Source organism: Arthrobacter sp. QXT-31, assembly GCF_001969265.1.
Lineage (GTDB): Bacteria > Actinomycetota > Actinomycetes > Actinomycetales > Micrococcaceae > Arthrobacter.
Genome location: NZ_CP019304.1, coordinates 1,537,017 through 1,652,359 on the forward strand (window position 1 = coordinate 1,537,017; position 115,343 = coordinate 1,652,359).

Sequence of the window (115,343 nt, forward strand, 5' to 3'; positions counted from 1 at the left end):
CGAACGTGGACCGAAGGTAGCGGCCATAGATGGCGCGGCTGGGAAAGTCACCGGACCCCAGCACGGCGAGCTCTGCCCGCTCGTCGTCGGTGAGCTCCGGCAGCGGGTTGTGCTGCTGGGCTGTCCGCCAGCGGTCGAAGGTGGTGCCGGCGATGGGCGCAGCCAGCCCCGGGTCCTCGGGAACCAGCGTGGGGTAGAACGACTGCGTGTTCATCAGGTAGAGGCGTGACTGCCCCGGCTGCCAAACGTGCCCCGGGCCGGCGGGAAACGGATCAATCAGGTCAATGTGCAGGCGGGCTCCGGCGGGGGCGGCGGACCAGTTGGCGAGCAGCCGCTCCAGCACACTGGTGCCCCGCGGACCGGCGCCAATCAGCGCCGTCCGGATGCTCTGCGAAATAACCACGCCTTCCAGAGTATCGGCATGTGACTTGCTAGCTGAGCGGGGATGTTGTTTGGATGGGCGCATGACCACCACTGCAGCTGATTCTGCCCCCGCGTCCGGTGCGGCCCCCGCCGGGACCGCACCCGCGCCGACCGACGAGAACATCTGGCTGGAGGACATCTACGGCGAGGAACAGCTGGCCTGGGTGCGCGAGCAGAATGCCCGCACGGAGGACTTGCTGGAGGACGCCGAGTATGCCCGGCTGGAGGGCGAAATCCTCGAGGTCCTGGACTCGACGGACAAGATCGCCATGGTGAGCAAGCACGGCGAGTGGTACTACAACTTCTGGAAGGACCGGCAAAACCCGAAGGGCCTGTGGCGCCGGACCAGCTGGGACAGCTACCGCAGCGATGCCCCGGAGTGGGAGGTGCTGCTCGATGTTGATGCCCTGGCCGCCGCCGACGGCGTGGAGTGGGTCTTCCACGGGGCCAACCTGCTCCGGCCCGAGCCCGGGCAGCCGTACCGGCGCGCGATGGTGGCGCTCTCCCCCGACGGCGGTGACGCCAACCGCTACCGGGAGTTCGACGTCGAGACCCGGGCTTTCGTTGATCCCGCCGCGGGAGGCTTTGACCTCCCGACGGCGAAGGGGAACGTCTCGTGGCTCGATGCGGACACGCTGCTGGTCGCCAGCACCGCCGGGGATCTGCCGCGCACGGCGTCGTCGTACGCCCGGACCGCCGTGCGGCTCCACCGCGGCCAGGCCCTGGTGGATGCGCCGCGCATCTTCGAGATCCCCGAGGACCACATGATGGCGATCGTGGCCCATGACTCCACGCCCGGCTTCGAACGGACGTTCGCGGTGGACTGGATCGACTTCTTCAACCGCCGCACCTCCGTGCTGCAGGACGGCGACTGGGTGCCGGTGGACGTGCCCACCGACGTTAACACCGGCGCGCACAGGGAATGGCTGCTGTTCCGGCCACAGCGTGACTGGACCGTGAACGGCACAACGTACGCGGCCGGTTCCCTGCTTGCTGCTGATTTCCAGGCGTATCTCGGGGGCGGCCGCGAGCTCAGGGTTCTCTTCGCCCCGGACGCCCACACCTCGCTGCAGTCCTGGAGCTGGACCCGGAACTTCCTCCTGCTGAACCTGCTGAAGGACGTGTCCTCGGAAATCCGCGTGCTCGATCCTGCCGATTCCTGGCGGTCTTCGCTGCTGGACGCCTGCCCGCCGCTGCACGACGTCAACGCCTTCGCCGTGGACGACGAGGATGAGGCCGACGGCGGGTCCGGGGACGACTTCTGGCTCGTGGCCACCGGCTTCACAACGCCAAGCACCCTGACCCGCGGGACGCTGTCCCGGGCGGCTGACGCTGCTGCTGACGGTGCTTCCGGTGACTCTCTTGCAGACGGGGAGTCCGCCGGGACTGCCGCGGCAGGCGTGGTGAGCAGCCATGCGGTAGTGAAGGCATCGCCGTCGTTCTTCAATGAAGCGGACTACGAGGTGGAGCAGCACTTTGCCGTCTCCGCGGACGGCACGAAAGTGCCGTACTTCCAGGTGGCGGCGCGCGGTCTGGTGCTGGACGGGCAGAACCCGACCCAGCTTTCGGGCTACGGGGGCTTCGAGGTCTCCCGCACACCGTCCTACAGCGGCACCATCGGCCGGGCGTGGCTGGAGCGGCGCACGGCAGCGGTGCAGGGCGACGGCGGCGCGGAGGGACACAGCCGGGGCGGGGTGTACGTCGTGGCCAACATCCGCGGTGGCGGGGAATACGGCCCCTCGTGGCACCGGGCAGCGCTGCAGGAAAAGCGGCACCGCGCCTATGAGGACTTTGCCGCGGTGGCCCGGGACCTGATCTCACGGGGCGTCACCAGCAGGGAGCGGCTCGGCTGCGTCGGCGGCTCCAACGGCGGGCTGCTCGTGGGCAACATGCTGACCCGGTACCCCGAGCTGTTCGGGGCTGTGTCCTGCGGGGTGCCCCTGCTGGACATGCGCCGGTACACAAAGCTCTCGGCGGGCCATTCATGGATTGCCGAGTACGGCGACCCCGACGTGCCCGAGCACTGGGAGTTCATGAAGACCTTCTCCCCGTACCACCAGCTGAAGGACGGCGTGGAGTATCCGGAGACCTTCATCTGGACCGCCACCTCCGATGACCGGGTGGGGCCGGTTCAGGCCCGGAAGATGGCCGCGCGCATGCTGGCCATGGGCATCCCCAACGTCTGGTTCCACGAAGCGCTCGAGGGCGGGCACGCCGGCGCCTCGGACAACCGGCAGGCCGCCGCGCTCCAGGGCAGGAGCCAGCATTTCCTCTGGAAGGCGCTGGCGGAAGGGACGGCCTGACCCGCCGACCCGGCCGTTTTGCACTGACTGCCCGGTTCTGCGTATCCTTGGTGGGCTAGTAATAGCAATTGGAGACGTGCCAGAGCGGCCGAATGGACTTCACTGCTAATGAAGGGTCGGGGTTAAACTCGACCGGGGGTTCAAATCCCCCCGTCTCCGCGTTTGGCCCCGGTCCTCCGACCGGGGCCTTTTGCGTTCCCGGCGCCGATTCTTCTGCACAGACCGGACGCCATCCTTCCGCACAAGCCGTCCTTTCGCACAAGCCGTCCTTCCGCGCACCCCGCCACAGCCTCCGTCCGCGTGCCGGACACCCGAGGCGATGGACCGCTTCCGCTGGCAGGATGATTGTATGGACAAACTATCCGCCAACCAGGCCTGGAGCCCCAGGCTGGCCCTGCTCGTGGCGGCCACGTTCTTCATGGAATTCCTGGACGGGACGGTGCTGACCACCGCCATCCCCAGCATCGCCGCGGACTTCGGGGTGGCGTCGGCCAGCGTCAACATCACCATGACCGCGTACCTGATGACGGTGGCCATGGGCATCCCGCTGAGCGGCTGGCTGGCGGAGCGCCTGGGAGCGCGGCGGATTTTTTGCCTGGCCATCGCCGTCTTTACCCTGGCGTCACTGCTGTGCGCGGCCAGCCAGGATCTCACGATGCTGACCGTCAGCCGGGTCCTGCAGGGCCTGGGCGGGGCCATGATGGTGCCGGTGGGTACCCTGCTGGTGCTTCGCGGGACGCCAAAGTCGGACCTGCTGCGGGCTACTGCCTATCTCGTCTGGCCTGGCCTGCTTGCTCCCGTCCTGGCGCCACTTGTGGGCGGCGCACTGACCACCTATCTGTCCTGGCACTGGATCTTCCTGATCAACCTGCCGCTGGGCGCCGCAGCCCTCCTGGCCGCGCTGCGCCTGGTTCCGGCAGTTCCCGGGGACCGGAACCGCCGGCTGGACTGGCTGGGGCTTGCCCTCACGACGGCCGGCGTGGGCGCTTTGGTGGCCGGCCTCGAACTGGCCAGCGGCCATCTCGGCGGCTCCTTGACCTGGCCGATCATCCTCGCCGGCGTTCTCGCCCTTGCGGCAGCGGTTCTTTGGATGCGCCGCGCAGCCCACCCGCTGTTCGACCTGACGGTGTTCGGCACCCGCACCTTCCGGGCCACCAACTCGGGCGGCTTCATCTACCGGCTGACCATCAGCGCCGTGCCGTTCCTGCTCCCGCTCATGTTCCAGAACGGCTTCGGCTGGAGCCCGCTGCATGCCGGCATCATGGTGGCCGCCGTGTTTATCGGCAACATCGGCATCAAACCGGCCACGACGCCGCTTATCAGGCGCTTTGGGTTCAAGCCGGTGCTGGTGTTCGCGTCCCTGGCCTCAGCTGCGACCTTCGTCCTCTGCGCGATGCTGTCCCGGGAAACACCCGAGCCTCTGGTATTCGCACTGCTCGTGTGCAGCGGGGCGTTCCGCTCCATCGGATTCTCCGCCTACGCCTCGGTCCAGTACGCCGATATCCTGCCCGGGCAGCTAACGTCCGCCAACGCCGTATCGGCCACGGTTGTCCAGCTGGCCACCGGGGCCGGCATCGCGGTTGGCGCCCTCCTGCTGCGCCTCTTCGAGTCGGATTCCCTGCTCCTGTCCGGCCTGGGCATCCTGTCAGCAGGACCGGACGGCGGCGGAGTGGCCGCCTACCGTGGCGCCTTCCTCTCGATTGCGGTGCTGATGCTCCTCAGCACCGTCGACAGCCTCCTGCTGCACCGCGACGCAGGGGCCGAGGTCAGCCGGCCTGGGCCAGCGCCAGCGGAAGCACCGCGCCCGCCCCGGCCCGCCTGAGCGCGCGCCCTGCCACGGTGACGGTCCACCGGCTGTCCACGAGGTCATCGATAAGCATCACGCTGCCGCCGCCCAGTCCGGCGAGCTCGGCAGCCAGCGCCTCCCCCACCACGAGCCGGTCCCACACCCCGGCCAGCCGGTAGGCGCTGTTGCCGCCGCGGCCGCCAGTGGGCCCGCCGTGTTCGAGCTGCAGCTGACCGAGATACGGGATTCGGCCGATCTGCGAGATGCCCCGCGCGAGGGAGTCCACAAGTTCGGGCCTGCTGCGGGAGGGCATGCTGACAATGGCCGCCGGCCTGCCTGCGCCGCTCCAGCCCGGAATCCGGGAGTCACCGGCTCCCCATTCGCGCAGAACCTGGACACAGGCCTGGAGCATGCCGGGATCGACGGGCCGGTCCGCAGCCCCGGCCGCGAAAAGTTCCCTCAGCGCGCCGCCCCAGCCCAAATCCGTCAGCCTGGCGAGGACCCGGCCGTCCGCTGTGTTCTCGTCAGGTTTGATCTTGCCCTTCACCGGCACGCCGAGGCGGTCCATCCCGCTGGGCCACTGCAGCCGGGACTCCAGGACGATGCCGGCCCGGCTCAGGGTCTGCCCGGCCGTCTCCGTCGCCGTGGCGGCGACGTCGGCCGGGAACCACCGGCCGGCGCAGTTGTCGCAGCGGCCGCAGGCAGCTGCGGTCTCGTCGTCGAGGACGGAGGTGATGTACTCCATCCGGCATCCGGACGTGTCCTGGTAGATGACCATGGAGTCCTGCTCGTCCACCCGGGCTTCCGCGATCCGCTGGTACCGTTCGGCGTCGTAGGTCCACGGCATGCCGGTGGACCGCCAGCCGCCGCCTACCCGTTCCACCGCGCCGTCCACAGCGAGCACCTTCAGCAGGAGCTCCAGCGGCGTCCGGCGCAGGTCCACCCGCGCCTCCAGAGCCACGGTGGACACGGCCGAACCTGCTTCCGCCAGCGCGGTCAGCACGGCGGTGGCCTTCTCCTCGGAGGGCATGGACGCTGTGGCAAAGTACTGCCAGATTTCGCGGTCCTCGGACCCGGGCAGGAGCAGGACATCGGCGTTGGCGGCGCCACGGCCGGCCCTGCCCACCTGCTGGTAGTAGGCAACCGGGGAGGACGGGGCGCCGAGGTGGACCACGAAACCGAGGTCCGGCTTGTCGAAGCCCATCCCCAGCGCGGACGTGGCCACGAGCGCCTTGACCTGGTTGTCCTTCAGAAGCTGCTCCGCCCGCTCCCGGTCCGCGGGGTCGGTGCGTCCCGTGTATGCCAGCACCTCATGCCCGGCCTCCGCAAGAAGCCGGGCAGTGTCTTCGGCGGCGGAAACCGTCAGGGTGTAGATGATCCCGCTGCCCTGCAGGTCTCCCAGGTGCGTGAGCAGCCAGCCGAGACGCTCGCGGGAGTCCGGCAGCGCCAGGACTCCGAGCCGCAGCGACTCCCGGCCCAATGCGCCGCGGATGGTCAGCACGCCGTCGCCGAGCTGTTCCTCGATGTCGTGGACCACCCGGGAGTTGGCAGTGGCTGTGGTGGCCAGTACAGGCACGGTATCCGGCAGCGGCGTGATGAGGTCCGCGATGCGGCGGTAGTCCGGCCGGAAGTCGTGGCCCCAGTCCGAGATGCAGTGGGCCTCGTCGATAACCAGCAGTCCCGTTCGCCGGATGAGTTCGGGCAGCTGGTTTTCCCGGAAGGAGGGGTTGGTGAGCCGCTCAGGGGAGACCAGCAGAACATCCACCTGGTCGGCGGCAAGCTGCTCCCGCACCGCGTCCCACTCGAGCTGGTTGGCGGAGTTGATGGCCACGGCCCGGACACCGGCCCGGGCCGCAGCTGCCACCTGGTCGCGCATCAGGGCCAGCAGCGGCGAAACGATCAGCGTGGGCCCGGCCCCGCGCCGCCGGAGCAGCAGGGACGCCACGAAGTAAACGGCTGACTTTCCCCAGCCGGTCCGCTGCACCACGAGCGTCCGGCGGCCGCCGTCGACCAGCGCCTCGATGGCCTCAAACTGGCCGTCGTGGAAGTCGGCATCCGCCCGACCGACCAGCTCGCGCAGCACCGAAAGAGCCTGGCTCCGGGTACCAGTGGCTGTTCCAGGTTCGCTTCCGGCACCAGAGGGGCCGGTGGCAGTGGAAAGGACCGGGGCGTGCTGGTTATTTGCCATTGATTCAGTATCCCAGCCGCCTCTGACACGCCAAACCCCGGGCACCGGCTATGTGGACAACGGCCGGCGCACACTTCTGTGACTTGCCCTTCACGGGCCTGCCGCAGGCTTGCCCGTAAGATAAGTGCCGTGACTAGCGACCAGACCCGTACTTATGACCTTTCGGCCTCGTTCAAGGCGTATGACGTCCGTGGCATCGTCGGTGAATCCATCACCGCTGAAATCGTCGAAGCCGTAGGCGCAGCGTTCGTTGACGTGCTTGGCCTGGAGGGCCAGACAGTCCTGGTCGGCGGTGACATGCGCCCCTCGTCCCCCGAATTCAGCAAGGCGTTCGCCACCGGCGCCGCCACCCGCGGAGCCAATGTCCAACTGCTGGACCTGATCTCCACGGACGAGCTGTACTACGCGTGCGGAGCCCTGAACGCCGCGGGCGCCACGTTCACCGCAAGCCACAACCCCGCCGAATACAACGGCATCAAGATGGCCAAGGCCGGCGCCGTCCCCATCTCCTCCGAAACGGGCCTCAAGGAAATCCAGGCACTCGCCGAGCAGTACCTGAACACCGGCTCGATCCCCGCCGCCGAAACGCAGGGTCAGATCGGCGTCCGCGACGTGCTGAAGGACTACGCCGAGTACCTGCGCACGCTCGTTGACCTCTCCGGCTCGCGCCCCCTCAAGGTCGTGGTGGACGCCGGCAACGGCATGGCCGGGCTGACCACGCCGGCAGTCCTGGGCGACACGCTGCTGCCGAAACTGCCCTTCGAGATCGTTCCGCTCTACTTCGAACTCGACGGCTCCTTCCCGAACCACCCCGCCAACCCCCTGGAGCCGGAAAACCTGCGTGACCTGCAGGCCGCCGTCGTCGAACACGGCGCGGACATCGGCCTGGCGTTCGACGGCGACGCCGACCGCTGCTTCGTCATCGACGAAAAAGGCGACGCTGTGTCGCCGTCGGCCATCACCGGCATGGTGGCCCGCCGGGAAATCGCCCGTGCCAAGGCACAGGGCGAGGCCCAGCCCACCATCATCCACAACCTCCTGACCTCCCGCGCCGTGCCGGAACTCATCGCCGAAGACGGCGGACGGGCAGTGCGCACCCGCGTGGGCCACTCCTTCATCAAGGCCGTCATGGCCGAGGAGGGCGCCATCTTCGGCGGCGAACACTCCGCCCACTTCTATTTCCGCGACTTCTGGAACGCAGACACCGGCATGCTTGCCGCCATGCACGTGCTGGCCGCCCTCGGTGAACAGGACGGCCCGCTTTCCGAGCTCGGCCGGGAGTATGAACCGTACGTTTCCTCCGGCGAGATCAACTCCGAAATCGAGGACAAGGCCGGCGCAGTGGAGCGTGTCCGCGCGGATTTCGAGGCCGAGGACGTGGCCGTCGACCACCTGGACGGCAGCACCTTCACGGCCACCGACGGCAGCTTCTGGTTCAATCTGCGCCCCTCCAACACCGAACCGTTCCTGCGGCTGAACGCCGAAGCCACGGACCGCGCCACCATGGAGCGCGTCCGCGACCGTGTGCTGGCCCTGGTCCGCAGCTAGGGCAGACCATGGCAGCGCCTGATTCCACTCCGGCCCAGCCATCCTGGCGGGCCTCCGTGCCGGACGCCACGGCCACGGATCTGGAGAACCTCATGGGCACCGGACTGGCGGCGGCCCAGGAGCAGCTCGAGCGCAGCGGCGGGTTCCTGCCGTTTGCCCTCGTGGTGGAGAACGACGGCGACGTCCGCCTTGTGGCTGTCTCGCCGGCAGATCCGGAGGCCGGCGGCGACGCCGGGTTCGACGCCGACGGGATGATCCGCGACATCACCGAACTGTTGCGCCAGCACCGGGACGAGTTCCGCGCAGCAGCCATTGTCTGCGACATCACCCTGGTCGAGGAGGACACGGACGCCATCCATGTGGCCACCGAGCACCGGGACGGCGCGGTGTTCGCAGCAGTCCTGCCCTACTCGCCGCCCGAGAACGCCGGCGAGTGGGAGTTCGGCGACGTTGCGGCCGACGCCAACGAGCCGGTGATTTGGGCCGACTAAAGCGGCAACCGGGCGATTTGCACAGGCCCTTAAGCTAGAAGCATGAAAATCAACGCCTTCGCGGACGTCAGCCTGCGCGCCCTGATGGTGCTCGCTGCCGCCCCCGAGGGCGGTTTGCTGACCACCCAGAACGTCGCGGACGCGGTCGGAACCCCCTACAACCACGTCAGCAAGGCCGTCGCGAAGCTGCGCATGCTGGGGCTGATCGACGTTGAGCGCGGCCGCAACGGTGGCTCCCGTCTCAGCGCAGCCGGCCGCCGCGTGACGGTGGGCCAAGTCCTGCGCCAACTGGACACCCGGGAGGACGCCGCCGAGTGCATCGGCCCCGCCGGCAGCTGCCCCCTCATCAGTGAATGCCGGCTCCGGGGCGCCATCGCCAGGGCGCGCGAGGCTTTTTACCGCGAGCTCGACGACGTCGTGGTGGCTGATCTGCCCACCTCACGTCAGATGACGCCGGTTTTTGAGGCGATCGGGTTGCGCCCCGGCGCCTAAGCGCCGCACCCGATATCCCGGCAGCCCCCCCGGACACCCCGCTCCGCTCCGGACGCAACCGGCCACATTTGTAAAAACACTTCTACAGGGTGTAGAAAAGAACCAGCAGAAACTCGTATTTCAAATGCAAGTATCAGCCAGTTCCGGTCCGGCCAAAGACCCCGGACCACTAGCTCAGGAGTGTCAATGCTCTCGGACAAAGCCCGCCCTGTCATCGAAGCCACCCTTCCCCTGGTCGGCTCACGAATCGGCGAAATCACCCCCAAGTTTTATGCCCGCCTCTTCGCCGCGCACCCGGAACTTCTGGACGGGCTGTTCAGCCGTTCAAACCAGCGCAACGGCACCCAGCAGCAGGCCCTGGCAGGGAGCATCGCCGCCTTTGCCAGCCACCTTGTAAACAACCCGGGCACCCTGCCGGAGACAGTGCTGTCCCGGATCGCCCACCGCCACGCTTCCCTCGGCATCACCGAGCCGCAGTACCAAGTGGTTTACGAACACCTCTTCGCCGCCATCGCCGAGGATCTGGCAGAGGTCATCACCCCTGAGATCGCCGAAGCCTGGACCGAGGTCTACTGGCTCATGGCAGACGCGCTGATCAAGCTGGAAAAGGGCCTCTACGCCGCCCAGGCCAACGGCAAGATGTGGACCCCGTGGAAGGTCGCCGCCAAGGCCCCCGCCGGCACCGGCTCCATGACCTTCACCCTGGAACCGGCCGATGACACGCCCGTCACCGAAGCGCTTCCCGGCCAGTACGTCAGCGTGAAGGTCACCTTGCCGGACGGCCTTCGCCAGGTGCGCCAGTATTCCCTCTCCGGCGGCGCCGGCACCAGCCGCAGCTTCACCGCCAAGCTGGACGACGGCGGCGAGGTCTCCCCCGTGCTCCACAACAGCGTGGAGGTCGGCGACATCATCGAGATCTCCAACCCCTACGGCGAAATTACCCTCAAGGACGGCGACGGCCCGGTGATCCTCGCCTCGGCCGGCATCGGCTGCACCCCCACCGCGTCCATTCTGCGCTCCCTCGCCGAGACCGGCTCGGACCGCCAGGTCCTGGTCCTGCACGCCGAAAGCACCCTGGACAGCTGGGCGCTGCGCTCCCAGATGACCAACGACGTCGAACGGCTCGACGGCGCCGATCTGCACCTCTGGCTCGAGCAGCCGGAAGCCGGGTCCAAGGCCGGTTTCATGTCCCTGCGCGAGGTGGACCTTCCGGCCAACGCCTCGCTGTACCTCTGCGGTCCGCTGCCGTTCATGAAGAACATCCGCAACGAGGCCATCAACGCCGGCATCCCGGCCACGAAAATCCACTACGAGGTCTTCGGCCCGGACATCTGGCTGGCCTCCTAGTCAGAACTCCTTAACGGACGACGGCGGCCCCGCACCTTTCGAAAAGGTGCGGGGCCGCCGTCGTAGGCTGGGCCCACGCTGCCGAGGGGCCCCAATCGAGCTTGCGAGATTGGGGAAGCAGTTGGGCCCACGCTGCCGAGGGGCCCCAATCGAGCTTGCGAGATTGGGGAAGCAGTTGGGCCCACGCTGCCGAGGGGCCCCAATCGAGCTTGCGAGATTGGGGAGGCAGTTGGGCCCACGCTGCCGAGGGGCCCCAATCGAGCTTGCGAGATTGGGGAGGCAGTTGGGCCCACGCTGCCGAGGGGCCCCAATCGAGCTTGCGAGATTGGGGAGGCAGTGGGGACTAGGCCAGGCGGGCCTTCAGGCCTTCCAGCTCCTGCTGGAGCGCTGCCGGCAGGGAATCACCGAAGTTGGAGTACCACTCCTCGATCGAGGCGAGCTCGGTCTTCCACTCGTCGGGGTCGACGTGGACCGCCTCCTCCACCTGCGCGGGGGTCATGTCCAGCCCAGTGAGGTCGATGGAGTCGCCGGTCGGGACGAAACCGATCGGAGTCTCCACGGCGTCGGCCTTTCCTTCGAGGCGCTCGATGGCCCACTTCAGGACACGGGCGTTGTCGCCGAAGCCCGGCCAGGCGAAGCCGCCCTCAGCCGTGCGTCGGAACCAGTTGACCAGGAAGATCTTGGGCAGGCGCTCCGGGTTGGCCTTGGCCGAGAGGTTGACCCAGTGGTTCAGGTAGTCACCGGCGTCGTAGCCGATGAACGGCAGCATGGCCATGGGGTCGCGGCGAACCACGCCGACGGCACCGGCGGCAGCAGCGGTAGTCTCGGACGACAGAGTGGAGCCCATGAAAATGCCGTTGGTCCAGTCGCGGGCCTCGGTGACCAGCGGGATCGTGGTCTTGCGACGGCCGCCGAACAGGATGGCGGACAGCTCCACACCGTTCGGGCTGTGGTACTCCTCGGCCAGCATGTCGATCTGGTCGATCGGCGTGCAGAAGCGGGAGTTCGGGTGGGCCGCGGGCTTGCCGGACTCGGGCGTCCAGGAGTTGCCCTGCCAGTCGGTGAGGTGTGCCGGGGTTTCCTCCGTCATGCCCTCCCACCAGACGCCGCCGTCGTCGGTCAGCGCAACGTTGGTGAAGATGCTGTTGCCCTTGGCGATGGCGCGCATGGCGTTGGGGTTGGTGCCCCAGCCGGTACCGGGTGCCACGCCGAAGAGGCCGGCCTCGGGGTTGACGGCACGGAGCTCGCCTTCCTTGCCGAACCGCATCCAGGTGATGTCGTCACCCAGGGTCTCCACCTTCCAGCCATCGATGGTGGGGTCGAGGAGGGCAAGGTTGGTCTTGCCGCAGGCGGAGGGGAAGGCTGCCGAGACGTAGTAGGTCTTGTTTTCCGGCGAGGTCAGCTTGAGGATGAGCATGTGCTCAGCAAGCCAGCCCTCGTCGTGGGCCATGACCGAGGCGATGCGCAGGGCGTAGCACTTCTTGCCGAGCAGCGCGTTTCCGCCGTAGCCCGAACCGAAGGACCAGATGGAGCGCTCTTCGGGGAAGTGCACAATCCACTTGTCCGGGTTGCAGGGCCAGGAAACGTCCGCCTGGCCGGGCTCCAGCGGAGCACCCAGGGAGTGCAGGGCCGGCACGAAGAAGGCGTTGGTCTCGGTGATCTTGTTCAGGACGTCCGTACCGATGCGGGCCATGATGCGCATCGAGGCAACCACGTAGGCGGAGTCGGTGATCTCGACACCGAACTTGGGGTCCTCGGCGTCGAGGTGGCCCATCACGAACGGGATGACGTACATGGTCCGGCCGCGCATGGAGCCGGAGAACAGCCCGCGCAGCTTCTCCTTCATCTCCGCCGGGGCCATCCAATTGTTGGTAAAGCCTGCGTCGTGCTTGTTTTCAGAGCAGATGAAGGTCTGCTCTTCGACGCGGGCCACGTCGGCCGGATCCGAGAAGGCGGCGAAGGAGTTGGGGAACAGGTCCTGGTTCAGCCGCTTCAGCGTGCCGGCTGCGACGAGTTCATCGGTGAGGCGGGTGTTTTCTTCCTCAGAGCCGTCAACCCAGTGAATGCGGTCCGGCTGGGTCAGCCCAGCGACCTCTTCAACCCACGCCAGCAGGCCAGCATGGGTAGTGGGTGCTTTCTCAAGCAGCGGCAGTCGCGCCAAGTGGGCCATTGCGGTTCCCTTCCTCGGGTTCGGTGGTGTGTGCTAAATGCTATTTCTGATGATCTGGACCAATTCCCTGTCAGACATCGGACCTCCCGGCTTGCTCGAGACAAATTCCGCGGAAACTCGCGGTTTTTGAATTTAGAAAAGTTGAAATTAGTGATGAAGGTCACATAGACCGGTCTAGTCGGCTAAATTACACGGTTCTCGATTTGGAACTGCGGCCGTTCTCCCGTAAAGTTATTCGAGGTTCGGGGGTGAGCGAGAAAAGCTCACTGAGAACCGGAAGATGCGCCCATAGCTCAGCTGGATAGAGCGTCTGTCTACGGAACAGAAGGTCAGGGGTTCGAATCCCTTTGGGCGCACAAATAGAAGGTCCGCACCGGGAAACCGGTGCGGACCTTCTGCGTTAAGCTCGGACCATAGAGCGCGAAAGCAGCTAATGGCCGGCGCAGTTCCCTATTCGCCGACCGCCTCACGTATCCGCTGGCGGAACCCCTCAAAGTGCCGGGCCAGCTCGCGGGCTGCCCCGGCTTTGTCCCCGGCCGCCACTGCCGAGAAGATGCTCCGGTGGAGCGCCGCGAGCGCGGGCAGGTCCTCGACGCCGGGCCCGACCTCGGTGTAGATGTTCCGGTACACCTTCCAGAAGACGCCCAGGAGGTTCAGTAGGAGCTCATTGTTAAGGGGTTCGAAGAGCCGGCGGTGGAACTCGGCATCTGCTTCCACAAAGGCGTCCCCCGCGGCGGCACTCTGCTCCATGCGGATCACGCACTCCTCGACCGCGGCCAGTTGTTCCGCCGTCATTTCATCCATTGCGCTGCCGATGAGACCCGCCTCCAGCGCCTGCCGGACGTCCACGAGCTGCTTCGCCTCCAGTCCGTGGTGCCGCAGCGAGAGCCGCCCGCGGAAAATCAGCCCGTCTGCGAGGGAGTCGAAATTGCTGGGGGCTACGAACGTTCCAAAGCCGTGGCGGATTTCTATCACTCCCAGCGCCTGCAGGACCTTCAGCGACTCCCGCAGGGTGTTCCGGCCGACGCCGAGGGCAAGGCACAGCTCGTTTTCGGTGGGAAGGGCGTCTCCGGGCTCCAGCTCACGCTCCAGGATCAGCTCCATGATGTCCGATTGCAGGGCCCGCAGGCGGGCCTGGGCACTGAAGCGGGCGGGCGGAACCACGTTGGAGGGCTGCATGGGAGGGCTCCTTTGCACTGGCCGTACTTTTCCTCACCGTAACGGATGTCCCATGTCCCCAGAACGGCCCGCTTCATTGTTACGGCACCGCGGGCCGAAATCCGCGGCAATGGCGGGCGTAGTCTGTTGCCATGCCACGTCTTGTTGAACGGGAATTCGATGTCATTGTGATTGGCGCCGGCGCCGCGGGCGAGAACGCCGCGGACCGCGTGGTGCAGGGAGGCCTGACAGCGGTCCTCGTGGAGGCCGAACTGGTGGGCGGCGAATGTTCATACTGGGCCTGCATGCCGTCCAAGGCGCTGCTGCGCCCGGGCACGGCACTGCACGGCGCACAGGCAGTTCCCGGCGCCAGCGAAGCAGTGACCGGAACGCTCGACGCGGCGGCCGTGCTCAAGCGGCGCGACTCCTTCACCTCCCACTGGCAGGATGCCAGCCAGGTGGAATGGGTGGAGGGCGCAGGGATCGAACTGATCCGGGGCCGGGCACAGCTCACCGGCGAGCGGGCGGTAAAAGTAGCCGGGCTGGACGGTGACGACTACGCGCTCACGGCGCGTCACGCCGTCGTACTTGCCAACGGTTCCACACCCAACCAGCCATCCATCGAAGGCCTGTCCGAGGTTGACTACTGGGGCACACGGGAGGCGACCTCGGCAAAAGAGGTTCCCGAAAGGCTGGGCGTGCTGGGCGGCGGCGTTGCCGGGACGGAGCTTGCCCAGGCCTTTGCCCGCCTCGGGTCCACGGTCACCCTGGTGGCCCGCAGCGGCCTCCTGCGCAACTTCCCCGCCGAAGCCGCCGAACTGGTGGCCGCGGGCCTGCGGGCCGACGGAGTGGACCTCCGGCTCGACACCAGGACCCGGAGCGTCCGGCGGAACTCCGACGGTTCCCTGACGCTCACGCTCGACGGCGGCGACACCGTGACGGTGGACAAGCTGCTGGTATCCACGGGCCGGCGGCCCGCACTGGAAGGGCTGGGCCTGGAGAGCGTTGGGCTGTCCGCCGGGAACGGCAAGCCCCTGGCCATCCGCACGGACAGCACCGGCCTGGTGGCGGACGCATCGGGCAACGGCGAGACTCCCTGGCTGTATGCGGTGGGGGACGCCGCCGGCAAAGTGCTGCTGACCCACCAGGGCAAGTACGAGGCCCGGGCCACCGGCGCCGCCATTGCATCCCGGGCGAAGGGCGAGCTTCGGGGTGAACCCGCGCCGTGGAGCCGCTATGCGCAGACAGCCGACGAACACGCCATTCCCAACGTGGTGTTCACCGATCCGGAGCTGGCCAACGTCGGCCGGTCGCTGGAGCAGGCCCGCAAGGACGGCTACAACGCGTCGTCCGTGGCGTTGCCCATCGAAGTGGCGGGCTCCTCCCTGCACGCGGAGAACTATGCAGGCTGGGCGCAGCTCGTGGTTGACGAGGACCGCAAGGTGATTCTCGGCGCAACCTTTGCCGGGCCAGACGTCGCCGAGCTCCTGCATGCCGCGACAATCGCCGTCGTCGGGGAGGTTCCGCTGGACCGCCTCTGGCATGCAGTGCCCTCCTACCCCACCGTCAGCGAGGTCTGGCTGCGGCTGCTCGAGAAGTATGGCCTCTGATGCTCCGTGACCAAAGCGTTGCAGTCATCATGACAATCGTGCGCGGCGACGCGCTGAGGGGATCCAAACCTCAGGGATGATTAGTCCCATGGGCCACATGGGTAACAGCGGTAAGACAGCCATCGGCGCGTTTGCCGCGGCAGCGGGACTGCTGGTGCTGACCGCCATGACCCTGGAGGAGGCGGTGCTCGTTGCATTCCTCGGGGCCGTGGCGGTGGGGTATGTGGCGTCCGTGGCCGAAGCCTTCGCCAGGCGCCGCTACCTTGCCCTGCTGGCGGGCGGGGCCGGGACCAGCCTGTTCGTCGGCTGCAGCATAGCCTTCCTGCGCATGTGGGGACTGGCCTTCAACGAGGACGCAGCCGCCCTCGGCCAGGCTGTAACCAGCAGGGATTCCGACATCTACTTTTACCTGGCGGCGGCTTCAGCGGCGCTGACCCTGCTGGTGCTGTTCAGCGCAGCGGTTTGGCCGTCGCGCCGGCGGCGCCAGCAGGAACGCGGAGGAGCTTCGGGCGCGGTGAGGCCTTCCGCCGCGGCCAGGCCAAATGGCAAGGCCAGTTCCCGGAGCGGAGGGACGGCCAAGCCCGGGAGCCCAGTCCCGGCCCGGTCGACCAGGAAACCGGCTGCGTCCGCCCGGGCGACCCAAACACCGGCGCAGGCACCGTCGCGTCCGGCGGTGAGGCTTCCGGCAAGTGCCAGGCAACCCGCCCAGCGCACGCCCGCCCCGCGCACACCCACCCAGCGATCCGACGCAAGGACGCCCCGCCGCTGATGGGGGGCGCCGCCGCTGACTGGGCGCGCCCCGAAACGGCGACCACCCGGCGTCGTGGGTTACCGGCTACCGGCTACCGGCTACCGGAAGATGTTGAACGACTGCCAGCCCAGCCCGACGGGCCAGGAGCCGGTGAACTGGTTGTTGCCCAGGCCGTAGTAAAAGAGGCGACCGTCGGTGGTCTTCGCAGTGAGCCCGCGCGTTCCGGACCCCTGGAACCCGAACGAGGCATGGGACTGGACCACGGCACCCCAGCCCGCCCCCACCCGGCGGCGGGGTTCCGTGACGAACTTTCCTGCGCCGTCGGACCTGTAGAGCAGGAGCTCACCGGACCCCCTGGTGACCAGCAGGTCCTGCCGGCGGTCATTGTCGAAGTCCGCCATGGCCAGCTTCATGCCCTGGAATCCCTGCCCGATCCGCAGCGCCGTGCTGAGCGCGCCGCCGCTGGTGTTCGGGTAGTAGTACACGGCGCCGTCGGCTGCCGTAGCCACCACGCCCGGGTACCGGTTGGCGCTCTGCCATTTGCCCACGGTGACGTTCATGGACTGCCATCCCGTAGCGCCCACGCGGACGGGGCTGAGGAAGCCGCCGGAGAGCTTGCCGCGGTACACAGACAGGCTTCCGGTCTTCCACTGGGCCACAATGTCGTTCACGCCGTCGGCATTCCAGTCGGCGACAAAGCCGGCCTTCAGGTCCGACCAGCCGGCTCCGATCCGGACGGCTGTGCCGAACCCGCCCCGGCCAGTGGCCGGATAGGACCACAGCACGCCGGCGGAATCCGCGGCGAGCACGTCGGCCCCGCTCCTGACGGTGGGCCGGGCTGAAAAGTAGTGCTCCATGGTGGGGATGCCGCGGCTCTTCATGTCAGTGGCCAGCGGAACACCGACGAATCTCAGGTGCCATGGCTCGTAGGTGTAGCCGGTGGTGCCGGAGTAACCCTGCGGGTAGCGCACAATGAAGCCGTAGCGGTGGGCATTCGCCGCCACCCAGCGCCCGCCCGGCGTGGTCCCGAAGCAGGCCGTGAGGCCGCAGCCGCCGCCTGCGTTGCCGATGTCCGCCGCCAACCCGGTCTGGTGTTCGCTGTAGCCGGGCCTGGCAGAGATCTGGTCGGCATAGGCCTGCCCGTACATCTGCACATAGGAGTTGTACAGGCTGCTCTGGGTGGCGTAGGAGCGGTAACCGCTGAGGAGTTCCAGGGAATGTCCGGCGGTGCGTGCCCCGGTGGACAGTTGGCTCAGGGCAGCTGCGACCTGGCGCCGCAGCAGGTGGCCGGTGCCATTCCAGCTGACGAGGTCCGCCGGCGCGAACTGCCTCGGGTTTAGCGGGCGTGACTTGTTGACCAGGACCCACTCGTGGCTGGGGTTCGAAACCACCTGCGTGGACAGGACCTCACCGGAGGGTGCCGCCGTGGCCGGCTGTGCGCCCGCGGAAAGCAGCAGAAGAACGACGACGGCGGCAGTGAACCGCCGGGCACCGGCCCGCCAGCGGGCGGCTACAGAATTCGGCATGGCGGCTCTTCCCCACTAGACGACGCTGGGGACAAGCTTACTCGCCCGGGCAAGTGTCCGCGCGGGGGTGCCGCTAGTGGGCGCGCGGGACCTTGAAGTGGGTGAGCTTGGCGTCCTGGCCATCGAGTTCAGCCCAGGGCTTCTCCGTCTCCAGCACGGTCAGTCCGCTGGTGGGAAAGCGCGTGGCGGCGTCCATGTAGGCGTCGTGGTTCGAATCCCGGGATGCCAGATGCATGGCCAGGTCCTGCACGCCGGGCATGTGGGAGATCACCATCAGCGTGGTCACGGTGTCCGGCACATGGTTGATGACAGCCAGCATGCGCAGCGCAGAGGCGGCGTAGAGCCCGTCCTCAAGCTTCGGCGTCGGGGCCTTCTCGCCAAGCTCGCTGCATACCCAGGTGCAGGTCTGCCGTGTCCGCAGCGCACTGGAGCACAGGATGAAGTCCGGGACGATGTTGTGCTTGAGCAGCCACTTGCCGGCAAGCGGGGCCTCGCGGTGGCCGCGCTCCTCCAGGGGACGCTCGTGGTCCGCCACCCCGCCCGGCCAGTCGGCTTTGGCGTGGCGCATGAGAACCAGCCGCTTCTTATGGTGAGCACTCATGGACTCACCCTACTATCAGCCGCGGAAGGCCAGTGCGCCACCCGGACCAGCCACGCAAAAGCGGCGGAGGAGGCTAGATCGAGTACTCCGGAGCGGCCCAGACGACAACCTCGGGGTGCTCATAGAAGCGGTAGCCCTGGCCGCGGACGGTGCGAACCGTGTTGGCTAGGCGGCCGAGCTTGGAGCGGAGCCGGCGGATGTGGACGTCGATGGTGCGCTCGTTCGGCACTTCCTCGGCGTTCCGCCACAGGCCCTCGAGCAGTTCGTCGCGGCCCACGGTACGGGTGCCGTTCTCCACGAGGTAGTTGAGCAGTTCGAATTCCTTGAACGTCAGGTTCAGGGACTCGCCGTCGAGGTGGACCTCACGGCGGGCGAGGTCGATCAGCACGCCCGAGGGACGCGGATCCTGGGCCGGCTGCACGCGGGCGGTTTCCGTGCGCTGCCGGGCATTGACGGTGGGGTCACCGAAGGTGGAACGGACGACGTCGAGCGCGGAACCGGGCGCACTGGCCGGCGCCACAGCAACGGCGGCGTAGCTCTCGGCACCGGTAACCAGGGACTGGGCGTAGGCCCGGATCTCCTGGGCAAGCTTGGCGATCGAGGTGCCGGCGGCAGCCGCGGTTTCCTCGTCAATTCCCATGTACAGGACGAACCCGCGGGCCACGTTTTCGTTGGGAACAGGACGGACAGGCGCAGCGGCGGCAGGGGCCACCAACGGAGTGGGCGCGGTCAGCGGTGCGGCTTCGTCAGCCTGCACGGCGCGGAGCTGTCCGTACGAGTTCGGGTTGTAGCCCTGCGGTGTGTAACCCGGCGCGGCGGGAATGCTGTTTGCCTGGCTGCCCGGAGCGAAGGCGGGGCGGGCGCCGAATCCCTGGCGCAGGCCCGGCGCCTGGCCTGCCTTGTTGGCGTTACGGACTGAGATGTGGACGTATCCGGATGCAACTGACATGTTTGCTTACCTCAATGTGAATGGCCGTCATCGCGGCTCGAATGCTTGGATCCCCGCAATGTCTGGGGAGGGGCGCCCTACGCTGGGCTGGGGGCGAATGCCTAAAAACTTCGATGGGGTGGTGAAAGTTAGGCGTGCATTCGACAACAGCGCATGTCGGCAGCAGCGGGTGTGCTGGGCCAATATTCTGCGACTGCAGGTGCTGTTGAGTTCTTGTTCACATTTGAAAGTGTGCAACGTAACAATGAAAACTTGCAAGTAACAATGGACGGAACTGTCCGCATACTGAGACAAACAACGTCTTTGTGTGATAAATCACAGTTTTCTCAGCGGGCATTTTCTTGATTCATTTTCCTGAACAAACGGTCGGAAAGCTGCGCCTACAGAATCATGTTCGATTTTTCCATGAATACGCGCTGAATATTCAACGACATTCGAATTGCCGGAAACCCGCAGACATGATTCCCCGATTGTCCAGCTATGACGCGGTTGATGCGGGGTATATCCGCTGAGGCGCGGATGGGGTTGGTGGTCAAATCCGCAAGGACGATGCCGGCAGCCCGGTTCCCCTGGCTGCCGCCCTACCTTCCGGGTGGTCAGCTGCAGCATGGTGCGTACACGGCGCCATTCAGCTCGCTACGCTGGGATTCACAGCCGGCGCACAGGATTGCCAAAGCGCGGGCTAAACACCAGAACGGAGAGTTGTCACATGGCCACTTCGCACTCCATGACCAACAACCTTCCCCAACTGACCCACCCGGACGGCTCCCCCATCCGTGCCCTGGTGGTCGACGACGAGCCAAGCCTTTCCGAGCTCATGAGCATGGGCCTGCGCATGGCCGGCTGGTCGGTCGCGGTAGCCGCCGACGGTCCCGAAGCTGTGAAACTCGCCAAGGAATTCCGCCCTGACGTGCTGGTGCTGGACGTGATGCTTCCCGGGTTCGACGGCGTCGAACTCCTGGGCAGGATCCGCGCCTTCGCGCCGGAGGTCCCGGCCCTCTTCCTCACCGCCAAGGACGCGGTACAGGACCGCATCGTGGGCCTGGCTGCGGGCGGCGACGACTATGTCACCAAGCCGTTCAGCATGGAGGAAGTCCTGCTCCGCCTGCACCGCCTGGTCCAGCGCTCCGGTGTCGCCGCCATGGATTCCGCTGAACTCGTGGTGGGCGACCTCGTCCTGAACCTCGACACCCGCGAAGTCACCCGCGCCGGCGACGAGCTGCAACTGACAGCCACCCAGTTCGAGCTGCTGCGCTACCTCATGGAGAACCCCAAGCGCGTGGTCAGCAAGGCGCAGATCCTTGACCGGGTATGGAACTACGACTTCGGCGGCCAGGCCAACATCGTGGAACTGTACATCTCCTACCTGCGCAAGAAGGTTGATGCCGTGCATCCGCCCATGATCCACACGGTCCGCGGCGCGGGCTACGTCATCAAGCCGGCAGAGTAGGCTGTGGCAAACCTTTCCGGGGCCTCCCGCACCCAGCGCCGAAGCTGGCTGAAACCAGGCACCTGGCATTTGCGTACCCGTCTGGTCCTGGTGGCCATGGCTCTCTTGGTGGCGATTTGCGGTGCGGTCGGCCTGTTCAGCTACGCCTCGATGGACTCCTTCCTGACTCAGCAGCTGGACAAGCAGCTCACGGACGCCGCGCGGCGGTCCAGTGAATTTGGCCGGCCACCGCTGGGCAACCCGGGTACACGTCCTGACCCGTTGGACGCGCGGGGCCAGCGGATCGGAACGCTCACCGCCAGGATCGCCAACGGCACCGTCAGCGGCAGCGGATTCATCGCCACAGATTCCACCCGAGCGTCGCTGTCCGCTGCAGACAACCAGACCCTTCTGAATCTCCGCCGCGACGGCGTGCCGGTCGAACGCACTCTGTCCTCGGGCACATACCGCCTGGTGGCCGCCCAGACTCCCTACGGCGACGTCATGGTGACCGGGCTCCCGCTGGCAGACAAGCAGAACACGCTGACCTCGCTGGTCTGGACCATCACCATCGTGTCGCTGGGCGGCCTCGTACTGATCGGCCTGGCCGGGACCGTGCTCATCCGGCGCACCATGAAGCCGCTGGAGCAACTCTCCGAGGTGGCCACCCAGGTTTCCCGCCTGCCGCTGGACGCCGGTGAGGTGGCACTCGCTGTCCGCGTTCCGCCGTCGAACGCCCATCCCGGAACCGAAGTGGGCAGCGTGGGGCATGCCCTGAACCTGATGCTGGACAACGTCTCCAGCGCGCTGGAGGCGCGGCAGGAAAGCGAGATGAAGGTGCGGCAGTTCGTGGCGGACGCCTCCCACGAGCTCCGCACACCGCTCACGGCCATCCGCGGCTACACGGAGCTGATGCGCATGACGGAAAACTTCACCCCGGACGGCCAGCGTTCGCTTGCCCGCGTGCAGAGCCAGTCGGAACGCATGACCGCCCTGGTGGAGGACCTCCTGCTGCTGGCCCGCCTCGATGAAGGCCAGCCGCTCAAACTCGGCGACGTGGACCTCACGCAGCTCGTGATTGAGACCGTCAGCGACGAAAAAGTCATGGCACCGGACCGGGCGTGGCATCTCGAACTTCCGGCGGAACCCATATCGGTCCGGGGCGACGCCTCACAGCTCCACCAGGTGCTGGTCAACCTGCTCTCCAACGCACGCAAGCACACCCCGCCCGGCACCACGGTGACCACCGGCGTGATGCGGTCAGCCGACGGCTCTGCTGTGATTTCAGTCACGGATGACGGCGCTGGCATCCCGCCCGAATTCGTGGATCGGGTCTTCGCGCGCTTCGCCCGCGCAGACGCATCACGTGCGACACCGGGGCAGCCGGTCCTGGCTCCGGCATGGGCGACGGCGAGCCGTTCCGGCGCCGGCGCCGCCAGCGCGGGAACACCCCTGCATGCCCCGGATTCACAGGGAAAACCGGATGTCCTGCAGGGTGAAGCGGGCATGGCCTCGGCCGAGGGAACCAGCGGCCTGGGCCTGTCCATCGTGCAGTCCATCGTCGAGGCCCACGGCGGAACGGTGGAGGTGACATCCCGGCCAGGGCGGACCGAATTCGCTGTCCGACTGCCCGCGCAAGGCGCCGCGCCGGCGTCGTGATGTCCGTTATCTAAATGTGACTTAATCAAAAGGCTCCTGTACGGTCGATAGAGTGCGGCCGCCACTTGAGCCGCATGTCCGGATTGACGCCCAGCTCTGCCGCTTCCCGGATTCCGCTATTTCAGGCAGAGGCGGGGGAACCAGAGTCCCGGGCTTTCCGCATCAGCCCTTGGGGTGAAGCCGACACGTGTAGTTTCCGTGCGGCCGGATGACCTCATCCGAACCCGACAGCTAACTCCGCAGGTGTTGAGAGGCAATCCACCATGTCTGAATTTAAGGATCAGGCGCGCCCTGAACGCGCCTCGCACGAGTCTGACCGCACGACGTCACGCCCCGCCAATTCCCGGCACCGCGCGGAACCGGCCCGTCCCACCACTGCATTCGGCCGCTTCGCCGCAAGCCTTCCGTCCTTCGGGCGCCGGGCTGCCGTCCTGACCACTGCCGCCGCCGTGCTCGTGGGCGTCGGCGCCGCAGGGCAGGCGGCTGACCAGGTAACGCCCACCGCCGCCGGGACGTCTGCCACCGCCGACGCCGGCCAGACGCTGAGCTTCGACAAGACGCTCATCTCCGCCCTGCCGGCCCCGTCCGCGGCGTCCGTCACGCCGCAGTCCGCCCCCAAGGCCACCGAGGCTACGAAGGCTGCCGCCGCTAAGGCTGCTGCCGCCAAGGCTGCCGCTGCTAAGACTGCCGCGGCGAAGGCCGCTGCCGCCAAGACGGCCGCCGCCAGGAATGCCGCTGCCGCCAAGGCTGCTGCTGCCCAGGCTGCTGCTGCCCAGGCAAAGGCCGCCGCTGCCAAGGCTGCTGCCGCCAAAGCTGCCGCCGCCAAGGCGAAGGCCAAGGCTGCTGCCCCTGCTGCCGTGAATGATCCCGCCGGTGCGCAGGCCTACGCCGCCAGCAAGCTCGGCTCCTACGGCTGGTCCGCGGACCAGATGCAGTGCCTGAAGCGGCTCTGGACCAAGGAATCGGAATGGCGCACCACGGCCACCAACCCCAGCAGTGGCGCCTATGGCATCGTGCAGTCGCTGCCTGCCGAGAAGATGGCGAGCTCCGGCGCGGACTACCGCACCAACTACCGCACCCAGATCAACTGGGGACTTGGCTACATCAAGGAGCGCTACGGCTCCCCGTGCGGTGCGCTGAACTTCCACCTCGCCAACAACTGGTACTGACCGGTTCCCGCGGCCAGCCCGGCTGACGGCGAACAATTCTGCACCGCTTTAGGGTGACCGGCATGGTTGCCCAGGGCCCCGGATCCGCCAGGATCCGGGGCCCTTTTGCGCTGTCTTCGGCTCCCCCGCGGCCGGCAAAGCGGTGCAGAACTGCGGCCGCCCTCGTGCAGGGAATCGTGCAGGAACTCTTCCACAGCCCCTGCACAGCTTCGCCCTAAAGCCCTCATAACAGCGGCCTCCACTGTTGATGCATGACCATCACCGACCAGGCCTACGGAACCCAGCCCCACCCGCGGCGGCAGCCCATCGACACCTCCAGCGCGGCACCGGTCCTGGACGTGACCATACCGGTCTACAACGAGGAACGCGACCTGGAGGAATGCCTGCGCCGGCTGCACGCTTATCTGAGCGGCGCGTTCCCGCACTCCTTCCGCATCACGGTTGCGGACAACGCGAGCACCGACGGAACGCTCAAGACTGCCGAGCGGGTGGCCCGGGAACTCCGTGAGGTCAACGTGGTGCACCTTGAGGAGAAGGGCCGCGGCAACGCGCTGCGAAAAGTCTGGCTCGCGTCGCCGTCACCTGTCCTGGCCTACATGGACGTGGATCTCTCCACCGACCTTGCCGCGCTGGGCCCCCTCCTGGCACCGCTGATCTCCGGGCACTCGGACCTGGCCATCGGCACGCGGCTGACCCGCAACTCCCGGGTGGTCCGCGGGCCGAAACGCGAATTTATCTCACGCAGCTACAACTTCCTGCTCCAGTCGCTGATGGGTGCCCGCTTCAGCGATGCGCAGTGCGGTTTCAAGGCCATCCGCGCCGACATCGCCCAGCAGATCCTCCCGCACACCGTGGACACTGCCTGGTTCTTCGACACCGAACTCCTGGTCCTCGCCGAACGGTGCGGCCTCCGCGTCCATGAAGTGCCGGTGGACTGGACCGACGACCCCAACTCCAGCGTGGACATCGTCCAGACGGCGCTCGCCGATGTCCGCGGCATGGCCCGGCTCAGCAAGGACATGGTCACCGGCCGCATCCCCGTCGGCGAACTCCGCGCAGCCCTGGCCCGCGGCCCCTTCCCGGCAGCTTCCCGTAGCCAGGAACAGAGCCCCGGTGGGAGCCTGTTCGGCCAGCTGGTCCGGTTCGGCGCCATCGGCGTCGCCTCCACCGTCGCCTACCTGGTCCTCTTCTACCTTTGCCGCAACCTGATGGACCCGCAGCTCGCCAACCTGCTGACGCTGCTCACCACGGCGGTGGCCAACACCGCAGCGAACCGGCGCTTCACGTTCGGCATCACCGGCAACAGCGAGGTTGCCCGTCACCACTTTGAGGGGCTGCTGGTTTTCGGGATCGGTCTGACCCTCACTTCCGGCGCGCTCGCCCTGGTCCACAGCGGCGCCCTGCCGGGAGGTACGACGCCGGACCGCTGGCTTGAGCTGGCGACCGTCACCGCCGCGAACCTCGCGGCCACTGCACTGAAGTTCCTGCTGTTCCGGCTGTGGGTTTTCCGACGCCGGCCAACCCCTCCGGCAGCTCCTGCCGCCTCCGCCACCAACGCTCCCGCAGCTCCTGCCGCCTCCGCCACCAACGCTCCCGCAGCTCCTGCCGCCTCCGCCACCAACGCTCCATCAGATCCTGCCGTTTCCGAGGCATCCCTTCCGCAGTCATCGCTCCCGACCACAGAAATGACCCAGTCATGAGCACCACCGCCACTCCCCCAAACCAGACAGCAAACGAGCCGATGGCCCCGGCGGTACAGAGCCCGGCCGCGCCCGAGGTTCCCCGCCGGACCGCCCAGGAGCGAACCCGCCGGAGCGGCAGGGCATCCCGGATCCTGCTGGGAAACCAGCCCGGCTGGATCCGCCCCTCGGCGGCAGCTCTGCTGGCGTTCACCGCCATCCTGTACCTGTGGAACCTCGAAGCCACGGGATACGCCAACTCGTTCTACGCTGCAGCCATCCAGGCGGGCACGAAGGACTGGACGGCGCTGCTGTTCGGTTCCCTCGACGCCGGCAACGCGATCACCGTGGACAAACCGCCGGCGGCGCTGTGGGTTCCTGCCCTTGCGGGCAGGATCTTCGGGTTCTCGCCGCTGAGCATGCTGGTGCCGCAGGCACTTATGGGTGTGGCCGCCGTCGGACTCCTTTACCTCACCGTCAAGCGCATATCCGGCCCGGCGGCCGGACTGCTCGCCGGCGGCGCCCTGGCGCTGACCCCCGTGGCCGCGCTGATGTTCCGGTTCAACGACCCCGACGCTCTGCTCACCCTCTGCCTGGTGCTGGCCGCCTACCTGACCACCCGCGCCATCGAACAGGCAGGCTCGAAATGGCTCGCCGCGGCCGGGGCAGTGATCGGCCTGGCCTTTCTGACCAAGATGCTCCAGGGCTTCCTGATCGTTCCCGGCCTCGCCCTGGCGTATCTCTGGGCTGCCCCCACGAGCATCGGCCGGCGTTTCCTGCACCTGCTCGCGGCGGCAGGCGGCATTGTGCTCGTGGCTGGCAGCTACATCGCGCTGTTCCAGCTCACGCCCGCGTCCGCCCGGCCCTACATGGCGGGGTCCGAGACCAACAGCTTCCTTGAGCTGACCTTCGGCTACAACGGCCTGGGCCGCATCATCGGCTCCGGAGCCGGCTCCGGCGGCGGTATGCCCGGCGGAGGCGGGATTCCCGGCGGTGGCGGCATGGGCGGAAATGTCGGCTTCGGTGGTGCCGCGGGGATCACCCGCATGTTCGGGACCAGCTTCGGCGGCGAGGTGTCCTGGCTGCTTCCGTCGGCCCTGATCCTGCTCGGTGCCGGCCTGTGGTTCACCCGCCGTGAGGCACGCACCTCCCGTACCCGCGCAGCCCTGGTCCTCTGGGGCGGCTGGCTGCTGGTGACCGCCGGCATCCTGAGCTTCATGAGCGGCACCGTCCACCCGTACTATGCTGTGGCGCTGGCTCCGGCGATTGCCGCGCTGGTGGGCATCGGTTCCGTGGAACTGTGGCGCGGCCGGGCCTATTTTCCCGCCCGGATTACCCTGGCGGTCACGGTCATGGCCGCCGCGGTCTGGTCCGCGGTGCTTCTGGGACGCGACGCCGGCTGGCTGCCGTGGCTCAAGGTGGCCGTGGTGATTCTGGGCGTGCTGGCTGCCGTCGCGCTGCTGTTCCGGCTCGACTCGTTCCAGGCCATTCCGGCCCGGCTCCGTAAAACGGCGACGGCAGCCGTCGTGGTGGTTTCGCTGCTGGCCGGCGCCCTGGGCAGCGCTGCGTGGACCTTTGCCACGGCAGGCCAGCCCCACTCCGGATCGATTCCGACGTCGGGCCCCGCCGCATCCGCGATGGGCGGACCGGGGGGCCAAGGCGGACGCAACTTCGGCGGACTAACGGGTCCCGACGGCGCAATAGGTCCCGGCGGCGGTGCCATGGGTCCCGACGGCGGAATGGGTCCCGGCGGCACAATGGGTTCCGACGGCGCCGGCACGGCGAACTCCGAACTCACCGCGCTGCTGAGGGCAAGCACCGCCAAATGGTCCGGAATTGTTTCCGGCGCAAGCCAGGCAGCCAGCCTGGAACTCGCCTCCGGTAGCAGCGTGATCGCCCTGGGCGGTTGGAACGGCGGGGACCCCTATCCCACGCTCGCGCAGTTCCAGGAGATGGTGGCCAACGGCGAGATCGGGTACTTCATTTCCGGCGGCGGAATGGGCGGAGGCGGCGGACGCGGCGGAAACTCCGAGGTGGCCACCTGGGTCGCCGCCAACTTCGAGGCGCAGACGGTCGGCAACTCCACCGTCTACAAGCTGACCAAATAGGGCTACAGCTGCAGGGAGATGACCCGGCGCCCGTCCTCGCCGGCTTCCACCAAAGCGGTGACGGCGGTGTAGTCCGGAATGTGCAGCACCCCGTCGGGAAGGACGCCGGTGTTCGGACCAACGGCAATGGTCCGGATGCCGGCGGCCACTCCTGCGGCGATGCCGGCGGGGGCGTCCTCGAACACCACCGCCTCCGACGGCGAAGCCCCCAGCAGGGACGCGCCGAGCAGGTAGCCCTCGGGGTGCGGCTTGCCGTGGGACACGTCCTCGGCGGTGACCATCGCTGCCGGCAGCTCCACCCCGGCCGCTGCCATCCGGACGGTGGCGAGGTCGCGGGACGCCGACGTTACCAGTGCCACGGCGTCGGCCGGCAGGGACTCGAGCAGCCGTAGGGCACCCGGAATGGCGATGATGCCGTCGGTTTCCGTCAGCTCCATCTGGCCCAGTTCGGCGGCCAGGGCGTGGATGTCGGCGCCCTCCGGAGCGAAGCGGCGGACTGTATCCAAAGCCTGGACGCCGTGGGATGTGCGGAGGATTTCGGCGATATCAAGGCCGTAGCGGCCGGCGAACTCTGTCCACACGCGCTCCACGATGGCCGTGGAATCCACGAGGGTGCCGTCCATGTCGAACAGGACCGCGCGGGCTGTCAGCGTGATGGTGGCGGACTCGGCGGGAAGGCTCATGGCTTCCATCCTGCCTCATCCGGATCGCAGCGTGCCGTTTGTGACTCAGCCGTTCGGCCGGTGGGGGATGTACTGCACCGCCCACTTGTTCCCGTCGGGATCGGCAAAGTAAACAAAGTGGCCCCAGTCCTGGATGTCCACGTCGCTGACATCCACCCCGTTCGCCTTGAGCTGGTCGTGCGCGGCATTGATGTCGCTCACCACGAGCTGAAGGCTGGGCGCTGTCCCCGGAGGAGCATCGTTGAGACCCTCCCCGATCGCAATCGAGCAGCCCGAACCGGGCGGGGTCAGCTGGACGAAGCGGATGCCGTCCATGGGCCGCTCGTCGTAGTCGGCATTGAAGCCGACCTTGTTGACGTAGAAGTCCTTGGCGCGGTCCACATCGGACACCGGGACGAAGACGAGTTCAAGTTTCCAGTCCATGCTGCACAGGCTAGCCGGGGCGCCCGGCGCGCCGGAAGAGCTGTGCGGGAGGTGTTAACTCCGGGTCCGCGCGGGCGGGGCCTAACCGGCGATGCCGTAAAGGCGGTCACCGGCGTCGCCCAGGCCCGGCACAATGTAGGCCTTCTCGTTCAGCTTCTCGTCGATGGAGGCAAGGACGATCGTGACGTTGGCGTCCTTGAGTTCCTCCTCCAGCTTGGCCAGGCCCTCCGGGGCGGCCAGCAGGCAGATGCAGGTGACCTCGGCGGCACCGCGCTTGAACAGGAACTTGATGGCCTCGCGCAGCGTGCCGCCGGTGGCGAGCATGGGGTCGAGGACGAAGATCTGGCGCCCCGAAAGGTCGTCCGGCAGGCGCTCCGCGTAGGTGATGATGTCCAGGGTTTCCTCGTCGCGGGCCATGCCCAGGAAACCCACTTCGGCTGTGGGGACCAGCTTGGTCATGCCCTCCAGCATGCCCAGCCCGGCGCGCAGGATGGGCACCACCAGCGGGGTTGGCTTGGTGAACGCGGTGCCCACCGTGGTGGCAACCGGCGTTTCGATGGTGACCGGCTGGGTGCGGACATCGCGCGTGGCCTCATAGGCCAGGAGCGTCACCAGTTCCTCGGTGAGCTGGCGGAATACCGGCGACGGGGTGTTCTTATCCCGCAGGACGGTGAGCTTGTGGGCGACCAGCGGATGGTCCACGACGAGTGTGCGCATTGGTCAAAACTATCACCCGGGGCCTGGTTCCCCGCCCCTGGCGCCTGCCGCTCCCCCGGCATCGGGAGTGCCCTGAAGGCGCTCCGCCCGGTCGGCCTTGCTGCCCTTGATGTGGGCCGGATGCTCGAACGTGGGTGCGGGGCCGGCATGCTCCCGTCGGCGGATGACGTGGAACAGCCGGTGGGCCAGGATCACGACGCCCATCCACGCGGCCCCGATCAGCCAGGCGGCCATCACATCCGTCAGCCAGTGGTGGCCCAGGAACACGCGGCTCAGTCCCATGGCGATGATGAACACCGCTCCTGCGATGATCACCCACGTCCGGGCCGAGGTCTTCCGGAACTGCAGGCACACCAGGTACACGATGATGCCGATTACCACGGTGGTGTTCAGTGTGTGTCCGCTGGGGAACGACGGCGAGAATTCGAACGGCGGGACGGCGTCGACGTGGTCGGGGCGGGTGCGGCCCATCAGAGTCTTGCCCACGCTGGTGGCAGTGACGGAGACTGCCGCCGCGCCGCCCACCAGGATGAGGGGCCGCCAGCTGCGGCTGGCATAGATCAGCCATGCCACGAGGATGCTCGCCACGATGGGCATGCCGATGCCCCCGCCGACGTTCGTAAACGCTGTGACGGCTGAATCGAGTCCGGGGTTCCGGTATTCCTTGGCCAGTTCGAGGGCGGGTTTGTCCAGTCCCGAGACGCCGTCCTGGTCCACCACGCTGTTGTATACCTCGGCACTGAGCAGCGTCAGGGCAACCACCAGGACGCCGCCGATGATCAGGGTGATCCACAGGGCCGCGTAGGGCCCGAGCCACCTGCCGTACCTCTCAGTCAGGGACTTCATCGCTACTCCCGGCGCTTGCGTTGTCCAATGCTAAGTATCCTTAGAACCTATCATTGACCCATGGCCCCGGCAGATCCGCAACACTTGGAATGGATGGGCCTTGCCCTCAACGAAGCCCGGCGGGCCCTGGCCACGGAGGACGTCCCGATCGGCGCCGTCGTCATCGGTCCGGACGGGACTGTCCTGGGTACCGGCCGCAATGAGCGCGAGGCCCTTGGCGACCCCACCGCGCATGCCGAGGTGGTGGCCATCCGGGAGGCCGCCGCGAGGCTGCGCCAAAGCGCTGCCCGCAATGGCAGCAGCGGCGACGGCTGGCGGCTGGAGGACTGCACGCTGGTGGTGACGCTGGAACCGTGTGCCATGTGCGCCGGGGCTATTGTCCTGGCCAGGATCCACCGCGTGGTGTTCGGAGCCTGGGACGAGAAGGCGGGGGCTGCGGGCTCCGTGTTCGACATTCTGCGCGAGCGCCGCCTGAACCACTGGGTGGAGGTCTATGCCGGCGTGCAGGAGGAGGAATGCGGCGGCCTCCTGCGGGAGTTCTTCGCAACGCACCGCACCGGCAGCTCGGCACTCGGATAGCTCACCCGCCGGGCCAGCTAATCGGCGGCGGCGTCCAGCGCGTCGATCCGCGCCTGCCGCGACGCCGGCGAATCCAGGCTGAAGGAGCGGAAGTCGCCCAGGTCCTCCCGGATCCATGCCTCAACCTCGGCGATGCGCTGTTCGACGGCTGGCGTCCTGCCGGCAAAGAGCCAGGCTGCGATCCTCTCCCTGCCCGGATCGTACTGCCACAGTCCGATGATCCTGCCCCGGTCAAAGATGGGGTGGTCCGGCAGGTCAGGCTGCAGCGCCAAGGTGGCGTTCAGGAGCTTCCGGTCCCGGTCCTCCCCGGCAAACAGGTCCGCCGCGTTCCGCCGGTGCAGCACCAGCGAATCGGTGCCGGCCAGCAGCTGAATCTGCTCCCCTTCCGGCGGGCTGAAGTCCGCCAGGCGTTCGACGTCGGCCGGCAGCATCCAGAGCACGTCGCCGGCGGCGGTGGGAACCTCCACTGCTCCGACGGCGGCGAGCGCCGCCCTGCTGTCGGTGAGGGTGAAGCCGGTGAACCACTGGGTTTGCCTGACGGTGGCGCCGCCCGTCCAGCCAAGGTAGCGCCGCATCAGTTCCTCGCGGGCACCTTCGGGACCGAGCCGGCTTGGCGGCAGGCCCCACGGCGTGTACGCGTAGCGCTGCTGGTCCAACCGCCCGTTGAGCGGAACACGGCGGATCCGGCCGTCGGCCTGCAGCAGCCCCAGCGCGGTGGGCAGCGTCGTGGCGGCACCTTTTTTCTTGCCTTCCTCGCCCAGGTTCCGCACCGACTCCCCGAGCTCCTCCTTGAGCTGCCGCGGGTCCAGCGGACCGTCTGCTTCGGCGAGGACGTGGAGGATCTGTTCCTCCAGCAGCGTGATCTCGCCGCGGTCCACGCCGAGCCTGGCCAGCACCCGGAAGGCCTCCTCAGCGTTCTTGCCCAGGCTCAGCGCCCAGTCGAAGTCCTCCCGGCCCAGCACGTAGGTGCAGCCGCGGGCGGTGGGCAGCTCATGGATCTTGAGCTCGCGGACGTCACGGTCCACCTGCCCGCGGCGGATTCCGGCGCGGGCGAAGAGCGTCAGGTAAGGATTGGCGCCGCCCACTGACCTGGCCCAGCCGGCGGTGGCGAGCACCTCCTGCGAGGTGCGGCCTTCGAGTGACCCGTCCAGCCCCTGCCGGTGCCAGGCCCAGGCGCGGAGCAGTTCCGGAGTGAGGGTTGCCGCGGTTTCCAGCGGGCGGGCGGGCACAACGTGGGTAGCCATGGCCTCATTCTCCATCAGCAGGCCGGTGCGAGGAATGGCTGCCCGGCGCCGCTTCCGGCGCCACGTAGCCGAGCACCCGCCGTGCGGTGGCATCCCAGCCGGGCAGCAGTTCCCTGCCGGCCAACGCCCGCCGGCGCCATTCGGCACGCACCGAGGGATCCGTGAGCCAGCTGCGCAGCAGGGCGGCCAGCGGTTCCGGGTTCCCCTCGGCAGATTCGCTGGCTTCGCCGCCTGTGGTGTCCGGACCTGCCGGAGCACTGCCCAGTTCGACGGCGGCACCTGGCAGGGCGGGCTCCGCCCCATTCCCGTGGCCTGGCTGCGGTTCTGCCCCCTGGCCCAGCGCCTCCACTGCCCCGGTGCCGGCACGGACGATGACGGGCACCCCGCGGGCTATGGACTCGGTGACGGCCATGCCGAAGGCCTCCACCCTGGAAACCAGCAGGCTCAGGTCCGCGGCGAGCCACTGCTGCTCGAGGGCATCGCCGGTCAGTTCGCCCGGGAGCTGCACCCGGCCGCCCAGCCCGTGCCGGTCGACCGCCGCTACGACCTGGCGGGCATAGTCCGGGTCCGCCGTGGCCGAGCCGACGAGGGCAGCGGTCCAGTCCAGGTCCTTGAGCCGGGCCAAGGCGGCGAGGAGTATCAGCTGGTCCTTGTTGGGCAGCAGAGCCGCCACGGCCAGCAGGTGCGGCGGCTCGGAACCGTGGGCCAGCGGGCCGCGTTCGGTTCCGGGCAGCGCGGCGCGGACCCCGGACAGGCCGTGCCGCCGGGTGATCTCGGCTGCGGCCGAACCGCTGGTGCAGATCACGCCCGCCGCCGCCCGAAGCGAGCGGGCTTCGAGGTCCGGGTGGTCATCCAGGGGCATGTGCATCAGGACCCACGGCGCCTGGCCGCCGGCGGCGGCGGCCTCCATCGCTTCGGGGGCGCCGGAGGCCACCAGGCCGTCCACGATCGTGATGGTCCCGGCGGGCGCCGCGGTTCCGGACGTGAGCAAGCCGGCCAGCCGCCGTCGTTCTTCCTTGCTGGCCACCGGCCAGTCGCCGCTGACCGGCTGGATGGTTACCTCGGTTCCCAGTTGCTCCAGGCCCTCCGCCAGCGCGGCGTTGTAAACATTGCCGCCTGAGTTGTGGCGGATGTTGGCGGGAACCAGGAGCCGGATGGCCGGCGGTGTGGGCGGCATGGCGGCCTCAGCGGGGGCCGAACTCGAGGGAGTAGGTAGCCCAGGCGTCGGGGTTTTCCCGCAGGGTGACCTCGATGCCGGCCAGTTCACGGCCGTCTGCGTCCTCCCGAAGGCGCTCCGCGGCGGCGTCGGCAATGTACTGCGCCAGCGCCTCCGTGGTGCTCAGCTTCCCGGCGAAGTCCGGGTGCTCGTCCAGGTTGCGGTAGTTGAGCCCGGCCAGCACCTCCTCGATCATCCCGCCGGCGGCGCCGATGTCCAGCACAATCGCGTCATCGTTGAGGGTACGACGGCGGAACGTCACCTCCGCCACGAAGGTTGCCCCGTGCAGGCCCTGGGCGGGCCCGAAGGCTTCGCGGGGAAGGCTGTGGGCGATCATGAAGTGGCGGCGTACGGTCAGGCTGAACAATGGTTACCTCACGTTTTCGGTCGTTGGGATCTGGTCTTGAATGGAGGGCTTATCGGCGGCCGGATACTCGATCACGTGGCAGAGCGCTTCGAGCCGGCCGTCGGCCAGGTCCTGGACCACGCCCGGCAGTTCGGCGAAGGCGGAGGCGCCCGTGAGGAAGGCATCAAACACCGGGTCCGTCAGCAGGGACACAGCGAGTTCCAGGCGGTCGGCGTTGGTCCGCCGGTGCCGGCGGGCGCGTGCCACGGCTCCGACCTGGCTGGCACGGATGGAGAGCCTGCGGGCATGGAAGTCCTCGCCGAGCGGAATGGTGATTTTCCGGTCGGCGTACCAGGACATTTCGATGATGTCGCCTTCGTCCCCCACCAGTTGCAGGCTGCGTTCCAGCCCGCCTTGGGACGCGGAGCAGTGAAACACGATGTCGCAGTCCGGCAGGGCGTTGTCCGGGTGCGCGAAGTCCACGCCCAGGGCGTCGGCGAGGTCCTTTCGGGCTGGGTCCAGGTCCACCAGCTGAAGCCGCGCGAGGGGGAACGTCCGCAGCAGTGTGGCCACCATGCCGCCCACGAGCCCGGCGCCGATCACGGCGACACGGTCGCCCAGCCTGGGGCCTGCCTCCCAGAGCGCGTTCACGGCCGTTTCCACAGTGCCGGTGAGGACGGCGCGGCGGGGAGGAACGCCGTCGGGAACGCGGGTGAGCGAGGAAACCGGAACCACATAACGGTCCTGGTGCGGATGCAGGCAGAAGACCGTTTGCCCCACCCAGTCCGCCGGGCCCTGCTCCACGACGCCCACGGACAGGTAGCCGAACTTCACCGGTGCCGGGAAGGAGCCTTCCTGGTGCGGGGCGCGCATCTCCTCGGCGATGCAGGGCGGGACGGCGGCGTGGTGGACCACAAGTTCGGTGCCCTTGCTGATGCCCGAATACAGCGAGCGCACCAGCGCCTCCTCCGGGCCGGGGACGTGCAGCGCCTCGCTGCGCAGTTCACCCCGGCCGGGGCCCACGGTCCAATATGCGGTTGCTTCGTTCTGCTGCTGGTTAGTCATCTTGCTTACGAATCTAGTGCCCGGCCCCGATTTCCGGGAAGATGTGTCCCGGCGCGCCTGCCGCTGAGGCCTGTGGCGCGGGGGAATAGCATGCCGTTTTGGGGATGCGGGCCTTGCTCCGGTACCCTATTCAGGTTGGTGACGTGTCCGAGCGGCCGAAGGTGCAACACTCGAAATGTTGTTTGGTGTAACAGCCAACGTGGGTTCAAATCCCACCGTCACCGCCACGTAGCAAGACCCCGGCTCCCTCCCAAAGAGGGAACCCGGGGTCTTTTGCTTTGCCTGCATTAGGGCGTTACGGAAGGGACAGGGAGACGGGTCCTGCCGTCGCGGGACCGCCGCACTGTTCGCTGCCGCCAACGCGCGTCCATGTCAGCTCCACGTCCCGCTGGGCGAGCACCTCTCCCCCGGCATCCAGGGCCCGCACTGTGGCTCGCTTCGGGGCGCGCATAGGCGCGCTGAACTGCCAGGTGCGGTCATCGACTTTCCGGCCGAAGTACGGGCTGTATTCGGTTCCGCCGACGGGCGTTCCCCGTGTTGCAGGGGCAACGGGGATTGCCCGGCCGGGCACGGCTTCTGCACTGGGGGTGACAGTAACCTTCGGGGCCGTCGTCGGCTGCGGCCTGATTGAACACTTCCCGTCCGCACACAACTGCACCTCGGCCACGGCGTCGACCCGTCCGTCCAGGATCACTGTGACTGAGTTGCTCCAGCCGATCGCCGGACAGACGCCGGGGGTAGCGCAACCTGCCGTTCCGGACGCGAGGATCAGGACGAGCGCGATCCCGTGCAGCCTCTTCATGGGCCAAGCATCCCACGGGCCGGCTGTGGCGAAGGTTGCCGTTCTGTCACGTCTTGGAGCGGGTGGTCACGAGAAGGTCCCCCACCTGGCAGTCAAGGACGTCGCAGATCGCTGTCAGGGTAGAGAAACGGATCGCCTTTGCCCGGTCATTCTTGAGTACGGACAGGTTCACCAGACTCACTCCGACCTGCCTGCTCAGCTCCGTGAGTGTCATGCCTCGGGCTTCCAAGAGTTCGTCGAGCCGGCAGTGGATGTCGGAGGAGTCATCTGCAGGCATCAGACCAGCCCTTCAGTGTCTTTCTGCAGCCGGCGGCCGTATTCGAAGACTCCCGCAACCAGGAGCAGGACCATGCCGAGCATCAGCGGCCCTATATTGAACTCCGCCGAGAACACCTGGGCCTCCCCTGCGGTGCGCGCATTGGCGCCGATCATTTCCGCAAGCCGGCTCCGGCCGACCCCATCGAGCACCTGGCCAACGGTACCTGCAAGGGCAAGAATGACCCCGGCTGCCCCGACCAGATGGGCGGACTTCGCCGTGAAGAGGATCCGGCTCTGGAGCCGGTAGGCAAGCAGGAACAGCAGTGCCAGGACTGCCAGGACGCCTACCTGGTTCAGCCCGCCGGCCCATGCCAGGCTTGCCGCAGGCCCGGAAGGCAGAACCGGGATGGTTGCCTCCACTGACGTGAAATGGCCCGTGGCTTCCAGTGCAAGGCCCCTGGCCACTTGATGGGAGGTGGCGACCGGGAGCACCAGCGTCACCGGCCCCGTAAACAGGGCGACAATGCCGGACACTGTCGCTGCGGTTGTCAGGAGTGCCGCGGAGGCGGAGGCAATCATCAGGGCGACCGCGTCAGCTCTCGACACAATCCTCTTTTGCCCGGTCTCAGCGGACGTTCGTTTCAGTTTCATCGGTCCCCCAATTATCGAATTCCGTTAATAACGAATATCGATAACCTAGCCACCTGGGGGCTCCGCGGTCAATCGGACGGACATAGCGGGAGACCGAAGCACCGCCGGTCAGCTCCTACAGCGACGGTAGAGTCAGAGCACGAAGCTGCGGAATTTGGGGGAGATATGCGGATCGAAGGCTGGCACGTGATGTTGTTGCTGGTGATGGTGGTCGTCGCCGTCGGCGTGATTGTCGCGGTAACGCTCATAGTCCGCTGGACGCTCCGATTGACGGCGAGGCGCCACCGGCCGGGCGGGGACTAAAGCCTGGATCCTGCCTGTCACGCCCGGCTGTGTCGTCCAGGGGCGGCGGCCCGCTCATTCCCCGGTTCGCAGAGCGGGCCGCCTACCGACGCTGTAGATCGTGGAGACCCGTTACAGCGACGGTAGAGGGGATAGTACCGCCGGGGGCTTGGGAAAAAGTGACGCCGATTTGAAACCTAAGCAAGCTGTCCATTAGTTTTGACAGGAACACTCCGCATTCCCCCATATGCGGAGCGGTTGCCTAGAAGAGCCCCGCTGCACACGTGCAGCGGGGCTCTTCGTCTAAGGCTGTTACCCGGAACTGGACTACAGCTCTGAACCGGACTTCTGATCAGTGCCGGACTTCTGATCCCGGTCCAGAAGGTTCTTCCTGATCTCGTCCAGTTTCTCCTTGATGACCCGTTCCGCATCCGAGATGGTCTTCCCGGCGGTGCTCAGCGGATCCAGCTGCACGTACACCTCATGCGTCACAGGCAGGTCGTACTCATCCTTCAGGTGCGTGCCGCCGCCAACCCCGTCCAAGGTCAGGTACACCTGGGCGTCAGTGCGGGCGATTCCCGCGATCCTGCCGAACACCACAGTGAAATCGTTCGGCTGAAAGCTCACTGTCTGGCCGATGTGGCTGCGGTCAAGTTCCCCCGCCGTCACGGCCTTCTCATACTGGCTTCCGCTGTAGTTCATCGCTACTCCTCAATCTGGGGGTGGTGACTTACGCCAGCAGTCTATGGCGGAGCGGCGGCACGCGCCTGAATGGTTGCAGATCTTTTCGCTGACAGGAGACACATTAAGGCCAAGGGCAGCAAGAGCAGGGACTATGCCTTCGACACGGTCTGGCGCGTGGCCGGGACCATAGACGAACTCCCCCAGTCCGTGTTGTTGCCCGGACCGATCCGGAGGAAGAGGATCGGCAGAACAAAGAGGGTCAGCAGGGCCGAGGTAATGAGCCCGCCCCACACAACCAGTGCCAGCGGAAGGAGCATTCCGGCGCCTACCGGACCACCCAGGAGCACCAGCGGAACCAGCGCCAGCCCGGTAATCACTGTGGTCAGTACAGTCGGCAGAAGCCGTTCCCCGGCCGCCTTCCGCATGAGGTGGGCCGGCGACCCGTCCGGAGTACGGGACTGCAGCGACTGGTAGGTACCCATCAGCATGACCACGTCCCGGATCGCCACGGCGAGCACCGCCGCCAAGGCCACCAGCACGTAAACGGACCCGAAACCGCCGCCCAGCTCAGCGGCCAGGATGCCGCCGGACAGCGCAACCGGAAGCAGCAGGAAGACCAGCCCCGCGAGCCGCCAGTTGCCGAGGACCGTCAGCAGCAGGACCAGGATGCCGGCTGCCGCCACCAGGGCGAGCCACAAGATAAACGCACTCGCGGCCTGCCGTTCGGCGTACTGGGACGGAATCTCCGCGTGGTACCCCACCGGGAACTGCATTCCCTGAATGGCCGCCTCGACGTCCCGGCTGACGTCGCCAAGGCTGCGGCCCTGGATGTCCGCTACGACGTCCAGGCACCTGGAGGTGTTGTCGTGGTGGATCGCGGACTGGTTCGGGCGGAGCGAGACCTTGGCCACGTCACCCAGCCGCACCTGCCCGCCCTCCGGCTTGTCCACCATCATGTCGGCCACGCTGGTCAGGCTGCTGCGGGTGGCTTCCGTGCCCTTGACGACCACCTGGAAGACCTTTTGCTGCTCGAACAGGTACCCCACCTCGATGCCCTGCAGGACGGTGGCGGCCGCCCGTCTGACGTCGCCGGGCTTGATGCCCTGCTTCTGCGCTGCCGCCAGGTCGACTTCGATTTCCGCAACTGGCTGCTCTACGGTGACGTCCGCGTGCGGCTCCACCACGCCCTGCGTACCGGCAAGGATCTCGCGGACTTCGTCAGCTTTCTGGCGGAGGACATCCAGATCGGCGCCGTACACGCGCACCCGGAACTGGCGGTTGTCGACCGCGCTGGCGGCCGCAACCTGCTTCTCCGGGTAGGTGGTCACCGTCGCCGTCAGGCCCGGGTACCCCCCGACGATTTCCCATACCTCCCAGCGCACGCGGTTCATGTTAATGCCGTCCTCGATGGTCACCCAGAGCTCTCCGGCATTGACGTCGGAGGAAGAATCGGAGGTAACGGCACGTCCCACATGGCCGCCTACGGAGGAAACTCCGCGGATTCCGCTGAGCTCTTCGCTGGCGTTAGTCATTACCCTGTCCATCACGTCGGCCCCGGTGCTTGCCGCGGCTTCCCATTCGATGAGCAGGGTCCGGTCAGGAACAGCGGCCACAACCGGCAGGTCCTTCGTTGCGCCCGGGATCATCACAAGTGCCGTGACAGCCAACGCCGCCGCGGTAAGGGCGAACACTGTGGCAACGGTTCCCGTAAAGGCCCGCGCCGAACGCTCGTAGCCGAGCCTGGCCCTGCGGACCAGCGGCAGGGTGCGCCGCGGAGGCCTGTGGTGGCCCCGCACCAGCAGGCTCGCAAGGGCCGGAGTGACCGTCAGGGCGATAAGCATCGCCACCGCCGTCGCCAGCAGATAGGACAGCACCAGTGGCTTCAGGAACGCCCCCTCAACACCGGGAACAAACAGTGCCGGTGCCAGTGCCAGCAGGGCTGCGAGGCCGGCGAACAGGACAGCTATGCGGGACCGCTGCAGCCCGTGGGCGAGCAGGACTTCACGCGACACCCGCTCATCGGCCAATTCCCGCCGGAAACTGTGGAGATCGATGATGACATCGCCGATGACAACCACGAGTGCAAGGACCAGGCCCGCGAACGCCATGACGTTCAGAACGGCTCCCTGGAACTGCAGCACCAGCGCCGCAGCCGTGGCCGCCACGGAAATGGAGACCAGGGCCAACAGGGCATACCGCCAGGAGCGGAACACGAGGCCGATCAGCGCGGTGACCATGAGAAGGCTGACCAGCAGGCCCAGGCCCAGACTGCCAACAGCGGACTCAATGAATGAAGCCGGGCGGAAGACGGTGGAGTCCATGGTGATGCCGGAAAGACCTGGACGCAGACCGTCCAGCACCGCCTCAATACCCCGTGTCACATCCGCAACACTCGTGTCCGGAAACTTTTCGATGACCAGCAGCAAGCCGGGCGATGTGCCGGTGACAGCATCACCGATCAGGGGCTGGTGGTCTTCGCTCAGCGTGGTGACGTCGGCCAGCGTGAGGGTCTTGTCGGCTGCGCCTTCGACACTGACCCTGCCAAGGTCTGCCGGCGTCCGGATCGGCAGCACATGCTGGATGCCGATGCGCTGGTTGGCGGATTCGAGGAAGCCGCCAGTGCCCGGAGTTGAGGCTTCCAGGAAGCTGAGCGGGGACACCCAGACCGCGTTGCCGGCGGTCTCGACCACCTGTTTGAGGGTGACGTTCTTCGCGCGGAGCTGCTTCGGATCCACCTGGACCTGCAGCTGCTGTTCGCGATGGCCGTAGATGGAGACGTTAGCCACGCCCGGGACGCCCATCAGCGCCGGCTTAATGTCCCAGCGTGCCAGAACGGACATGTCGATCGGGGACACGGTCCCGGAGCTCATTTGCACCATCATGACGCGGCTTGTGGAGGAGAGCGGCTGCATGAGCACAGGAGGAGAGGAGACGTTGGGCAAAGCGTGCGCCTGGGTCAGGCGTTCCGCAACGAGCTGCCGTGCCCGCAGGATATCGGTGCCCGGCTCGAAAACCATCTCGATGGTTGACAGACCGGGCACCGACTTTGAACGGATTTCGTCGAGCCAGGCCACCCCGTTCAGCAGGTCTTTCTCCATGGGAGAGGTGATGAGCTGCTCAACTTCAATGGCAGACAGACCCAGCGCCTCGGTCTGGATTTCCACATGTGGCGGAGAGAACTCCGGAAGGTTATCCACTGGCATTGAGGGCAGGGCTGTGATTCCGTACCCCAGGATGCCGGCCGCGGCGGCTAAAACAATCAAACGAAACTTAAGACTCCAGCGGACAAGCCAACCGGTCATAACGGCAGCCCCCATCGTTATCAGCTTCGGCGGCCTTGCCGGAAGCCAATGACTGATGCGCCTCTTCAGGAACGTCCGCGGCGGCGTTGCCGCGGACGAGTGCGGAGCTGTCTCCCCTTCAACCCTGCGCGTCCCCTTGCCGGGGGACACTGCTGGCCACGGGGCTGATAATGGACCGCGGCCGGACTCTGAGCGTTACTTCCTTGCCGGCCTTTCAATTCCTGCAAGGTGCGGACAAGCGAGATCAGGATCATTTTGGCACACCGAAAACTGCAGATCAACGCAACTTTTTCCCGAAAAGTGGCCAATTTGCACTACCAAATTGGTTTATCGTTGCATCATTGTCAGTGCGGAACGCTTGTGCGGAACGGCCGGGGTTCCGGCGGGCATGTCACGATCCGGACATCAAATCAGTTTGGCGCCGTGCCTTCGTTGACTCGGGCGGTAACGCCCGCAATGTTAGAGCCATGACGCTTCTGCGAACGAATAAGGGCAACAAAGGACTGACAGGCACGACGGCGGCTGCCGCACTGGCGCTGCTGCTCACCGCATGCGGACCAAGCCAGCCCGCCACGCAGGGGACAACTGAACCGGCAACCGGCTCAGCCACCCCGAGCACGCAGGCCGCCCCCGAAACGTCCGCCCCGCCGTCGTCCCCTTCTTCGCCTGCCCAGTCGCAGCCGGCTACGCCGGCTCCTGGCTCAGCGGCACCGCAGTCCACCGCCGCCGGCACCCAGCTGTGCACGGCCTCAGGACTGAAAGCCACCACTGATGCCACAGGCGGCGGCGCCGCCGGCAGTGTCTACATGGAACTGATCCTCACCAACACAGGCGAGGCGTCCTGCCGCCTGAAGGGCTTCGCGGGTGTGTCGCTGACCAGCGGACCTGACGGGCAGCCAATCGGGGCCCCCGCGCGGCGCGACACCTCGGCGGCAGTCCAGGATGTGCTGCTGGCTCCGGGGAAGTCCGGCACCGCGGTGCTTCGCTACACGCAGGCGGGCAACTACCCGGACTGCACCAAGACCGCGGCCGCCGGGTTCCGGATCTACCCGCCGGAGGACACGGCGTCGCTGTTCGTGGCCCGGCCGTCGGATGCCTGCAGCAACGCCTCCATTGAGCTCCTGAGCATCGGCGCTTTCCAGGCACGCTAAGGCCACCGCTGTGCCGGGCAAACCTGCTCCGTCCTGGCCCTATTCCGGCCCCAACTTCGTAAGTACACTCACGATTACGTCGGGATCCCGCTGGCAGCGCGGGGCCTGCCGCGGGAACGCCCCGCGGCATAGACGCAGGCCAAAGGCAGGTTGAGACACGTGACGTCACTCTGGTTGGACCGCACCGACACCTTCACCAGCGACCAGTTCACCCCCGGCGAGTCCTGCGACACCGTGGTGGTCGGCGCCGGCCTGACCGGCCTGGTCACGGCGCTGCTGCTGGCCCGCTCGGGACAGAACGTTCTTGTCCTGGAGGCACGCGGCCTGGGCGCTGTGACCACCGGCAACACAACAGCGAAGGTCACCCTGCTGCAGGGCACGGTGCTCTCATCCCTGCGGCAGCAATACCCGCAGAAGGTGGTGGACGCTTACGTGGCCGGCAACCGCGAGGGACAGGCCTGGCTGCTGCGGTACCTAGAGCAGCGCGGCGTGCCGTTCCAGATGCGCGACGCCTACACCTATGCCGCCACGCAGCAGGGAACGGAGGCGGTCCGCGCGGAGCTCACTGCCGCCCTCGCCGCCGATCTGGAGGTGGACTACGTCCGGGACGCAGGGCTGCCGTTTCCCATCCGGGGAGCCGTGCGCCTTCCCGGCCAGGCCCAGATCAACCCCATGGACGTGCTCACCGCGCTGGCCGAGGACGTCCGGAGCCACGGCGGCCGCATTGTTACCGGCGTCAGGGTGCGGAACGTCACCGGGGCGGGGCCGTCCACAGTCCACGCGGGCCAAGGATCGGTCCAGGCCGACTCGGTGGTGCTGGCCACCGGTACCCCCGTCCTGAACCGCGGCCTCTACTTCGCCAAACTGAAGCCAAACCGTTCCTACGCCGCAGCACTGGAGCTCGCCGGCAACGCGACGCCGCCCGAGGGCATGTACATTTCCGTGGAGCAGCCCGTGCGGTCCATCCGGGACTATCCGGCGGACGGCCGGCATCTCCTGCTGGTGGGCGGCAACGGGCACCCGGTGGGCAAGGCGCGTTCGGAACAGGCACACCTGGAAAATGTGCTGTCATGGGCACAGCAGCACTTCCCCGGCGCCACTGTTACCCACACCTGGTCTGCGCAGGACTACCAGGCCACCAACCTCATGCCATTCTTCGGCAAGCTTCCCCGCGGCCGCGGACGCATCTTCTTCGGCACCGGCTACAACAAATGGGGCATGACCAACGCGGTGGCCGCATCCCTGGGCATCACTGCGGATATCCTGGGCGGCCAGCTGCCATGGGCCAACACCATCCACCGCAGGGTCACTTCACCTCCGGGCGCGGCCTCAGCCGTTACCCTCAACGCCGGAGTAGCCGCCACGCTGGCAAAGGACTGGGGCAGGGTGCAAAAGCTGCCGCCGTCGGACGGGACCGCACCGGCAGAGGGCACGGGCACCGTGGCGATGCGCGGACGCAGGCCCGTCGCCACCTCCACAGTTGACGGAACCACCTGCAGCCTGTCCGCAGTGTGCACCCATCTGGGCGGAATCCTGCACTGGAACGACAACGAAAAGTCCTGGGACTGTCCGCTGCATGGCTCCCGGTTCACCAGCACCGGGCAGGTGCTGGAGGGGCCAGCCACCCGGGACCTCCCCGCCGCTGAGTAAGGCATGTCTGCCTGATGCCGCCATCGCTGTCAGTGCCGTGAGGCATGATGGAGGCATGCAGTCACAGGAGCCCGCCGGCATGCAGTCACAGGAGCCCGCCGGCATGCAGTCACAGGAGCCCGCCGGCATGCAGTCACAGGAGTCCGACGGCACGCCATCAGGGAACCCGATGGGCCAGTTCAGCCGGCCCACCCGGGAGTGGTTCCTCGGTGCGTTCTCCGAACCCACGCCCGCCCAGCAGGGCGCGTGGAACGCCATCTCCTCCGGCTCCCATGCCCTTGTGGTCGCACCCACCGGCTCAGGCAAAACCCTCGCGGCGTTCCTCTGGGCACTGGACCGGCTCCTGGTATCCGGGCCGGCTGCACCCGCCGCCGGGGCGCAGGCTTCACCCGGGGCCGAGGTGCTGCCGGGCCTCGAAGAACCCCCAGCCGGGGCCAAGGCCAAGCCATCACGGGCACGGAAGCCCAAGCGGAAAACCCGCGTACTGTACATCTCCCCGCTCAAGGCGCTTGGCGTGGACGTCGAACGCAACCTCCGGTCTCCCCTTATCGGCATCACGCAGACCGCCAAACGGCTGGACCTCCCCGCACCGCTGATCACCGTCGGAGTCCGCTCCGGCGATACCCCCGCCTCGGACCGCCGTGCGCTGCTCAGCAACCCGCCGGACATCCTGATCACCACGCCCGAGTCCCTCTTCCTGATGCTCACCTCCAGGGCGCGGGAAACGCTCAGCGAGGTGGACACCGTCATCGTGGACGAGGTCCACGCCGTGGCAGGCACCAAGCGCGGCGCACACCTCGCCGTCTCGCTCGAGCGGCTGGACGCCCTGCTGCCTGCCCCGGCCCAGCGGATCGGGCTCTCGGCCACCGTGGAACCGCGGGAACTCGTGGCACAGTTCCTGGCCGGTTCGGCACCCGTGGAAATCGTGGCGCCGCCCTCCCGGAAGAACTGGGACCTCACGGTCTCCGTCCCGGTGGAGGACATGTCCGATCTCCAGGGCGCCGCCGGAGCCTTCGATTCCGGTCCGGCTTCCGGCCTGCAGCCGCAGGCCTCCATCTGGCCGCACGTGGAGGAAAAGATCGTGGACCTGGTGCTGGCCAACCAGTCCACCATCGTCTTCGCCAACTCGCGCCGGCTGGCTGAACGCCTGACCGCCCGGCTCAACGAGATCCACGCGGAACGCCAGCTCCTGACGGTCGGCGGGGGCTGGGACGATCCCGCTCCGTCCGTGCCGGGAAGCGTTCCGGCGTCGACAGCCACCCCTGCGCACATGATGGCGCAGGCCGGCAGCACCGCGGGCGCCGAACCGCTGCTGGCCCGCGCCCACCACGGCTCCGTGTCCAAGGACCAGCGCGCCCTGATCGAGGACGATCTCAAGTCCGGCAGGCTCCGCTGCGTCGTGGCCACGTCCTCGCTGGAACTTGGAATCGACATGGGCGCCGTGGACCTCGTGGTGCAGGTCGAGTCCCCGCCCTCGGTCGCCAGCGGCCTGCAGCGGGTGGGCCGCGCCGGGCACCAGGTGGGCGAGATTTCCCAGGGCTACCTTTTCCCGAAGCACCGGGCCGACCTCGTCCACACGGCCATCACCGTTGAGCGCATGCTGGACGGCAAGATCGAGCGCCTGAGCGTGCCCGCCAACCCGTTGGACATCCTGGCCCAGCAGACAGTTGCCGCTACCGCGCTCGGCAGCATCGACGTTGAGGAATGGTTTTCCACTGTCCGCCGCTCCGCCCCCTTCGCCACGCTCCCCCGGTCGGCCTTCGAGGCTACGCTGGACCTGCTGGCCGGGCGTTACCCCTCGGACGAATTCGCCGAGCTCCGCCCCCGGATCGTCTGGGACCGCAACGCCGGAACCATCGAGGGCAGGCCCGGCTCCCAGCGGCTGGCCGTCACCTCCGGCGGCACCATCCCGGACCGCGGGCTGTTCGGCGTCTACATCATCGGCACGGAGACGGAAGGGTCAGCCTCACCTGCAGGAGGGGGTGACGGCAAGGGTTCCGGCACGGCCCCGGCCAAGGGCGGCCGGCGCGTCGGTGAGCTCGACGAGGAGATGGTCTACGAATCCCGCGTCGGCGACATCTTCGCCCTGGGCGCCACCAGCTGGAAGATCGAGGACATCACGCACGACCGCGTGCTCGTCTCGCCGGCCTTCGGGCAGCCCGGCAAGCTGCCTTTCTGGAAGGGTGATTCGCTGGGACGTCCCGTGGACCTCGGCCGCGCCCTTGGCGCGTTCGTCCGCGAACTCTCAGCGTCCGACGTCGGCCCTGCCACCGAACGCTGCCGGGCCAGCGGACTTGACGACTTCGCCGCCAACAACCTCCTGCAGTACCTGTCCGAGCAGAAGCAGGCCACCGAGGTGGTTCCCAGCGACACCACCCTCGTGGTGGAACGCTTCCACGACGAACTCGGCGACTGGCGGGTCATCCTGCACAGCCCGTTCGGCATGCCGGTCCATGCGCCCTGGGCCCTTGCCGTGGGCCAGCGGCTGAACCAGCGCTACGGGCTGGACGGGTCGGCCATGGCCGCGGACGACGGCATCGTGCTCCGGGTGCCCATGATGGAGGACGAGCCTCCCGGGGCCGAGCTGTTCCTGTTTGATCCCGCGGAGCTGGAACAGATTGTCACCGCCGAAGTCGGCGGCAGCGCCCTGTTCGCGTCCCGCTTCCGTGAGTGTGCGGCGCGTGCCCTGCTGCTGCCCCGGCAGACACCCGGCAAGCGGCAGCCGCTGTGGCAGCAGCGCCAGCGGTCCGCCCAGCTGCTGGACGTCGCCCGGAAGTACCCGTCATTCCCGATCGTGCTGGAAACCGTCCGCGAATGCCTGCAGGATGTGTACGACCTCCCGGCCCTGAAGGACATTGCCGCGTCGGTTGAACGGCGTGAGCTCAGGATTGTCCAGACCACCACCCAGCAGCCGTCCCCGTTCGCCAAGTCCCTGCTCTTCGGCTACGTGGCGCAGTTCCTCTACGAGGGCGACTCCCCCCTTGCCGAACGCCGGGCGGCCGCGCTGGCGCTCGACTCCACGCTGCTGAATGAGCTCCTGGGCCGGGTGGAACTGCGCGAACTCCTGGACGCCCGGGTCATCGACGCCACCGAACGCGAGCTGCAGCGACTTGCCCCCGACCGGAAAGTCCGCGGCCTCGAAGGCGTGGCCGATCTCCTCCGCCTGCTCGGCCCCCTGGACCCCGGCGAGGTCGCTGCCAGGCTGACCCCGCCGGCCGAAGCCGAAGACCGGCTGGCTGTGCCTGTCGAATCCGGTGCCCCGCCCACCGAAGCCGACGAGACGCTGGGTGAGCCTGCTGACACCCCGCCTGCCGAAGCCGAGACCCCGCCGTCCGAATCCACCATGGCCGAAGCCGCCGCCCACCTCGCCGCCCTTCAGCGGGCGAACCGGGCGATCAAGGTGACCATCGCCGGCGTCGAACGCTTTGCCGCGGTGGAAGACGCGGCCAGGCTGCGCGACGCCATCGGGGTGCCGCTGCCCATGGGTGTCCCCCTGGCCTTCATCGAGCCGGTGGCAGACCCGCTGGGCGACCTCGTCTCGCGCTATGCGCGCACTCATGGCCCGTTTACCGCCACCGAAGCCGCCGCCAGGCTGGGACTTGGTGCCGCCGTCGTCGGAACTGCCCTCAAGCGGCTGGCGGCCGACGGGCGCGTGGTGGAGGGTGAGTTCCGCCCCCATGCGGAATCCCCCGCCGCAGAGCCAGGAGCCGATGAAGGTGCCGTGGCAATGTCCCGGCCAGAGCCCGGTTCCGGCCTTGACCCCGTGGCCGAAGCGGCCGCTGCCTCGGCCGTCGCGTCAGCATCAGTGGCCATGGCCGGCAGCGAATGGTGCGACGCCGAAGTGCTCCGCAAGCTCCGCCGCCGCTCGCTCGCCGCGCTGCGGGCCGAGGTGGAGCCCGTGGACATCACCGCCTATGGCAGGTTCCTGCCGGCCTGGCAGCATGTCCGCACTCCCGGCGCCGGGCGGGGTCAGCCGGCGCTGCGCGGACTCGACGGGATCGTCACCGCCGTGGACCAGCTCTCCGGCGTGCCCATACCGGCCTCCGCCTGGGAGTCCCTGGTGCTCGCCAGCAGGGTGTCCAACTACCAGCCCGCCATGCTGGACGAGCTCATGGCCGCCGGGGAAGTCCTCTGGTCGGGGGCCGGCTCACTTCCGGGCAACGACGGCTGGATCAGCCTGCACCTGGCGGATTCGGTGGAACTGACACTGAACCCGGCCCCTGACTTTGAACCGGGTGATGCCCAGCGGCGGCTGCTGGACCACCTGCAGGCCAACGGCGGCGGCTACTTTTTCCGGCAGCTGACGGACATTGCCGGCGGCATGGACGCGGTGCTGGGCGACCAGGACGTCGTGTCCGCGATCTGGGACCTGGCCTGGGCCGGCCGGGTCACCGGGGACACGTTCGCCCCGGTCCGGGCCCTCATCGCCGGCGGCCACACAGCCCACCGGCAGGTGGCGCGGGCCCCCCGGGCCAGGGCGCCGCGCCTCAGCCGGCTCGGACGGTCCCATGGCACGGGCCTGCTCGGTTCGCCGGGCCTGTCCGGCGGACGTTACGGGTCAGGCAGCGGCGCAGTGCCCACCCCGCCGCTTGCCGCGGGGCGCTGGTCCGCGCTCCCGACGCCCGAGCTCGATCCGACCATCCACGCCCGCGCCACCGCGGAGCTGCTGCTGGACAGGTACGGCGTGGTCACCCGCGGATCCGTCATGGCCGAGAACATCCTGGGCGGATTCGGCCTCATGTACAAGGTCCTGGCCCGGCTGGAGGAGGCCGGACGGTGCCGGCGGGGTTACTTCATCGAGCATCTGGGTGCCGCCCAGTTCGCAGTGCCGGCGACCGTCGACCGGCTGCGCTCCTACACAGAGGACGCCCAGCTGGCCAAGCCGGAACCGGTGGCACTGGCTCTGGCGGCAACAGATCCGGCCAACCCCTACGGCGCCGCCCTGGCATGGCCCGCCACCGAGGCCGACGCCGGTACGGGCCACCGTCCGGGGCGGAAGGCCGGTGCTCTGGTGGTGCTGGTCGACGGCGCACTGGTGCTGTACGTCGAACGCGGCGGCAAGACGCTGCTGGTCTTCACGGAAGACGAATCCGTCCTCGCCGCCGCGGCCGGTGCCCTCGTGGACGTCGTGAAACGGGGCGCCGTGGACAAGCTCGTCATGGAAAAAGTCAACGGCCATGACATCCTGGACACCCCCGCCGCGTCGGCGCTGACCGCCGCCGGCGCCTATTCCACGCCGAAGGGGCTGAGGATCCGTGCCTGAGGGCGACTCCGTCTGGCGCGCCGCCAGCCAGCTGCACGCTGCCCTCGCCGGCCAGAAAGTTCTTGCGTCCGACTTCCGGGTGCCCCGCTTCGCCACGCTGAACCTTGCCGGCTGGACCATGGAGGAGGTGCTCCCCCGCGGCAAGCACCTGCTCATGCGGCTGGTGGGCCCGGCCCAGGAACGGCTGACCATCCACTCACACCTGAAAATGGAGGGCAGCTGGCAGATCTACCCGCCGGGCGGCAGGTGGCGGAAGCCGGGATTCACGGCCCGGTGCGTGCTCCGCACGGCCGCAGCCGACGCCGTCGGGTTTTCCCTGGGCCTGCTTGAGGTGATCAAGACCAGCGAGGAGGACAAGGCAGTCGGTTTCCTCGGCCCCGACCTGCTAGGCCCGGACTGGGACCCGGCCGAGGCCGAGCGCCGCGTGGCGGCGAAGCCCGACGTGCCGGTCGGGGTGGCGCTGCTGGACCAGAGCAACCTCGCGGGCATCGGGAACATCTACCGCTGCGAGGTGTGCTTCCTGGCCGGCATCCACCCGGCGTCGCCCGTTGCCGCAGTGAAGGACTGGCCCAGCATGTTTGCCGACGCCAAGCAGCTCCTGGAGGCAAACCTGGGGCCGGGCCGCCGGACAACCCTGCTCGACGCCCGTGGTACCCCGGTGGGCCGGGCAGCCGGCCGGCCGGGCTACTGGGTGTACCGCCGCGAGCACCAGCCGTGCCTGCGCTGCCGGACGCCCATCCGCCACGGAGTGCTGGGCAAAAGCGTCCCTGACAGCAGCAGGCCCGGTATCAGCACGCGGGGCGGCGTTGCAGGGGCAGGTGCAGCGGGGACAGTCACCGAGGAACGCGACATCTACTTCTGCCCCAGGTGCCAGCCGCTGCTGGGTGCCCCCGAAGCCTGACTGCCCGGACGCCGGACACGAAAGATGCGCGTCAGGAGGCGGCCACCGGCGCCTCGGATTCGCCCTCGCGGTCCCCGGAAGCTGAACCGGCCGTTTCTCCGGCGCCTCCGCTGGTGGCAGGGATCCGGGCGGGGACCATGAAGTACGGCAGCAGCAGCTGGACCAGCGGCCCGATCGCCAGCGCGTAAACCACGGTTCCCACGCCGACCGAGCCGCCAAGGAGCCAGCCGGCGGCGAGCACCACCACCTCGATCAGTGTCCGGGACAGGCGCACGGACCAGCCGGTGCGCCGGGCCAGGCCTGTCATCAGCCCATCGCGGGCCCCGGGGCCAAAGCGGGCACCGATGTAGCACGCGGAAGCGATGCCATTGAGCACCACAGCGCCGCCCAGCAGCGCGATCTGGGCTCCGAGGTGGGAGAACGCGGGGATCAGGGCAAGCCCGACGTCGGCAAAGACGCCCACCAGGATGGCATTGCAGAGAGTACCGAAGCCCGGCCGCTGGCGCAGCGGGATCCACAGCAGGAGCACCAGGAAGCTGACGATGATGACCACGGCGCCAATGCTCAGTCCGGTCTTGCCGGCAACCCCCTGGTGGAACACGTCCCAGGGGTCCAGCCCAAGCCCTGCCCGGATGAACAGGGCCAGCGAAATGCCGTACATGGCGAGGCCGGTGAAGAGCTGTATAAGTCTGCGGATCATCATTGAACCATCCTCCGGGAAAACTGGCCTTGTTTTCCATGGCCAGTTTGAAATACTGGCCTCATGTCCGGATCCCTCACGCCCACCGCCCTCGCCCGTCTCCTGGGCCAGTGGCAAAGGGGCAGCGCCCCCGCCTACCGCGAGTTGGCCGACGTCGTGCGTCTTTTGGTACTCGACGGACGCATCCCGCTGGGCACCGCCCTGCCCAGCGAACGGACCCTGTCCGCGATCCTCGCCGTCAGCCGCACCACGGTGACCGCCGCGTATGCCAGCCTGCGCGAACAGGGATTCCTGAGCAGCGGCCAGGGCACACGCGGCCGCACCTGCCTGCCGCGGACGGCCTACACGGCCGGACAGGAGCGGGACTCGCGGGCGGCCCTGTCCGGCGCGCCGGGCCTGGCCGTTCCCGACGGCGTCATCGACCTCGCGTACGCGTCGCTCCCCGCCAGCGGTGAAGCGGTCCACCAGGCCTTCGCCGCCGCCCTGACTGAATTGCCCGCCCTGCTGCCCGGCTTCGGCTACGACGCCCTGGGGGTGCCTGCCCTTCGGGAGGCGATTGCCGGCCACTATGCCGACGCCGGCGTGCCCACCACGGCCGGGCAGATCATGGTGACGTCCGGCGCGCAGCATGCGCTCAACATCGTGCTGCGGGCGCTCGTCGGAAAGCAGGACAAGGTCCTCGTGGAACAGCCGACGTACCCGAACGCACTGGACGCCATCCGCGCCACGGGCTGCCGCATGGTGCCGGTGCCCCTTCCGCCTGCGCCGGAGCGGGGCTGGGACCTGGACTCGACCGAAGCCGCCCTGATGCAGCAGCGGCCCCGGATGGCCTACACGGTCCCGGATTTCCACAACCCCACCGGCCGGCTGATGCCCGACGCCCAGCGCCTCCGCCTAGTCCGCGCCGCCGCGGCGGCAGGCACTGTCCTGGTGGTGGACGAGACACTCCGTGCAGTGAACCTCGACGGCGGCACAACGGCCCCGCTGGCTTCCTTCAGCCCGGCCGTGGTGTCCATCGGGTCGCTGAGCAAGTCCCACTGGGCGGGCATGCGCACGGGCTGGATCCGTGCCTCGGAGAGCCTGATTCAGCGGTTCGCGGCCGTGCGGTCAACGATGGACCTGGGCGGCCCCGTGGTGGAGCAGCTTGCGGCGGCCCACCTGGTGCGGAACCTGGCCGATCCCCTTCCGGCCCGCCTGGCGGCGCTCCGGGAGAACCGTTCCGCGCTGCTGGAGCTGCTTAAGCTCCACCTGCCGCGGTGGGAGGCGGAAAGGCCCGACGGCGGGCTGGCCGCCTGGTGCCGGCTGCCGTCACCGCACAGCACGGCCTTGACCGTCATCGCCCCGGAACTCGGCATTCGCCTTGCCGCCGGCCCGCGCTTCGGTGTGGGCGGGGTGTTTGAAAACTACCTCCGCATTCCGTTCACTCTGCCGCCGGACCAGCTTGAGACAGCCGTCCTCGCCCTGCGGGCAGCCCAGGACAGGCTCGACGCCGCCCCGCAGCTGCGCCGGACCCTCAGGGATTCGCCTGCCGCCGCCATAGCCTGATGCACAGGCGACCCCGCGACGCGCATTCGCTCCCACGACGCGCATTTCCCCTGGCGACGCGGGAATTCAGGTGTCGCCTGGCGATTTGCGCGTCATCGGTCAGATTGCGCGTCGCAGGAATCCGGACGGACTACGCGTAGACCTTCCCCAGGAACGCGCCCCAGGCACCGGCAGTCGTTTCGGAATCGCCGCTGCCGCTGAAGTCATGGACGGTCATGCCCACCGGCGCCCCGAACGCGTTCCGGCCAAAGAACCGGTACAGGGCGTCCTTGGTGCGCAGGCCGAGGAAGTTCTCGTTAGAGAAGTCCACCTGCCCCGTAAGCCGCCCGACGCCGTCGACCTCCACATCGAAACTGTCGCCTTGCGACGCACTGTCCACGCCCAGCGCCTTCTTGAGCTGCACAAAGCCGTCTGGCGTCTGCGATTCGGCGGGTGCCTGGATATCGGTGAAGACCACAGGCCGGCCGTCGAAGTGCTGCAGATACTGGCCCAGGGTGTGCAGGTAGAACTCCGTGTGCTTGCTGGCGCCGTCGTACTGCTGGTCCCAGTCGTCCGCGAAGATGCCGCTGTGGACATAGTGGAGCCTGGCCCGGCCGCCGTCGAGCGGTTCCAGGACATGCTCGAGCTGGTTGAACCAGCCGTCCGGACCGTCCATGCGAGACACGAGGTGGTACGGATACTCCTCCACCGTCTTCACGTCCGGCCACTGGTCCGTGGGGAACATCCAGCCCGGGGTGCCCTTGGTGACGGCTTCCCAGACCCGTTCCGGGGTGCCGGGCAGCTCGGTGTCGAAAACGATCTCGAAGTTCCGGTCGTCAGTCATTGTCCTGCTCCTTAGCTGTGATGGCGTTGGTTGGGTCTGTGTTTTGCGGCTTGAGTGCGGGGTGGAGTGCGACGACGAGCCGGTGCTTCCGACCGCCGGCGCCGCCGTGGTGGTACTTGTCCACGAGCCGGGTGACCGCCACCCCGAGGTCTTCGGCGAATGCAGCGCGGTCCGCGGCGGTGCGGAAGGTGATCTCGCCGTCGATCGCGAAGGTGGCGAGTTTCTGCCGTGCGGCGGCAGCGCCGGTGATGAGCTTCCCCATTTCCTGGACCATGCGGCCGGCGAGCGCCAGCAGCCAGAAGGCCGAGAAACGGTCCGCAAAACGGCGCGGATCCGGCGCCACCGACTGCAGGGCCACCGGGGAAATGAGGTAGGACGCCGCCGTCGCCCGCAGCACGCGCTCGATGACGTTTCCCTTGCGGCGCTCCTCGACCAGTTCGACGAGGCCGTGCCGCTCCAGCGCCTTGAGGTGGTAGTTCACCTTCTGCCGGGGCAGGCCCACCTTCGCCGCAAGCTGCGTTGCCGAGCCCGGCTCCGCCAACTCCTGGAGGATCCGGGTCCGGATGGGATCCAGCGAGGCCTCAGCCGCCGCCGGGTCCTCGATCACTTCGATGTCCAGCATGGTCCAAGTATCCGTACCGACGAATTTTTTTGTCAAGAACTTTTTTCTCGTCCGTGTCGGCGAGATCGCGGGAACAGTGCGGGACCGCCGTAGAGTTCCGGCGGGGCGGCAGTTTTCCAGCGGTTTCGACGGCGGACGGGGCAGGGACGGCGCCAAGTGCGGGGACGGCGACAGGACGAGGGCAGGTCGGGCCCAACGTAGAATGGACCGGTGATGCAATCCCCTCTTCCCGTGCGCGACGGCGTAAACGCGACCCGCCTGCGCCTTCCGGACGAGGGGCCCTGGGACACCGCGATGGACTACATGATGCACCGCTGGGGGCACATCGACCCGCAGGGCATCGAGGACCGGTTCGACGCCGGCGAGATCGTCGGCGAGGGCGGGATCCCCCTGCACCGCGGCACAAAGCTCGAGGACCACACCTTCATCTGGTACTACCGCACGCTGCCGCCGGAAACCCGGCTGCCCGTGGAGCTGAACATCCTGCACCAGGACGAGCACATCCTCGTCGTGGACAAGCCGCATTTTTTGCCCACCACCCCCGGCGGCACCTACATCCAGGAATCGGCGCTGGTGCGCCTGCGGAACCAGCTGGACCTCCCGGACCTGATCCCCATGCACCGGCTGGACCGCATGACGGCGGGCATCCTCCTGCTCTCCACCAACCCAGAGACCCGCGGCAAGTACCAGGTGCTCTTCGAGAAGCGCCAGGTCCAGAAGGAATATGAGTGCGTCTCGGCCGCCGAGCCGGCGGCCGGGCACCCCGCCGTCGACTTCCCGGTGGTGGTCCGCAACCGGATGACAAAGTCGCGGAGCTACCTGCTGGCGGAGGTCATCGACGGCGAACCGAATGCGGAGACGCGCATCGACCTGCTCCGGACGTTCGACGGCGGCACCCACCCTGGCAGCATCGCCGCCGGACGCCTTGGGCTTTACCGGCTCGAGCCGCATTCGGGGAAAACCCACCAGTTGCGCGTGCACATGGCCTCGCTGGGCCTGGGCATCCTGCACGACGCGTTCTACCCCGAGCTGCTGGACAAGGCGCCGGACGACTACACGAAGCCCCTCCAGTTGCTGGCACGGGGCATCCGGTTCGTGGACCCCATTTCAAAGAAGCCGGTGGAGTACCGCAGCCGCCTCCGGCTGAGTGAAGTCCGCTAGCCGGATCGGCTACGAAGCACCTTCAAAGACACTCCGGAAGACCGCCGCGGTTTCCGCACTGAAGAGCACGAACTCCACCAGTTCCACGCCGCCTTCACCAGCGCGGGCGGTGTAGGAGCGGACGGCGTCGAGGGCTATCTGCGCCACCTGCCGGGCGTCCCAGCCGTAGACCCCGGCACTCACCGCAGGGAAGGCCAGCGAGCGCACGCCCAGGTCCTCGGCGATTCGCAGGCTCTCGCTGAAGCAGGACGCAAGCAGTGCCGGATTGGTCTGCCCCGCGTGCCGGTTGGGTCCGACGGTGTGGATGACCCAGCGCGCCTGCAGCCCGAACCCGGGGGTGGCCACAGCAGCGCCAACCGGCAGCCCGTGCTGGAGCGTCGTCGCTCTCAGCTCGCGGCAGGCCGCCAGCAGTTCCGGCCCCGCTGCCCGGTGGATCGCGCCGTCCACGCCACCGCCGCCCAGCAGGGAGGAATTGGCTGCATTCACCACCGCGTCCACCGGACGTCCGGTGATGTCGCCCTCAACGATCTCTATCCGCATGCAGCCAGTCTGGCACTGCCACCAGGTCAAACGTAGGGGTACACCGGCGCACGGATTTCCCGGCGCGTCGCCGTTCCGGGTGCGGTACCTTGTGCAGATGGACTTCGGCAACCCGGACACCTGGAGCACCGCGATCTATTTCTGGATCGTTCCGGCCGTGCTCGGCGATGCCATTTTTCCGCCCATCCCGTCCGAGATGGTCCTGATCACCGGCGGTGCACTCTCTGCCGAAGGACGGGCCAACCTGTTCCTGGTGGGCGTCCTGTCCGCCACCGCATCCTGGCTTGGCGACGTGGTGGTGTTCCAGCTGTTCAAGCGCCGGCTGAGCCATATCCTGGACCGCTGGAGGTGGGGCCGCAAAGTCCACCACGGCATCCATGATGCAATCGCCAAAGCGGGCCGCTCCTCCACCTACGGCACCATCATCGGCGCCAGGTTCATCCCCGGAGGCCGGCTCGCGACCTCCGCGGCCGCCGGCATCGCAGACGTCTCCACCCAGGGCTTCAGCCTGTGCGCCGGACTGGGGGCGCTGCTGTGGGCGACCTGGCTCGTGGGCCTCGGCTACTTCACGGGCTCCGCCACACGGCTGCCCTTCTGGGCGAGTTCACTGATCGGCGTGGCGGTTGGCCTGGTGATCGGCGCCGTCGTTGGACTTATCGTCACGCGCCGGCGCGGCGACCGCTCCCCCGTCGACGAGCCGGACGGCCCTTCAGAGTCCGGCGCCTAGGCGCCTACACTGGCGCCCAGCGGCCACGGCTGCGGCGGAGCACCGCAAGCGAGCCTGTCAGCGCAACGCGTTCGACGGCGTCGCGCATCATGGCTGCCGATTCCCGGGCTGCACTGTTCTCACCGTTGTATTCGGTGGGCTCCACGAGGAACCGCAGGTTCAGCTGCGGCACGCCGCCGGCCAGTTCCAGCTGGTGTGACTCCACATGGTGCCGCGACCCCAAAGCCTCGACAGCGGTATCCATCACGGCCTCGGGAGGGTTGCCCGGCCTAAGCCCGGTGATCTTGAGTCTGGTCTGGAAGGACGGCATCCTCCCACCCTAGTGCCGGGCGCAAATAACCCAGCGCGAACGGGCAGTTAAGGCCCCAAAATGCGGCTCCGCAAGGGCCTTAACTGTACGTTCGCGCTGGACGCGGCAGGCCGCCACGCGGGCTGCCCGAGGAATCATGTCAAGATGCCCGCCTGGGTTGATTCGTGGAATCATTTGATTTTGCCCGGATGGCGGGCTGCTTCTTGGGGGCTTGCTTGGCGGTGGTCAGGGTCAGGAGCTCTGTGCAGAGGGCCTGGATCTGGCGTTGGATGGCGGCCGGGTTCAGTGGCCGGTTTTCACGTTTCAGGCGGGCTTTGGTGGCTTTGGTGACGGTGCCGGTGTCGGCCAGGACGCGCTGGAACGGGGTGGCGGGCGCGTCGTAGGTCTTGGTGACCTTCGCGCCGGTCCGGACTTTCGCGACGAGTTTTTGCTGGGGTCCGAAGTGGTTGGTCAGCAGCCGCTGGAGCGCCCAGATCCGGTTCAGCAGTTCCAGCTCGCCGGGTGTGTCGTAGCGGTGGTAGCCGACGGTCTGACGGATGACGTGCCAGTTCTTCTGCTCGACATGGGCGCCGTCGTTCTTGTTCCCGGACCGGGACCGGGTGAAGGTCAGTTTCTCCTGCTCACACCAGCGGAAGAGTTCCCAGTTGATGAACTCCGAACCGTTGTCCGAATCGATCCCCAGGATCGGAAACGGGAACGCGGCGGTGGCGTCCTTGATCGCCGCGAAGACCCATTTCTGCGCCTTGTTCCGCACCGACCGGGTCTCCGTCCAACCGGTCGCGATGTCAGTGATATCAAGGGTGAAGCAGAACTCGCCCTGGTTATTGCCGCCCTCGTGGCCGACCAGATCGATCTCCACGAACCCGGGCACCGCATCATCCCACTCGGCCCAGGTCCTCACCGGAATCGAGTCCTTCAGCAGCGTTCCAGGTTTGGTGTGGGACCGGCCGCGGGGCTCCAGTTTCGCCCGGTCGGCCTTGAGCCGGCGGTCGATGGTCGCCGGTGAGATCGTCAGCAGCTGGGCCGCCGTGGCGGCGTCAATGCGGAGCTCTTTAAACCGCCGCAGCCGCGGGACCAGGTCCGGCAGCGCTGCTGCGAGGAGCCGCCCGCAGGGCGTTCCCTGGACCGCCCAGCAGAACCGCAGCGCCTCGATCACCGGTTCCCCGTACAGAGGCGGCCGAGTCGGCCTGGGCAGCACGGCCCTCAGTACCAGCGCCTGCCGCAGGGCCTTGCGGGCGTGGTCGCGGTGCCATCCCGTCGTCGCGCACAGCTCATCGAGAATCTGCTTCTTCACGGCCCGGTCCGAGCGGGCGTAGCGGGTGGCGATGACCTTCGTGACAGCCCTGCGTTCACTCATCGAAAGCTCCATGGCTCACAGTGCCGACACGGCAAACGCCACCCCGGCGGACACGCCGCTACGCGGGCATTCTCAAATGATTCTTCGAATACCGCTACGCGGGCATCTTTCATGAGTCAACGCGGGCTGTTGCGTTTTGTTTGAGGCGGGCCTATCTTGGCAGCAAAGGGGCGTGACCATGCATGATCTCTCTGTCACCCGTGCCTCGCTGACGCCGTTCCTGACCCGGCAAGCGAGCGGCTATTCAATGCCGTCCAGCCTTCTGCCAGTCTGTGTCCCCCTGGAGGCACTATAGAACAGTGGCCAAGACAGGCGGCGCGACAACGAGGCCGGCATCCGCATTCATATCTGGGGGGACGCAGCACACAACCATCCGGCAAGGTGGCCGGATGACGACAGAAGCACACCAGCCCCCACAGGGACGAAAGAGGCAATGATGCCTACTGAAACTGCCCAAAAGGCGGAAGAAGCCCTCACCCACTTGCCCGGGATCAGTCCCGGATTCAGTTCAGGCCATCCGTCCTGCCCCACTCCGACGGGGGTGTAGGCCATGCTCGGTGAAGACCGGCCGCTGCCGAACAGCGACCAGGTTGGCGCGCTCCTCAGTGCCGGTGGCGTTAAGGGAGTGATATCCGGCAATGAAGAGGAGGACCTGGTCCGGCAGGTGACGGAGCGCTATGGCACTGCGCTTCGGCGTATCATGCAAATCCTGCAGAACCAAGGAAAGCTCGACGACGCCACGCTGGATGCGCTGGCAGCTGACGAACTGGTATCCGACCTTCTGCTGGTCCACGGCCTGCATCCCCATTCCTTGGAGGCACGGGTTGCCGGCGCACTGGACAGCATGCGGCCCTACCTTGGCACACACGGCGGTGACGTGGAGTTGGAAGGCATCAGCCCGGACGGCGTGGTTCGGCTGAAGCTGTTCATCAGCCAGGAGGGACTCGCTTCGACTGCCTCACTCAGGTCCGCTGTGGAGGGCGCCATTGGGGAGGCGGCACCGGAAATCACAGCCATCGACGTCGTCGAAGGAGAAAAACCGGCAGGACCTTCCGGGCCCATATCGGTGGACTCGCTGGTGATTCGGGAGAACACTCCGTCGGCAGGGACGCCGGTGGCGTCGTGGCACGACATGCCGGGCGGCACCTGGGAACCTGTACCGGAAATCGCGGGGCTCGAACCCGGCGAGGTGGCGGGCTTCCTGGTCCGCGGATACCCGGTGCTGGCATGCCGCCTGGGCCAGGACATCTTCGCGTGTCACGATTATTGCCCGCGGTGCACAGGCTCCATGACGGGGGCTACGCTGCAGCGGCCCTCGGCCGAACCGGGTCGCGGCGCAGTCCTCTGCTGCCCCACCTGCCGCGGCCACTTCGATCTGCACCGCGCCGGGGTGTGCCTGGACGACAAGGGCCTGCATCTGGAGCCGCTTCCGCTGCTGGTCCGCCACGGGGTGCTGTCCGTGGCCGTACCGGCCGAATCCGTGCCGGCCGCGCCGCTGCCGGTCGTCCCGCAGCCGCCGACTCCGGCGGAGATGACCCCGGTCCAGGCCCTCCCGGTGGTCACGACTGCGGGGCAGCCGGACCCGCCGGTTACTCCGGTACAGGGTGCCCCACAGTTGCAGCCGGCTGCGGGACAGGCCGGTGAGTGAGGAAGGGTCCGGAAGGAAGCGACCAAACGTGAGGACGCGTCCGGGAGGAAGCGACCAAACGTGAGGACGCGTCCGGGCTACCCGGTGTTGCGGAGGCCTGCTGCCACACCGTTGACGGTGATCAGCATGGCCCGTTGGAGGCGCTCGTCGATCTCGCCCTTGGACATGCCGGCACCCTCGGCCCGCACGCGGCGGAGCAGTTCCACCTGCAGGTAGCTGATCGGGTCGAGGTACTGGTCGCGGATTTCCAGTGAGCGCTTCAGCGTGGGCTGGGCGTCCAGGAGCACGTTCTCGCCGGTGAGGTTCTGGATCTCGGAGACGGTGAGCTCGTATTCGTCACGGATGGCACGGAAGAGGTGGTGCAGCTCCTCCGGGACCAGGGTGTCCACGTAATAGCCCGCGATCTCCATGTCCGTCTTGGCGAGGGTCATTTCCACGTTGGACAGCACCGAGCGGAAGAAATGCCAGCCCTGCATCATCTCCACGAGCTGGGCGGAGTTGCCGGCTTCGCGTGCCGCCTTCAGCCCGGACCCCACGCCGAACCAGCCCGGCACAATCTGCCGCGACTGCGTCCAGCCGAACACCCACGGAATGGCGCGCAGGCCGCCCAGCCCCGCACCTGAGTCCGGTCGCTTGGACGGGCGTGAGCCGATGTTGAGAGAGCCGAGCTGCTCCACCGGCGTCGAGGCCAGGAAGTATGCCGGCAGGTCCGGGTGGTCGATGAGGCTGCGGTAGCGGGCAAAGGCAGCGTCGGAGATGGTCTCCATGACATGGCCGAAGCGCTCGCGCTGGTCGTCCGAGGTGCGCGGCGTGCGGTGCAGCGCAGAGCCCTGCAGCACGGCGGCGAGCGAAAGCTCCAGGTTTTCCCGGGCCAGCTCCGGCAGGGAGTACTTGTCCGAGATGACCTCGCCCTGTTCGGTGAACTTGATTTCCCCCTCGAGGACACCGTTCGGCTGCGCCATGATGGCGTCGTAGGTGGGCCCGCCGCCGCGGCCCACGGAACCGCCGCGGCCGTGGAACAGGCGCACCCGGACCCCGTGCTTGGTGGCGATGTCGCGCAGCTTGCGCTGGGTCTTGTGGATTTCCCACTGGCTGGTCATCACGCCGGATTCCTTGTTGGAGTCCGAGTAGCCGAGCATGACCTCCTGGACGTCCCCGCGCAGCCGGACCAGTTCGCGGTAGGAGGAGTCGGACAGCAGCCTGTCAACAATCTCCGCGGACGCACGCAGTTCCTCGACGGTTTCCAGCAGCGGCGCAAAACCGATCTTGGCGTACGGGGCGTCGCCGAAGAGGCTGACCAGGCCGGCCTCGCGCGCCAGCACAGCGGCGGCCAGGACGTCGTCAGCACCACGGGTCATGGAAATGATGTAGGTCTCGATGACGTCCGGACCGTACGTGCGCAGGGCGCGGCGGATCTCCCGGAAGACGTCGTATGTGCCGTCAGCGGCGCCGTCGAGCCTGATCGGGTGGCCGGACAGCGGACGGCGGGAGGCAAGCTCCGCGCTCAGGACCTCGAGGCGCTCGTCCCGGGTCAGCTCGGCATACCGGATGCCTGGACCGCCAAGCCGGTCCATGAGCTGCCCGACGGCGTCATGGTGATGGTCGGCATGCTCACGGATGTCGAGGGTGGCCAGATGCAGGCCGAAGGAGGCGATGGCCCGGCGGACACGTGCCAGCGCGCCATCCGCCGCGAGGGACGCCGAGTGGTTGCGCAAGGACAGTTCCAGCAGCTCGAGTTCGCCGATGAGTTCCTCGGTGGAGGTGTAGTCCCGCCCCGCCTCGTGCTTGGATCCGGCGGCGACCCGCTTTCCGGTGTTGATGAGCTTGGCCTTGATGCAGGTCAGCTTCAGCCGGTAGGGCTCCTGGGCGTTGAGTTCCAGGATGCGGCGGTCCAGTCCGGGCAGTTTCGCGAGGTCTGCGTCGATGGAGTCCAGGAGCGCCTGGTCGGCACCGGCGAGCGCGGTCGAGTTGGACAGGACGGAGATGAGCTCGTCGATCATGGCGATGCTGATCCGCACCGCGTTCTGGTTCTGGAGCTGCAGGATGTCGTGGGTCACGGCCGCGGTGACGTTCGGGTTGCCGTCGCGGTCGCCGCCGATCCATGAGCCGAACCGGATGGGCGCGTTCTTGGCCGGCAGGGCAACCCCGTGCTCACCGAGGAGCTCCGAGAAATCCGTGAGCATCTCCGGCAGCGCGTCCGTCAGGATGCTGTTGAGGTAGTAGATGGCGTTGCGGGCCTCATCTACGGGCGTGGGCCGGACCTGGCGCAGCTCGTCCGTCTGCCACATCTGGTCGATCATTTCGGACAGCTGGCGGTCCTGCCGGCGCCGGGCGCTGGTGCCTTCCTCGGTGGGCTGGGCCAGCACGTCGGAGAGCTTGCGGATCTTGTCCAGCACCGAACGGCGTGACGCCTCGGTGGGGTGCGCGGTGAAGATCGGGCGCACATCCAGTTCGTTGACCACTTCCTGCAGCACCGCCGGGCCGGCCTGGCCTGCGATGTCCTCAACGGCTTTGGCGAGCCAGCCGTCCTTCTCCTGCCGGGTGCGCAGGCCGCGGACCCGGTGGACCTGCTCGGCGGCGTTGGCGAGGTGGAAGTAGAAGGCGAAGGCGCGGACCAGGTCGGTCGCCTGCTCAAGCGGCAGGGAGGCGAGCAGCTCGCGGACCTGGGCAACGACGTCGTGCGCGCTCCACGGGCCGGTGGCGTCCGCGCCGCCCCGGGCGGCCTCCTTGGATTCCTTCGTCAGGAGGCGGACCTGCTCCACCAGGTCGAGGAGCTCGGGCCCGTGCTGACGGACCAGGGATTCGCCCAGCAGGGTGGAGACGCGGCGGACGTCCGCGCGGAGTTCGGCGGCGAGATCTGTTTCGGAATTCATTGCAGTGTCAGCCATGGAAACTATCTTTCGAGTGTTCGACTTTGGCCCGTACACTGCGCTGGATACTGTGAGCCGGATTACTGTTCCTATGGGATGTTACCCGCAGCAGGCCGCAGCCGGGGAATATGTCTCAGATGCTGTCGCGCCCTTGAACCCAGCATCCGCTCGCTGTATTAGGGATGCAACCGGGACACGGCCAACCCGGATCGGGCCCCTTCATCAAGGCTACGCCGGAATGTACCGGCACCACGCGGGGTTGTCGCAGAGGCCGCGCAAGGACACATATTGGAGGACACATGAGCACCGCAGCAGACGCCCAGCTCGAACGCTGGCTCCGCTTCCGCAAAAGCCGCAACACCGCCCTCGCGGCCGATCACGGCTGGCTCACGCTCACGTCATTCCAGTGGCTGGAAAGCCAGCCCGCCGCCGTCGACCTCGTCCCCGGGCTGTGGTCAGCGGACGACACGACGACGGCGCTCACCGCTGCAGCGTCGGACGGGTTGACGCTCGTGGAGACCGGGGAGCCGGTGGATGGGACAGTCACTGCGCGGCTTGCGAATGAGGAGTCGCTGATGTGGGTGCAGTTCGGCGGCCCGGACGGCCGGCAGGTGGTGGTGGAGCTGGCGATGCGGGCCGACAAATACGCCATCCGCACCCGGGATTCCGAGTCGCCAGTGTTCACCGGGTTCGACGGTGTGCCCACCTTCGAGTACCGGCCTGACCTGGTGGTGGACGCCAAATTCGAGGCCTATCCGGAGCCCGTGGACGTGCCCATTTCCACGGCCAATCCCCTGGTGGACGGCGTGCACCGCAGCGTCGGTGAACTGGTGTTCCGGCTGCCCGGGAAGGACCACGAGTACCGGCTCCAGGCCGAGGAAGAGAAGCTCGGCGCCCTGACCGTCACGTTCCACGACGAGACAAACGGCAACGAGACGGACGAGTGGCGCAAAGTGTCCACCGCGCGCCCCCGGCCGGACGGCTCCGTGGTCCTGGACTTCAACCGCGCCATCAACTACCCCAGCGCCTTCACGCCCTACGGGACCTGCCCCATGCCGGTGCGGAACAACAGCCTGGACTACCGGATCGAGGCCGGCGAAAAGCAGCCGGCCTCCTGAGCTCCTGAGTGCGAAGAGCGCGAACGTACACTTGTGGCCCCATTTCACGCTTTGAACGGGGCCACAAGTGTACGTTCGCGCTAAGCTCACGGCGGTGCGGGCCGTCAGGTGATCGCGGAGACCCCGGTGACGGCCCGGCCCACGATCAGTGTGTTGATCTCGTACGAGCCCTCGTAGGTGTAGATGGCCTCGGCGTCGGCGAAGATCTTGGCCATCCGGTAATCCGTGACAATGCCGTTCCCGCCCAGGATGGACCTGCCCATCGCCACGGTTTCGCGCATCCTGGCGGACGTGTAGGACTTCGCCAGCGCCACCTGCGCCATCCCGGCGCCATGTTCCAGGGAATCCTGCTCCTGCAGCTGGGCGATCCGGGCCATCATGCCCATGCTCGCCACTGCATTGCCCAGCATGGACACCAGCTGCTGCTGGATGAGCTGGAACCTCGCCAGCGGGCGGCCGAACTGCAGGCGTTCGACGGCGTACTGCCGGGCGACGTCGAACGCCGCCAGCTGCTGCCCCACCGCCTGCCAGGCGACCATGATGCGTGAACCGCGGAGCAGTTCGTTGGTGTCCCCGAAACTGCCGATGCCGGCAAAGCGGTCGGCCTCGGCAACCCGGACGTCCTCAAACGCGATGTCGGCGTTCTGCACCGTGCGCAGCGCGATCTTGTTCTCGATCCGGCTGCGGCTGACGCCGGGCAGACCGGCATCAACAATAAAGCCGCGTACCGCACCGCCGGCTTCATCCCGCGCCCACACCAGCATGTAGTCGCAGAACGTCCCGTTGCCGATCCACCGCTTGGCGCCGTTCAGCACCCAGCAGTCCCCGGCGGCGTCGGCCTCCCCCGTATGGCTGGATATCCGGCGCGCCCGCGTCTCCATGCCGCCGGCCACGTCCGAGCCGTGATCCGGTTCGGTCAGGGCAAACGCGCCCGTGGTCCTGAGGTTCGAGGCGTCGTCGAGGTACCGGCCGCGCTGATCCTCGGAGCCGAACCGGTAGAGCGACTCGACGAAGAGGTCGTGGTGAACCAGGAAAAACGTCGCGATCGACGTGTCCACCCGCGTCATCTCCGCGATCACCAGCCCGGCGAAAAGGTGGCTGTAACCGCGCTGGGCCGGCGTGCTCAACTCCAGCGCGGCCAGCTTCGGGAGAATATGCGCCGGAAATTCAGCCTTGTTCCACCACTCCCCGGCGTGCGGCGCTATTTCGGCGGCCAGGAACTCGCGGAGCTCGTTCAGCTTGCGCTGTTCGGAGGCGCTCAGCAGTGATTCGTACGCGAAAAAATCGGCGGTGGGCAGGAGGTCGACGGCGGGCCCCACCTGCGCGGGGGCGCCCACATCGGTTCCGCCCACGTTGGTCCCGCCCGCTTCAGTCCTGCTCACTTCAGTCCCGCTCACTTCAGTCCCGCTCACTTCGGCCCCATCCGGATGGCGCCGTCGAGGCGGATGGTTTCGCCATTGAGCATGGCGTTCTCGACAATGTGCGCTGCGAGGTTGGCGTACTCCGCGGGCCGGCCCAGGCGGGACGGGTGCGGCACCTGCTGGCCCAGCGACTCCTGCGCCTCCTGCGGCAGCCCGGCCATCATCGGCGTCTCGAAGATGCCGGGGGCAATCGTGACCACCCGGATCAACGACCGGGCGAGTTCGCGGGCCAGCGGCAGCGTCATGGCGGCCACGCCACCCTTGGAGGCGGCATAGGCAGGCTGGCCGATCTGCCCGTCGAACGCGGCCACCGAGGCGGTGTTGATGATGACGCCGCGCTCCTCCCCGCCGAGCTCAGTGACGGCAGGCCTGGTGGTTGCCATCGCGGCAGCAGCCAGCCGGACCACGTTGAACGTCCCTATCAGGTTGACCTGGATGACGCGCTGGAAGGTCTCTAGCGGCAGCACGCCGTCGCGCCCGAGGACCTTGCCCGGAGTGGCGACGCCGGCACAGTTCACCAGGATGCGCAGCGGCCCCAGCCCAGTGGCGGCGTCGACGGCGGCCTGCACCTGCTCCTCGCTGGTCACGTCCGCGGGAACGAAGACGGCCTTCGGGACACCTGAGGTGCGGCCCGCAAGGTTCCGGGGGCCGGCCGCGTTCAGCTCGTCGGCATAGGCCGCGCCGGCCGAGGAACCAAGGTCCATGAGCACCACGGAAGCGCCGGCATCGAACAGCCTCCGGGCGGTGGCGGCGCCCAGCCCGGACGCGCCGCCCGTGATGAGCGCAACGGAACCCTCGATTTCCATACATCCTCCTTGATGCGGAACCGGTCGCTGCGGATCCGGGTCTCCGGCCGCCGCGAGCGTTAGTTAGTGAATGTTAACTGAAACCCGCGGCAGGCGCACCCCGCGGCCGGGCCAACCGCCCACGGGCCGGCCGTTCGCTAGGCTGGCCCCATGACCCAGCCAGACGCTGACGCCACACCGGACACCGCCGACGAGCCTCCCGCCAAACAGCCCGCCATCGCCTGGGCGGAGCGGGCCAACCAGGCCGCAAGGTCTGTGACGCACCTGTTCGGCCAGCGCCTGTTCTTCCTGCCCGGGACACACATCGCCGCCACCGCGCGCCCCTCCGACCGCTTCGGGAACCTCCGCCGCCCTTGGCACTACTGGTGGCAGGCCCACTACCTGGACTGCCTCGTGGACACGGGTTTTCGCGAACTTGGCAGGGCGGGGCAGCCGCCGGAAAAGTTCGACGGCGCCGCCCGCCCCAGCGCCGGGCAGCTCGCCTCGCGGCTGGTCACCGGCATCCGGCTGCGGAATTTCCTCACCTACGTCAACCATTACTACGACGACATGGCCTGGCTGGCTTTATCCACCCTCAGGCTGGAGCGGCTGGCCGAAGAGAGCCGCAGACCCAGCCCCCGGCGGCACGCGAAAATCCGCAAGAGCCTGACCCTGCAGTTCGACTCGGCGTCCACGGACGACCTGGGCGGCGGCACGTTTTGGAGCACCAAGCGGGACTTCAAGAACACCCCGGCGACGGCACCGGTGGCGCTCTATTACGCCCGCACGGGCAACACCGCCAAGGCGCAGGCCCTGCTCGACTGGCTGGATGCGCGGCTGTTCGACCCCACCCGCGGACTCTATCTGGACGGCATCCGGATCCGCAGCACCGGCGAGACCGTGTTGGAAGATGCGGTTTACACCTACAACCAGGGGCCGGTCCTCGGCGCCCTGCTGGAACTGGGCGGCACCGCCAACCTGGAACGTGCGGCGACCGTGGTGCATGCCGTGGCCGCGCACCTGACACTCCCGGACACGGCCGGCGCCAGCACAAGCGGCGCAAGCGGCCCCGCCACCAGCACGGTCCTCCGCTGCGATGGAACCGGCGACGGCGGGCTCTTCACCGGCATCCTCACGCGCTACCTGGCCCAGGCCGCAACCGACCGGCGGCTGCCGCAGGACGCCCGGACCACTGCCGCCGGACTGGTCACCGGCACCGCAGGGGCCCTTTGGGCCGGCCGGCGGCCGGTTGGGGCAGACGAACCGCTGGCCCGCCACGCACAGGCCGGCAGCCACATCTTCTCTTCAGATCCCCGGCGGCCGGCGGGCGAGACCTATCCGCCGGGTGCCGCCGTCGAACTTTCCACCCAACTCCAGGCCTGGATGGCCCTGGAGTCAGCGGCAACAGTGGCGGCGGCAGCCATGGCCCCGCGCAGCGAAGGGGCCCCGGGGGCAGACGGCAATTAGGACAGGCAACAGTGCCGTAATTGATGTGATCCTCATCACTTAAACCGCCGCGTGCTTGGTTGCTTAGGTTTGGCTAACCTACAGTTTCTCGAGTGAGCTATGCCTAACTTCCCCAGCTCACACAGGGCCTCGCCCGCCTGACTTTTTGCAGAAAGAAGCACCCCGATGAAGATCCGCATCAACGCCCTGGCCGGCATCGCGATCGCCGCCACCGCAGCCCTTGGCCTGTCGGCCTGCGGCTCCAACACGGCCCCCGCCGCCTCGCCCTCCGCTGACCCCGCCAAGGGCGAGATCACGGTCTACAACGCCCAGCACGAAAGCCTCACCAAGGAGTGGGCGGACGCGTTCACCACCGAAACCGGCATCAAGGTGACGCTCCGCCAGGGCTCGGACACCGAAATGTCCAACCAGATCATCCAGGAAGGCGCAGCTTCGCCGGCCGACGTCTTCCTCACCGAAAACTCCCCCGCAATGGCGCAGGTGGAGAACGCAGGACTCTTCGCCGACGTGGACAAGGCCACCATCGCCCAGGTCCCCGCAGAATTCCGTCCGTCCACGGGCAAGTGGACCGGCATTGCCGCCCGTTCCACCGTCCTGGTCTACGACAAGAACAAGATCTCCGAGGACAAGCTGCCGAAGTCCATGCTGGACCTGGCCAAGCCGGAGTGGAAGGGCAAGTGGGGTGCATCCCCCAGCGGCGCCGACTTCCAGGCCATCGTCTCCGCCCTCGTGGAACTCAAGGGTGAAGCCGCAGCCGCCGCATGGCTGAAGGGCATGAAGGAAAACTTCACCGAATACAAGGGCAACAACACCGCCATGAAGGCTGTGAACGCCGGCGAGGTTGATGCCGCGCTGATCTACCACTACTACTACTACGGCGACCAGGCCAAGACCGGCGAGAACTCCAAGAACGTCACGCCGTACTACTTCAAGAACCAGGACCCGGGCGCGTTCCTCTCCGTCTCCGGCGGCGGCGTCCTGAAGTCGTCGAAGAATGCGGACAAGGCCCAGGCCTTCCTGAAGTTCATCACGGGCAAGAAGGGCCAGGAAATCCTGCAGAAGGGAACCTCCTTCGAGTACGCCATCGCCTCCGGCGTCCCGGCCAACGAAAGGCTTGTCCCGGTCAAGGAACTTGAGGCTCCCACCGTGGACCCGGCCAAGCTCAACTCCAAGAAGGTCACCGAGCTCATGACCGGGGCCGGACTGCTCTGATTCTGTGATCACGCAAGTATCGGCGCCGGAGACATCCGGAAGCACGACGACGGCGGGCCGGGGCAAGCGCCCCCGCCCGCCTTTCGGCGTTTCAGCAGTGGCCATCCTGGCCGTGCTGATTGCCCTGTTTTCCCTCCTGCCGCTGGGCTACGTGGTGTTCATGACCGTGGCCACCGGCTGGGACACCGCAATTGAACTGATTGTCCGCCCGCGCGTCGGCGAGCTGTTGCTCAACACCGTGCTCCTGATCGTGTTCACGGTGCCCCTCTGCCTCATCCTGGGTGTGGGCGGCGCGTGGCTCGTGGAACGGACCACGCTGCGCGGGCACAAAGTATGGGCCGTGCTCCTTGCGGCCCCGCTGGCCATCCCGGCCTTCGTCAACAGCTATGCGTGGGTTTCCGCCGTGCCGTCCCTGCACGGCCTGTTTTCGGGCGTGCTCATCGCCACCCTCTCCTATTTCCCGCTGGTCTACATTCCAGCGGCCGCGACGCTGAGCCGGCTGGACCCCGCCGTGGAGCAGTCGGCTGCGTCCCTCGGGCTGGGCGCCTGGCGGACCTTCTTCCGCGTGGTCCTGCCCCAGCTCCGGATCGCCATGACAGGCGGCGCCCTGCTGGTGGCACTGCACCTGCTGGCGGAGTACGGCGCCTTCGCGATGATCCGCTTCAACACGTTCACCACCGCCATCATGGTGCAGTACCAGTCCACGTTTAACGGCACGGCCGGCACCATGCTGGCCAGCGTGCTGGTGTTCTTCTGCCTGATCCTGCTCCTCGTGGAGGTCCGCAGCCGCGGAACCGCCCGCTACGCCCGGGTCGGCTCAGGTGCACAGGCCCGGGCCCTGCGCCTGCCCCTGCACGTGTACCAGGTGCCGGCCCAGCTGGCCCTCCTTGCCCTGACCATGCTGGCCTTCGGGCTTCCGCTGCTGTTCGTGCTGCGGTGGATCTTCGCCGGCGGAGCGGAGATCTGGGCGGTTGACGAGTTCGTTCCGGCCCTGTGGCAGACCCTGCTGTACGGGCTTGCCGGCGCCGCCGCCACCACCGTTGTCGCCTTCCCCATGGCCTATCTTGCCGTCAGGCATGCCAGCAAGTTCAGCAAGGCACTGGAACTGTCCAATTACGTCACCAGCTCCCTGCCGGGCATTGTGGTGGCCCTGGCCTTCGTCACGGTCAGCATCCGCCTGTTCCCGGACCTCTACCAGACGGCAGGAGTCCTGGTGGCCGCCTACGTCCTCCTGTTCCTGCCCCGCGCCCTGGTCAACATCCGCGCCGGGCTGGCCCAGGCGCCCAAGGAACTGGATGAGGCGGCCCAGGCCCTGGGCACGCCTCCACTGCTGTCCTTCATCCGCGTGACGCTCCGGCTCACCGCGCCCGCGGCCGCAGGCGGAGCGGCGCTGGTATTCCTCGCCATCGCCAACGAACTGACCGCCACCCTGCTCCTCTCCCCCAACGGGACCAGGACCCTCGCCACCGAGTTCTGGAGCAAGAGCAGCGAGATCGACTACGCCGGCGCCGCCCCGTATGCCCTGCTCATGATCGTGATCTCGGCTCCCATGACCTATTTGCTCTTCCAGCAGTCCAAGAAAGTAGCGGGACAGTGACCGAACAATCCCCGTCCAGGCTTCCGGCACCGCGGATCTCACCGTCCGTGGCGCCCAGCACCAACAGCCACCTGGAGATCGACGCCGTCACCAAGAACTTCGGCTCGCAGGCTGTCCTCAAGGGCGTCAACCTGTCCGTGGCCAAGGGCGGAACCACCGCCATCGTGGGCCCCTCAGGTTCCGGCAAGACCACCCTGCTCCGGCTGATCGCAGGCTTTGAACACCCGGGCACCGGCACCATCTCGCTGAACGGCTCGCCCGTGGCGGGCGACGGTGTATGGAAGCCCGCGCACAAGCGCCAGGTGGGCTACGTGGCGCAGGACGGCGCCCTGTTCCCGCACCTCACTGTGGGGCAGAACATCGCCTTCGGGCTCAGTGCCGCAAAGCTCGACGGCGGCCGGCGCGCGGTTAACGCACGGGTCAACGAACTCCTCGAGATGGTGGCGCTGGACACGGCCATGGCCAAGCGCCGGCCGCACCAGCTTTCGGGCGGGCAGCAGCAGCGCGTCGCTCTGGCCCGGGCACTGGCCCGCGAACCCGAACTCATGCTGCTGGACGAGCCGTTCTCCGCTTTGGACGCCGGGCTGCGCGTGGCCACCCGGCGCGCCGTGGCCAAGGTCCTGAACGAGGCCGGGGTGACCACCATCCTGGTCACCCACGACCAGGCCGAGGCCCTGTCCTTCGCGGACCAGGTGGCGGTCATGCGCGGCGGCAGGCTGGCGCAGATCGGCAACCCGTTCGTGGTTTACACCCGGCCGGCGGACCGTGCCACGGCCGAATTCCTGGGCGATGCCGTGATCCTCGATGCCTGGATGGAGGGGTCGCTGGCCACCTGCTCGCTCGGCGGAATCCCGGTCCGGCGCCCGCCGGCGCAGGGCCGCGTCCAGCTCATGCTGCGCCCGGAGCAGATCCGGATTGCCGAGGACGGGCCGATCCGCGGCGTGGTGGTGGATACCGACTACTTCGGCCCCGAGACCACCGTCCGGCTCAAGCTCGCCGTGCCGCCCAAGCTGGCCGGCGCCATGCCCGACCACCGCTATCCCGGCGGCGGCGAAGTCATCACCATCCGGCACTGGAACGCGTCCATCGCCCAGCCGGGGACCGAACTGTGCCTGCGCGTGGTGGGGGAAGCAGTGGCCTTCCCGCCCGAGCCCGTCTGACGTTCGCCGCGTCTAACGCGCGTCAAGAGCCGTGGCCAACGGGGTGTATTTGAACGACTTCAGCGTCAGTTTCCCGCCGGCCGTTGCAGCGCTGACCGCCGGCTGTCCGGGCTTTGGCAGCACCACCGAGGTCAGGGTCTGCTCCCCGCCGTTCACAAAGACCTCCACGGACGAATAGTCGACGAAGACGGTCAGGTCGACGCTGCCGTTTTCCGGTGAACCGGTGTTCCCCTGCTGGCTTCCGCTTCGGGGCGGGCTCTGGGCGCTCCTCCGGTCCGTAAAGAGCGGGCCGAGGGCTTCCGCGCCCGGCGCCACGGCTGCGCGCTCCACCCACGCCGTGCCCGCTTCGAAGTTGTAGCCGACCGTTGCGTAGTCCGTTCCGCCATTGCCGAGTTTCAGCAGGGCTTCCGTGCCGTCGTCGCCCGGCGCACGTTCCACGGTCACGTCCAGCCGGTAGGCTCCGGTTTCGGGCACGGGAAGCTCGCCCGCCCCCTCCTGTGTGAGCGGCCTGCTGCCGGCCGTCTGGGCCTCACCCTCCAGCGTGGCCAGGGCGGGAGTGGGGGTGGACACGAGGGTGGGCCGGCCCTGCACGGTTTTCAGGCGGATGTCCCGGACGATGGAGTCGGCACCGCCCTGCCAGTCTGCGGTGGGCAGCTTCCGGGCGTACGTCCAGTTGTTCATCCAGCCGATGGCATGGCGGAACGCCATCCGTTCGTTTTGCGGGAGCCGGGGATCGTCCCAGGTGACGGCGGCATAGAAGTCCGCGCCGGCGTCGAGCCACTGGTGTTTCTCATCCGCGGGCGTGAATTTTGCCCCGTCAAAGGTCCCCGTCCAGTAGGCAACGCCGGTGGTCCGGCCTTCCTCCGTGCCGTTCGCGCTGACGGCCAGGACCCAGGTGCGTTTGGCGGGATCGCCGTCGAGGTCCAGCTGGAAGAGATCGGGGCATTCGAGGATCCCGAGGCCCTTCCGCTCGAAGCCGGACTCATAACGCCAGTCCCTGAGGTTCCGCGAGGTGTAAAGGCCGATCTTCTCCCCCTCGGCCAGCACCATGACCCACTGTCCGCGGGCCTCGTCCCGGATGATTTTGGGATCGCGCCAGTGCTGCGCGCCCGGGTTGTCCATCACCGGGTTCCCCTCGGCGGCCTTGAAGGTGTAGCCCTTGTCCGTGGAGTAGAACAGTGACTGCCGCTGCACGCCCTTGTCCTGCTGGGTCATGATGGCCACCACGGCACCTTTGCCGAAGCCGGCGGTGTTGTCCTGGTCCACCACGGCGCTGCCGGTCTCGATGTCCCCGAGGCCGTTCTTGAACTTCTCGATGGCAACGCCCTCGTCCTTCCAGTGCACCAGATCCGTGCTGGTGACGTGGAACCACTCGGTGCCGTTCCCCTCGGGGTGGTCGGCGTTGTAGAGGTAGTAGTAGTGCCACACCCCGTCCAGCAGGAAGGGCCGCTGGGGGTCGTTCATCCACTCCTTGGCGGGGGTGAGGTGGTAGGAGGGCCGGAACTGCGAGGCACCCTCCGGCCTGCTGAAGGACTTCGGGGCTTCACTCGGGCTGCCGCTGCTTTGGGCTGCGGTGCCATCCGGCGTTGCGCCGTCGCCCGAACGCCCGGCCAGGCCGATCACTCCAGCCGCGGCCAGCACCAGGGCCAGGACCACTGCCGCCGCAATCCACCGCCCGCGGGGGCCCAGCGTGCGTAGGGAATACCGCTGCATGTTCGCCGTTCGTGTTGGGGGTTGGCACCAATTTTAGCGCGGGTGGCCTTTCCTGACCGGCACGGGGTTTCGGCAGGCTCAACCAGCGGAGCTCTGCACCGGGCGCTTCTTCTGCGGATACGGGGTCTCACCGCGGGCCAGCATCTCGACGAAGCCGGCGATCTTCCGTTCCCGGGTGGAGGCCTGCTTGACCGAGTTGGTGCGGTAGATCAGGGCATAGCGGTTCACGGAGGTGAGCACGTCGAACATGGCCTGCGCCTCGGGCACGGCGGCGATGGCGGCGGCCAGATCGGCCGGAACCTCCGCCGTCGCCGGTCCCGCGTAAGCGGCCTCCCAGCGGCCGTCTGCTTTGGCGGCGTCGACGGCGGCCCTGCCGGCAGTGGTCATCTTTCCTTCCGCTTCGAGCCGGGCCACATGGCCCACATTCCGCTCCGACCAGGGGCTTTTGGCACCCCGGCGGGTCATGCGCTGGAAGTAGCTTTCGCCGTCGCGCTTTTTCACCTGGCCGTCGATCCACCCGAAGCAGAGCGCCTCGTCCAGGGCGGCGTCGTAGTCGAGTTCGGTGACGTTGCCGCCCTTCTTGTGCAGGACCAGCCAGACGCCGGGGCTGCTTGCGTGGTGGGATTCCAGCCAGGTCCGCCAGCCGGCGGCGTCGGTCACCAGCAGTTCCTCGAGTTCAACAGCCATGCGCCTATTCTGCCCTCAGAGCCATTGGATTCAAGCCAGTGCTGCGCGATTCAACCCGGTGCCACGCGATTGAAGACGTGGCATCATGGCCATGTCGGCGCCGTTTTCGAAGATCCTGGTGTTTCGAGTTCGAGGAGAGAGCATGCTTCGTGTCCGCCCCATCCACTTCACGTCCCGGATTGAGCCCTGGGAGCGGCTCCTCACCGACCTGGGGATGATCAAGTCCACCGACGAGGGCTCCTGGCGGGAATACGACGCGGGGGCGGGGCGGCTGGCACTGCATCAGGCCGAACCGGGCGCCGCGGAGGACGGCGTCACGCACTTTGGCGTGGAGGTCGGCGACCTAGAGGAGTTTGCCCGGCGCACCAACCAGTCCGGCGCGGAATCGGACACGTCCTCCGCCGAACTCGTCCGGGCGGACCACGGCGATTCCTGCCGGATCACCGGAGCGGACGGCTTCAGCTTCTTCGCCGACAAGGCAACCCACGGGGCCCACTGTGCCGATGCGGATCCCGCCCTGGCCGTGGTGGAGGTCTGGTTCAGCGAGGACGTCACAGCCGCCGCCCAGGCGCTGCGGGACATTGGCGCCCGGTTCCGGCCGGTCCCGGACGACGACGAAACCGCCGATTTCACGGCCAAGAACGGCGGCGTGCTGATGGCCAGGCCCGGCACGGGCGCGGCCCACGCGGGACTCGGCTTTGAATACACCGGGGACCTTGACGCCCTGCGGCTCCGCCTGACCGCCGCCGGACACGAGGTGACGCTGACCGAGGAGGCCTTCGGACGCACCCTGCATGTGCCGCACCCGGACGCAGACGGTGCGGCAGCGCAGCGGGCACCGCTCTGGATCTCGGCCCGCCGCCCGTCGTAGCCCGGAATGTTCGGCGACGGCGCGTCGAGGGGCGGATCCCGTCCTTTTGGCCGCCGCTAAACGCCGGGATCCCACGCTTCGGCGGCCGGACCTGCGGCAATGGGGTAAAAATGATTCATGAACGTGCGCACCCCTGACCCCAACCCCGGCTGGCTCTCGGACGAGGATCTCTTCGAAGCCCGAGGCAGGCTCCCCATGGTCTACGTGGAGGCGGTGCCCGTCCGGCTGGATCCCCTCGGGTTCGTCAATGAGGTGGGCACGCTGCTTCAGGCGGACGAGGACGGCACCATGGTCCGGTCCCTCGTCTCCGGCCGGGTGCTCTACCGCGAGACCATCCGCGCCGCCCTGCTGCGCCACATGGAGAAGGACCTCGGCCCGCTGGCGTTCCCGCAGCTCCCCATCAGCCCCGTGCCTTTCACCGTGGCCGAATACTTTCCCGCCCCGTCACACACCGGCTTCACCGATGACCGCCAGCACGCCGTTTCACTGGCCTACATCATTCCGGTGACCGGCGAATGCGAGCCCCGCCAGGACGCGCTCGAACTGACCTGGATGACGCCGCAGGAGGTGCTCAGCGACGGCGTGCAGCTCGAGTTCACCGGCGGCCGCGGCGCCCTGGTTCGGCAGGCTCTGGCCTACGCCGGGGTGGGCGCCTGACGCCCGGGGGCCCGCGCCTCCCCGACTTCGCACCCTCTCCTTTGTAGACTGTTGGGCGGACCGCAAGAGAACTTAAGGACTCCCGATGAACCACCCTGCAGCTGCCAAGACCTACCGTGAACAGCAGGCGGGCTCTCTGCGGGCGGGCGACCACCTTCTCCTGCCGGACGGCGAGCGGTCCGCGGAAATCCACTCCGTGGAAGTCGAAACCGATGATTTCGGCAGCCCCGCCATCGTTCTTGCGACCCTCACCGGCGGAGGCACGTTGCGCATTGCTGCCGGCTCGACCGTCCGGATCCCCGGACCCGCGGCCGACGACTTCCCCTCCCCGGACCACGCCGTCGGCCCGGCAGCCGCCGTCGGTGACGGCGACGGAACGGCAAACGGCGCCGGAACAGCGGACGGTGCCGCCCCGCCGTCGGACATTCAGGTGCCGGACATTCCGGAGTCCGACGCCGGCACTCCCCTTTCCGTCGTGGGGAACCCGGACGGTGCGGGGCAGAAGCGGACGGCGCCTGCCGCCGTCGTCGTACCTCCGCTGCCATCCACCACCCCGGTGGTGATCGGCCCCAGCGCCGAAGACCTGGCCCTGATCCCGGAGCCCTCCGGAACGCCCGAATCGGTGGTGGAGGCCGTGGCGGAGGCCCACCCGGACTCCGTCGGGGTGCAGCTGCTCGCGGACAAACTCGTCAAGGGCATCAACACCAAGTCCGGCAGCTGCCTGAAGGACCTGAGCGACCTCGCGCACGAGCTGTTCATCATGCTCAAGGATGCCGAGGCGTCGCTGAAGGTGGCCGACCTGCTGAACGTGCTGCCCTTCGACGGCAACCCGGGCCGCTGGGGATCAGTGGAGGCGTCGCTGGCGCTGTCCAGCTACGTGTGCCGCCAGACAGGGCATACGGACCGCGCGGCCGTGTACGAGAAGCTGCTCCGGGCACCGGACAACCAGGAGACGGATCCGTTCAAGGCGCGGATGCAGGCCAGGGTGCGCCAGCGGTCGCTGAACGAGCCGAACCTGTACGACAAGGAAATTTTCCGCTCCATCGACAACTCCAACCACGAGGCCGAGCGCGAATGGCGGCTGCTAAGGCTGGAATCGCTGCTGTTCCTGCGCGCCCACGGCGGATCGCAGACCATCAGCCCGTCCGAACTCGAACGGCGGATCGCGAACGAGCTGGAGTCCGTCCGGGGCTAGGCTCCTCGAGCCGTTCCCGTGCCCATTTTCGGCCGGAATTTCCTCTAGCCCGGGTTGTGCCCCAAGTTGTAGATTCAGGCCATGACGAACAATCTCAGCGTTGTGATCAATTCGGACGCGCCGCAGGTTTGGACGATGCTGCGTGAACCCTCGAAAGTCGCACAGTGGCATGGCTGGGAGACCGACGAGCTGGCGGCGGAAATCAACGAGATCTACTTCAACAAATCGGTGGTTGAGGCGCCGGACCACACCTCACTGACTGTCGAGGGCGGCGACATCTTCACGCTGAAGCCCGTGGCCAACGGAACCGAGGTCAGCGTCACCCGCGCCGGCGTGGACCACAACTCGGAATGGGCCGCGTGGGACGAGGACATCACCCAGGGCTGGCTGATCTTCCTCCAGCAGCTGCGGTTCGCGCTGGAACGGCATCCGCACGGCAAGCGCCGCACCTGCTACTTCTCCGTCCCCGGTTCGGACGGCTCGGCCATCGAGAAACTCGGCCTGAAGGATATCCCCAAGCCGGGAGAAGAGTATTCGCTCACCCTAGGCACCGGCGAAGAGATCTCGGGCCGGGTCTGGCACAAGACCAACCACCAGGTGGGGCTCACCGTGAACAGCTACGCGGAGCACGGCGACGGCCTGCTGATCGTGGCTGACCAGCCAGTGATCCCGGAGAAGAGGCCCGACGGCGGGTCCATGGTGATCCTCTCCCTGTACGACCTCGGCGCCCACAGCATGGAAACGATCCGCACCCTGTGGGACGACTGGCGCTCTGAGAACTACCCCACATCAGAACCCATCCAGTGAAGGTCCCGCGCCGTTAGCTGGCACACTTGAACCGTGCCAGCCAATCCTGAACCGCCAGCCCGGACTGACCTGCCTTTGCCGGAACCGGTACCGGCCGCCCGCCAGTCCGAGTTTTCCTTCCGCGTGGGCAAGCGGCTGACGGAAACGTGCAGCCCCTCCGCAGGGCAGGTGGCAGGCAACGGCGGCGGGTTCCTCGGCCGGACCGGCACCATCACCACCCCGCACGGCGAGATCCAGACGCCGGCCTTCATCGCCGTCGGCACCAAGGCCACGGTGAAGTCCGTGCTTCCCGAGTCCATGGCCGAGCTCGGAGCCCAGGCATTGCTGGCCAACGCCTACCACCTGTACCTGCAGCCCGGCCCGGAGATCCTCGACGAGGCCGGCGGGCTGGGCGCGTTCATGAACTGGCCCGGCCCCACCTTCACGGATTCCGGCGGCTTCCAGGTGATGAGCCTCGGCTCCGGATTCAAGAAGGTCATCGACATGAAGTCCGTGGATACGTCCGGGCCCGATGACGCTGTGGCCCCGGGCAAGGAGCGTTTGGCCCACATTGACGACGACGGCGTGTGGTTCAAGAGCCACCTCAACGGGGACCGCCACCGCTTTTCGCCCGAGATCTCCATGCAGGTCCAGCACCAGATCGGTGCCGACATCATGTTCGCATTCGACGAGCTCACCACGCTGCAGAACTCCCGTGGATACCAGGAGGAATCGCTGGAGCGGACCCGGCTGTGGGCGGTCCGGTGCCTCGAGGAACACTTCCGGCTCACGGCAGCCCGGGCGGGGAAGCCCTACCAGGCCCTCTTCGGCGTGATCCAGGGGGCCCAGTACGAGGACCTGCGCCGGAAAGCCTGCCGCGACCTCGGTGCCATGGCGTTCGACGGGTACGGGATCGGCGGTGCCCTCGAGAAGGAGAACCTGGGCACCATTGTGCGCTGGTGCAACGAGGAACTGCCCGAAAACAAGCCGCGGCACCTGCTGGGCATCTCCGAGCCGGACGACATCTTCACGGCCATCGAGAACGGCGCCGACACCTTCGACTGCGTCTCCCCCACCCGCGTGGCCCGGAACTCCGCGTTCTACACCCCTGACGGCCGGTTCAACCTCTCCGGCGCGAAGTACAAGCGGGACTTCGGCCCGCTGCAGGACGGCTGCGACTGCTACGCGTGCCTCAATTACTCCCGGGCCTACATCCACCACCTGTTCAAGGCCAAGGAGATGCTCTCCGCCACGCTCATCTCCATCCACAACGAGCGCTTCGTGGTGAAGATGGTGGACGACGCCCGGCTGGCCATCGAGTCCGGCGACTTCTTCGAGTTCAAGGCCGAGACCCTGGGCAGGTACTACTCCTAGGTTGCGGGTACGTCCGGCGAATTCGCCGGAAACGTGCGAGGTCGCCGCAAATTTCCGGCGACCTCGCACGTTTCCGGCGACCTCGCTTTTCCACATAGCGACGGCGGGACCTGCCGGCGGGGGCTGCGGTGCCGGATGCTCATCCCATGCAGCAAAACGACGAGCCGAAACTCCCGCCAACCGGCAACCTCTGGCGCACCGGCCAGCTGACGGATCTTGGCTACAGCTCGCGGTCCATCAAGTCCCTGCAGGATTCAGGATCACTGGTCAGGCTGCGCTATGGCTGTTATCTCCGCGCCAGCGTCTGGGAAGCCCAGTCCGCGGGCGTCCGCAGTCGGCAGCTCATCTACGCGCACGCTCACGGAACACGCACGACGTCGACTGGCCAGTTCGCATACAGCCACACCTCCGCGGCACGGCTCCATTCTCTCTATCTCTGGAAGGTCGACGATCTGATCCATGTTCTGCAACGGGTGAATCCCTCAAGTGAGCGGCATGGAAGGGACGTAAGATGCCATACCAGTCCCTTTTCCGACGACGAGATAGTGACGCTGAATGGACTCCGCGTGACTTCCTTGGAACGGACCACCGCCGACTGCGCCATGATGCTGACATACCGGCAGGCACTGATCGTCATGGACCATGCGCTCCGGCTGGGCGCGGACCGCACCCTGCTGCAGGGGATGGCGGATTCACTGGATGGGAGGCGCGGTGTCCGCACCTTCCGCCGGGCACTGCAGTACGCGGACGCCCGTTCGGAGTCCCCCGGTGAAACGCTCACCCGGGAACTGATCCTCCGGCTCGGGATCAGGCCGCCCACGCCCCAGTTTGAGGTCACGAGTCCGATCGGCCGGCACCGCCTGGACTTCGCGTGGAAAAAAGAGAAAGTGGCTCTGGAGTTCGACGGCAAGGTCAAGTACTTCGACTACAAACCCACCGAGCAGGTCCTTCTCGAGGAACGTCAGCGGGAAAATGCCCTGACGGAGGAGGGATGGAGGTTCGTTCGGGTCGTGTGGAAGGACTTGTTCAACGAGGCACGGTTTAAGTACCGCGTTCTCCATGCGCTGGCCGGCCGGTAAACCGGGTGAGGGCGACTCTCGGCGTCGAACCCGCCGGAACGCATCGAGGCCGCCGGAACGTTCCGGCGACCTCGAATGATTCCGGCGGCCTCGGCGCGGCAGCAATCCGGTGCAGGGGCTACGCGTAGCTCGGTTCGCGCTTCTTGACCCAGCCGATGGCCAGGGCTGTCACGGGGACGAAGAGGAACTCCACGAGGGTCTTGTACAGGAAGCCCACGAGCACGTAGTTCACGAACATGCCGAAATCGCTGATGCCGATCACGGAGGCCGCGATGCTGCAGAAAATCAGCGTGTCCACGAACTCCCCCGCCACCGAGGAGCCCATGATGCGGGCCCACAGGGTCTTCTCGCCGGTACGGGCCTTCATCCGGACCAGGATCCATGAGTTGATGGTCTGCCCGGCGAGGAACGCGAGGAGCGAAGCCAGGACAATCTGCGGAACTGGGCCGATCGCGCCTTCGAGGGCGGCCTGTTTGGCGGTGCCGAAGTCGTCATCGAAACCTGGCAGGGCGATGATCACCCAGTAGCAAAGCGAGGCGAAGACGGACAGGGCGAACGTGGTGACGATGGCCTTGCGGGCAACCTTGAAGCCGTAGACCTCACTGATGACGTCGCCCAGGATGTACGCGAGCGGGAAAAGGAAGAAGCCGCCGTCCGTGATGATCGGGCCCAGCACCACGCCCTTGGAGGCGCCGATGTTGGACAGGATCAACACCACGGCCATGACCGCGAGCATAATGCCGAAGTAGGGGGAACCGATCGAGGCGAATTTCGGCGCCGTTTGCGGCAGGGAGGACTTGGCGGTGGTCATGGATGTTCCGTTCGTAGTGGTTCGCACGGCTGCCGGTCTAAGGACCGCTGTGCAGCTGGCTGTATTAGCACTGGACGGGTTCCGCCGGGATGGCCGCCGAAACCGCCCTCCATTCTCCCACCTATGCCGGTACCGGATGCGCCGAACCCCCGTACGGAAACGGACGACGGCGGGCTGCCGCCCCGGGGACCCGAAGGTCACCGCGGTGCCGGCCACCCGCCGTCGTGCGTTATTCCTGATGCGTTACTGAAGGTCAGACGTTGACGAGCTCCTCGTCGTCGTCCTTCCGTCCGGCGACAGCCAGGGCACCCGGGGCAGCGGAGGCAGCCGGCGTGCCGGACCAGGCGTCGCCCTGTTCACGGTCCAGGTGCGTGGTCTTTTTGTTCGTCAGCGCGAAGATGTAGACCAGCAGGGACAAGCCGATCGCGATGGTGACGTAGGTGAAGAAGAGGTCCACCTGGCCCGATTTCTGCAGGGCGGCGCCGATCAGCGGGACCGTGCCGCCGAACAGCGAGTTGGCAATGGCGTAGCCGAGTCCGACGCCGAGCGCGCGGATGGAGGCCGGGAAGAGCTCGGCCTTCACGAGGGCGTTAATGGAGGTGTAGCCGCCCACGATCAGCAGGCCGCCCATCATCAGCAGGAACGCGGTGAACGGGTCCTTGGTGCCGGCCAGGGTGGAGAGCAGCGGCCAGGTGAACAGCACACCGGTGATGCCGAACCAGAGAAGCAGCGGCTTGCGGCCCACCTTGTCGGAGATGAGGCCGTAGACGGGCTGGAGCAGCATGAAGATGAACAGTGCCCAGAAGTTGATCACCGACGTGTCCGTCTTGGCGATGCCGGAGGTATCGTTCATGAACTTCAGGATGAAGTTGGTGTAGGTGTAGAAGGCCACGGTGCCGCCCAGGGTCACGCCGATGCAGATCAGCAGCGGCTTCCAGTGCTGGGTGAACAGGAGCCGCATGGTGCCGGGCTGGGCCTCGCCGGATGTGGCAGGAGCCTTGGCGGCCTGGACCTGCTCCGCGGAAACCGTCTCTTCCATGGAACGCCGCAGCCACAGGACCACCAGCGCCGCAACGCCGCCCAGGGCGAACGGTATGCGCCAGCCCCATTCCTTCAGCAGGTCGTTGCCCAGGGCGTTCTGCAGGATCACCAGCACCAGAAGGGCCAGCATCTGGCCGCCCACCAGCGTCACGTACTGGAAGCTGGAGAAGAAGCCGCGGCGCTTGGAGGTGGCGGCTTCGGACATGTAGGTGGCGCTGGTGCCGTATTCGCCGCCCACGGAGAAGCCCTGCAGGACACGGATGAGGATCAGCAGGACCAGGGCCCAGATGCCGATAACGTCCTGGGTGGGGAGGATGGCGATTGCGAAGGACCCGGCTGACATCAGGGTCACGCTGAGTGTGAGGGCGGCCTTGCGCCCGTTCCGGTCGGCGTAGCGTCCGAAGAACCAGCTGCCGATGGGGCGCATGAGGAACGACGTCGAGAAGACGGCCATCGCCTCGAGCCCGGCCTGCAGCTCGTCCTTGGAGTTGAAGAAGTGCGCTTGGAAGTACGCCGCGAAAACCGTGTACACGTAGAGGTCGTACCACTCCACGAGGTTGCCGGCGGAGCCTTTAAGGATGTTGCTCACGGCCCTGCGTGTCTGTGCGGCCTCGCTGGGTGCCGCGCTTTGGGGTGCGGCGTGCTGGGTGCTCATCAATGAACCTTCCTGGTCGGTGCCACCGTCGGCGTCCGAGGTGCGAAATGGGTGTCCTGCCGGAATCCCCGTTCCGGGCCTCCCCTGTGACAGTCCGGCGGCGGTGAGCGGTTCGTGGCCCGAACCGGGCGCCTGGCCGGCAGATCCTGCAAGAGGACACCTGCCAACTTATGCGTGATCCTTGGCACATCCAACGCGGAGAGGCATTTCCTAACACTTCCTTAAGAATTGGAAACTGCCGACGGCGGCGGGTCCCCTTTGCGCTTCACCAGCGGGGCAGGGAAGGCACTCCGTGGTTCCCCGCGGAAGCAACAAGGCGAAATCCGCGGACAAGGAGTATTGTCCAAACGGACTCCGGTGTCCCCGACAGCAATGAAGGCAAAGGTAAACAGGCAATGCGCGTGCTCATCGTCGAGGATGACGACGCGATGGCGTCGGCCCTCGAGGCGGCTGCCGTTTCCGCAGGCCACAAGGCGCATCGGGTGTCCCGGGGTGCCGATGCACTGCTGGTCCACCGGGAGCACGATGTCATCCTTCTGGACCTCGGGCTTCCGGACATGGACGGCCTCGACCTCCTGCGCAAGCTTCGCCAGGTCACGGCCTGTCCCATCCTCATCCTCACCGCACGCGACGACGAGCGAAGCGTGGTCCTTGGCCTCCGGTCGGGCGCTGACGACTATCTGGTCAAGCCGGTAAAGCTTGTGGAACTCCTTGCCCGGATTGAAGCGGTCACACGGCGGGTGGGCCGCAGCGGCCCCCAGAAGTCCCACAGCATTGTCCTGGGGGAACTCGACGTCGACCTGGACCGGCGGGTGGCTGCCATCGGAACCCGGGTCCTCCCGCTGACGGCAACGGAATTCGATCTCCTGGCCCTGCTGGCCCGGAACGCAGGCTCAGTGGTGACCCGCGAACAGATCCTCGATGCCCTGTGGGGTGATGCCTTCCTGGCCTCGTCCCGGTCCCTGGATGTGCACCTCACCGGGCTGAGGTCCAAGCTGCAGATGCCCGGCTTCATCATCAACGTCCGGGGCGTGGGATACCGGATCGAAGCGGAACCCGCGTGAAGCGCCGGGTCCTGGGCATCCTGAGCCTGTTCGCCCTGGTGATGGTGCTGGCGATTTCCAGCGCCATCCTCACCTCGGCCGGGCGGGAGCTGACCCAGGAAGTCCAGATCAACCGTGTCTCGGCACTCAACCGGTTTGCCCAGGTTGCGTATGACGCCTCGCAAAGCGGCGACCCGACCCAACTCCGGCGTGAGATGGAGCGCTACTCCAGCCTTTACGGCGAGGGCGTCCTCGTTCGGCTGGAGGAAGCCGCCACGGTGCAGTCGGGCGAGCTTAGCCCGGACCGCCCCGATGTGCGGGATGCGATCTCCCGTGCCAGCCTGAACCTCAATGACACAACGCTTGAGCCGTTGCAGCCGTTTGGCTCCGGGAGGGCACTTATTTCGCGGTCGTTCGGCAGCGCCAGCCAGGTGCTGGGTGAAGCTGTCCTGGAAGTGGACCTCGAGGCGGCACGTCAGAAACTTCGCGAACGCTGGCTGCTGGTGGGCCTGGGCGCATCCGGGCTCTCCGCCGTCCTGCTCCTGGGCGCGCTCCGTGCCACAGGGTCGGTGATCCGGCCGGTGCTGCGGTTGAACTCGGCGGTGGCTGAACTGGAGGCCACCGGCAGGGCGGCCCGGCTTCCCGAAGCCGGTCCACCCGAGCTCAAGGAACTGAGCCGTTCCTTCATGAAGATGGCCGAGACCGTCAGCAACAGCACCGAGTCCCAGCGCCGGCTCATCGCCGACACGTCGCACCAGCTCCGCAACCCCATCGGCGCACTGCGGCTGCGGATCGACCTGCTGCAGCTCGAACTCCGGACAGACGCTGAATGGGCCAAGGCTGCGGGGGTCGTGAAGGAACTCGAACGCGTCGAGGAGATCCTGGACGACGTCCTGAAGTTGGCCACCGCCGAGCACCGGGCTTCCGAAGGTGCCAGCCCAACCGGCACGCCGGCCGCCGGCGGCTCTGTGCAGCCCATCGATCCGTACCCCGTGCTGGAGGAGGAAGTGGACCGCGCCCGCCCGGCAGCCAAACGCATCGGCTCCAGCCTCGTTTTGAAAGCTCCCCCGGAGCCGCCCCTTCAGCTTCACTGCAGTGCCGCCGAGCTCGCCCAGATGGTGGGTGAACTGGTCACTAACGCCATCAAGTACGCACCGGGGGCCACCATTTCCGTGGACGCACGCCCACAGGGCGGCTCAGTCGTGGTTGAAGTGTCCGACGACGGGCCGGGCCTGCCGCCCGAAGAGCTCGCTGCTGCTGCCACACGGTTCTGGCGTTCCCCGGACCACGGCGACATTCGGGGTACGGGACTGGGAATGACCATTGTGGACCGGCTGGCCGGTGCGAACGGGGGCCGCCTGATCCTTCGGGGACGCGATCCGCACGGACTCGTGGCGCTCCTGGAGTTTCCCGCCGCTGATCAGGGAGGACGGCAACCATGAGGCGGGGACAACAGCACCCGATGGGCCGGCGCGCGCTCCTGAAGTCCGGACTGGGCCTGGTCCTCGGGGCTGCTGGCCTCCCGGGAATTGCCGCATGCACTGCGTCACGGGGTCCGGCCGAGGTATCCGTGGCTGGAGGTGAAGCCGGCGGCTTCTACCTCGAGTTCGCCACACTTCTTGCCGAGTCGCTCGAGCGCCACGGAATCGCCCAGCGAGCAGAACCCCTGACCACCGGGGGCAGTATTGACAACATGAAGCGGCTGGTCGCCGGGAAGGCAACCTTCGCCGTCGCGCTCCTCGACGCCGCAGTGCAGCACGCAGCAGCGCAGCAGACGGCGGGTCGCCCCGCCGGGGCGATGGTCGCCGTCGGGAAGGTCTACGAAAACTATGTCCACTGCCTGGTACGGCGGGACACCGGAATTAGGAGCCACCGCGACCTCGCGGGCAGGAGGATCGGGATTGGTGAGGCGGGGTCGGGAACATCACTGATTGCCCACAGGATCCTGGAAGTGTCAGGGCTTGCGGGCTCGGCCACGGCCGTCACGGAAGTCAATCTCGGCCTCAATGACGGGCTCGCCGCGCTCCGGAGGAAGGCTGTGGACGTGCTGTTCTGGTCGGGGGGTGTTCCGACAGCCGCCATCACGGAAGCGAACGACGTGTCGGGGCTCCGGCTGCTCGACCTCTCCGACCTGGTGCTGCCCCTTCGCGAGCGCTTCGGCGCCTTCTACGACCGTGTGCTGATTCCCGGAAGCGGCTACCCGGGGGCCGGGTCCGTCTGGACAGTGGGCGTGGCAAACCTTTTGCTGTGCCGTGGCGATCTCGAGGGAAACATCGTCCGGGACACCGTCAGGCTGCTGGTCGATCATGCCGACGAGCTCGTTCCCCGTTCCAGTCTCGGCGTTCAATTCCTGAGCCCGGAAACCCTGATCAACACGGCCGACCTGCCCCTGCATCCCGCTGCAGCGGAGGCCTACCGCAGGCTGCACGGTTAGGCATGGCAGGATGGAACGATGACTTCTGTTGCTTCTGACAACCGCACCACCGCCGCTCCCGCCGTCGTCCTCACCATCGCAGGCTCGGAGGCCACCGGCGGTGCCGGAGCCCAGGCCGACCTGAAGACCTTCCAGGAGCTGGGCGTCTTCGGCATCGCCAACCTCACGTGCATCGTCTCGTTCGATCCGAACAATGAGTGGAACCACCGTTTCGTGCCGGTGGACCAGGATGTCATCGCGCACCAGCTGGAAGCGACGACGGCGGCCTATGGTGCCGCTTCCGGCGCACCTTCCGTGCTGGATACCGTGAAGATCGGCATGCTGGGCAGCCCGGCAACGATTTCAACCGTGGCCTCCGCGCTGTCTGCCGGTGCGTTCGGCAACGTAGTCCTGGATCCGGTACTCATCTGCAAGGGGCAGGAGCCCGGACACGCGCTGGACACGGATCAGGCGCTGAAGACCCAGATCCTGCCGCTGGCCACATTCGTCACACCCAACCACTTCGAGGCCGAGTCGCTGTCCGGCCTGGAGATCACCGACGTCGAGTCCCTCAAGGCTGCGGCCATCCGGATCCACGAACTGAGCGGAGCCACAGTGCTGGCCAAGGGTGGCGTGCGGCTGTCCGGGCCTGACGCCGTGGATGTGTTCTACGACGGCGAAACCCTGGAGGTCCTGGCCGCCCCGAAGGTGGGCGAGGTGGCCGTCTCCGGCGCCGGCTGCTCACTCGCCGCGGCGGTGACTGCCGAACTGGCCAAGGGTGCGTCGCCGCTGGAGGCAGCACGGTCCGCCAAGGAGTTCGTGACCGCCGGCATCCGGAACCGCGTGGCCTCCGGCGCCCCGTTTGACGCCCTCTGGCAGGGCGGCCCGCGCTAACCCTGGCCCCGCTGACCCTGGCTCGGACGTCAGGAGCGGGGGTCGGCCACTGCTCCCATGAAGAGCGGTACCCCGGTTTCGACGTGCACGACCTGGTAATGGAACGGCCGGTCGAAATCGATGGTCTGCTCCGGCCGGGGCGGGGCGCTGGTGACCATGCCGTTGATCTGGGTTACCGCGGCAGCCACAGTTCCCTTCTCGGCCACCGTGATGTTGGCCGCCTGGGCGGCCTGCGTGATGGCTATCTCCGGCTGGATCGCACTGAAATCCTCAGTGGTTGTGAGGGTCTTCTGCAGCCCGGCTGCTTCGAGGACCCTGCGGAGGTCGAAGCTGCATCTGTGGTCCCACCGCGGCAACTGGATCTGTACGGTCGCCAGCGGTGCGGCGTCCAGGGCATCGGCCATTTTCCTAAGTCCTGATGCCCTGAATAGGGCCGGGGCATCTGTTCCGGAGTCCGGAAGGACAAGCCGCATCACGAATCCCTCGGCATACGGAAGGTCCACACCCCGCCAGCCGGGGCCTTCGGCGTACTTCATCTCAAGCAGGTTGTGCATGGCGGGGACGTCGATCTGCTCTCCCCTGGCCGTCGTGAAGGGCAGATCCTCTGTGGAGCCCGGGTCAAACGGGGCCCGCCAGGCCGCCGCGAAGTACACCGAATTGAGGAGGCTGAACGTGTTCCGGGGATCGTACTTTGCGGGCGCCTCCTTGATCCGGCCACGGGTGTTTTTGTCCACCCAGGCATCGATCGCGGGCTTGGTCTCGCCCTGGTTGCTGAAGTCCACCGGATAGACGCCGGTTCCGTAGTGCCTCGCCAGAGTGTTCAGGTAGGCCTCGCCGGTTGGCACCTCCCTGTCCACGAACAGTCCATTGGCCACATGCATGACAGGCTTTCGGGGCGGATTGTCCTCGTCCACGGTGGCCGGGTCGCCGTCGAACTTGGCCAGGGACGCGAGCAGCGCGTTCATGGCCTCGTCACGCCCGTCCCGTGGCAGCCCCAGCACGGCATCCAGTTCGGCGGCCGTTTCCCCGGACGCCCCGGCGCGGAGCATCGCGAGGGCAACCAGCAGGCTCCCGGGCGAGGACACCACGTTCCCGCCTGTCCCGTTACCGCCGTCGGCGAGCAGTGCTTGGCCGAGCCCAAGGGCGGAGTTCCGGAAAGCGCGAAGTTCGGCGGCGTAAGCCGTGGCATCCAGCGCAACCCGGTCCACGCCGTCGGCCTTCAACATGGCCGGCACCGGGGCCGAACATGCCGCCGCGAGCGCGACGGCGGCGGAAGCCGCCACTATTTTGGCCATTCGAATCCTGTTCATTGCAGTCCTCGGCTCGTCCGCAGAACTCCGTACGTCCACAGTCAACCAGCGGGCACTGACAGTATCGATGCCGGACCGGTCACGGTTTGCCGTCGGTTTGGTTTCACTCCCCGCCCCTCTCGCACTTTCCGCAACGTTTTCGGCAACGCTCTCTCAGTGCCGCGGGGGCGTATTCTCGAGGCACCCGGACTCGTGGAGGAGAGCCTCATGGCCCAGCAGTTCGACAGCGTCGACGAGTACATCGCGCAGTTTCCCGCCGAAGTGCAGGATGTCCTCCAGGAGGTCCGGCGCCGATGCCGCGAGGCTGTCCCGGACTCCGGGGAGATGATCAGCTACGGCATCCCCACGGTCACCCTTGGCGGCAAGTACGTGGTGTACTTCGCGGGTTGGGCGCACCACATCTCGGTGTATCCGGTGCCCTCCGGCGACGACGCCTTCCAGTCAGACATCGCGCCCTTCCGGACTGGCAAGGGCACCCTCAAATTCCCCCTGGGCAAGCCGGTCCCCTACGGCCTCATCGGACGGACGGCTGCGCTTCTCGCCGCCGAACGACGGGCGCGGTAACCGCTATCGCCGGGGAATGTTCCTGAGGTTGCTGCGGGCCATGCTCACCGCCTCGCCGGCGCCGCGGTTCAGGACCACCTTGGACATGGCAGTGGCGAACCCCAGAACCTGCGAGCCTTTGATCTTGGGCGGAATTGAAAGGGCCTTGGGATCGGTGATGAGTTCCACGAGCGAGGGCCCGGGATGGGCGAAGGCCTCCCGGTAGGCGTCCTCGATCCTGGTTGGATCAGTGACCCGAACCGCGTGGAAGCCGAGCGCATGGGCGACAGCCGAGTAATCGGCGTCGGGCACGTCAACACCGAAGTCCGGCAGCCCGTCCACCAGCATTTCGAGCTTGACCATGCCAAGCGTGGAGTTGTTGAACACCACTACGTTCACTGGCAGCCGGTGCGCGGCAACCGTGATGAGCTCGCCCAGCAGCATGGACAGCCCTCCGTCGCCCGAGACGGAAATGACCTGGCGGTCCGGATACGCCACCTGCGCCCCGATCGCGTGCGGCAGCGCGTTGGCCATGGAACCGTGAAGATACGAGCCGATCAGCCTGCGGGTGCCCAGCGGGTTGATGTAGCGGGCGGACCACACGTTGCACATGCCGGTGTCCGCGGTGAAAATTGCGTCTTCGGCCGCCACCTGGTCCAGGAGCGAGGCGGCGTATTCGGGATGGATGGGTACTTTCTTCCCGACGTTCCGGGTGTATGCGCCGACGGCCTTGTTCATGAGCCTGTCGTGCTTCTTCAGCATCTGGTTGAGGAAACGCCGGCTCTTCTTCGGAGCCACCAGCGGCATCAGCACCTTGAGCGTCGGCAGCACGTCCCCGTGGACGGCTATGTCGACGTCGGTCCGCCGGCCGAGCTTGTGGGCGGCACGGTCCACCTGTGCTGTGCGGGTGTCCGGCAGGAACTGGTCGTAGGGAAAATCGGTCCCCAGCAGGATCAGCAGGTCGGCGTCCTCGATCCCCTCCGCCGCGGCGCCATAACCCAGCAGGCCGGTCATGCCGATGTCGTACGGGTTGTCGTACTGCAGAAAGTCCTTGCCCCGCAGCGTGTGCCCCACCGGCGCGCCGATCAGCTCCGCGAGCGCGATAACCTCGTCATGGGCTCCATGGGTGCCGGCCCCGCCGAAGATGGCCACCTTGTCCGCCGCGTTGATGGCATCGGCGAGTTCCCGGACGCTTTCCTGCGACGGGATGAGGGTTGCGGGCCGGAAGTTAGCGGGAAGCGGGGTTTCGCCCGTGGCCTCCATGCCGGCTATGTCGCCGGGAAGGGTGACGACGGCGACTCCGCCGAGGGCGACGGCATGCTGGATGGCGCTGTGCATCACCCGCGGCGCCTGTTCCGGGGTGCTGATGAGTTCCGAGTAGACGGAGCACTCGTTGAAGATCCGGTCCGGATGGGTTTCCTGGAAGAAGCCGCTGCCGATCTGTTTGCTGGGGATGTGCGAGGCGATGGCCAGGACGGGTGCGCCGGAACGGTTGGCGTCATACAGGCCGTTGATCAGGTGCAGGTTGCCCGGGCCGCAGGAGCCGGCGCACACGGCAAGCTTCCCTGTCAGCTGGGCCTCAGCCGCGGCGGCAAAGGCTGCGGCTTCCTCGTGCCGGACGTGGATCCAGTCGATGCCGCCCTGCTTTGAGCCGCCGGTCTGGCGGACGGCGTCGACAATCGGATTGAGGCTGTCCCCGACGATTCCGTAGATTCGCCGGACGCCGGCAGCCTGGAGTTGTTCGATGAGCTGGGTTGCAAGTTCCTTGGCCATGGGTGCACGCTCCCGCAATCAGTTGGTGGGCTGACAAGGGCCAATATAGTCCGCGTACCTTGGCAGGGTCTCAGGTGCAGGACCGGTGGGCCCGTTTTCCACATACGGACTCGACCCCATGGAGTCCCAGTGTCCCCGCTCTTAGCGTGGTGGAAGGGCAATCTGCCTGTCTCCCTATTCACAGTGAGGATCGACTTTGGCCAACAAATCACGCCGCCGCCGGTTGAAAAAACGAAACACCCGTAGTGGGCATCCGGCCGGGCGACGCGCCCCCAGACCAGTTCTCTGCGCACCGAACCAGCGCGACCAGGAGATGGGTTCCCTGATCGAATTCATCACCTGGCACCGGGAGCACGGGACATCGCCTGACAACCGTCCTGTCCTGGAGCACATGATGAAGTTCTTCACGGCTTACGCGCACATCTCTGACGGGGCCGCAGTAACCGAGATGGACCCTGAACTCATCGCTGCACTTGTGGCATCGCTCATTGAATATGATGCCGAATTAGCAGCCTCTTTCTGTGCTTCACTGCACGAATACATTCACTTTCTGGTGGATACGGGCCGGTGGTCCGGCACTCGCGAAGGCAAACGGGCTTTGCACACCGTCGTCTATCACGGGATGCACCACGAAAATCTTCTGCCGCGGGGTGGCCGCGGAGGCAGACCGGCCCCGTTGAAAAGGCTTGCCGCAACAACCGGCGATTGTCCGGGAAAGCCGACCAAAACTGCGTAAGCGTGGCAGGAAAGCCTGCACGAACTGCGAGAGAGTCCGTCAGTTCCGGAGCAGGCTCCTAACTTCCCGAGTGGGCCTGCAGGAACGTGTACACCTCGGTCTCGTCCACGCCGGGGAAGGCGCCAGGGGGCATGGCCGCCAGCAGGTGCGCATGGGCGCGGGCGGACGGCCAGGCGTTTCCTGCCCACTCCGAGGTCAGCGAGGCCGGCGGCCGCTTGCAGCAGTTGGGGTCAGGGCAGTTGGACGTGGCCCGCGCCGTGGTCTCGCGGCCGCGGAACCACTTGACGTGCTGGTACGGGACACCAATACTCAGCGAGAACTGTCCGGTGGCCGAGCGGTCCGTTCGGGCGGTGCACCAGTACGTGCCGGAAGGCGTGTCCGTGTACTGGCTGTAGGCGCTGAATTTGTCCGGCACATCGAACACGGCCCGGGACGTCCAGGCCTTGCAGGACGGCTGCCCCTCGATGGCGCCCGTGTGGTCCTGTGGGAAGTTCACGCCGTCGTTCTCGTACGCCTTGTAGATGATCCCGCTCTGGTGGGTCTTCTGGAAATGGGTGGTGATCCCCAGGTGTTTGGTGGCCAGATTCGTGAAGCGGTGTGCCGCGGTCTCGTAGGACACCGCGAAGGCATCCCGGATGTCCTCGACCGCAATCTCCTTCGCGGCCTTCGCTTTTTGCAGAAATTCCACGGTGGCCTGCTCGGGCAGGAGGAGTGCAGCGGCGAAATAGTTGGTGGCTACACGCTGGGCCAGGAAGTCGCCGTAGTTCTTGGGCGTCTCATGTCCCAGGACGTAGTGCCCCAAAGCCTGCAGCAGCACCGATCGGGGGTCGTGGTCCTGCCGCTGGCTCTGCGTCAGGTAAATTTTGCGGTTCTTCAAATCGGTCACCGAGCGCGTGGAATGCGGCAAATCACCCACGTGATGGAGGGTGAATCCGAGGTGCGCCGCGATGTCCGCAATAACGTGCTGGCTCAACGGCCCGGACGTGTAGCCAACCTCCTTCAGCACCTTCTGCGCCTCGGCCTCGTACTCCGGAAAATAGTTGCCGCGTTCGCGCATCATGGCGCGCAGTTCACCGTTCGCGCGGCGGGCTTCCTCAGGTGTCGCGACCTGCTCGTTCATCTTGCGTTCGAGCTCGTGGAGGAGGCCCACCTGGGCCTCGAGGACATCCATCGGCAACCGTGAGCTGATGCGGATTTTGGGCAGGTTCAGGGACTCGTAGAGCGGGCCGCGCTGGTACCGTTCGAGCTCGATTTCCAGGGCCGCCCGGCGGCTCGGCGGCTCGGCCCCCAGCAGCTGGTCAATGCCGACGCCGAGGGCCCCGGCCAGGTGCTGCAGGAGTCCGAGTTTTGGTTCCCGCTTGCCGTTCTCGATGAGGCTCAGCTGGCTGGGCGCGGTCCCGACGGCGGCGCTCAGGTCATCGAGGGTCAGGCCGGCCTGCTTGCGCAGGTGGCGCACGCGGCGGCCCAGCGCGATCACGTCCAGTTCGGCCGTCGGCGGGGACGACGGCGGCTGTGAGACTTCCCTGTTCCAGCTTGAAGGCGACATTTCTGAAGAATACGTGAAGAAACGCATTTCTTTCCAGCTTTTTCCTCTAGAAAGCGCTTTGGAAGTGCAGAAAAGTAGGTGTCACGAAGGAAAACCCCTCCGGAAACTGGCCGGACCTGCAAAGGCGCAGGGACGGCCGGCCCGGAAACCAGAACCCCCGGAATGGCCCGGGAGCTAACAAGGAGACAAAGATGACTGCAGCATTTGAGCCCACCCAGCAGACGCCCGAACAGCAGGCCGCCGCACTGGAGCTCGAGTGGGCTGCCAACCCGCGCTGGGAAGGTGTCACTCGGGACTATGCAGCCGCCGACGTCGTCCGCCTCCGCGGCAGGGTCTCCGAAGAGCACACCCTGGCAAAGCGCGGCTCCGAAAAGCTCTGGAAGCAGCTGACCGGGGAGCACAAGGAAGGCAAGTACACCAACGCCCTGGGCGCCCTTACCGGCAACCAGGCCGTGCAGCAGGTCAAGGCCGGCCTCCGAGCCATCTACCTCTCCGGCTGGCAGGTGGCCGCCGACGCCAACCTCTCCGGCCACACCTACCCGGACCAGTCCCTGTACCCCGCCAACTCCGTACCGCAGGTTGTCCGCCGCATCAACAACGCCCTCCTCCGCGCCGACCAGATCGAGTTCTCCGAGGGCATCCAGACGGTCGAGGACTGGCTGGTTCCGATCGTCGCCGACGCCGAGGCCGGCTTCGGCGGCCCCCTGAACGCGTACGAGCTGATGAAGTCCATGATCGCCGCCGGCGCCTCGGGCGTGCACTGGGAAGACCAGCTCGCCTCCGAGAAGAAGTGCGGCCACCTCGGCGGCAAGGTCCTGATCCCCACCCAGCAGCACGTCCGGACCCTGAACGCCGCCCGCCTGGCAGCCGACGTCGCCGGCACCCCGAGCGTCGTCATCGCCCGCACCGACGCCGAGGCGGCAACGCTGATCACTTCCGACGTCGACGAACGTGACCAGGAATTCATCACTGGCGAACGCACCCCCGAAGGCTTCTACAAGGTCCGCAACGGCATCGAACCCTGCATCGCCCGCGCCAAGGCCTACGCCCCCTACTCCGACCTCATCTGGATGGAAACCGGCACCCCGGACCTGGAGCTGGCCCGCAAGTTCGCCGAAGCCGTCAAGGCCGAGTTCCCGGACCAGATGCTCTCCTACAACTGCTCGCCGTCGTTCAACTGGCGCAAGCACCTGGACGACGCCACCATCGCCAAGTTCCAGCGTGAACTCGGCGCCATGGGCTTCACCTTCCAGTTCATCACCCTGGCCGGATTCCACGCCCTCAACTACTCGATGTTCGACCTCGCCCACGGATACGCCCGCGAAGGCATGAGCGCCTACGTCGAACTGCAGGAGAAGGAATTCGCCTCCGAGTCCCGCGGCTACACCGCAACCAAGCACCAGCGCGAAGTCGGCACCGGCTACTTCGACGACATCTCCACTGCGCTCAACCCGAACGCATCCACTTTGGCTCTCGTGGGATCCACCGAAGAAGGCCAGTTCCACTAAATCTTTCCCAACCAGATCGCAGTAGATGCCGTTTTGAGCCTTCAAAACGGCATCTACTGCCAGTCAGTTGGGTGTCCCAAGGAGACAGAAATGAACAGCTTCACCGACAACTTCACGATCAACGGGATCACTCTGACTGCCCAGCCGATTTGCCGGCAGGGCGAGGTGCTTACACCGGATGCACTGGCTTTCGTTGCCAGGCTGCACAAGGCCACGGCCGGACGGCGCGAGGAACTGCTTCGGGCACGGCGGGCACGCAGGGACGACATCGCCCGCGGACAGGACCCCCGGTTCCTGCGGGAAACGGAGGAAATCCGGAACGATCCGCACTGGCGCGTCGCTCCCCCGGCCCCCGGGCTGGAAGACCGCCGGGTGGAAATCACGGGCCCGGTGGACCGCAAGATGACCATCAACGCCCTGAACTCCGGCGCCAAGGTCTGGCTGGCGGACATGGAAGACGCCTCCACGCCGTCGTGGCGCAACGTCATCCAGGGCCAGTTGAACCTCACGGACGCGCTGGAGCGCCGCATCGACTTCATCTCGCCGGAGGGCAAGGAATACCGGCTCAAGGCGGCCGAGGACCTGCCCACCATCGTGGTCCGCCCCCGCGGCTGGCACCTTCCGGAGAAGCACATGCTGATCAACGGCGAACCCATCGCCGGCGGCATCGTGGACTTCGGCCTGTACTTCTTCCACAACGCCCGCCGCCTCCTGGCGCAGGGCAAGGGCCCGTACTTCTACCTGCCGAAGATCGAAAACCACCTCGAAGCCCGGCTCTGGAACGACATCTTCATCCTGGCCCAGGACCTGCTCGGCATCCCGCAGGGCACCATCCGCGCCACGGTGCTGATCGAAACCATCACCGCCGCCTTCGAGATGGAAGAGATCCTCTACGAACTCCGCGACCACGCCGCGGGCCTGAACGCCGGCCGCTGGGACTACATCTTCTCCCTCATCAAGAACTTCCGCACCCGCGGCCCACGCTTCGTCCTGCCGGACCGCGGCCAGGTGACCATGACCGCCCCGTTCATGCGGGCCTACACCGAACAGCTTGTGCGCGCCTGCCACAAGCGCGGCGCCATGGCTATTGGGGGCATGGCCGCCGCAGTTCCCAACCGCAAGGATGAGGCCGCGAACGCCAACGCCTTCGAGAAGGTCCGTGCGGACAAGACCCGCGAGGCAGCCGACGGTTTCGACGGCTCGTGGGTGGCCCACCCGGACCTGGTCCCCGTGTGCCGGGACGTGTTCGACAACGTCCTCGGCCACAAGCCCAACCAGCTGGACCGGCTGCGGGAGGACGTGACCCCTGACGACCGCGCGCTGATCAACGTCGCCGCCACGCACGGCACCATCACCGAACAGGGCATCCGGAACAACATCGAAGTAGGCATCCGCTACATCGAGTCCTGGCTCCGCGGCAACGGAGCAGTCGCGATCCACAACCTGATGGAGGACGCCGCCACCGCGGAGATCTCCCGCTCACAGCTCTGGCAGTGGATCTACTCCCGTGCCATCACGGACCACGGCGAGATCATCAGCCGGGAATGGGTGCAGGAGATGCTGGACGAGGAGTTCGCCCGCCTGGAGCGCTTCGACGGTGACCGGTTTGCCGACGCCCGCGACATCTTCGAAGAGGTCACGCTGAGCGACAAGTTCCCCAGCTTCCTCACCGTCCCCGCCTACGCCCGGTACCTGCACGAAGCCCGGGAGGGCATCGATGCCACGGCCGAGGCCATCGAGGACGAACTCGTCGCCGCCTAGCAACAGCCCAGGCACCGCAGCCTGGACCGGCGCAGATTTCCGCCCGCCGGGCCGCCACGCCCTTCGCAACAGGCACCCCGAAGGCCGGGGAGGCGGTCCGGCAGCGGAACCATCCTTAAGGCGCGAACGGACACTTAAGCACCCTGACAGGGGCCACAAGTGTCCGTTCGCGCTTGGGTTTAACGGAACGTACGACGGCGGTACGCGCCTTAGCGCTGGCGGGGCACCTTGCGTACCGAGAGGGTGGTTGGAATGAAGAACGCCAGCACGGAACCGAGGATCAGCAGGAGCGGCACCGACCAGGTCCCCGAGACGCTGTGGACGTAGCCCACCACGGTCGGAGCCAGCGCCGCGAAGCAGTAGCCGACGCCCTGGACGACCGCAGACATCCTGCCCGCCGAGGCCTGGTCCCGGGCAAGCTTGATGATCGCAATGAAGATCAGGGTGATGCCGCCGCCCTGCGCCACTCCCCCGAGCGAGGACCACAGCCACCACAGCTGGGGAACGAACAGCAGCCCCAGCGGAACGGTCAGCCACATGGCACCCAAGGTGACCGCAACCGCCGTCGTACTCATGAACCGGGCCGCGAGCGGCACACCCAAGCTGCCGGCGATGGCCATGATCTGGAACAGGGAGGAGCCTGTGCCCGCAGCCGCCGGCGTCATGCCGAGTTCATCGGACAGCAGGGTGGGCAGCCATGCGGTCACGCCGTAATAGGAGATGGCCTGGCCGGCGAACCCAACCGTCAGGCCCGCCGTGATCCATTGCGACGCCGGGCGGCCGGCTGCGGGCGGGCCGCCGGAACCGTCGTCGGCCGCCGGGACGAAGGCCCGCCGCCCGGACGCGAAAACCCAGAAGCCGATGGCCGCAATGGCAAAGGCCGCAGAGGCCGCAACGGCGGCCCGCCAGCCGGCCAATTCGGCCAGCGGCGCCGTAATCACGGAGGTGGCGAACGATCCGACGTTCAGGGCAGCCGTGTAGATGCCCATCGCAGTCCCCTGGCGCCGCGGCGAAAAGTCCCGCCGGATGATCAGCGGCACCGCGATGTTGCCCACGGTGATGGCCAGGCCGAGGATGACCGTTCCCGCCATCACCATGGCGCCGCTGCCGGCCGACCGGACCGCGACGCCGGCCAGGACCCCCGCGAGCGTGAGGGTGATGGCCAGTTCCGCGCCAAACCTGCGCCCGGCGAGTGAGGCAAGGGGCGCCGCGAGCGAGAAACACAGCACGGGGATGCCGGTCAGCAGACCCAGCTCCACGGGCGAGAACCCCAGTTCCTGCTGCATCGGCCCCAGAACCGGAGCCACCGCCACGAACGGTCCCCGCATGTTCAGCGCGATGAGGCCGATGCAGGCAAGGAGTATCCAGCTGCGGGGAATCGCGGTTCCGGTGGCGCCCCTCATGCGGTGCAGGGGGCAGGGGGCTGGAAGCGGGAACGGGGTTTCATCACTCCTATTGCTATCACGCGGCGCCCCGAACGGCGGGAAGTCCGCTCATGGCTGGGGCCACAAGTGTCCGTTCGCGCTCAGCACGTTCCTTTAGGGGGTGTTCAGGAACCAGTCGCGGGGTGCGTTGCTGACGCCCGGCTCCTCGCGGAACCGGCCCGGCTGCGCCACCCAGCCAACTCCGTTCGCGATCACCTGCCGGATCTCCGGCTGGTGGTACACGGGGTACTCCTGGTCGCCGGGGCTGAAGTAGAAGATCCGGCCCTTCCCGCGCGTGAATGTCACGCCTGAGCGGAACACCTCGCCGCCTTCGAAGGAGCTGATGAAGATGAGGTCGTCGGGCTCCGGAATGTCGAAGAGTTCGCCGTACATCTCCTGCTTCGGGATGACGATGGGGCTTTCCACTCCGGCGGCGATCGGGTGCGAGGGCTTCACGGTCCACACGAGTTCCCGCTCGCCCTCGTTGCGCCACTTCAGGGAGCAGGTGGTTCCCAGGAGCCGGGTGAAGATCTTCGCGAAGTGCCCGGAGTGCAGGACGACCAGGCCCATGCCGCCCAGGACGTGGCGCTGGACGCGGTCCACCACTTCGTCGCTGACGTCGCCGTGTGCCCAGTGGCCCCACCACAGGAGCACGTCAGTGGCGGCAAGTGTCTCCTCGGAGAGGCCGTGCTCCGGATCGGCGAGGGTGGCGGTGCTGATATTCGAGTCCGGGTAGAAGCCCCTCAATCCATCGGCAATGGCGCCATGCATGCCGTTGGGATACATCTCGGCCATGGTTTCCGGCTGGTTGCGGGCCTCGTGGACGCCTTCGTTCCAGACCAGGATGTTGAGTTTTTCAGTCATGTCAGAGCCTCACTTCGCGCTGTTCGAGGGCGGATTTGTAGCAGGCGTCAAGCACCAGGGCGCGGGTCAGGGCAAGTGACCCGTCGTGGGCGCCCCATACAGTCTCCCCGCCGCGGACGGCCTCCACAAAGTCCTCCACCACGGCCTGGTGGGCCCGGCCCGGCTCGGCCACCACCACGTAGTCGGCGTTCTCGCCGTCCTTCTCCTTGAAGATCCGGACGTCTGCGACGGGTACGTTGGAGGCCCCGACGGCGCGCAGTTCGGCACCGCCGTCAGTACCGTACACGGTGAAGTCGATCAGGTCCTCCTCCTCCCGGTAGGCTGCCCAGCCGGCCTCGAGGATCAGCGTGCCGCCGCCTTCAAGCCGGATGAACGCCGAGGCGAAGTCCTCCACCTCGAACTTGTGCGTGGACTTCATGGCGGTGTAGCGGGCGTTGCCGCCCAGGCCGCGGGGGCCGAGTTCGGAGTGCGTCGACGCCGAGACGGACAGCACCTTGGGCTCGCCCAGCAGGTGCAGGGCGTAGTCCAGGACGTGGACGCCGATGTCTGCCAGCGGGCCGCCGCCGGCCAGGGCCGGGTTGGTGAACCAGCTGCCGAGCATGGGGATGCCCTGCCGCCGGAGCCACGACGCTTTGGCGTAGTAGGGCCGGCCCAGTTCGCCGTCGTCGATGATGCCCTTCAGCTTCTGGATATCGCCGCGGCGGCGGTGGTTGAAGGCCACGTCCAGGACGCGGCCGGCCTTCCGCGCCGCTTCCACCATCTGCCGGCCTTCCTCGCCGTTGCGGGCCAGGGGTTTTTCGTTCAGGACGTGCAGCCCGCGTTCCAGCGCGGCGATCGCGATCGGGGCGTGCAGGAACGTCGGCACGGCCACGCTCACGGCGTCGAGCCCTTCAAGCTCGATCAGGTCCTCCCAGCGCGCAAACGTGTGGGGCACGCTGTACTCGTCCTTGATCTTCGCCAACAGGTCCGCCTCCATCGCGGCGACCGCGACGAGCTCCACGCCGTCCATGTTCTTGTAGGCCTTGATGTGCTGCTGGCCGGCCCAGCCGATGCCGACGACGCCGACCCTTAGTGGCGCGTTTTTCTGCGTACTCAATGTTCAAGACTCCGTTTCGCTGACGATGCCGAAGCTCACTCCGCGTTCAAACCACACGAACGTGCCTGTTGCCATACTGTCTTGATATCCCTTCGCTGGCTACGCGGCTACCCTTTCGGAACCCAGTCTCAATGCTTTGAAGAACCAGCTAACAGGGTGGGGGCCAGCTCTTTGAGTTGGAGCACGAGCCATGGGCTCAGAGCCCATGGTGCCGATTCCGCTGCTGTGAGCAGATCTGGCACCGAAACCCACCGATACTCGCACACCTCCGACTGCCGGGGCACTATCGAACCCGTCGTGACGGCGGTGAACACAGGGCACAGCTCATTCTCTACAATTCCATTCGGGTCAACAGCCCGGTACCTGAATTCCGGCAGGCGCTCCTGCACGTCGGATAGCTCGATTCCGAGTTCCCAGCGGCCTCTTCGTCGGATCGCGTCCATCATGTTTTCCCCCGGGGCCGGATGCCCGCAGAAGGAATTCGTCCACACTCCCGGCCAAGCAACCTTTGTAAGTGCCCGCCTGGTAACGAGAATTTGCCCCGATCGGTCGAACAAGTAGCAGGAAAACGCAAGGTGCAACGGCGTGTTGTGGCTATGGATTTCCTCCTTGGCCGCTGACCCACAGGCCTGGCCGTTTTCGTCGAGGAGTACTACCTGCTCTTTGTCTGTCATAGCTGAGCCTCATAGGTAACTCCGAAGGGGACCTCCGGCGACAGCGCCGCAGTGTATCTGCCGGCCGCGTGGCGGACGAGTAGTATTCCGAGGCCTGCCATGTCTATCGACTTCTGTTGTAACTGCCGGACAGCAGCGTCAATACGCTCATCCCGCAGCTCATGACTTTCCACCTCGATATGGATGGGATGTGTAACAGTCATCGGATCCTCCATTACGCCTCACTATGGAGAGCTATCCCCGCCTGCCTGCAGAATATCCTGGAACGCGGGGACGGACGCTGGGCAAACGGCGGAAGCCGGGCTGTACGCCCCATAGGAACAAAGCCCGGCTTCCGCGGCGGATACAAGTGGTCCTGTTAGAACCGGATACCCCGAAGGTAGTTGTAGCCCACCTCGGCCGTCTGCAGCGGCGTGACGTCGGGCCGGTCGTTCTCCACGATGAATTCCTTGGGAGTGTGCGCCCGGAAAATGCGTGCGAAGTCGATTTTTCCGGTCCCGAGGTCGGCGAAGTCGCCTGCGGCGTCGCGGTCCTTCACGTGGTACTGCAGGACCTTCTGGGGAGCCTGGAGGATGGTGTCGATGGCGAACTGGATCGGATCCTTCGCACCGACGCCAAAACCGGCGGTCACGGCCCAGTAAAGGTCCACCTCAAGGTGGACCAGGCTGGGGTCGAGGCGGCTGGTGAAGATGTCCCAGGGAGTCAGGCCGCCGCCAAGGTCCGTGGTGAACTCGTGGGCGTGGTTGTGGTAGCCGTACTTCACGCCAGCCTGCTGCGCGACAGCTGCTTCAGCGTTCATCTGGTCCGCCCAGCGGCGCCAGTCATCCGCAGAGCTGGAAACCAGGTAGGGCACGTTAATGTGGGTCTGGCCGAGAGTTACAGCGTTGGCGAGCTTGGTCTCCAGGGCTGCCGGTGTGGCGCTGATTCCGTCATGGCTCGAGGAAGGGGTGATGCCAAGCGAATCAAGGGTCGAGCGCATCGCTTCGGCGGTGCGGCCGTACAGGCCGGCGAGCTCTACCTTGGTGAAGCCGAAGCTGGCCAGGCTCGCCAGCGTGGCGTCAACGCCCTGGCCACTCATGATGGAGCGCAGCGTGTACAGCTGAATGCTGATCAGTCCCGGGGGAACCGGCCGGCCAGCAGCCTGGGGAGCCGGAGCCGCGACTGCAGCGGTTCCGCCGATACCGGCGAGGCCGACGCCCACGCCGGCCGCTACTGCTCCCTTAAGGAAGCCGCGGCGATCGACGCCCTTTTCTTCCAGCGAGCGACGAAGGGCGCCTGGGGCATTGAATCCGAAGCACATGAGTTGCCTTTCCTGACAGTAAGTGCGGTCCTCCACCGAATGGGGGGAGGGAAAGCGGGCATAGCTGCATCGCAGCGGCGTGTTGGATGTTCGCGGCAGCCACTGAACGCGGCCAAAGGGCAGGCCACCCCCGGTTAGTTGCTTCACCCGCAGCGTCTTCGCCACGGGCTCCGCGCTACCATTCCCAGTGATCAGTAACAGACGCGATAGGGGCAGGAACTCATGCGTGCAAAGGGGCTGTGCGCTCTCGCTGGCAAGAGTTCCCTGATTTCACGCGCTTGTAGACGCCTGAAACCCAGGCAGAAAGTATTCGCTTTCCCCCTGGCCGGGCGACGGCGTCTCGCTTACTCGAAGCATTATCACCGTCGACCGGACTTCTGATGTGAGCCTATTCCCGCCTTTTGTTGCGTGTCAAGCAAAAGTCGGCAAGACGCCGGAACAAGTGTCCCGGCTAGCTTGCCTGGGAGCCGGTCAGACCCAAAACCATCTCGTCGATCCGCTGCGGGGACATGGCATGGTGGATAGCCAGCATGCTGGCGCCGAGCACGCCCGCATCGAGCCCTGACGTGGACTGCACAATCTGGAGGTGCTGGGTCGCCAGCGGCATGGTGCGCGAGTAGACCACTTCCCGGATGCCCGCGATGAAGTGCTCGCCCGTCAAAGCCATGGATCCGCCGATGACGATCACTGCCGGGTTGATCAGGCTGATGCAGGCCGAAAGAACCTCACCCACGTCCCTGCCGGCCTGGCGGACGGCATGGACCGCCTCCGTACTGCCGGCTCCAACCAGCCTCACCACGTCTTCGCTGCTGGTTGCTTCCAGCCCCAGAGCGCGCAGTTTCGATGCGACAGCCGGGCCGGACGCAACCGCTTCCAGGCAGTCAGTATTACCGCAGTGGCACGGCGCCCCCGATCCGCTGTGCACCCTGACATGGCCGATATCACCGGCCACGCCGTCTGCACCGCGCTGGAGCATCCCGCTGGAGACGATGCCCGAGCCAATACCGGTGGCGACTTTGACGAAAATCAGATCATCCACGTTGGGCCAGGCAACATTGCGCTCCCCGAGGGCCATGATGTTCACGTCATTGTCCACGAGGACCGGAACCTGGAAGTGCGCCTGCAGGTAGCCAGGGACATCGAAGCCGTTCCAGCCAGGCATAATCGGGGGGTTGATCGGCCGTCCGGTCCGATGCTCCACCGGCCCGGGGAGGCCGATGCCGATGGCCAGGAGGTCTGTCATGGAGCGACCGGAGGCCTGAAGCAGTTCGGACGCCAGTTCAACAACGGCCTGCAGAACGGCGTCCGGGCCCTGCGTCACTTCGATTGCCCGCCCGTCCTCCTGCAGACGGTGTCCCGTGAGATCGGTAACCGCGAGCCGCAGGTGGGACGCTCCAATGTCAACGCCGAGGACAATCTTGCTGCCGGCCTTCAAGGCAATGCGCGAGGAGGGGCGGCCGCCCGTGGAAACCGCGTCGTCCACGAAGCCAACCAACCCAAGTTCCATGAGCGCCTCGATGCGCAGCGTCACCGTGGAACGGGCCAGGCCCATCTGCTCCGCGAGCTCGCTTCGGGTACGCGGGCGTCCGTCTCGAAGAATCTGGAACAGGTCACTCGCTCCGGACGAACCGAGGCCGTTGAAGCTACTTATGTCATCCATCGATCAATTACAGCACATTCGTCGACGGAACGCCCTTGTACCCGACCAGCCTTGGGCTTGAAACGTCAAGCGCTCTTTACTAGGGCTTCACGGGAATGAAGTCGGCCCTAAACCTGACCTGATTCGCTGCAAGTCGCGCCCGCATTTACGGCTTTATATCGAGCGATACCAAACATTCGTTGTTCGGTCGTCATTACTCGTGCTAGGTTTCCTTCTGTGATCGACGCCACCGTTTGGCTCGCTTGTTAGCCCGATCTTTGGCAGACCGCAGCACCACTTCAAGGAGGAAGATTTGCGCAGAAAAACGGACACATCAGCTGAAGGGACGCCAGGCCTGGGCGCGGAATCAACCTCCCATTCCTACGGCAAGACAGGCATCTGGCTGGTCGGCGCCCGCGGTTCCGTGGCGACAACAGCCACCGTGGGACTGGCCGCCATCTCTGCGGGGCTCGCGAACGCCACCGGTTGCGTCACCGAACAGGAGTCATTTGGCGAAGTCGCGCTGCCCGACTTTGCGGACCTCGTGGTGGGCGGCCATGACATCAGCAATGTCTGCATTGCGAAGCGTGCCGAGGCGCTGGTCGAGTCAGGCATGCTGCCGCTTCACCTCGTCGAATCTGTCCGGTCCCAGCTGGTGGAAGCCGACCAGCGCGTGCGGCCCGGCTACGATTCGGCGCAACAGTCGGAGACGCAGGCTGGAGCGGCCCGCAGGCTGGCGCAGGACATCCTTGACTTCAAGCGCTCCCACGGTCTGAGCCGCGTCATTGTTCTTGACGTCGCTTCCACTGAAGCGCCGGTTGAACCGCTCCCCGAGTTCGAGGACGCAGATCTGCTGCTGGCCGCGCTGGAGGACCCTGCGCGCTCGGTGCTGCCACCCAGCTCGCTTAGCGCCTATGCCGCCGTCCTCGCCGGTTCTCCCTACGTGTGCTTTACCCCTTCCCCTGCTCTCAACCTTCCGGCGCTGCGTGAACTGGCGACGAGGCACCGGATTCCCACCGCGGGACAGGACGGAAAGACCGGCCAGACCTGGCTCCGGTCTGTCCTGGCGCCGGCCTTCGCAGCACGCGGGCTGCGGGTCCTGTCATGGGCAGGAACAAACCTTTTGGGCGGCGGCGACGGCGCCACCCTCGCTGACCCGCTGGCGGTTTCGGGGAAATTGCAGTCCAAGAACCGCGGGCTCCAGGAACTGACCGGCGGTGCGGTGACCCCGCTCCACATCGACAACGTGCAGGATCTCGGCGAGACGAAGGTGGCCTGGGACCACGTCAACGTCGAAGGGTTCCTCGGATCACGCCTCACGCTGCAGACCACCTGGAGCGCCTACGATTCCATGCTTGCTGCACCCATGGTGCTTGACCTCTCACGCCTGATGGCATTGGCTGACGCCGCCGGAGAAGAAGGCCACCTCCGCGCACTTGGATTCTTCTTCAAGGACCCTTGGGGCAGCGACGAACACTCGTTCGCGGAACAGAGCCGCGACCTGATGCAGTGGGCAAAGACCGCCAGCGCCAAACTGCCTGCCGGCACCGGGAGCCATGATTAGCAGTGAGCCAGACCAACGACTACCTGGAACTCGTCCGCGCTCCGGCCGTCCTTACGGTCCTCGGCGATACGATCGCCGGCGGGTCAGCGGCCGGGCACCGGCTGGGCGGGCGCAGGATGCTCCTCCCCGTGGCAAGCGCCTGCCTGTACGCCGGCGGCATGGCATTGAATGACTACGCCGATCGTGGGATCGATGCCCGCGAACGGCCGGAACGGCCCATCCCCTCGGGGCGCATTACCCCCAAGAAGGCCCTCACCGCGGCGGCTGCCCTTACGGCGGCCGGACTCAGCCTCAGCGCCGCCGGTGGAGGCAGGCGTTCGCTGGCGGTGGGACTTCCGCTCGCCGCCGCGATCTGGACCTACGACCTGGTGGCCAAGGGCCATCCGGTGTCCGGCGCGGTAACCATGGGCTGCTGCCGGGCACTTGACGTCCTCATGGGCGCAGGCTCGGCACACCTCCGCCCCGCCCTCGGCGCGGCCGGCATCATGGGTGCCCACACCGTGGCTGTCACCGTCCTTTCCCACGGTGAAGTCGAGGGAACAACCACGACGACGGCTTCCGGCGTAGCCGCCGGCACTGGCCTGGTTGCCGGCGCCGTGCTTGCCGGTTCCGCTGGCCCCCGCAACCAAGTCCTCCCCGTACTGTTGGCGACCGCCTTCTACGCCGCTCGATGCGCACCGGCCCAGGTGCGGGCTGCACGCAACCCCTTGCCGAAGAATGCCCTTGAGGCCACCAAGGCAGGAATCCGGGCGATGGTCCCCCTGCAGACGGCGCTCACGCTGCGCCAGGGAAACCTGGTGGCGGCCGCAGTGCTCGCATCAGTGGACCTGTTCGGCAAGGTCCTGCGGTCCCGGCCCAGGAAATTGAGGATCAGCGAGTCATGACAGCACCCCAAACCACCATGCCCTTCAGTCTCGGGTACGGCACCAACGGCTTCACAGACCATCCGCTTCCCATCGCGCTGGAGCTCCTCGCCGAGGAGGGCTACGAGGCCGTGGCGCTGACCTTGGGCCATCCTCACCTGGATCCGTTTGCCGAGGATCTGGATGTCCAACTTCAGTCACTGCGGAAACGGCTCCAAGAGCTCGGGCTTCGCGTCGTCATTGAAACCGGCACCCGCTTCCTGCTGGACCCTCGCCACAAGCACCGGCCTGCGCTGGTGGATGACGATGCCGCAGTCCGGGTCGCGTTCCTGCGCCGCGCCGTCGACATCGCCGCCGCCCTGCAGGCTGAATGTGTCTCCTTTTTCTCCGGGATACTGCCGGCGGATGCCAGCCCGGAAACAGGATGGAAGCGACTGACCCCCCGCGTGGCGGACATCGTTGACTATGCCCGCGTCAGGAACGTCGTGGTCGCCGTCGAACCTGAACCGGGCATGCTGGTGGAGACCGTTTCCGACGTTCTGCGCCTTCGGACGGAACTGGGGGACCCGGACAATCTGCGGGTGACCGTGGACATCGGCCACTGCGTGGTGGTTGAGCCCGGCGGCGTGCGGGGGGCCCTCCTGGAGGCCGGTCCTCTGCTGGCGAACGTGCAGCTGGACGACATGCCCACGCACACCCATGAGCACCTGCCATTCGGTGAGGGCGCCGTAGATCTGCCCCTCGCACTCGCCACGCTGGCGGAACTGGGCTACCGCGGCGTGGCCGCCGTCGAGCTGCCCAGGCACTCGCACGATGCTCCGGGGCTGGCCGCGCGGAGCATCGCCGCGCTTCGCGCCGCGTGGGAGGAATCAGTCCGGGACAGGCACGTTGAACGCTGGCTGGAGGAGAGTACGACGGCGGTCGCAGCCGACCGCGGCACCCTCACCAGGATATTCGCCACGGCTGGCCGCCGGCTGGGCCGCGACCCTCTCCGTCCGGACGTCGACCCGACGGGCGTCCTGTTCGGCACCGTCACCGATCACGCACGGGGCCAGCTAATCGGCCGGCTGCACGAAGTCCTGGCAGCGGATGGGCTGGCTGAAGCTTTGCCGGCCCTGTACGACGGCGGTGACTCCGCAGAACGCCGCGGCGTCCTGAAAGGGCTGGGAGCCTTGGCTGCCGCCACACCTGAACTGCCGGCCGCCGTCGTCGCCGCAGGACTGCACGTGACAGCGCAGGCCCTCCGGACCAACGAAAGCGGCCTGGTTGCCGCCGCCGTCGGTCCGTTCGCAGCCGCCTACCTGGACCAGCACAGCTGGCGCCACGCCGTGCTGAAGCTGATCTTCCTCGGGATCAGCCTCAGTGCCGTAACGGACCTGATGGAACGGGCCGATGACGAGCTCGCCAGGATGGCAGGCGATTTTGCCGCTGAACGCCAGGCCGCAGGACGCCCGGTCCCGGATGACGTCCACCTGATCACCGGGTCCTTCTCCCGCTCTTCGACTTCTTAATAAGGAAAGCCCGCCATGCGCATCTTTGATCCCCATATCCATATGACCAGCCGCACCACCAACGATTACGAGGCTCTTTATGCCAGCGGAGTGCGGGCCCTCGTGGAACCGGCGTTCTGGTTGGGCCAGCCCCGCACCAAGGTCGGCTCCTTCATCGACTACTTCGACGCGCTGCTGGGCTGGGAGCGGTTCCGCGCCGCCCAGTTCGGCATCCGGCACCACGCCACGATCGCATTGAACCCCAAAGAGGCGAACGACCCCCGGTGCGTTCCCGTCCTGGAGGAGATCCCCCGCTACCTGATCAAGGAGGGCGTGGTGGCCGTCGGCGAGATTGGCTACGACTCGATGACTCCCGCCGAGGACGAGGCCTTCAGCCGACAGCTGGAGCTGGCGCGTGAATTCTCGCTGCCTGCCATGGTGCACACACCGCACAGGGAGAAGCTCGCCGGTACCCGCAGGACCCTGGACGTGGTCCGTGAGTCCGGGGTTGCACCTGGCATGGTGGTTGTTGATCACCTCAATGAAACCAACGTCGAGATGGTCAAGGACGCCGGAGCCTGGATGGGATTCTCCATCTATCCCGACACCAAAATGGACGAGCACCGCATGGTGGCAATCCTCCGCACCTACGGAACGGAAAAGGTGCTGGTGAACTCTGCTGCTGACTGGGGCCGGTCCGATCCCCTAAAAACCCTCAGTACAGCCAACGCCATGCTGGCGGCAGGTTTCACTGCTGACGACGTAGACAAGGTGCTCTGGCGCAATCCGGTTGAGTTCTACGGCCAGAGCGGCCAGCTGATCCTTGACCCGATCCCTGGTTTCGATGCGGCGGAGCTGCCGGATGCGGCAGCGGGCTTCGAGGGCAACTCGGTCCTGCGGGGGGCACGCGCATAATGCTCCTTTCATACTGCACCAACGTCCACCCTGCCGAGGACTTTGACGGCGTGATCCGTCAGCTCCGCGAGTACGCAGGTCCGATCCGCCGCAGGGCTGGCCTGGAAACCCTCGGCGTCGGGCTGTGGCTGCCGGCCGGGCTGGCCCGCCAGCTGGCGGGAAGTGCGGAGGACCGGGCCGCCCTCCGGGACGTCCTTGATACTGAGGGACTGCAGCTGCACACCATCAACGCCTTCCCGTACGGTGGCTTCCATAATGAAGTGGTCAAGCTCGACGTCTACAAGCCGACGTGGGCGGAGCGTGAGCGTCTGGAGTACACGCTGGACTGCGCGGAGGTGCTGGCGGCCCTGCTGCCCGAGGATACAGCCGGGTCAATCTCGACTCTACCGCTCGCATGGCGTGCGGACTGGACAGAAAATGACGACGACGCCGCCACCTCGGCCTTTGCCGAGCTGAGCTCACGCCTCCGGGACCTCCGGGACCGTACGGGAAAAACGGTGCGTGTCGCCGTCGAACCTGAACCGGGCTGCATTCTCGACACGGTCGCCGACGTCGTCAGCTGGCTGGCGCCCCGGATCCAACGGGGCATCGATCCGGAGTTCGTGGGCCTGTGCGTGGACACCTGCCACCTTGCTGTTTCGTTCGCCGACCCTGCCGGCGCTGTCCGCCAGATCGACGCCGCGGGCCTGCGGGTCGTCAAGGTCCAGGCATCCGCCGCGCTGCATGTCACGGACCCCTCCGATCCGGCGGCCCGGGATGCTTTGGCGGGCTTTGTCGAACCGCGGTACCTGCACCAGGTGCGTGAGTCGCAACCGGCAGGCATTGTCCCTGCCGACGATCTCGACGAAGCCCTGAGGGATCTGCCGGGGGAAAACGCGTGGCGGGTCCACTTCCACATCCCGCTCCACCACGTGCCCGCGGAGCCACTGGAAACCACCGTGGATGTGCTCCGCCAGACAGTTGCCGAAGTTGATCAGCTGCCGTACGGACCTGAGGTCCACCTCGACATCGAAACCTATACCTGGAGCGTGCTGCCCGGCGCCTCGGTGGGCATCACCGAGGGAATCGCGGCCGAGATCGCGTGGGCGAAGTCGAACCTGCTGGACGCCGCACCGGTCCGCTGACCGAGGCGCGTTCCCTGACACCCTGAGCAAGGAAGAACCTGTGAAACCAGTACTGCTGCTGAACGTCGTTGGCCTGACTGCCAAGGCCCTGCGCCAGATGCCCCGCCTGTCGCGGCTGGCCTCGCAGGGATGGTCCTCTGAACTGGCCACCGTACTGCCTGCGGTGACATGCACCGTCCAGTCCACAATGCTGACCGGCCTGTCACCGGCCCAGCACGGGATCGTGGGAAACGGATGGTACTTTCGGGAACTTGGGGACGTCTTTCTATGGCGCCAGCACAATAGGCTCGTCAGCGGGGAGAACATCTGGGAGACGGCCCGCCGGCAGCATCCCGGCTACCGCGCAGGAAATATCTGCTGGTGGTATGCCATGGGAATGTCCACAGACCTGACGGTGACACCCAGGCCCATCTACCACGCGGACGGCCGCAAATCCCCGGATGCGTATGTGCGGCCGGCGGAACTGCACGACGAACTCGTGACCGAGTACGGCGACTTTCCGCTCTTCCAGTACTGGGGTCCGACCGCGACCATCCGGTCCACTGAATGGATCGTCAACTCCACCCGGCACGTCATGCGGAGCCAGTCACCAAATCTGCTGATGGCATACCTGCCGCACCTGGACTACGACCTGCAGCGTTTCGGGCCGGACTCGCCGCAGGCTGACCAGGCCGCGGCCGAGCTCGACGGCGCCCTCGCGCCGCTCCTGGATGAGGCCGCAGAGCGCGGCTATAGCATCATTGCGGTGGCCGAGTACGGGATCGAGGATGCACGCCGGCCGGTGGATATTAATCGCGTCCTGCGCCGGGAAGGCCTGTTGGAGGTCTACGTGCAGGAGGGCAGGGAACAGCTTGATCCGTGGACTTCACGCGCCTTTGCCGTCGCCGACCACCAGGTAGCACATGTCTATGTCTCCGACCCGTCGGACGTTGAGCGGGTGGCGGCACTGCTTCGCGGGGTTGATGGAGTGGACGAGGTCCTCAACCGCGAAGCGCAGGGCCGCTACGGGCTCGATCACGAAAGATCCGGGGAGTTGGTTGTCATCGCGGAACCGGGTGCGTGGTTCACGTACTACTTCTGGCTCGACGACGACCGGGCACCGGAGTATGCGCGTGGCGTGGATATTCACCGGAAACCCGGGTATGACCCCGCAGAACTCTTCTTCGACCCGGCAGACAAATTGGCCAAGGCCAAAGCGGGGCTGAACCTGGTGAAGAAGAAGCTGGGCTTGCGCTACGCCATGAGCACGGTGCCCCTCGATCCGTCACATGTGCGGGGGACCCACGGACGGCTTCCTGGTTCGCCTGACGGTACGCCCCTGATCATTGGCTCCAGCGCCCAGATCCCTTCCTCAGTGGAAGCGCTCGTGAACAGCGGCAGGCAGGTTCCCGCCGCTGCCGTGAAGGGCCTGGTGCTCCAGACGCAGGGCATCGACGGCTAGGCCCAGCCAAAGCATTTAGCTTTTTCAAACAACAAACGGCCTAAGACTCTTAGGCCGCTTTCTTGCGCTGTTTTTCAGCTCTTGATAATCCACTCGCTTCGCGGGACATGAAAATATCTCAACTTTGTTTTTTGAAACCACTAGGTAAATCGACGCATTTCAATTAGCGTTTTAGGCATCCGAGTCCGGCTAGTCCGGCTCCTCAATGACGAGAAGAAAGTGAACGATGACAGTCAATCGACATGGGATAGCGAAAGCGGGCGCGAGCCTCGCAATGGCGGGCCTGCTGGCCACCGCTTTTGCCGTCGCCCCCGCTCAGGCGCAGCCGGGTGACACCGCTTCAGGTGTGGCCCCCGCGGACAGCAGCTTCCAGAAAGTGACGCTGAACGACACTCCGGGCGAGCCCGTGGACCTCGCCGTGCTTCCAAACAACAATGTCCTGCACACCACCCGCGGCGGCGAGGTCTGGCTCAACAACGACAAGACGGGCCTCAACACCCTGGCCGCGAAGCTCGACGTTTACGAGCATGACGAAGAGGGCCTGCAGAGCATCGCGCTCGACCCCAAGTTCGGCACCAAGGGCAACAACTGGGTCTACCTGTACTACTCGCCCCCGCAGGACACCCCGGTGGATGATCCCGCCACCCCCGGCGTCAACGAGGGCGACGCGCCCTTCAGCGGCACGGCAGCAGACTTCGAAAAGTTCAGCGGATCCCTGACGCTTTCCCGCTTCCAGTTCAACGGTTCCACCATCGACCTCGCTACCGAGCAGCACATCATCGATGTGCCGGTGGACCGCGGCATCTGCTGCCACGTCGGCGGTGACATCGTGTTCGACGCCGAGGGCAACCTGTACCTCTCCACAGGTGACGACACCAACCCGTTCCAGTCCGGCGGCTTCACGCCGATCGACGAGCGCCCCACCAGCAACCCCGCACTCGATGCGCAGCGGACTTCCGCAAACACCAATGACCTGCGCGGCAAGGTCCTGCGGATCACGCCCAAGGACGGCGGCGGTTACACCATCCCCGAAGGCAACCTCTTCCAGCCGGGCACTCCCCAGACCCGCCCCGAGATCTACGTGATGGGCCTGCGCAACCCTTTCCGGGTGGACCTGAACCAGAAGACAGGCGAACTCTACATCGCCGACTACTCGCCCGACGCACGCACCGCCAACCCCCTTCGCGGCCCTGCCGGCACCGGCAAGTGGATGGCAGTCACCGAACCTTCCAACTACGGCTGGCCCTACTGCGCCACCGCAGAACTGCCGTACGTTGACTACGACTTCGCCACCGGCACCTCCGGTGCAGCCTTCAACTGCGCTGCGCCCGTGAACGATTCTCCGAACAACACCGGCCTGCGCGAGCTGCCCCCGGTCTCGCAGCCGGAGGCCTGGTACTCCTACGGCGCTTCCGCCGAGTTCCCTGAGCTGGAAACGGGCGGTATCGGCCCCATGGCCGGCCCCGCCTACGAGTTCGACGAGAAGGCAACCAAGGGCAACGCCCCTGTCGCCTGGCCGTCCTACTACGACGGCAAGTCCTTCTTCTACGAGTGGACCCGCGACTACATCAAGGCCATGACCACGGAAAACGGCGACCTCACTTCGATTGAGAACGTCGTCGACTCCCTTGTGGTCGACAACCCGATCGACATGGAATTTGGTTCCAACGGCGCCCTCTACGTCCTTGAATACGGAGACGGCTACTTCGGCGAGAACCCCGACGCGCAGCTTTCCCGGATCGACTTCATCGGTGCCAACGGCAACCACAGCCCCGTGGCCGTGGCCTCCGGCACGCCGACTGCCGGGGCATCACCGCTGACCGTACAGTTCTCCAGCGAAGGCACCACTGACGCGGACGGCGACAAGATCCGCTACGAGTGGGACTTCAACTCCGACGGCGTCGTGGACTCCGAGGAAGCCAATCCCACGTGGACCTATGAGGAAATCGGAACCTACACCGCGAGCCTGCAGGTCACCGATCTGGGCGGCCTGCACCGCGGGCGCAGCTCCTCTGCCGAAGTGGCAATCGAGGTAGGCAACCAGGCACCGGTCATCGAGTTCATCAGCCCCGTAGCAGGCCAGGACTTCCACTTCGGTGACACCGTCACCTACGAGGTCCGGGTTACGGATGACCAGCCGGTTGACTGCTCGCTGGTCAAGGTGAGCTACATCCTCGGCCACCACACGCACGGTCACCCGCAGACCACCACCTCGGGCTGCACCGGAACCCTGACCACCACCGTTCCCGAAGGCCACGACCCCGCAGTGGATGATCTCTCGGCCGTCTTCAGCGCAAGCTACACCGATGCCGGCGACGCCGCCTCGGCCCCGCTGACCGGAACCGCTGAGGTGGTTCTGGTGGCCGGCAACTGATGCTCTTTCGAGTGCCGATCGTTGCCCCCTAGCGGCCAACCAGCCGCGGGAAAAGCGGCCCCTGTCCCAGCCAAGGCTGGGACAGGGGCCGCTTTTCGTTGCTAGCAGGCTGCAGACTGCTGGGAAATCAGGCGGGCGGAACTTGCCCGCCGCCGTCGTCCTGTGAACCCAGGAAACCGGCAGGATCCCGGATGAGGGGTTCGAAGGCCAGCTCTGCAGCACCGACCAGGATGGAATCTTCGCCGAGAGGAGCGAGCTCAATCGCCACATTTTCCCGGGGACCACGAGTTCCGGGAGATCGCAGGGCATCGCTGAGTGCATCCGGCGCGGCCCGCACGAGGATCCGCAGGAACCCGCCCAAGACGATCAGTGAGGGATTTAGCAGGTTGACGATGCTCTTCAGCCCGACGGCCAGCAGCCGGACCTGCCGGTCGATGATTGCCCGCAGCTCCTCGGACGCCGAATCGTCCTGGAGCTTCTCCAATACGGCGTCTTCGAGATTCTCCGTCTCACCGGCCGGGAGTCCGACTGCAGCAATTAATTCTTCACGGGTGACCTCGGCTTCAAGGCAGCCGGACGATCCGCAGTTGCATTCCGCGCCGCCCGTGCGCACGTGCGTATGTCCAAGTTGCCCGGCAAATCCGGTAGCACCACGAATGAGGCGGCCTCCACTGATGACCCCTCCCCCAATGCCGCTCGCCCCTCCGTAGAGGTAGACGAGGTCCGAAACGTCGCGGCCCGCACCGAAGGTCGCCTGGGCACGTGCCCCCGCAACGGCGTCATTTGCGGCGATGACCGGAAGCTTCAGGGCATCACTGAGGAGCGCTGTGAGCGGCTGGTCGCGCCAGCCAAGGTGCGGCGCCTCAATAACGGTGCCATCCAGGGGATCGACAAGGCCCGGTATGGCGAGCCCAAGCCCCACGATGCGGTTCCGGGACGGAAGGGACGTTCGCATTCCCGTGTAGATCGCCGTCACGATGTTCACTACTTCCGGTACCGACGGCGGCCGGACTGTATGGAAGCGGACAGGGTTCACAATTTGGCCGCCAAGAGAGACAAGCGCCACGCTGACAGCGTCTATATCCGGATTGACCGCGAGTGCCAGCGCCCCGGGGCTCGGCTGAATCATGATGCTGGGCCGGCCGTGCTGCTGTGCCTGGTCGAGATCGCTCTCGACCACCAGGCCTAGCTGGGCAAGTTCACCGACGAGGGCGGCGATCGTTGATCTGTTCAGCCCGGTAGCCCGCGTGAGTTGCGCACGGGAGACGCCGGCCATGGAGTGCACCAGGCCCAACACGGTTGAAAGATTGTGCTGGCGGGTGGTGTCCCGGTTGTTTCCAAGGTTGGTACCGGCGAGCGTGCGCGCCGCCGACTTCCCTTCCACCCCGGTTCAGGTCCTTCCTGGCAGATCGCCTCGGTGCCGGATTCGTTTTCTCATGATAGCGGCAGAAGGGCAGGATCTACGGAGGGGCACCGCCAAGGTGCTGCTAGTGTGAGTCCACGTCGCTGATGGCGGAGAACAGCATGCGTTTGAGGCTTCTGTGCAGGGCCTCCGGAACACCGCCGGACGCCAGGTGCATTACGGCGAGGTGGGCATTCTCGGTGGCAAGGTTAGCCGCGTAGTCTTTTGCCCCGCAGGACACCAGCACGGACTGGACACAGTGGGCGTCCCGGGCCGTCATATCCTGGGATCCGATCAGTGGAGCGATCCTGCTCCACTCCGGGCGGGTGGCTGCGTAGGAGAGCAGGGCAGTCCGTTTGCCTTCCCGGAGGTCCCCCCAGTTGGTTTTCCCGGTGAGGCTTTCCTTGCCGAAAACGCCTCGCACGTCATCGGCGAGCTGATAGGCGATTCCGGCATATCGTCCGAAGGATGTCAGAGCGGTCACCACCGGTTCGGGAGCCGCGGCCAAAACGGCGCCCGCCTGCAGCGGTGCCTCGAATGAGTAGACCGAAGTCTTCTGGTGGGCCGTCTTGGTGATGTCTTCGATTGAAGGCATCACCGCCGTCCGGCTGAACTCAATATCCAGGACCTCCCCGCCCACAGAGGAGAAGATCGCGTCATCGAGGATGTCGTTCAGGCGCTGGCGCAGGGCCACCGGCACTTCCATGGAGCTCAACAGGCGGTAAGCGCCGGATAAAGCCAGATCACCGGCGAGAAGCCCTGCCGACACTCCGGCGTGTTCTGCGGCTACCGGAGAGACACCGGTGCGCAGGGCCCGGTTCCGGTAGTGACCGGAAACGTTGGGGATACCGCGGCGAACAAAATCGCGGTCAACGACGTCATCGTGAATGATCAGCGCGCTATGAAGGAGCTCGTACGAGGCGGCGAGCGCCGCCGCGCTGCAGAAATCAGTGCCGCCAAGTTGCCGGTACGCCAGCATGACCAACCGCGGGCGGGAGCGCTTTCCGCCCGCGGTTGCCCTTTCAAGTGCTTCCCAGAGGCCGAGATAGGTCGCGTTCACGGAGACAGCGCGCAGCTTCGCTTCATCGAAGAATCTCTGGAGCGCATCCTCGACCAGTTCGAGGTCCGCGTTGCCGTTGAGCGCGTGGTCCACGTTTAGGGTCACGGCACCGCCCTCCGCTTCGTTGTCCTGGCGCCCCGGGGATGCCCGAGGCGGTCTATCTGCCGGCTTCAGGCAAACCTAGCTTTTTCCTCGTCGTGGACCGCGGCTTGCGAAGCGCTGCTGCAGAAGAACAGCGACGACGATGATGAGGCCCTTGGCGAGTGCCTGGACGGAGGTATCCAGGTTGTTCTGGGTGAACACGTTGGTCAGGGTGCTGAAGATCAGTACGCCAAGGACCGTGCCCATGATCGTTCCCCGTCCGCCGATGAGCAGGGTCCCGCCCACAACGACGGCGGCAATCGCGTCGAGTTCGTACAGGAGGCCATGCGTGGAGGTACCCGCGGTGGTTCGGCCAAGCATCATGACGCCGGCGATGCCTGCCGCAAGACCGGCAAGGACGTACAGGTAGACGAGGTGGCGCTTCACCTTGATACCGGCGAGCCGGGAAGCTTCAAGGTTTCCACCGATGGCGATGGTGCGGCGGCCAAAGGTGGTGCGGTTCAGGAGGAACCATCCCGCGATGGCCACGATGACGAAGATCCAGATCAGGAGGGGAACACCCAGCACTTCGGCGCGCATGACCCGCAGGAAGTCCCGGTTACTCACAATCTGGGTGCTGCGTCCGGAGATGAGTTCGGCCAGGCCGCGTGCGCCCACCAACATGGCCAGGGTGGCCATAAAGGCGACCACCTTGCCATATGCGATCACCAGTCCGTTGATAAGACCGGCAACGAGGCCCACCCCGAGCGCCACCACTACGATCAGGAGCCACGACGACTGGTTGGCGGCCATCTGGATGCTGGCCGTCGTCGCGACAACCGAGGTCAGGCCCATGACTGATCCGACGGAGAGGTCGATGCCGCCCGCCGTGATGACAAAGGTCATGCCGATGCTGATCACGCCGATGATCGAGGCGAGCCGGAGGATGGTGAGCATGTTCTCAACGTTGAGGAACCGGTCCCCACTGGTGACTGCACCCACCACGACGAGCAGCGCGAGCGCGATAACCAGCCCCAGGCTGCGGCCGGCGGGCCCTTTCAGGATGCCCTGCAGACGGCTGTCCTTGGGAGTGGTGTGGCCGGCCGGCTCGGTAATTACCGGC

General features: G+C 66.8%; 94 protein-coding genes, 3 tRNA genes and 1 riboswitch (2 of these 98 cut by a window edge). Of the genes, 51 read left to right on the forward strand and 46 right to left on the reverse strand.

What is annotated here, in order from left to right; genetic code table 11:
• Positions 1-403: the 5' end (the start) of an FAD/NAD(P)-binding protein gene (locus BWQ92_RS06915; protein WP_076798868.1), read on the reverse strand. Its footprint begins 1,571 nt before the window's first position; only the first 403 of its 1,974 coding nucleotides appear in the window; it begins with the start codon at positions 401-403; the stop codon falls past the left edge of the window.
• 61 nt (positions 404-464) lie between these two features.
• On the opposite strand from BWQ92_RS06915, the gene BWQ92_RS06920 reads away from it, so the two are divergent.
• The 3 genes from BWQ92_RS06920 to BWQ92_RS06930 all read left to right on the forward strand — a co-directional run bounded on the left by BWQ92_RS06920 (position 465) and on the right by BWQ92_RS06930 (position 4,548).
• On the forward strand, positions 465-2,726 hold the full coding sequence (locus tag BWQ92_RS06920) for a prolyl oligopeptidase family serine peptidase (protein WP_076798869.1): 2,262 nt from the start codon (positions 465-467) through the stop codon (positions 2,724-2,726).
• Positions 2,727-2,796: 70 nt separating this feature from the next.
• A tRNA-Ser gene (locus tag BWQ92_RS06925) sits at positions 2,797-2,885 on the forward strand.
• A gap of 190 nt (positions 2,886-3,075) precedes the next feature.
• Positions 3,076-4,548, forward strand: a complete 1,473-nt coding sequence (locus BWQ92_RS06930; protein WP_076798870.1) for an MFS transporter — start codon at positions 3,076-3,078, stop codon at positions 4,546-4,548.
• On the opposite strand, the gene BWQ92_RS06935 is transcribed toward BWQ92_RS06930, so the two are convergent.
• Positions 4,493-6,700 (reverse strand): RecQ family ATP-dependent DNA helicase, encoded by a 2,208-nt coding sequence (locus BWQ92_RS06935; protein ID WP_076798871.1) that lies wholly within the window; start codon positions 6,698-6,700, stop codon positions 4,493-4,495. The two genes, BWQ92_RS06930 and BWQ92_RS06935, sit on opposite strands and share 56 nt — an antisense overlap.
• A gap of 129 nt (positions 6,701-6,829) precedes the next feature.
• On the opposite strand from BWQ92_RS06935, the gene BWQ92_RS06940 reads away from it, so the two are divergent.
• The 4 genes from BWQ92_RS06940 (at position 6,830) to BWQ92_RS06955 (ending at position 10,578) form a co-directional block, all read left to right on the forward strand.
• The gene (locus tag BWQ92_RS06940) at positions 6,830-8,248 is read left to right on the forward strand and encodes a phosphomannomutase/phosphoglucomutase (protein WP_076798872.1); all 1,419 of its coding nucleotides are present in this window, start codon (positions 6,830-6,832) and stop codon (positions 8,246-8,248) included.
• Between the two features lie 8 nt (positions 8,249-8,256).
• On the forward strand, positions 8,257-8,739 hold the full coding sequence (locus tag BWQ92_RS06945) for a hypothetical protein (protein WP_076798873.1): 483 nt from the start codon (positions 8,257-8,259) through the stop codon (positions 8,737-8,739).
• Positions 8,740-8,781: 42 nt separating this feature from the next.
• Positions 8,782-9,231 carry an RrF2 family transcriptional regulator gene (locus BWQ92_RS06950; RefSeq protein ID WP_076798874.1) on the forward strand — a complete coding sequence of 150 codons (450 nt, stop codon included), beginning with the start codon at positions 8,782-8,784 and terminating at the stop codon, positions 9,229-9,231.
• Positions 9,232-9,417: 186 nt separating this feature from the next.
• Positions 9,418-10,578 (forward strand): globin domain-containing protein, encoded by a 1,161-nt coding sequence (locus BWQ92_RS06955; protein WP_076798875.1) that lies wholly within the window; start codon positions 9,418-9,420, stop codon positions 10,576-10,578.
• A 343-nt stretch (positions 10,579-10,921) separates the two neighbouring features.
• On the opposite strand, the gene BWQ92_RS06960 is transcribed toward BWQ92_RS06955, so the two are convergent.
• Positions 10,922-12,748 (reverse strand): phosphoenolpyruvate carboxykinase (GTP), encoded by a 1,827-nt coding sequence (locus BWQ92_RS06960; RefSeq protein WP_076798876.1) that lies wholly within the window; start codon positions 12,746-12,748, stop codon positions 10,922-10,924.
• Between the two features lie 282 nt (positions 12,749-13,030).
• Between BWQ92_RS06960 and BWQ92_RS06965 the strand changes: the two genes are divergently transcribed.
• Positions 13,031-13,104 (forward strand) — tRNA-Arg (locus BWQ92_RS06965).
• Positions 13,105-13,198: 94 nt separating this feature from the next.
• Here the strand turns inward: BWQ92_RS06965 and BWQ92_RS06970 are convergent.
• Positions 13,199-13,927 (reverse strand): FadR/GntR family transcriptional regulator, encoded by a 729-nt coding sequence (locus BWQ92_RS06970; protein ID WP_076798877.1) that lies wholly within the window; start codon positions 13,925-13,927, stop codon positions 13,199-13,201.
• Positions 13,928-14,058: 131 nt separating this feature from the next.
• Between BWQ92_RS06970 and BWQ92_RS06975 the strand changes: the two genes are divergently transcribed.
• Together BWQ92_RS06975 and BWQ92_RS06980 are read left to right on the forward strand one after the other, a co-directional pair.
• Positions 14,059-15,516, forward strand: coding sequence for a dihydrolipoyl dehydrogenase family protein (locus BWQ92_RS06975; RefSeq protein ID WP_076798878.1), 1,458 nt, complete (start codon positions 14,059-14,061; stop codon positions 15,514-15,516).
• Between the two features lie 97 nt (positions 15,517-15,613).
• Positions 15,614-16,285: a hypothetical protein gene (locus BWQ92_RS06980; protein ID WP_236783137.1), complete on the forward strand. Its 672-nt coding sequence runs from the start codon at positions 15,614-15,616 to the stop codon at positions 16,283-16,285.
• Between the two features lie 80 nt (positions 16,286-16,365).
• Here BWQ92_RS06980 and BWQ92_RS06985 read toward each other — a convergent pair whose 3' ends face one another.
• The 3 genes from BWQ92_RS06985 to BWQ92_RS06995 form a co-directional block, all read right to left on the reverse strand.
• The gene (locus tag BWQ92_RS06985) at positions 16,366-17,793 is read right to left on the reverse strand and encodes a D-alanyl-D-alanine carboxypeptidase family protein (RefSeq protein WP_076798880.1); all 1,428 of its coding nucleotides are present in this window, start codon (positions 17,791-17,793) and stop codon (positions 16,366-16,368) included.
• Between the two features lie 73 nt (positions 17,794-17,866).
• The gene (locus BWQ92_RS06990) at positions 17,867-18,394 is read right to left on the reverse strand and encodes a SixA phosphatase family protein (RefSeq protein WP_076798881.1); all 528 of its coding nucleotides are present in this window, start codon (positions 18,392-18,394) and stop codon (positions 17,867-17,869) included.
• Between the two features lie 73 nt (positions 18,395-18,467).
• Positions 18,468-19,343 (reverse strand): winged helix-turn-helix domain-containing protein, encoded by an 876-nt coding sequence (locus BWQ92_RS06995; RefSeq protein ID WP_076798882.1) that lies wholly within the window; start codon positions 19,341-19,343, stop codon positions 18,468-18,470.
• 709 nt (positions 19,344-20,052) lie between these two features.
• Here BWQ92_RS06995 and BWQ92_RS07000 point away from each other — a divergent pair.
• The 5 genes from BWQ92_RS07000 to BWQ92_RS07020 all read left to right on the forward strand — a co-directional run bounded on the left by BWQ92_RS07000 (position 20,053) and on the right by BWQ92_RS07020 (position 27,387).
• The gene (locus BWQ92_RS07000; protein WP_003801275.1) at positions 20,053-20,793 is read left to right on the forward strand and encodes a response regulator transcription factor; all 741 of its coding nucleotides are present in this window, start codon (positions 20,053-20,055) and stop codon (positions 20,791-20,793) included.
• A 3-nt stretch (positions 20,794-20,796) separates the two neighbouring features.
• On the forward strand, positions 20,797-22,431 hold the full coding sequence (locus BWQ92_RS07005; RefSeq protein ID WP_076798883.1) for a HAMP domain-containing sensor histidine kinase: 1,635 nt from the start codon (positions 20,797-20,799) through the stop codon (positions 22,429-22,431).
• A gap of 104 nt (positions 22,432-22,535) precedes the next feature.
• A riboswitch (cyclic di-AMP (ydaO/yuaA leader) is annotated at positions 22,536-22,689 on the forward strand.
• 5 nt (positions 22,690-22,694) lie between these two features.
• Positions 22,695-23,600: a hypothetical protein gene (locus BWQ92_RS07010; protein WP_076798884.1), complete on the forward strand. Its 906-nt coding sequence runs from the start codon at positions 22,695-22,697 to the stop codon at positions 23,598-23,600.
• Between the two features lie 251 nt (positions 23,601-23,851).
• On the forward strand, positions 23,852-25,300 hold the full coding sequence (locus BWQ92_RS07015; RefSeq protein ID WP_076798885.1) for a glycosyltransferase: 1,449 nt from the start codon (positions 23,852-23,854) through the stop codon (positions 25,298-25,300).
• Positions 25,297-27,387, forward strand: coding sequence for a glycosyltransferase family 39 protein (locus BWQ92_RS07020; protein WP_076798886.1), 2,091 nt, complete (start codon positions 25,297-25,299; stop codon positions 27,385-27,387). The genes BWQ92_RS07015 and BWQ92_RS07020 overlap by 4 nt, the downstream gene beginning before the upstream one ends.
• Positions 27,388-27,389: 2 nt before the next feature.
• Here BWQ92_RS07020 and BWQ92_RS07025 read toward each other — a convergent pair whose 3' ends face one another.
• From BWQ92_RS07025 to BWQ92_RS07040, 4 genes are all read right to left on the reverse strand, one after another.
• Positions 27,390-28,070, reverse strand: a complete 681-nt coding sequence (locus tag BWQ92_RS07025) for an HAD-IA family hydrolase (RefSeq protein WP_076803566.1) — start codon at positions 28,068-28,070, stop codon at positions 27,390-27,392.
• A gap of 45 nt (positions 28,071-28,115) precedes the next feature.
• Positions 28,116-28,493 carry a VOC family protein gene (locus tag BWQ92_RS07030; RefSeq protein WP_076798887.1) on the reverse strand — a complete coding sequence of 126 codons (378 nt, stop codon included), beginning with the start codon at positions 28,491-28,493 and terminating at the stop codon, positions 28,116-28,118.
• Positions 28,494-28,574: 81 nt separating this feature from the next.
• Entirely contained in the window at positions 28,575-29,210 is a 636-nt protein-coding gene (gene upp / locus BWQ92_RS07035; RefSeq protein ID WP_076798888.1) for a uracil phosphoribosyltransferase, read from the reverse strand.
• Positions 29,211-29,222: 12 nt separating this feature from the next.
• Positions 29,223-30,056 (reverse strand): phosphatase PAP2 family protein, encoded by an 834-nt coding sequence (locus BWQ92_RS07040; RefSeq protein WP_076798889.1) that lies wholly within the window; start codon positions 30,054-30,056, stop codon positions 29,223-29,225.
• 60 nt (positions 30,057-30,116) lie between these two features.
• Between BWQ92_RS07040 and BWQ92_RS07045 the strand changes: the two genes are divergently transcribed.
• Complete coding sequence (locus BWQ92_RS07045; protein ID WP_076798890.1) at positions 30,117-30,635, forward strand: nucleoside deaminase; 519 nt, start codon at positions 30,117-30,119, stop codon at positions 30,633-30,635.
• A gap of 17 nt (positions 30,636-30,652) precedes the next feature.
• On the opposite strand, the gene BWQ92_RS07050 is transcribed toward BWQ92_RS07045, so the two are convergent.
• Genes BWQ92_RS07050 through BWQ92_RS07065 form a run of 4 tightly spaced genes read right to left on the reverse strand, consistent with a single transcriptional unit; the run spans position 30,653 to position 34,506 of the window.
• Entirely contained in the window at positions 30,653-31,879 is a 1,227-nt protein-coding gene (locus BWQ92_RS07050; RefSeq protein WP_076798891.1) for a DNA glycosylase AlkZ-like family protein, read from the reverse strand.
• Positions 31,880-31,883: 4 nt separating this feature from the next.
• Entirely contained in the window at positions 31,884-33,056 is a 1,173-nt protein-coding gene (locus tag BWQ92_RS07055; RefSeq protein WP_076798892.1) for a glycosyltransferase, read from the reverse strand.
• Positions 33,057-33,063: 7 nt separating this feature from the next.
• Positions 33,064-33,462 (reverse strand): 6-pyruvoyl trahydropterin synthase family protein, encoded by a 399-nt coding sequence (locus BWQ92_RS07060; protein ID WP_076798893.1) that lies wholly within the window; start codon positions 33,460-33,462, stop codon positions 33,064-33,066.
• A gap of 3 nt (positions 33,463-33,465) precedes the next feature.
• Complete coding sequence (locus tag BWQ92_RS07065) at positions 33,466-34,506, reverse strand: zinc-dependent alcohol dehydrogenase (protein WP_076798894.1); 1,041 nt, start codon at positions 34,504-34,506, stop codon at positions 33,466-33,468.
• A 137-nt stretch (positions 34,507-34,643) separates the two neighbouring features.
• Between BWQ92_RS07065 and BWQ92_RS07070 the strand changes: the two genes are divergently transcribed.
• A tRNA-Ser gene (locus tag BWQ92_RS07070) sits at positions 34,644-34,733 on the forward strand.
• 68 nt (positions 34,734-34,801) lie between these two features.
• On the opposite strand, the gene BWQ92_RS07075 is transcribed toward BWQ92_RS07070, so the two are convergent.
• From BWQ92_RS07075 to BWQ92_RS07095, 5 genes are all read right to left on the reverse strand, one after another.
• Positions 34,802-35,308, reverse strand: coding sequence for a hypothetical protein (locus BWQ92_RS07075; RefSeq protein WP_076798895.1), 507 nt, complete (start codon positions 35,306-35,308; stop codon positions 34,802-34,804).
• Between the two features lie 46 nt (positions 35,309-35,354).
• Positions 35,355-35,585 carry a helix-turn-helix domain-containing protein gene (locus BWQ92_RS07080; protein WP_172411550.1) on the reverse strand — a complete coding sequence of 77 codons (231 nt, stop codon included), beginning with the start codon at positions 35,583-35,585 and terminating at the stop codon, positions 35,355-35,357.
• Complete coding sequence (locus BWQ92_RS07085) at positions 35,585-36,172, reverse strand: hypothetical protein (RefSeq protein WP_236783138.1); 588 nt, start codon at positions 36,170-36,172, stop codon at positions 35,585-35,587. The genes BWQ92_RS07080 and BWQ92_RS07085 overlap by 1 nt, the downstream gene beginning before the upstream one ends.
• Before the next feature lie 654 nt (positions 36,173-36,826).
• Positions 36,827-37,201, reverse strand: coding sequence for a hypothetical protein (locus BWQ92_RS07090; RefSeq protein ID WP_076798898.1), 375 nt, complete (start codon positions 37,199-37,201; stop codon positions 36,827-36,829).
• A gap of 131 nt (positions 37,202-37,332) precedes the next feature.
• The gene (locus BWQ92_RS07095; protein WP_335633103.1) at positions 37,333-40,500 is read right to left on the reverse strand and encodes an efflux RND transporter permease subunit; all 3,168 of its coding nucleotides are present in this window, start codon (positions 40,498-40,500) and stop codon (positions 37,333-37,335) included.
• A 452-nt stretch (positions 40,501-40,952) separates the two neighbouring features.
• On the opposite strand from BWQ92_RS07095, the gene BWQ92_RS23840 reads away from it, so the two are divergent.
• The 4 genes from BWQ92_RS23840 to BWQ92_RS07115 all read left to right on the forward strand — a co-directional run bounded on the left by BWQ92_RS23840 (position 40,953) and on the right by BWQ92_RS07115 (position 49,450).
• Positions 40,953-41,636 carry a DUF4232 domain-containing protein gene (locus BWQ92_RS23840; RefSeq protein WP_172411551.1) on the forward strand — a complete coding sequence of 228 codons (684 nt, stop codon included), beginning with the start codon at positions 40,953-40,955 and terminating at the stop codon, positions 41,634-41,636.
• Positions 41,637-41,795: 159 nt separating this feature from the next.
• A complete protein-coding gene (locus BWQ92_RS07105; RefSeq protein WP_076798900.1) occupies positions 41,796-43,286 on the forward strand; it encodes an FAD-dependent oxidoreductase in 1,491 nt (496 codons plus the stop codon).
• Between the two features lie 127 nt (positions 43,287-43,413).
• The gene (locus tag BWQ92_RS07110; RefSeq protein ID WP_076803568.1) at positions 43,414-48,549 is read left to right on the forward strand and encodes an Lhr family ATP-dependent helicase; all 5,136 of its coding nucleotides are present in this window, start codon (positions 43,414-43,416) and stop codon (positions 48,547-48,549) included.
• On the forward strand, positions 48,542-49,450 hold the full coding sequence (locus tag BWQ92_RS07115; RefSeq protein ID WP_076798901.1) for an Fpg/Nei family DNA glycosylase: 909 nt from the start codon (positions 48,542-48,544) through the stop codon (positions 49,448-49,450). The genes BWQ92_RS07110 and BWQ92_RS07115 overlap by 8 nt, the downstream gene beginning before the upstream one ends.
• Positions 49,451-49,481: 31 nt before the next feature.
• On the opposite strand, the gene yczE is transcribed toward BWQ92_RS07115, so the two are convergent.
• Positions 49,482-50,153 (reverse strand): membrane protein YczE, encoded by a 672-nt coding sequence (gene yczE / locus BWQ92_RS07120; protein WP_076798902.1) that lies wholly within the window; start codon positions 50,151-50,153, stop codon positions 49,482-49,484.
• Between the two features lie 60 nt (positions 50,154-50,213).
• On the opposite strand from yczE, the gene yczR reads away from it, so the two are divergent.
• Positions 50,214-51,695: a MocR-like transcription factor YczR gene (yczR, locus tag BWQ92_RS07125; RefSeq protein ID WP_076798903.1), complete on the forward strand. Its 1,482-nt coding sequence runs from the start codon at positions 50,214-50,216 to the stop codon at positions 51,693-51,695.
• Between the two features lie 130 nt (positions 51,696-51,825).
• Here yczR and BWQ92_RS07130 read toward each other — a convergent pair whose 3' ends face one another.
• Positions 51,826-52,518 carry an ATPase gene (locus BWQ92_RS07130; RefSeq protein ID WP_076798904.1) on the reverse strand — a complete coding sequence of 231 codons (693 nt, stop codon included), beginning with the start codon at positions 52,516-52,518 and terminating at the stop codon, positions 51,826-51,828.
• The gene (locus BWQ92_RS07135) at positions 52,511-53,140 is read right to left on the reverse strand and encodes a winged helix-turn-helix domain-containing protein (protein ID WP_076798905.1); all 630 of its coding nucleotides are present in this window, start codon (positions 53,138-53,140) and stop codon (positions 52,511-52,513) included. Before BWQ92_RS07135 ends, BWQ92_RS07130 begins: the two co-directional genes overlap by 8 nt.
• A 213-nt stretch (positions 53,141-53,353) precedes the next feature.
• On the opposite strand from BWQ92_RS07135, the gene BWQ92_RS07140 reads away from it, so the two are divergent.
• Positions 53,354-54,301 carry an RluA family pseudouridine synthase gene (locus BWQ92_RS07140; protein ID WP_076798906.1) on the forward strand — a complete coding sequence of 316 codons (948 nt, stop codon included), beginning with the start codon at positions 53,354-53,356 and terminating at the stop codon, positions 54,299-54,301.
• Between the two features lie 9 nt (positions 54,302-54,310).
• On the opposite strand, the gene BWQ92_RS07145 is transcribed toward BWQ92_RS07140, so the two are convergent.
• Positions 54,311-54,841, reverse strand: coding sequence for an O-acetyl-ADP-ribose deacetylase (locus tag BWQ92_RS07145; protein WP_076798907.1), 531 nt, complete (start codon positions 54,839-54,841; stop codon positions 54,311-54,313).
• A 97-nt stretch (positions 54,842-54,938) separates the two neighbouring features.
• On the opposite strand from BWQ92_RS07145, the gene BWQ92_RS07150 reads away from it, so the two are divergent.
• On the forward strand, positions 54,939-55,568 hold the full coding sequence (locus tag BWQ92_RS07150) for a DedA family protein (protein ID WP_076803569.1): 630 nt from the start codon (positions 54,939-54,941) through the stop codon (positions 55,566-55,568).
• A 4-nt stretch (positions 55,569-55,572) separates the two neighbouring features.
• Here the strand turns inward: BWQ92_RS07150 and BWQ92_RS07155 are convergent, their stop codons facing one another.
• Both BWQ92_RS07155 and BWQ92_RS07160 read right to left on the reverse strand, forming a co-directional pair.
• Positions 55,573-55,878 (reverse strand): hypothetical protein, encoded by a 306-nt coding sequence (locus tag BWQ92_RS07155; protein WP_076798908.1) that lies wholly within the window; start codon positions 55,876-55,878, stop codon positions 55,573-55,575.
• A 139-nt stretch (positions 55,879-56,017) separates the two neighbouring features.
• Positions 56,018-57,235 carry an integrase catalytic domain-containing protein gene (locus BWQ92_RS07160; RefSeq protein WP_216639975.1) on the reverse strand — a complete coding sequence of 406 codons (1,218 nt, stop codon included), beginning with the start codon at positions 57,233-57,235 and terminating at the stop codon, positions 56,018-56,020.
• Positions 57,236-57,785: 550 nt separating this feature from the next.
• Between BWQ92_RS07160 and BWQ92_RS07165 the strand changes: the two genes are divergently transcribed.
• On the forward strand, positions 57,786-58,883 hold the full coding sequence (locus BWQ92_RS07165; protein WP_076798909.1) for a NifU family protein: 1,098 nt from the start codon (positions 57,786-57,788) through the stop codon (positions 58,881-58,883).
• 77 nt (positions 58,884-58,960) lie between these two features.
• Here the strand turns inward: BWQ92_RS07165 and ppc are convergent, their stop codons facing one another.
• Positions 58,961-61,771 (reverse strand): phosphoenolpyruvate carboxylase, encoded by a 2,811-nt coding sequence (ppc, locus tag BWQ92_RS07170; RefSeq protein ID WP_076798910.1) that lies wholly within the window; start codon positions 61,769-61,771, stop codon positions 58,961-58,963.
• A 281-nt stretch (positions 61,772-62,052) separates the two neighbouring features.
• Between ppc and BWQ92_RS07175 the strand changes: the two genes are divergently transcribed.
• On the forward strand, positions 62,053-62,871 hold the full coding sequence (locus BWQ92_RS07175) for a DUF1684 domain-containing protein (protein ID WP_076798911.1): 819 nt from the start codon (positions 62,053-62,055) through the stop codon (positions 62,869-62,871).
• Between the two features lie 104 nt (positions 62,872-62,975).
• Here BWQ92_RS07175 and BWQ92_RS07180 read toward each other — a convergent pair whose 3' ends face one another.
• Complete coding sequence (locus BWQ92_RS07180; protein ID WP_442856763.1) at positions 62,976-64,208, reverse strand: acyl-CoA dehydrogenase family protein; 1,233 nt, start codon at positions 64,206-64,208, stop codon at positions 62,976-62,978.
• Between the two features lie 71 nt (positions 64,209-64,279).
• Positions 64,280-65,098, reverse strand: coding sequence for an SDR family NAD(P)-dependent oxidoreductase (locus BWQ92_RS07185; RefSeq protein WP_076798912.1), 819 nt, complete (start codon positions 65,096-65,098; stop codon positions 64,280-64,282).
• Between the two features lie 150 nt (positions 65,099-65,248).
• Between BWQ92_RS07185 and BWQ92_RS07190 the strand changes: the two genes are divergently transcribed.
• From BWQ92_RS07190 to BWQ92_RS07205, 4 genes are all read left to right on the forward strand, one after another.
• The gene (locus BWQ92_RS07190; protein WP_076798913.1) at positions 65,249-66,544 is read left to right on the forward strand and encodes a glycoside hydrolase family 76 protein; all 1,296 of its coding nucleotides are present in this window, start codon (positions 65,249-65,251) and stop codon (positions 66,542-66,544) included.
• 165 nt (positions 66,545-66,709) lie between these two features.
• On the forward strand, positions 66,710-67,756 hold the full coding sequence (locus BWQ92_RS07195) for an iron ABC transporter substrate-binding protein (protein WP_076798914.1): 1,047 nt from the start codon (positions 66,710-66,712) through the stop codon (positions 67,754-67,756).
• Positions 67,757-67,760: 4 nt separating this feature from the next.
• Positions 67,761-69,353 carry an ABC transporter permease gene (locus BWQ92_RS07200; RefSeq protein WP_172804258.1) on the forward strand — a complete coding sequence of 531 codons (1,593 nt, stop codon included), beginning with the start codon at positions 67,761-67,763 and terminating at the stop codon, positions 69,351-69,353.
• Entirely contained in the window at positions 69,350-70,513 is a 1,164-nt protein-coding gene (locus BWQ92_RS07205; protein WP_172804259.1) for an ABC transporter ATP-binding protein, read from the forward strand. The genes BWQ92_RS07200 and BWQ92_RS07205 overlap by 4 nt, the downstream gene beginning before the upstream one ends.
• A gap of 12 nt (positions 70,514-70,525) precedes the next feature.
• Here BWQ92_RS07205 and BWQ92_RS07210 read toward each other — a convergent pair whose 3' ends face one another.
• A complete protein-coding gene (locus BWQ92_RS07210) occupies positions 70,526-72,226 on the reverse strand; it encodes a glycoside hydrolase family 32 protein (RefSeq protein WP_076798916.1) in 1,701 nt (566 codons plus the stop codon).
• Between the two features lie 78 nt (positions 72,227-72,304).
• Positions 72,305-72,913: a YdeI/OmpD-associated family protein gene (locus BWQ92_RS07215; RefSeq protein ID WP_076798917.1), complete on the reverse strand. Its 609-nt coding sequence runs from the start codon at positions 72,911-72,913 to the stop codon at positions 72,305-72,307.
• A gap of 142 nt (positions 72,914-73,055) precedes the next feature.
• On the opposite strand from BWQ92_RS07215, the gene BWQ92_RS07220 reads away from it, so the two are divergent.
• From BWQ92_RS07220 to BWQ92_RS07245, 6 genes are all read left to right on the forward strand, one after another.
• Complete coding sequence (locus BWQ92_RS07220) at positions 73,056-73,784, forward strand: hypothetical protein (RefSeq protein WP_076798918.1); 729 nt, start codon at positions 73,056-73,058, stop codon at positions 73,782-73,784.
• A 117-nt stretch (positions 73,785-73,901) separates the two neighbouring features.
• Positions 73,902-74,441, forward strand: coding sequence for an NUDIX hydrolase family protein (locus tag BWQ92_RS07225; protein ID WP_076798919.1), 540 nt, complete (start codon positions 73,902-73,904; stop codon positions 74,439-74,441).
• 85 nt (positions 74,442-74,526) lie between these two features.
• Positions 74,527-75,636, forward strand: a complete 1,110-nt coding sequence (locus tag BWQ92_RS07230; protein ID WP_076798920.1) for a DUF6707 family protein — start codon at positions 74,527-74,529, stop codon at positions 75,634-75,636.
• Positions 75,637-75,717: 81 nt separating this feature from the next.
• Positions 75,718-76,443, forward strand: coding sequence for a hypothetical protein (locus BWQ92_RS07235; protein WP_076798921.1), 726 nt, complete (start codon positions 75,718-75,720; stop codon positions 76,441-76,443).
• A gap of 33 nt (positions 76,444-76,476) precedes the next feature.
• Positions 76,477-77,796 carry a tRNA guanosine(34) transglycosylase Tgt gene (gene tgt / locus BWQ92_RS07240; RefSeq protein ID WP_076798922.1) on the forward strand — a complete coding sequence of 440 codons (1,320 nt, stop codon included), beginning with the start codon at positions 76,477-76,479 and terminating at the stop codon, positions 77,794-77,796.
• Between the two features lie 146 nt (positions 77,797-77,942).
• On the forward strand, positions 77,943-78,875 hold the full coding sequence (locus BWQ92_RS07245) for a type IV toxin-antitoxin system AbiEi family antitoxin domain-containing protein (protein WP_076798923.1): 933 nt from the start codon (positions 77,943-77,945) through the stop codon (positions 78,873-78,875).
• Positions 78,876-78,993: 118 nt separating this feature from the next.
• On the opposite strand, the gene BWQ92_RS07250 is transcribed toward BWQ92_RS07245, so the two are convergent.
• Positions 78,994-79,686, reverse strand: coding sequence for a queuosine precursor transporter (locus tag BWQ92_RS07250; RefSeq protein WP_076798924.1), 693 nt, complete (start codon positions 79,684-79,686; stop codon positions 78,994-78,996).
• Between the two features lie 253 nt (positions 79,687-79,939).
• Positions 79,940-81,382 carry an MFS transporter gene (locus tag BWQ92_RS07255; RefSeq protein ID WP_076798925.1) on the reverse strand — a complete coding sequence of 481 codons (1,443 nt, stop codon included), beginning with the start codon at positions 81,380-81,382 and terminating at the stop codon, positions 79,940-79,942.
• Positions 81,383-81,777: 395 nt separating this feature from the next.
• Here BWQ92_RS07255 and BWQ92_RS07260 point away from each other — a divergent pair, with 395 nt between their 5' ends.
• Genes BWQ92_RS07260 through BWQ92_RS07275 form a run of 4 tightly spaced genes read left to right on the forward strand, consistent with a single transcriptional unit; the run spans position 81,778 to position 85,732 of the window.
• Complete coding sequence (locus BWQ92_RS07260) at positions 81,778-82,446, forward strand: response regulator transcription factor (RefSeq protein ID WP_076798926.1); 669 nt, start codon at positions 81,778-81,780, stop codon at positions 82,444-82,446.
• Positions 82,443-83,867, forward strand: coding sequence for a sensor histidine kinase (locus tag BWQ92_RS07265; RefSeq protein WP_076798927.1), 1,425 nt, complete (start codon positions 82,443-82,445; stop codon positions 83,865-83,867). Before BWQ92_RS07260 ends, BWQ92_RS07265 begins: the two co-directional genes overlap by 4 nt.
• The gene (locus BWQ92_RS07270; RefSeq protein ID WP_083706241.1) at positions 83,864-84,859 is read left to right on the forward strand and encodes a TAXI family TRAP transporter solute-binding subunit; all 996 of its coding nucleotides are present in this window, start codon (positions 83,864-83,866) and stop codon (positions 84,857-84,859) included. Before BWQ92_RS07265 ends, BWQ92_RS07270 begins: the two co-directional genes overlap by 4 nt.
• Positions 84,860-84,877: 18 nt before the next feature.
• A complete protein-coding gene (locus BWQ92_RS07275) occupies positions 84,878-85,732 on the forward strand; it encodes a hydroxymethylpyrimidine/phosphomethylpyrimidine kinase (protein ID WP_076798929.1) in 855 nt (284 codons plus the stop codon).
• 29 nt (positions 85,733-85,761) lie between these two features.
• On the opposite strand, the gene BWQ92_RS07280 is transcribed toward BWQ92_RS07275, so the two are convergent.
• Positions 85,762-87,042: a serpin family protein gene (locus BWQ92_RS07280; RefSeq protein WP_076798930.1), complete on the reverse strand. Its 1,281-nt coding sequence runs from the start codon at positions 87,040-87,042 to the stop codon at positions 85,762-85,764.
• Positions 87,043-87,249: 207 nt separating this feature from the next.
• On the opposite strand from BWQ92_RS07280, the gene BWQ92_RS07285 reads away from it, so the two are divergent.
• On the forward strand, positions 87,250-87,606 hold the full coding sequence (locus tag BWQ92_RS07285) for an iron chaperone (RefSeq protein ID WP_076798931.1): 357 nt from the start codon (positions 87,250-87,252) through the stop codon (positions 87,604-87,606).
• 3 nt (positions 87,607-87,609) lie between these two features.
• Here BWQ92_RS07285 and BWQ92_RS07290 read toward each other — a convergent pair whose 3' ends face one another.
• On the reverse strand, positions 87,610-89,358 hold the full coding sequence (locus tag BWQ92_RS07290; RefSeq protein WP_076798932.1) for a pyruvate dehydrogenase: 1,749 nt from the start codon (positions 89,356-89,358) through the stop codon (positions 87,610-87,612).
• Positions 89,359-89,554: 196 nt separating this feature from the next.
• Here BWQ92_RS07290 and BWQ92_RS07295 point away from each other — a divergent pair, with 196 nt between their 5' ends.
• Entirely contained in the window at positions 89,555-90,094 is a 540-nt protein-coding gene (locus BWQ92_RS07295) for a hypothetical protein (RefSeq protein ID WP_157365120.1), read from the forward strand.
• Between the two features lie 58 nt (positions 90,095-90,152).
• Here BWQ92_RS07295 and BWQ92_RS07300 read toward each other — a convergent pair whose 3' ends face one another.
• Positions 90,153-91,667, reverse strand: a complete 1,515-nt coding sequence (locus BWQ92_RS07300; RefSeq protein ID WP_076798934.1) for a helix-turn-helix transcriptional regulator — start codon at positions 91,665-91,667, stop codon at positions 90,153-90,155.
• A 164-nt stretch (positions 91,668-91,831) separates the two neighbouring features.
• Between BWQ92_RS07300 and aceA the strand changes: the two genes are divergently transcribed.
• Both aceA and aceB read left to right on the forward strand, forming a co-directional pair.
• On the forward strand, positions 91,832-93,148 hold the full coding sequence (gene aceA / locus BWQ92_RS07305; RefSeq protein ID WP_076798935.1) for an isocitrate lyase: 1,317 nt from the start codon (positions 91,832-91,834) through the stop codon (positions 93,146-93,148).
• Between the two features lie 90 nt (positions 93,149-93,238).
• The gene (gene aceB / locus BWQ92_RS07310; RefSeq protein ID WP_076798936.1) at positions 93,239-94,909 is read left to right on the forward strand and encodes a malate synthase A; all 1,671 of its coding nucleotides are present in this window, start codon (positions 93,239-93,241) and stop codon (positions 94,907-94,909) included.
• Positions 94,910-95,118: 209 nt separating this feature from the next.
• On the opposite strand, the gene BWQ92_RS07315 is transcribed toward aceB, so the two are convergent.
• The 7 genes from BWQ92_RS07315 to BWQ92_RS07345 form a co-directional block, all read right to left on the reverse strand.
• Complete coding sequence (locus BWQ92_RS07315; RefSeq protein WP_076798937.1) at positions 95,119-96,312, reverse strand: MFS transporter; 1,194 nt, start codon at positions 96,310-96,312, stop codon at positions 95,119-95,121.
• Positions 96,313-96,447: 135 nt separating this feature from the next.
• Positions 96,448-97,197, reverse strand: coding sequence for a ThuA domain-containing protein (locus BWQ92_RS07320; RefSeq protein WP_076798938.1), 750 nt, complete (start codon positions 97,195-97,197; stop codon positions 96,448-96,450).
• 1 nt (position 97,198) lies between these two features.
• Positions 97,199-98,293 carry a Gfo/Idh/MocA family protein gene (locus BWQ92_RS07325; protein WP_076798939.1) on the reverse strand — a complete coding sequence of 365 codons (1,095 nt, stop codon included), beginning with the start codon at positions 98,291-98,293 and terminating at the stop codon, positions 97,199-97,201.
• Positions 98,294-98,421: 128 nt separating this feature from the next.
• Complete coding sequence (gene idi / locus BWQ92_RS07330) at positions 98,422-98,967, reverse strand: isopentenyl-diphosphate Delta-isomerase (RefSeq protein WP_076798940.1); 546 nt, start codon at positions 98,965-98,967, stop codon at positions 98,422-98,424.
• Positions 98,964-99,170: a hypothetical protein gene (locus BWQ92_RS07335; protein ID WP_076798941.1), complete on the reverse strand. Its 207-nt coding sequence runs from the start codon at positions 99,168-99,170 to the stop codon at positions 98,964-98,966. The genes idi and BWQ92_RS07335 overlap by 4 nt, the downstream gene beginning before the upstream one ends.
• 155 nt (positions 99,171-99,325) lie before the next feature.
• Positions 99,326-100,267, reverse strand: a complete 942-nt coding sequence (locus BWQ92_RS07340) for a sugar phosphate isomerase/epimerase family protein (protein ID WP_076798942.1) — start codon at positions 100,265-100,267, stop codon at positions 99,326-99,328.
• 451 nt (positions 100,268-100,718) lie between these two features.
• Entirely contained in the window at positions 100,719-101,927 is a 1,209-nt protein-coding gene (locus tag BWQ92_RS07345) for an ROK family transcriptional regulator (protein ID WP_076798943.1), read from the reverse strand.
• Between the two features lie 292 nt (positions 101,928-102,219).
• Here BWQ92_RS07345 and BWQ92_RS07350 point away from each other — a divergent pair, with 292 nt between their 5' ends.
• From BWQ92_RS07350 to BWQ92_RS07380, 7 genes are all read left to right on the forward strand, one after another.
• Entirely contained in the window at positions 102,220-103,470 is a 1,251-nt protein-coding gene (locus BWQ92_RS07350) for an inositol-3-phosphate synthase (RefSeq protein WP_236783139.1), read from the forward strand.
• A 2-nt stretch (positions 103,471-103,472) separates the two neighbouring features.
• Positions 103,473-104,354: an SCO3242 family prenyltransferase gene (locus tag BWQ92_RS07355; RefSeq protein ID WP_076798944.1), complete on the forward strand. Its 882-nt coding sequence runs from the start codon at positions 103,473-103,475 to the stop codon at positions 104,352-104,354.
• The gene (locus tag BWQ92_RS07360; protein WP_216639976.1) at positions 104,351-105,844 is read left to right on the forward strand and encodes an EboA domain-containing protein; all 1,494 of its coding nucleotides are present in this window, start codon (positions 104,351-104,353) and stop codon (positions 105,842-105,844) included. The genes BWQ92_RS07355 and BWQ92_RS07360 overlap by 4 nt, the downstream gene beginning before the upstream one ends.
• Before the next feature lie 15 nt (positions 105,845-105,859).
• A complete protein-coding gene (locus BWQ92_RS07365; protein WP_076798945.1) occupies positions 105,860-106,738 on the forward strand; it encodes a TatD family hydrolase in 879 nt (292 codons plus the stop codon).
• Complete coding sequence (eboE, locus tag BWQ92_RS07370) at positions 106,738-107,862, forward strand: metabolite traffic protein EboE (RefSeq protein WP_076798946.1); 1,125 nt, start codon at positions 106,738-106,740, stop codon at positions 107,860-107,862. The genes BWQ92_RS07365 and eboE overlap by 1 nt, the downstream gene beginning before the upstream one ends.
• Before the next feature lie 40 nt (positions 107,863-107,902).
• On the forward strand, positions 107,903-109,303 hold the full coding sequence (locus tag BWQ92_RS07375; RefSeq protein ID WP_076798947.1) for an alkaline phosphatase family protein: 1,401 nt from the start codon (positions 107,903-107,905) through the stop codon (positions 109,301-109,303).
• Positions 109,304-109,529: 226 nt separating this feature from the next.
• Positions 109,530-111,677 carry a PQQ-dependent sugar dehydrogenase gene (locus BWQ92_RS07380; RefSeq protein WP_076798948.1) on the forward strand — a complete coding sequence of 716 codons (2,148 nt, stop codon included), beginning with the start codon at positions 109,530-109,532 and terminating at the stop codon, positions 111,675-111,677.
• Positions 111,678-111,804: 127 nt separating this feature from the next.
• Here the strand turns inward: BWQ92_RS07380 and BWQ92_RS07385 are convergent, their stop codons facing one another.
• The 3 genes from BWQ92_RS07385 to BWQ92_RS07395 form a co-directional block, all read right to left on the reverse strand.
• On the reverse strand, positions 111,805-113,061 hold the full coding sequence (locus BWQ92_RS07385; protein WP_076798949.1) for an ROK family transcriptional regulator: 1,257 nt from the start codon (positions 113,059-113,061) through the stop codon (positions 111,805-111,807).
• Positions 113,062-113,164: 103 nt separating this feature from the next.
• A complete protein-coding gene (locus BWQ92_RS07390) occupies positions 113,165-114,244 on the reverse strand; it encodes a polyprenyl synthetase family protein (protein ID WP_236783140.1) in 1,080 nt (359 codons plus the stop codon).
• Positions 114,245-114,319: 75 nt separating this feature from the next.
• Positions 114,320-115,343 carry the 3' portion of an ABC transporter permease gene (locus BWQ92_RS07395; protein WP_076798950.1) on the reverse strand. Its footprint extends 29 nt past the window's final position, so only the last 1,024 of its 1,053 coding nucleotides appear in the window; its start codon lies off the right edge, out of view; it ends in the stop codon at positions 114,320-114,322.

Bases quoted from the DNA above. Each gene is read 5' to 3' on its own strand.
- BWQ92_RS07335 (WP_076798941.1), bottom strand. From the start codon at position 99,170: ATGACTGTTACACATCCCATCCATATCGAGGTGGAAAGTCATGAGCTG.
- BWQ92_RS07010 (WP_076798884.1), top strand. From the start codon at position 22,695: ATGTCTGAATTTAAGGATCAGGCGCGCCCTGAACGCGCCTCGCACGAG.
- upp (WP_076798888.1), bottom strand. From the start codon at position 29,210: ATGCGCACACTCGTCGTGGACCATCCGCTGGTCGCCCACAAGCTCACC.
- BWQ92_RS07155 (WP_076798908.1), bottom strand. From the start codon at position 55,878: ATGCCGTCCTTCCAGACCAGACTCAAGATCACCGGGCTTAGGCCGGGC.
- BWQ92_RS07165 (WP_076798909.1), top strand. From the start codon at position 57,786: ATGCTCGGTGAAGACCGGCCGCTGCCGAACAGCGACCAGGTTGGCGCG.
- BWQ92_RS07020 (WP_076798886.1), top strand. From the start codon at position 25,297: ATGAGCACCACCGCCACTCCCCCAAACCAGACAGCAAACGAGCCGATG.
- BWQ92_RS07250 (WP_076798924.1), bottom strand. From the start codon at position 79,686: ATGACCACCGCCAAGTCCTCCCTGCCGCAAACGGCGCCGAAATTCGCC.
- idi (WP_076798940.1), bottom strand. From the start codon at position 98,967: ATGACAGACAAAGAGCAGGTAGTACTCCTCGACGAAAACGGCCAGGCC.
- BWQ92_RS07185 (WP_076798912.1), bottom strand. From the start codon at position 65,098: ATGGAAATCGAGGGTTCCGTTGCGCTCATCACGGGCGGCGCGTCCGGG.
- ppc (WP_076798910.1), bottom strand. From the start codon at position 61,771: ATGGCTGACACTGCAATGAATTCCGAAACAGATCTCGCCGCCGAACTC.
- BWQ92_RS06945 (WP_076798873.1), top strand. From the start codon at position 8,257: ATGGCAGCGCCTGATTCCACTCCGGCCCAGCCATCCTGGCGGGCCTCC.
- BWQ92_RS07015 (WP_076798885.1), top strand. From the start codon at position 23,852: ATGACCATCACCGACCAGGCCTACGGAACCCAGCCCCACCCGCGGCGG.
- BWQ92_RS07315 (WP_076798937.1), bottom strand. From the start codon at position 96,312: ATGAGGGGCGCCACCGGAACCGCGATTCCCCGCAGCTGGATACTCCTT.
- BWQ92_RS07030 (WP_076798887.1), bottom strand. From the start codon at position 28,493: ATGGACTGGAAACTTGAACTCGTCTTCGTCCCGGTGTCCGATGTGGAC.
- BWQ92_RS07190 (WP_076798913.1), top strand. From the start codon at position 65,249: ATGACCCAGCCAGACGCTGACGCCACACCGGACACCGCCGACGAGCCT.
- BWQ92_RS06930 (WP_076798870.1), top strand. From the start codon at position 3,076: ATGGACAAACTATCCGCCAACCAGGCCTGGAGCCCCAGGCTGGCCCTG.
- BWQ92_RS07220 (WP_076798918.1), top strand. From the start codon at position 73,056: ATGCTTCGTGTCCGCCCCATCCACTTCACGTCCCGGATTGAGCCCTGG.
- BWQ92_RS06960 (WP_076798876.1), bottom strand. From the start codon at position 12,748: ATGGCCCACTTGGCGCGACTGCCGCTGCTTGAGAAAGCACCCACTACC.
- BWQ92_RS06995 (WP_076798882.1), bottom strand. From the start codon at position 19,343: ATGTCAGTTGCATCCGGATACGTCCACATCTCAGTCCGTAACGCCAAC.
- BWQ92_RS07130 (WP_076798904.1), bottom strand. From the start codon at position 52,518: ATGACTGACGACCGGAACTTCGAGATCGTTTTCGACACCGAGCTGCCC.
- BWQ92_RS07150 (WP_076803569.1), top strand. From the start codon at position 54,939: ATGGACTTCGGCAACCCGGACACCTGGAGCACCGCGATCTATTTCTGG.
- BWQ92_RS07000 (WP_003801275.1), top strand. From the start codon at position 20,053: ATGGCCACTTCGCACTCCATGACCAACAACCTTCCCCAACTGACCCAC.
- BWQ92_RS07140 (WP_076798906.1), top strand. From the start codon at position 53,354: ATGCAATCCCCTCTTCCCGTGCGCGACGGCGTAAACGCGACCCGCCTG.
- BWQ92_RS06975 (WP_076798878.1), top strand. From the start codon at position 14,059: ATGCCACGTCTTGTTGAACGGGAATTCGATGTCATTGTGATTGGCGCC.
- BWQ92_RS06950 (WP_076798874.1), top strand. From the start codon at position 8,782: ATGAAAATCAACGCCTTCGCGGACGTCAGCCTGCGCGCCCTGATGGTG.
- BWQ92_RS07135 (WP_076798905.1), bottom strand. From the start codon at position 53,140: ATGCTGGACATCGAAGTGATCGAGGACCCGGCGGCGGCTGAGGCCTCG.
- BWQ92_RS07285 (WP_076798931.1), top strand. From the start codon at position 87,250: ATGGCCCAGCAGTTCGACAGCGTCGACGAGTACATCGCGCAGTTTCCC.
- yczE (WP_076798902.1), bottom strand. From the start codon at position 50,153: ATGATGATCCGCAGACTTATACAGCTCTTCACCGGCCTCGCCATGTAC.
- BWQ92_RS07025 (WP_076803566.1), bottom strand. From the start codon at position 28,070: ATGAGCCTTCCCGCCGAGTCCGCCACCATCACGCTGACAGCCCGCGCG.
- BWQ92_RS07090 (WP_076798898.1), bottom strand. From the start codon at position 37,201: ATGAACTACAGCGGAAGCCAGTATGAGAAGGCCGTGACGGCGGGGGAA.
- BWQ92_RS07230 (WP_076798920.1), top strand. From the start codon at position 74,527: ATGAACCACCCTGCAGCTGCCAAGACCTACCGTGAACAGCAGGCGGGC.
- yczR (WP_076798903.1), top strand. From the start codon at position 50,214: ATGTCCGGATCCCTCACGCCCACCGCCCTCGCCCGTCTCCTGGGCCAG.
- BWQ92_RS07360 (WP_216639976.1), top strand. From the start codon at position 104,351: ATGACAGCACCCCAAACCACCATGCCCTTCAGTCTCGGGTACGGCACC.
- BWQ92_RS07270 (WP_083706241.1), top strand. From the start codon at position 83,864: ATGAGGCGGGGACAACAGCACCCGATGGGCCGGCGCGCGCTCCTGAAG.
- BWQ92_RS07075 (WP_076798895.1), bottom strand. From the start codon at position 35,308: ATGAAGAGGCTGCACGGGATCGCGCTCGTCCTGATCCTCGCGTCCGGA.
- BWQ92_RS07045 (WP_076798890.1), top strand. From the start codon at position 30,117: ATGGCCCCGGCAGATCCGCAACACTTGGAATGGATGGGCCTTGCCCTC.
- BWQ92_RS07175 (WP_076798911.1), top strand. From the start codon at position 62,053: ATGAGCACCGCAGCAGACGCCCAGCTCGAACGCTGGCTCCGCTTCCGC.
- BWQ92_RS06985 (WP_076798880.1), bottom strand. From the start codon at position 17,793: ATGCCGAATTCTGTAGCCGCCCGCTGGCGGGCCGGTGCCCGGCGGTTC.
- BWQ92_RS06935 (WP_076798871.1), bottom strand. From the start codon at position 6,700: ATGGCAAATAACCAGCACGCCCCGGTCCTTTCCACTGCCACCGGCCCC.
- BWQ92_RS07380 (WP_076798948.1), top strand. From the start codon at position 109,530: ATGACAGTCAATCGACATGGGATAGCGAAAGCGGGCGCGAGCCTCGCA.
- BWQ92_RS07300 (WP_076798934.1), bottom strand. From the start codon at position 91,667: ATGCGTTTCTTCACGTATTCTTCAGAAATGTCGCCTTCAAGCTGGAAC.
- BWQ92_RS07095 (WP_335633103.1), bottom strand. From the start codon at position 40,500: ATGGGGGCTGCCGTTATGACCGGTTGGCTTGTCCGCTGGAGTCTTAAG.
- BWQ92_RS07275 (WP_076798929.1), top strand. From the start codon at position 84,878: ATGACTTCTGTTGCTTCTGACAACCGCACCACCGCCGCTCCCGCCGTC.
- BWQ92_RS06920 (WP_076798869.1), top strand. From the start codon at position 465: ATGACCACCACTGCAGCTGATTCTGCCCCCGCGTCCGGTGCGGCCCCC.
- BWQ92_RS06970 (WP_076798877.1), bottom strand. From the start codon at position 13,927: ATGCAGCCCTCCAACGTGGTTCCGCCCGCCCGCTTCAGTGCCCAGGCC.
- BWQ92_RS07110 (WP_076803568.1), top strand. From the start codon at position 43,414: ATGCAGTCACAGGAGTCCGACGGCACGCCATCAGGGAACCCGATGGGC.
- BWQ92_RS07290 (WP_076798932.1), bottom strand. From the start codon at position 89,358: ATGGCCAAGGAACTTGCAACCCAGCTCATCGAACAACTCCAGGCTGCC.
- BWQ92_RS06955 (WP_076798875.1), top strand. From the start codon at position 9,418: ATGCTCTCGGACAAAGCCCGCCCTGTCATCGAAGCCACCCTTCCCCTG.
- BWQ92_RS07215 (WP_076798917.1), bottom strand. From the start codon at position 72,913: ATGGCTGTTGAACTCGAGGAACTGCTGGTGACCGACGCCGCCGGCTGG.
- BWQ92_RS07340 (WP_076798942.1), bottom strand. From the start codon at position 100,267: ATGTGCTTCGGATTCAATGCCCCAGGCGCCCTTCGTCGCTCGCTGGAA.
- aceB (WP_076798936.1), top strand. From the start codon at position 93,239: ATGAACAGCTTCACCGACAACTTCACGATCAACGGGATCACTCTGACT.
- BWQ92_RS07255 (WP_076798925.1), bottom strand. From the start codon at position 81,382: ATGAGCACCCAGCACGCCGCACCCCAAAGCGCGGCACCCAGCGAGGCC.
- BWQ92_RS07040 (WP_076798889.1), bottom strand. From the start codon at position 30,056: ATGAAGTCCCTGACTGAGAGGTACGGCAGGTGGCTCGGGCCCTACGCG.
- BWQ92_RS07320 (WP_076798938.1), bottom strand. From the start codon at position 97,197: ATGACTGAAAAACTCAACATCCTGGTCTGGAACGAAGGCGTCCACGAG.
- BWQ92_RS07080 (WP_172411550.1), bottom strand. From the start codon at position 35,585: ATGCCTGCAGATGACTCCTCCGACATCCACTGCCGGCTCGACGAACTC.
- BWQ92_RS07050 (WP_076798891.1), bottom strand. From the start codon at position 31,879: ATGGCTACCCACGTTGTGCCCGCCCGCCCGCTGGAAACCGCGGCAACC.
- BWQ92_RS07225 (WP_076798919.1), top strand. From the start codon at position 73,902: ATGAACGTGCGCACCCCTGACCCCAACCCCGGCTGGCTCTCGGACGAG.
- BWQ92_RS07145 (WP_076798907.1), bottom strand. From the start codon at position 54,841: ATGCGGATAGAGATCGTTGAGGGCGACATCACCGGACGTCCGGTGGAC.
- BWQ92_RS07280 (WP_076798930.1), bottom strand. From the start codon at position 87,042: ATGAACAGGATTCGAATGGCCAAAATAGTGGCGGCTTCCGCCGCCGTC.
- BWQ92_RS23840 (WP_172411551.1), top strand. From the start codon at position 40,953: ATGACGCTTCTGCGAACGAATAAGGGCAACAAAGGACTGACAGGCACG.
- eboE (WP_076798946.1), top strand. From the start codon at position 106,738: ATGCTCCTTTCATACTGCACCAACGTCCACCCTGCCGAGGACTTTGAC.
- BWQ92_RS07055 (WP_076798892.1), bottom strand. From the start codon at position 33,056: ATGCCGCCCACACCGCCGGCCATCCGGCTCCTGGTTCCCGCCAACATC.
- BWQ92_RS07345 (WP_076798943.1), bottom strand. From the start codon at position 101,927: ATGGATGACATAAGTAGCTTCAACGGCCTCGGTTCGTCCGGAGCGAGT.
- BWQ92_RS07235 (WP_076798921.1), top strand. From the start codon at position 75,718: ATGACGAACAATCTCAGCGTTGTGATCAATTCGGACGCGCCGCAGGTT.
- aceA (WP_076798935.1), top strand. From the start codon at position 91,832: ATGACTGCAGCATTTGAGCCCACCCAGCAGACGCCCGAACAGCAGGCC.
- BWQ92_RS07160 (WP_216639975.1), bottom strand. From the start codon at position 57,235: ATGAGTGAACGCAGGGCTGTCACGAAGGTCATCGCCACCCGCTACGCC.
- BWQ92_RS06980 (WP_236783137.1), top strand. From the start codon at position 15,614: ATGGGTAACAGCGGTAAGACAGCCATCGGCGCGTTTGCCGCGGCAGCG.
- BWQ92_RS07365 (WP_076798945.1), top strand. From the start codon at position 105,860: ATGCGCATCTTTGATCCCCATATCCATATGACCAGCCGCACCACCAAC.
- BWQ92_RS07210 (WP_076798916.1), bottom strand. From the start codon at position 72,226: ATGCAGCGGTATTCCCTACGCACGCTGGGCCCCCGCGGGCGGTGGATT.
- BWQ92_RS07260 (WP_076798926.1), top strand. From the start codon at position 81,778: ATGCGCGTGCTCATCGTCGAGGATGACGACGCGATGGCGTCGGCCCTC.
- BWQ92_RS06990 (WP_076798881.1), bottom strand. From the start codon at position 18,394: ATGAGTGCTCACCATAAGAAGCGGCTGGTTCTCATGCGCCACGCCAAA.
- BWQ92_RS07245 (WP_076798923.1), top strand. From the start codon at position 77,943: ATGCAGCAAAACGACGAGCCGAAACTCCCGCCAACCGGCAACCTCTGG.
- BWQ92_RS07065 (WP_076798894.1), bottom strand. From the start codon at position 34,506: ATGACTAACCAGCAGCAGAACGAAGCAACCGCATATTGGACCGTGGGC.
- BWQ92_RS07195 (WP_076798914.1), top strand. From the start codon at position 66,710: ATGAAGATCCGCATCAACGCCCTGGCCGGCATCGCGATCGCCGCCACC.